At 60.9% G+C, this 115,343-nt stretch carries 95 protein-coding genes and 2 pseudogenes (1 of these 97 running past the window's edge); 76 read left to right on the top strand and 21 right to left on the bottom strand.

Going from position 1 to position 115,343, the window contains the following annotated elements:
* From AC07S6_RS04585 to AC07S6_RS04575, 3 genes and pseudogenes are all read left to right on the top strand, one after another.
* Window positions 1-26, top strand: partial view of a DUF2188 domain-containing protein gene (locus tag AC07S6_RS04585; RefSeq protein WP_236265102.1) — the final stretch only. Its footprint begins 163 nt before the window's first position; 26 of the gene's 189 nt are visible here — the last part of the coding sequence; the start codon falls outside the window, past its left edge; its stop codon occupies window positions 24-26.
* Window positions 27-92: 66 nt separating this feature from the next.
* Window positions 93-283: pseudogene (locus AC07S6_RS04580) on the top strand (hypothetical protein).
* Window positions 280-534, top strand: a complete 255-nt coding sequence (locus AC07S6_RS04575; protein WP_236265103.1) for a hypothetical protein — start codon at window positions 280-282, stop codon at window positions 532-534. Before AC07S6_RS04580 ends, AC07S6_RS04575 begins: the two are co-directional and overlap by 4 nt.
* A 40-nt stretch (window positions 535-574) precedes the next feature.
* Here AC07S6_RS04575 and AC07S6_RS04570 read toward each other — a convergent pair whose 3' ends face one another.
* Complete coding sequence (locus AC07S6_RS04570) at window positions 575-802, bottom strand: hypothetical protein (RefSeq protein ID WP_236265105.1); 228 nt, start codon at window positions 800-802, stop codon at window positions 575-577.
* 281 nt (window positions 803-1,083) lie between these two features.
* Here AC07S6_RS04570 and AC07S6_RS04565 point away from each other — a divergent pair, with 281 nt between their 5' ends.
* The 10 genes from AC07S6_RS04565 to AC07S6_RS04520 all read left to right on the top strand — a co-directional run bounded on the left by AC07S6_RS04565 (window position 1,084) and on the right by AC07S6_RS04520 (window position 9,435).
* Window positions 1,084-1,707 (top strand): putative metallopeptidase, encoded by a 624-nt coding sequence (locus AC07S6_RS04565; protein WP_236265106.1) that lies wholly within the window; start codon window positions 1,084-1,086, stop codon window positions 1,705-1,707.
* Between the two features lie 31 nt (window positions 1,708-1,738).
* Complete coding sequence (locus AC07S6_RS04560; protein WP_236265107.1) at window positions 1,739-2,200, top strand: DUF2280 domain-containing protein; 462 nt, start codon at window positions 1,739-1,741, stop codon at window positions 2,198-2,200.
* Window positions 2,187-3,488 carry a terminase large subunit domain-containing protein gene (locus tag AC07S6_RS04555; protein ID WP_495111810.1) on the top strand — a complete coding sequence of 434 codons (1,302 nt, stop codon included), beginning with the start codon at window positions 2,187-2,189 and terminating at the stop codon, window positions 3,486-3,488. Before AC07S6_RS04560 ends, AC07S6_RS04555 begins: the two co-directional genes overlap by 14 nt.
* Window positions 3,485-4,903: a DUF4055 domain-containing protein gene (locus tag AC07S6_RS04550; RefSeq protein ID WP_236304300.1), complete on the top strand. Its 1,419-nt coding sequence runs from the start codon at window positions 3,485-3,487 to the stop codon at window positions 4,901-4,903. The genes AC07S6_RS04555 and AC07S6_RS04550 overlap by 4 nt, the downstream gene beginning before the upstream one ends.
* Window positions 4,878-5,963 (top strand): minor capsid protein, encoded by a 1,086-nt coding sequence (locus tag AC07S6_RS04545; RefSeq protein WP_495111809.1) that lies wholly within the window; start codon window positions 4,878-4,880, stop codon window positions 5,961-5,963. Before AC07S6_RS04550 ends, AC07S6_RS04545 begins: the two co-directional genes overlap by 26 nt.
* A gap of 39 nt (window positions 5,964-6,002) precedes the next feature.
* Window positions 6,003-6,452 carry a hypothetical protein gene (locus tag AC07S6_RS04540; protein ID WP_169918317.1) on the top strand — a complete coding sequence of 150 codons (450 nt, stop codon included), beginning with the start codon at window positions 6,003-6,005 and terminating at the stop codon, window positions 6,450-6,452.
* A gap of 85 nt (window positions 6,453-6,537) precedes the next feature.
* Window positions 6,538-7,266: a hypothetical protein gene (locus tag AC07S6_RS04535; protein ID WP_169918318.1), complete on the top strand. Its 729-nt coding sequence runs from the start codon at window positions 6,538-6,540 to the stop codon at window positions 7,264-7,266.
* Between the two features lie 11 nt (window positions 7,267-7,277).
* Entirely contained in the window at window positions 7,278-8,240 is a 963-nt protein-coding gene (locus AC07S6_RS04530) for a major capsid protein (protein ID WP_169918319.1), read from the top strand.
* 45 nt (window positions 8,241-8,285) lie between these two features.
* Window positions 8,286-8,873, top strand: coding sequence for a hypothetical protein (locus AC07S6_RS04525; protein ID WP_169918320.1), 588 nt, complete (start codon window positions 8,286-8,288; stop codon window positions 8,871-8,873).
* A gap of 58 nt (window positions 8,874-8,931) precedes the next feature.
* Window positions 8,932-9,435: a DnaT-like ssDNA-binding protein gene (locus tag AC07S6_RS04520; RefSeq protein ID WP_169918321.1), complete on the top strand. Its 504-nt coding sequence runs from the start codon at window positions 8,932-8,934 to the stop codon at window positions 9,433-9,435.
* Here the strand turns inward: AC07S6_RS04520 and AC07S6_RS04515 are convergent.
* Window positions 9,432-9,734: a hypothetical protein gene (locus tag AC07S6_RS04515; protein WP_060765023.1), complete on the bottom strand. Its 303-nt coding sequence runs from the start codon at window positions 9,732-9,734 to the stop codon at window positions 9,432-9,434. The genes AC07S6_RS04520 and AC07S6_RS04515 overlap by 4 nt on opposite strands.
* A gap of 31 nt (window positions 9,735-9,765) precedes the next feature.
* Here AC07S6_RS04515 and AC07S6_RS04510 point away from each other — a divergent pair, with 31 nt between their 5' ends.
* From AC07S6_RS04510 to AC07S6_RS04460, 11 genes are all read left to right on the top strand, one after another.
* Window positions 9,766-10,134: a hypothetical protein gene (locus AC07S6_RS04510; protein ID WP_495111808.1), complete on the top strand. Its 369-nt coding sequence runs from the start codon at window positions 9,766-9,768 to the stop codon at window positions 10,132-10,134.
* Window positions 10,131-10,727: a hypothetical protein gene (locus AC07S6_RS04505; protein WP_060765021.1), complete on the top strand. Its 597-nt coding sequence runs from the start codon at window positions 10,131-10,133 to the stop codon at window positions 10,725-10,727. The genes AC07S6_RS04510 and AC07S6_RS04505 overlap by 4 nt, the downstream gene beginning before the upstream one ends.
* Complete coding sequence (locus AC07S6_RS04500) at window positions 10,724-10,918, top strand: hypothetical protein (RefSeq protein WP_169918322.1); 195 nt, start codon at window positions 10,724-10,726, stop codon at window positions 10,916-10,918. Before AC07S6_RS04505 ends, AC07S6_RS04500 begins: the two co-directional genes overlap by 4 nt.
* Window positions 10,918-11,337, top strand: coding sequence for a phage tail terminator-like protein (locus AC07S6_RS04495; protein ID WP_169918323.1), 420 nt, complete (start codon window positions 10,918-10,920; stop codon window positions 11,335-11,337). Before AC07S6_RS04500 ends, AC07S6_RS04495 begins: the two co-directional genes overlap by 1 nt.
* A 67-nt stretch (window positions 11,338-11,404) precedes the next feature.
* A complete protein-coding gene (locus AC07S6_RS04490; protein WP_495111807.1) occupies window positions 11,405-12,076 on the top strand; it encodes a phage tail protein in 672 nt (223 codons plus the stop codon).
* A gap of 2 nt (window positions 12,077-12,078) precedes the next feature.
* Window positions 12,079-12,459, top strand: a complete 381-nt coding sequence (locus AC07S6_RS04485) for a phage tail assembly chaperone (RefSeq protein ID WP_072433992.1) — start codon at window positions 12,079-12,081, stop codon at window positions 12,457-12,459.
* Window positions 12,459-12,779: a DUF1799 domain-containing protein gene (locus tag AC07S6_RS04480; protein ID WP_419789567.1), complete on the top strand. Its 321-nt coding sequence runs from the start codon at window positions 12,459-12,461 to the stop codon at window positions 12,777-12,779. Before AC07S6_RS04485 ends, AC07S6_RS04480 begins: the two co-directional genes overlap by 1 nt.
* A 27-nt stretch (window positions 12,780-12,806) precedes the next feature.
* On the top strand, window positions 12,807-15,866 hold the full coding sequence (locus tag AC07S6_RS04475) for a phage tail tape measure protein (RefSeq protein WP_236304301.1): 3,060 nt from the start codon (window positions 12,807-12,809) through the stop codon (window positions 15,864-15,866).
* Entirely contained in the window at window positions 15,866-16,204 is a 339-nt protein-coding gene (locus AC07S6_RS04470) for a phage tail protein (protein WP_236264702.1), read from the top strand. Before AC07S6_RS04475 ends, AC07S6_RS04470 begins: the two co-directional genes overlap by 1 nt.
* Before the next feature lie 9 nt (window positions 16,205-16,213).
* A complete protein-coding gene (locus tag AC07S6_RS04465) occupies window positions 16,214-16,966 on the top strand; it encodes a phage minor tail protein L (protein WP_236264701.1) in 753 nt (250 codons plus the stop codon).
* A 2-nt stretch (window positions 16,967-16,968) separates the two neighbouring features.
* Window positions 16,969-17,769, top strand: coding sequence for a C40 family peptidase (locus tag AC07S6_RS04460; RefSeq protein WP_236264700.1), 801 nt, complete (start codon window positions 16,969-16,971; stop codon window positions 17,767-17,769).
* Here the strand turns inward: AC07S6_RS04460 and AC07S6_RS04455 are convergent.
* A complete protein-coding gene (locus tag AC07S6_RS04455; protein WP_236264699.1) occupies window positions 17,756-18,142 on the bottom strand; it encodes an Imm41 family immunity protein in 387 nt (128 codons plus the stop codon). The genes AC07S6_RS04460 and AC07S6_RS04455 overlap by 14 nt on opposite strands.
* Before the next feature lie 71 nt (window positions 18,143-18,213).
* On the opposite strand from AC07S6_RS04455, the gene AC07S6_RS04450 reads away from it, so the two are divergent.
* On the top strand, window positions 18,214-18,468 hold the full coding sequence (locus AC07S6_RS04450) for a hypothetical protein (RefSeq protein ID WP_236264698.1): 255 nt from the start codon (window positions 18,214-18,216) through the stop codon (window positions 18,466-18,468).
* Here AC07S6_RS04450 and AC07S6_RS04445 read toward each other — a convergent pair.
* The gene (locus AC07S6_RS04445) at window positions 18,461-18,691 is read right to left on the bottom strand and encodes a hypothetical protein (protein WP_236264697.1); all 231 of its coding nucleotides are present in this window, start codon (window positions 18,689-18,691) and stop codon (window positions 18,461-18,463) included. The two genes, AC07S6_RS04450 and AC07S6_RS04445, sit on opposite strands and share 8 nt — an antisense overlap.
* A 157-nt stretch (window positions 18,692-18,848) precedes the next feature.
* On the opposite strand from AC07S6_RS04445, the gene AC07S6_RS04440 reads away from it, so the two are divergent.
* From AC07S6_RS04440 to AC07S6_RS04430, 3 genes are all read left to right on the top strand, one after another.
* Complete coding sequence (locus AC07S6_RS04440; RefSeq protein ID WP_495111806.1) at window positions 18,849-19,253, top strand: GNAT family N-acetyltransferase; 405 nt, start codon at window positions 18,849-18,851, stop codon at window positions 19,251-19,253.
* Window positions 19,254-19,342: 89 nt separating this feature from the next.
* A complete protein-coding gene (locus AC07S6_RS04435; protein WP_125970248.1) occupies window positions 19,343-19,765 on the top strand; it encodes a hypothetical protein in 423 nt (140 codons plus the stop codon).
* A 55-nt stretch (window positions 19,766-19,820) separates the two neighbouring features.
* Window positions 19,821-20,414 (top strand): tail assembly protein, encoded by a 594-nt coding sequence (locus AC07S6_RS04430; protein WP_236264695.1) that lies wholly within the window; start codon window positions 19,821-19,823, stop codon window positions 20,412-20,414.
* A 48-nt stretch (window positions 20,415-20,462) separates the two neighbouring features.
* Here AC07S6_RS04430 and AC07S6_RS04425 read toward each other — a convergent pair whose 3' ends face one another.
* Entirely contained in the window at window positions 20,463-20,801 is a 339-nt protein-coding gene (locus AC07S6_RS04425; RefSeq protein ID WP_236264694.1) for a YceK/YidQ family lipoprotein, read from the bottom strand.
* Between the two features lie 78 nt (window positions 20,802-20,879).
* Between AC07S6_RS04425 and AC07S6_RS04420 the strand changes: the two genes are divergently transcribed.
* The 6 genes from AC07S6_RS04420 (at window position 20,880) to AC07S6_RS04395 (ending at window position 28,263) form a co-directional block, all read left to right on the top strand.
* Window positions 20,880-24,839, top strand: coding sequence for a TipJ family phage tail tip protein (locus tag AC07S6_RS04420; RefSeq protein WP_495111805.1), 3,960 nt, complete (start codon window positions 20,880-20,882; stop codon window positions 24,837-24,839).
* A gap of 41 nt (window positions 24,840-24,880) precedes the next feature.
* Window positions 24,881-25,165 (top strand): hypothetical protein, encoded by a 285-nt coding sequence (locus AC07S6_RS04415; protein ID WP_060765032.1) that lies wholly within the window; start codon window positions 24,881-24,883, stop codon window positions 25,163-25,165.
* A gap of 750 nt (window positions 25,166-25,915) precedes the next feature.
* Entirely contained in the window at window positions 25,916-26,674 is a 759-nt protein-coding gene (locus tag AC07S6_RS04410; protein WP_495111804.1) for a hypothetical protein, read from the top strand.
* Window positions 26,675-27,229, top strand: a complete 555-nt coding sequence (locus tag AC07S6_RS04405; protein WP_495111803.1) for a tail fiber assembly protein — start codon at window positions 26,675-26,677, stop codon at window positions 27,227-27,229.
* 57 nt (window positions 27,230-27,286) lie between these two features.
* Complete coding sequence (locus AC07S6_RS04400) at window positions 27,287-27,712, top strand: cell wall hydrolase (RefSeq protein WP_138725928.1); 426 nt, start codon at window positions 27,287-27,289, stop codon at window positions 27,710-27,712.
* Complete coding sequence (locus AC07S6_RS04395) at window positions 27,712-28,263, top strand: lysis system i-spanin subunit Rz (protein WP_495111802.1); 552 nt, start codon at window positions 27,712-27,714, stop codon at window positions 28,261-28,263. Before AC07S6_RS04400 ends, AC07S6_RS04395 begins: the two co-directional genes overlap by 1 nt.
* A 263-nt stretch (window positions 28,264-28,526) precedes the next feature.
* Here the strand turns inward: AC07S6_RS04395 and AC07S6_RS04390 are convergent, their stop codons facing one another.
* Window positions 28,527-29,219, bottom strand: a complete 693-nt coding sequence (locus AC07S6_RS04390; RefSeq protein WP_495111801.1) for an SOS response-associated peptidase family protein — start codon at window positions 29,217-29,219, stop codon at window positions 28,527-28,529.
* Window positions 29,220-29,320: 101 nt separating this feature from the next.
* Here AC07S6_RS04390 and AC07S6_RS04385 point away from each other — a divergent pair, with 101 nt between their 5' ends.
* Together AC07S6_RS04385 and umuC are read left to right on the top strand one after the other, a co-directional pair.
* Window positions 29,321-29,746, top strand: coding sequence for a LexA family protein (locus AC07S6_RS04385; protein WP_034135895.1), 426 nt, complete (start codon window positions 29,321-29,323; stop codon window positions 29,744-29,746).
* On the top strand, window positions 29,739-31,013 hold the full coding sequence (gene umuC, locus AC07S6_RS04380; RefSeq protein WP_495111800.1) for a translesion error-prone DNA polymerase V subunit UmuC: 1,275 nt from the start codon (window positions 29,739-29,741) through the stop codon (window positions 31,011-31,013). Before AC07S6_RS04385 ends, umuC begins: the two co-directional genes overlap by 8 nt.
* A 3-nt stretch (window positions 31,014-31,016) precedes the next feature.
* Here the strand turns inward: umuC and AC07S6_RS04375 are convergent, their stop codons facing one another.
* A complete protein-coding gene (locus tag AC07S6_RS04375) occupies window positions 31,017-31,226 on the bottom strand; it encodes a hypothetical protein (protein ID WP_034135893.1) in 210 nt (69 codons plus the stop codon).
* 461 nt (window positions 31,227-31,687) lie between these two features.
* Here AC07S6_RS04375 and AC07S6_RS04370 point away from each other — a divergent pair, with 461 nt between their 5' ends.
* The 5 genes from AC07S6_RS04370 (at window position 31,688) to AC07S6_RS04350 (ending at window position 36,100) form a co-directional block, all read left to right on the top strand.
* The gene (locus tag AC07S6_RS04370) at window positions 31,688-31,885 is read left to right on the top strand and encodes a hypothetical protein (RefSeq protein ID WP_069558233.1); all 198 of its coding nucleotides are present in this window, start codon (window positions 31,688-31,690) and stop codon (window positions 31,883-31,885) included.
* 311 nt (window positions 31,886-32,196) lie between these two features.
* Window positions 32,197-32,553, top strand: coding sequence for a hypothetical protein (locus tag AC07S6_RS04365; protein WP_495111799.1), 357 nt, complete (start codon window positions 32,197-32,199; stop codon window positions 32,551-32,553).
* A 151-nt stretch (window positions 32,554-32,704) separates the two neighbouring features.
* A complete protein-coding gene (locus tag AC07S6_RS04360) occupies window positions 32,705-33,445 on the top strand; it encodes a hypothetical protein (protein ID WP_054917155.1) in 741 nt (246 codons plus the stop codon).
* Between the two features lie 132 nt (window positions 33,446-33,577).
* Window positions 33,578-33,847 carry a hypothetical protein gene (locus AC07S6_RS04355; RefSeq protein WP_495111798.1) on the top strand — a complete coding sequence of 90 codons (270 nt, stop codon included), beginning with the start codon at window positions 33,578-33,580 and terminating at the stop codon, window positions 33,845-33,847.
* 135 nt (window positions 33,848-33,982) lie between these two features.
* Entirely contained in the window at window positions 33,983-36,100 is a 2,118-nt protein-coding gene (locus AC07S6_RS04350; protein ID WP_495111797.1) for a TonB-dependent receptor family protein, read from the top strand.
* A gap of 1 nt (window position 36,101) precedes the next feature.
* On the opposite strand, the gene AC07S6_RS04345 is transcribed toward AC07S6_RS04350, so the two are convergent.
* Window positions 36,102-37,919 (bottom strand): sigma-54-dependent Fis family transcriptional regulator, encoded by a 1,818-nt coding sequence (locus AC07S6_RS04345; RefSeq protein ID WP_495111796.1) that lies wholly within the window; start codon window positions 37,917-37,919, stop codon window positions 36,102-36,104.
* A gap of 289 nt (window positions 37,920-38,208) precedes the next feature.
* Here AC07S6_RS04345 and AC07S6_RS04340 point away from each other — a divergent pair, with 289 nt between their 5' ends.
* The 10 genes from AC07S6_RS04340 to AC07S6_RS04295 all read left to right on the top strand — a co-directional run bounded on the left by AC07S6_RS04340 (window position 38,209) and on the right by AC07S6_RS04295 (window position 49,366).
* A complete protein-coding gene (locus AC07S6_RS04340; protein WP_014718865.1) occupies window positions 38,209-39,303 on the top strand; it encodes an ABC transporter ATP-binding protein in 1,095 nt (364 codons plus the stop codon).
* Window positions 39,303-40,400: an ABC transporter ATP-binding protein gene (locus AC07S6_RS04335; protein WP_032902868.1), complete on the top strand. Its 1,098-nt coding sequence runs from the start codon at window positions 39,303-39,305 to the stop codon at window positions 40,398-40,400. The genes AC07S6_RS04340 and AC07S6_RS04335 overlap by 1 nt, the downstream gene beginning before the upstream one ends.
* Window positions 40,397-41,263, top strand: a complete 867-nt coding sequence (locus AC07S6_RS04330) for a carbohydrate ABC transporter permease (protein ID WP_003192014.1) — start codon at window positions 40,397-40,399, stop codon at window positions 41,261-41,263. Before AC07S6_RS04335 ends, AC07S6_RS04330 begins: the two co-directional genes overlap by 4 nt.
* Window positions 41,264-41,273: 10 nt before the next feature.
* Window positions 41,274-42,074, top strand: a complete 801-nt coding sequence (locus AC07S6_RS04325; RefSeq protein ID WP_495111795.1) for a carbohydrate ABC transporter permease — start codon at window positions 41,274-41,276, stop codon at window positions 42,072-42,074.
* A gap of 11 nt (window positions 42,075-42,085) precedes the next feature.
* Complete coding sequence (locus AC07S6_RS04320) at window positions 42,086-42,358, top strand: DUF2160 domain-containing protein (RefSeq protein ID WP_014718862.1); 273 nt, start codon at window positions 42,086-42,088, stop codon at window positions 42,356-42,358.
* Window positions 42,359-42,537: 179 nt separating this feature from the next.
* Window positions 42,538-44,280, top strand: coding sequence for an ABC transporter substrate-binding protein (locus AC07S6_RS04315; RefSeq protein WP_003192009.1), 1,743 nt, complete (start codon window positions 42,538-42,540; stop codon window positions 44,278-44,280).
* A gap of 295 nt (window positions 44,281-44,575) precedes the next feature.
* Window positions 44,576-45,955 (top strand): iron-containing redox enzyme family protein, encoded by a 1,380-nt coding sequence (locus AC07S6_RS04310; RefSeq protein WP_495111794.1) that lies wholly within the window; start codon window positions 44,576-44,578, stop codon window positions 45,953-45,955.
* A gap of 11 nt (window positions 45,956-45,966) precedes the next feature.
* Window positions 45,967-46,911 (top strand): N5-glutamine methyltransferase family protein, encoded by a 945-nt coding sequence (locus AC07S6_RS04305; protein WP_014718859.1) that lies wholly within the window; start codon window positions 45,967-45,969, stop codon window positions 46,909-46,911.
* 7 nt (window positions 46,912-46,918) lie between these two features.
* Window positions 46,919-48,037 (top strand): carboxylate-amine ligase, encoded by a 1,119-nt coding sequence (locus tag AC07S6_RS04300; protein WP_495111793.1) that lies wholly within the window; start codon window positions 46,919-46,921, stop codon window positions 48,035-48,037.
* Window positions 48,038-48,121: 84 nt separating this feature from the next.
* Window positions 48,122-49,366, top strand: a complete 1,245-nt coding sequence (locus tag AC07S6_RS04295; RefSeq protein ID WP_197881710.1) for a zinc-dependent alcohol dehydrogenase — start codon at window positions 48,122-48,124, stop codon at window positions 49,364-49,366.
* A 286-nt stretch (window positions 49,367-49,652) separates the two neighbouring features.
* Here AC07S6_RS04295 and AC07S6_RS04290 read toward each other — a convergent pair whose 3' ends face one another.
* Both AC07S6_RS04290 and AC07S6_RS04285 read right to left on the bottom strand, forming a co-directional pair.
* On the bottom strand, window positions 49,653-50,084 hold the full coding sequence (locus AC07S6_RS04290; protein ID WP_096143847.1) for a hypothetical protein: 432 nt from the start codon (window positions 50,082-50,084) through the stop codon (window positions 49,653-49,655).
* Window positions 50,085-50,176: 92 nt separating this feature from the next.
* A complete protein-coding gene (locus AC07S6_RS04285) occupies window positions 50,177-50,965 on the bottom strand; it encodes an AraC family transcriptional regulator (RefSeq protein WP_014718855.1) in 789 nt (262 codons plus the stop codon).
* Between the two features lie 85 nt (window positions 50,966-51,050).
* Here AC07S6_RS04285 and AC07S6_RS04280 point away from each other — a divergent pair, with 85 nt between their 5' ends.
* The 13 genes from AC07S6_RS04280 to AC07S6_RS04220 all read left to right on the top strand — a co-directional run bounded on the left by AC07S6_RS04280 (window position 51,051) and on the right by AC07S6_RS04220 (window position 67,061).
* Entirely contained in the window at window positions 51,051-52,049 is a 999-nt protein-coding gene (locus AC07S6_RS04280) for a bile acid:sodium symporter family protein (RefSeq protein WP_034127750.1), read from the top strand.
* A gap of 120 nt (window positions 52,050-52,169) precedes the next feature.
* Complete coding sequence (locus AC07S6_RS04275; RefSeq protein WP_495111792.1) at window positions 52,170-53,378, top strand: EAL domain-containing response regulator; 1,209 nt, start codon at window positions 52,170-52,172, stop codon at window positions 53,376-53,378.
* Between the two features lie 136 nt (window positions 53,379-53,514).
* Window positions 53,515-54,141 (top strand): response regulator, encoded by a 627-nt coding sequence (locus AC07S6_RS04270; RefSeq protein WP_495111791.1) that lies wholly within the window; start codon window positions 53,515-53,517, stop codon window positions 54,139-54,141.
* Window positions 54,141-57,779: a transporter substrate-binding domain-containing protein gene (locus AC07S6_RS04265; RefSeq protein WP_495111790.1), complete on the top strand. Its 3,639-nt coding sequence runs from the start codon at window positions 54,141-54,143 to the stop codon at window positions 57,777-57,779. The genes AC07S6_RS04270 and AC07S6_RS04265 overlap by 1 nt, the downstream gene beginning before the upstream one ends.
* Window positions 57,780-58,032: 253 nt before the next feature.
* Window positions 58,033-58,578 carry a fimbrial protein gene (locus AC07S6_RS04260; RefSeq protein WP_495111789.1) on the top strand — a complete coding sequence of 182 codons (546 nt, stop codon included), beginning with the start codon at window positions 58,033-58,035 and terminating at the stop codon, window positions 58,576-58,578.
* A 61-nt stretch (window positions 58,579-58,639) separates the two neighbouring features.
* Window positions 58,640-59,380, top strand: coding sequence for a fimbria/pilus periplasmic chaperone (locus tag AC07S6_RS04255; protein WP_495111788.1), 741 nt, complete (start codon window positions 58,640-58,642; stop codon window positions 59,378-59,380).
* 34 nt (window positions 59,381-59,414) lie between these two features.
* Window positions 59,415-62,012, top strand: a complete 2,598-nt coding sequence (locus AC07S6_RS04250; RefSeq protein ID WP_495111787.1) for a fimbria/pilus outer membrane usher protein — start codon at window positions 59,415-59,417, stop codon at window positions 62,010-62,012.
* Entirely contained in the window at window positions 62,012-63,115 is a 1,104-nt protein-coding gene (locus AC07S6_RS04245; RefSeq protein ID WP_495111786.1) for a fimbrial protein, read from the top strand. The genes AC07S6_RS04250 and AC07S6_RS04245 overlap by 1 nt, the downstream gene beginning before the upstream one ends.
* A 9-nt stretch (window positions 63,116-63,124) precedes the next feature.
* Window positions 63,125-64,342: an EAL domain-containing response regulator gene (locus tag AC07S6_RS04240; protein ID WP_495111785.1), complete on the top strand. Its 1,218-nt coding sequence runs from the start codon at window positions 63,125-63,127 to the stop codon at window positions 64,340-64,342.
* 20 nt (window positions 64,343-64,362) lie between these two features.
* A complete protein-coding gene (locus AC07S6_RS04235) occupies window positions 64,363-64,740 on the top strand; it encodes a hypothetical protein (protein ID WP_495111784.1) in 378 nt (125 codons plus the stop codon).
* A 74-nt stretch (window positions 64,741-64,814) separates the two neighbouring features.
* Entirely contained in the window at window positions 64,815-65,168 is a 354-nt protein-coding gene (locus tag AC07S6_RS04230; RefSeq protein ID WP_495111783.1) for a type 1 fimbrial protein, read from the top strand.
* A gap of 122 nt (window positions 65,169-65,290) precedes the next feature.
* Window positions 65,291-66,478, top strand: a complete 1,188-nt coding sequence (locus tag AC07S6_RS04225) for a sugar transporter (protein ID WP_495111782.1) — start codon at window positions 65,291-65,293, stop codon at window positions 66,476-66,478.
* Between the two features lie 22 nt (window positions 66,479-66,500).
* Window positions 66,501-67,061, top strand: a complete 561-nt coding sequence (locus AC07S6_RS04220; RefSeq protein ID WP_054898764.1) for a hypothetical protein — start codon at window positions 66,501-66,503, stop codon at window positions 67,059-67,061.
* Window positions 67,062-67,125: 64 nt separating this feature from the next.
* Here the strand turns inward: AC07S6_RS04220 and AC07S6_RS04215 are convergent, their stop codons facing one another.
* The 4 genes and pseudogenes from AC07S6_RS04215 to AC07S6_RS04200 all read right to left on the bottom strand — a co-directional run.
* Window positions 67,126-67,383, bottom strand: a complete 258-nt coding sequence (locus tag AC07S6_RS04215; protein WP_495111904.1) for a hypothetical protein — start codon at window positions 67,381-67,383, stop codon at window positions 67,126-67,128.
* Window positions 67,384-67,748: 365 nt separating this feature from the next.
* Window positions 67,749-68,948, bottom strand: coding sequence for an NAD(P)/FAD-dependent oxidoreductase (locus AC07S6_RS04210; protein ID WP_495111781.1), 1,200 nt, complete (start codon window positions 68,946-68,948; stop codon window positions 67,749-67,751).
* A gap of 111 nt (window positions 68,949-69,059) precedes the next feature.
* A complete protein-coding gene (locus AC07S6_RS04205; RefSeq protein ID WP_034127747.1) occupies window positions 69,060-70,055 on the bottom strand; it encodes a GlxA family transcriptional regulator in 996 nt (331 codons plus the stop codon).
* 62 nt (window positions 70,056-70,117) lie between these two features.
* Window positions 70,118-70,276, bottom strand: a pseudogene (locus AC07S6_RS04200) (transaldolase family protein); the annotation flags it as partial.
* Between the two features lie 329 nt (window positions 70,277-70,605).
* Between AC07S6_RS04200 and AC07S6_RS04195 the strand changes: the two are divergent.
* The 4 genes from AC07S6_RS04195 to AC07S6_RS04180 all read left to right on the top strand — a co-directional run bounded on the left by AC07S6_RS04195 (window position 70,606) and on the right by AC07S6_RS04180 (window position 98,843).
* Window positions 70,606-83,517 carry an amino acid adenylation domain-containing protein gene (locus AC07S6_RS04195; RefSeq protein ID WP_495111780.1) on the top strand — a complete coding sequence of 4,304 codons (12,912 nt, stop codon included), beginning with the start codon at window positions 70,606-70,608 and terminating at the stop codon, window positions 83,515-83,517.
* Window positions 83,514-94,841: an amino acid adenylation domain-containing protein gene (locus AC07S6_RS04190; protein WP_495111779.1), complete on the top strand. Its 11,328-nt coding sequence runs from the start codon at window positions 83,514-83,516 to the stop codon at window positions 94,839-94,841. The genes AC07S6_RS04195 and AC07S6_RS04190 overlap by 4 nt, the downstream gene beginning before the upstream one ends.
* Before the next feature lie 888 nt (window positions 94,842-95,729).
* Window positions 95,730-96,881 carry a macrolide transporter subunit MacA gene (gene macA / locus AC07S6_RS04185; RefSeq protein ID WP_495111778.1) on the top strand — a complete coding sequence of 384 codons (1,152 nt, stop codon included), beginning with the start codon at window positions 95,730-95,732 and terminating at the stop codon, window positions 96,879-96,881.
* A gap of 3 nt (window positions 96,882-96,884) precedes the next feature.
* The gene (locus AC07S6_RS04180; RefSeq protein ID WP_057974884.1) at window positions 96,885-98,843 is read left to right on the top strand and encodes a MacB family efflux pump subunit; all 1,959 of its coding nucleotides are present in this window, start codon (window positions 96,885-96,887) and stop codon (window positions 98,841-98,843) included.
* A 132-nt stretch (window positions 98,844-98,975) separates the two neighbouring features.
* On the opposite strand, the gene AC07S6_RS04175 is transcribed toward AC07S6_RS04180, so the two are convergent.
* Window positions 98,976-99,647 carry a helix-turn-helix transcriptional regulator gene (locus AC07S6_RS04175; RefSeq protein ID WP_177430936.1) on the bottom strand — a complete coding sequence of 224 codons (672 nt, stop codon included), beginning with the start codon at window positions 99,645-99,647 and terminating at the stop codon, window positions 98,976-98,978.
* Between the two features lie 228 nt (window positions 99,648-99,875).
* Window positions 99,876-101,120: a methionine gamma-lyase gene (locus AC07S6_RS04170; RefSeq protein WP_495111777.1), complete on the bottom strand. Its 1,245-nt coding sequence runs from the start codon at window positions 101,118-101,120 to the stop codon at window positions 99,876-99,878.
* Between the two features lie 123 nt (window positions 101,121-101,243).
* Here AC07S6_RS04170 and AC07S6_RS04165 point away from each other — a divergent pair, with 123 nt between their 5' ends.
* The gene (locus AC07S6_RS04165; RefSeq protein ID WP_014718112.1) at window positions 101,244-101,714 is read left to right on the top strand and encodes an Lrp/AsnC family transcriptional regulator; all 471 of its coding nucleotides are present in this window, start codon (window positions 101,244-101,246) and stop codon (window positions 101,712-101,714) included.
* 109 nt (window positions 101,715-101,823) lie between these two features.
* Here AC07S6_RS04165 and AC07S6_RS04160 read toward each other — a convergent pair whose 3' ends face one another.
* The gene (locus AC07S6_RS04160; protein ID WP_078467263.1) at window positions 101,824-102,210 is read right to left on the bottom strand and encodes a hypothetical protein; all 387 of its coding nucleotides are present in this window, start codon (window positions 102,208-102,210) and stop codon (window positions 101,824-101,826) included.
* A gap of 145 nt (window positions 102,211-102,355) precedes the next feature.
* Window positions 102,356-103,078, bottom strand: coding sequence for a pirin family protein (locus AC07S6_RS04155; RefSeq protein WP_495111776.1), 723 nt, complete (start codon window positions 103,076-103,078; stop codon window positions 102,356-102,358).
* Window positions 103,079-103,260: 182 nt separating this feature from the next.
* Here AC07S6_RS04155 and AC07S6_RS04150 point away from each other — a divergent pair, with 182 nt between their 5' ends.
* Both AC07S6_RS04150 and AC07S6_RS04145 read left to right on the top strand, forming a co-directional pair.
* Window positions 103,261-104,211 carry a GlxA family transcriptional regulator gene (locus AC07S6_RS04150; RefSeq protein WP_181125455.1) on the top strand — a complete coding sequence of 317 codons (951 nt, stop codon included), beginning with the start codon at window positions 103,261-103,263 and terminating at the stop codon, window positions 104,209-104,211.
* A gap of 150 nt (window positions 104,212-104,361) precedes the next feature.
* Window positions 104,362-105,816, top strand: coding sequence for an ATP-binding protein (locus tag AC07S6_RS04145; protein ID WP_495111775.1), 1,455 nt, complete (start codon window positions 104,362-104,364; stop codon window positions 105,814-105,816).
* Here the strand turns inward: AC07S6_RS04145 and AC07S6_RS04140 are convergent.
* Together AC07S6_RS04140 and AC07S6_RS04135 are read right to left on the bottom strand one after the other, a co-directional pair.
* Window positions 105,763-108,525 carry an ATP-binding protein gene (locus tag AC07S6_RS04140; RefSeq protein WP_054898658.1) on the bottom strand — a complete coding sequence of 921 codons (2,763 nt, stop codon included), beginning with the start codon at window positions 108,523-108,525 and terminating at the stop codon, window positions 105,763-105,765. The genes AC07S6_RS04145 and AC07S6_RS04140 overlap by 54 nt on opposite strands.
* 58 nt (window positions 108,526-108,583) lie before the next feature.
* Entirely contained in the window at window positions 108,584-108,982 is a 399-nt protein-coding gene (locus AC07S6_RS04135; RefSeq protein ID WP_034127392.1) for a helix-turn-helix domain-containing protein, read from the bottom strand.
* Between the two features lie 205 nt (window positions 108,983-109,187).
* Here AC07S6_RS04135 and AC07S6_RS04130 point away from each other — a divergent pair, with 205 nt between their 5' ends.
* Complete coding sequence (locus AC07S6_RS04130; protein ID WP_050499506.1) at window positions 109,188-110,135, top strand: LysR family transcriptional regulator; 948 nt, start codon at window positions 109,188-109,190, stop codon at window positions 110,133-110,135.
* A 58-nt stretch (window positions 110,136-110,193) separates the two neighbouring features.
* On the opposite strand, the gene AC07S6_RS04125 is transcribed toward AC07S6_RS04130, so the two are convergent.
* Complete coding sequence (locus AC07S6_RS04125) at window positions 110,194-111,366, bottom strand: aminotransferase-like domain-containing protein (RefSeq protein WP_198862108.1); 1,173 nt, start codon at window positions 111,364-111,366, stop codon at window positions 110,194-110,196.
* A gap of 81 nt (window positions 111,367-111,447) precedes the next feature.
* Between AC07S6_RS04125 and AC07S6_RS04120 the strand changes: the two genes are divergently transcribed.
* The 4 genes from AC07S6_RS04120 to ycaC all read left to right on the top strand — a co-directional run bounded on the left by AC07S6_RS04120 (window position 111,448) and on the right by ycaC (window position 115,172).
* The gene (locus AC07S6_RS04120) at window positions 111,448-111,894 is read left to right on the top strand and encodes a MarR family winged helix-turn-helix transcriptional regulator (protein WP_495111774.1); all 447 of its coding nucleotides are present in this window, start codon (window positions 111,448-111,450) and stop codon (window positions 111,892-111,894) included.
* 205 nt (window positions 111,895-112,099) lie between these two features.
* A complete protein-coding gene (locus AC07S6_RS04115; RefSeq protein ID WP_072448821.1) occupies window positions 112,100-112,690 on the top strand; it encodes an antibiotic biosynthesis monooxygenase in 591 nt (196 codons plus the stop codon).
* Window positions 112,687-114,525 carry an amidohydrolase gene (locus AC07S6_RS04110; protein ID WP_495111773.1) on the top strand — a complete coding sequence of 613 codons (1,839 nt, stop codon included), beginning with the start codon at window positions 112,687-112,689 and terminating at the stop codon, window positions 114,523-114,525. The genes AC07S6_RS04115 and AC07S6_RS04110 overlap by 4 nt, the downstream gene beginning before the upstream one ends.
* Before the next feature lie 29 nt (window positions 114,526-114,554).
* Window positions 114,555-115,172 (top strand): isochorismate family cysteine hydrolase YcaC, encoded by a 618-nt coding sequence (gene ycaC / locus AC07S6_RS04105; RefSeq protein ID WP_003191905.1) that lies wholly within the window; start codon window positions 114,555-114,557, stop codon window positions 115,170-115,172.
* Window positions 115,173-115,343 lie beyond the last annotated feature (171 nt).

Raw genomic sequence — 115,343 nt, 5'->3', positions numbered from 1 at the left:
GAACCAAGCGTCATACAAGCGCGTAGCAGACGAAATAACTCTCTAATTGGCCTCGGCAACCGCCGGGGCTTTTTTATGGCAGGGTGATTTTTATGAGTAACGTCACCCGCCTGCGTCACGCTCTCCCATTGAGCCAAGACATCAACGCCGCGGTAAGTGCCCTCGACAAGGCCATTGCGGACGCCGTGGATGCCGCCAAGACTGCCGGGCTGCCCCAGGGCCTGATCGTCAGCTGCTCCACGGTCACGCCCATGCACAGACACAGCAAATGGTGATGAAATGACTGTCAAGGTTCTTGAGTTCAAGCGGGAAGACTGGCGCGACGCCGCCAAGACCCTGCGCAAGATCGCCGATGACCTGGACGCCGGTGAGCATCCCGAGTGCACGGTAGGCGTCTTGACCCTGATCGGTGCGAAGGGAGAGGTGACCGTGTTCGGCCTCGGCCCCAAATGCGACGACCTGCAATGCCTCGGTGCGATGCGTTTGGGCGAGCAGAAGCTAATTGATGTGTTGCTAGATAGCGCGGAAGGGTAGGTGTGCCGCAGGTGAGTGCGGCTATCCGAGACAGGATGCTCTACAGGATGTCCTCGTCGAAGTCGAAACCGTTCCTCGCCGCCATATGCTTCTTGTCCAGCTCGATGAACTTGTCGCTATCGTTGGGATCATCGCTTGCTACGAGTTCAATGTAGAGCTCAGAGTCCTCCCGAGTGAGCCCTACTAGAATCTCTTTTCCGCGTGAGTCTGCTGAGAGCGCTTTCTGTTTTGTCAGGAGCTTCCTGTGCCAGCCTTCAAAATTCAGCATTCATTCCTCCTTGTTCAATTTTTCGCAGGCAGCCAAAGCTTCCTCCTCAACTGAATAAGGTGCTCCGATGTAGTCGCCGTCAGCCCAAGAATCTTCAATCCGATAACAAAATTGGTCGATTGCCTTGCTTGGTGGTGCTTGGCCAAATTTAAGCGCACTCAGTTCTGAGTGCGGGACATATACGACGGTATACCGGCTTGGCATGGTGAGGTCCTTGTTGCTGCTGGATTGATCTTAACCAATACCGGTAACACGTTACTATTTCAAGGTTAAGGTGATTCATGGATAGGCCATACCCTCCGGCATCACTGCTTGAGCTGTCCGGCCTCTCCGACTTCGGCATCCGGCTGACCCCTGCACCCGATGTGTGGGAATGGCTCCAAGCCGAGATCCTCGCTGACACCGGCACTATTCACAACGAAGACCACGCCCATCTACTGGATGCAGACATCCGGGTCATGTGGGCGTCGTCGAGCTTCGCCAAGCAGGGTCGTACGGTCCTGGGCCAGGCCGAGCAGGTAGCGTTCCGCGCCGGTGGTTGGCAGAAGGCCCGAATGGAGCAACAGATGCATGATTGGTTCGGTGATGTGCCGGCCTTCATTATCACCTTGGCTGCTGACTACTGCGCCCAGTGCAGCGACACCGACTTCTGCGGACTGGTTGAGCACGAGCTTTATCACATCGCACACGCCAACGATAAGTACGGCCAGCCTGCCTTCAACAAGGAGGGGGCGCCCAAGCTTGAGATGCGTGGCCACGACGTCGAAGAGTTCATCGGTGTCGTCCGCCGCTACGGTGCAAGCCCTGACGTGCAAGCGTTGGTGGATGCTGCAAACAGTCCTGCTGAGGTGGGGAAATTGAACATTGCGAGGGCCTGCGGAACCTGTCTGCTCAAGCTGGCTTAATCCTTGACAGCCCTTGACGGAAAAAGAATCTATGGCAGCCCTGAAAGATGAGGTGAAGGCCTTTATTGTCCAAGCCTTGGCCTGCTTCGATACTCCCAGTCAGGTTTGCCAGGCCGTCAAGGAGCAATACGGCATCGAAGTGTCCCGCCAACTGTGTGAGCGATACGACCCAACCAAGTATTCCGGTCGTGACCTCGGACAGAAGTGGAAGACGTTTTTTGAAGAGTGCCGCAAGCGCTTCAGGGAAGAGACAGTAGATATCCCGATTGCCAACCGCGCCTTCCGCCTCCGCGCCATGAATCGTTTCGTGGAGAAGGCTGAGACGATGAAGAACATCGGCCTGGCCATGCAGATCCTCGAGCAGGCTGCGAAGGAAACCGGTGACATCTACGTCAACCGGGCCCGGAAGGAAGAAGCCGGCGATGAGCCGGCAATCCCGACGCGCATTCAGGTCGACGTAGTGGATGCGAGGAAGCCGAATGCCGAGCCTTAACGTTCCGCAGGCGCAGTTCCTCACGCTGCCCCACAAGTTCCGTGCGTTCGTTGCCGGGTTCGGCTCGGGCAAGACCTGGGTGGGATGCTCGGCACTGAGCAAGCACTTCATGGAATGGCCCGGCGTCAACGCTGGGTACTTCGCGCCGACCTACCCGCAGATCCGGGACATCTTCTATCCGACCATGGATGAGGTGGCCTACGACTGGGGGCTGAAGACAAAGATCAACCAGGCGAACCATGAGGTTCACATCTACAGCGGCCGGCAGTACCGCGGCACTGTGATATGCCGGTCGATGGAGAAGCCCCAGACCATCGTGGGCTTCAAGATAGGCCACGCCCTGGTGGATGAGCTGGACGTGCTGACCGCCATCAAGGCGCAGCAAGCCTGGCGCAAGATCATCGCCCGGATGCGCTACAACCTACCCGGGCTGAAGAACGGGGTAGACGTCACCACGACGCCGGAAGGCTTCAAGTTCGTCTTCCAGCAGTTCGTGAAGCAGTTGCGCGACAAGCCGTCACTCAAAGAGATGTACGGCCTGGTCCAGGCGAGCACATTCGACAACGAGCTGAACCTGCCGGACGACTACATCGAATCGCTGATGGAGTCGTATCCGCCTCAGTTGATCCTGGCGTACCTGAAGGGCCAGTTCGTCAACCTGACGTCCGGCACCCTCTACACGGCCTATGACCGAAAGCTGAACCAGTGCTTCGATACCGTGCAGCCCGGAGAGCCCCTGTTTATCGGGATGGACTTCAACGTCGGCAAGATGGCGGCGATTACCCACGTTAAGCGTGACCAAGGGCTGCCCAGGGCGGTGGATGAACTGATCGACGGCTACGACACGCCCGACATGATCCGTCGTATCAAAGAGCGGTACTGGCAGCACGACGGCAACGACTTCAAGAAGACCTGCGAAATCAGGATCTACCCGGACGCCTCGGGTGATTCGCGCAAGTCGGTGAACGCAAGCATCACGGACCTGGCGATGCTCAAGCAGGCCGGGTTCGCGGTCATCGCTCCAGCGGCAAACCCGCCGGTGAAGGACCGAATCAACGCAATGAATGCCGTTTTCTGCAATGCGCAGGGCGAGCGCCGCTACCTGGTCAACCCGCTCACCTGTCCGACCTATGCCGATGGCCTAGAGCAGCAGGTGTGGGGCGCAAACGGGGAGCCAGACAAAACCGCCGGCATCGATCACGCGAACGACGCCGGCGGCTACTTCATCCACCGCGAGTACCCGATCATCAAACCGGTCACCGCTATCAAAATGGGATACGCCCGATGAGCAACGACGTCTCCTTCAAGCGGGCGGAATACACAGCAGTGCTGGACCGCTGGGCGACCGTTCGCGACGTCTGCGCGGGCCAGCACCGGGTTGTGGATCGGCTGCCGTACATCAACGCGCACGACAAGTCGCCGGAGAACGAAGACCGCAACCGGGCATACCGCGAGCGCGCGGTGTTCAAGAACGCCACTGGGCACACCCGAAACGGTTTGCTTGGCCTGGCCTTTCACAAAGACCCGACGCTGACGGTGCCGAAGAAGCTGGAATACCTACAGGACAACGCCAACGGCTCCGGCGTGAGCATTTACCAGCACTCCCAAGGAACGCTGGAGAAGGTTCTTGAAGCTGGGCGCCACGGGCTTTACGTCGACTACCACCAAGACGATGGTATCGGCGGGCATTCGGTGATCTTGTCCTACTGCGCTGAAGACATCATCAACTGGCGCACCGGCATGGTAAACGGCCATAGCGTGCTGACCCTGGTGGTGCTGCGCGAGTCGCCGGAGATTCCTGATGGCTTCGGCTACAAGACGGCTGAGCAGTACCGGGAGCTGGCGCTGGAGGACGACGGTTTTGTTTGCCGCGTCTGGCGCCGGTCCGGGCCGAAAGGTGGTGGGCCGCTGACTGTCATCGAAGAATTCAAGCCGGAAGGCGTTACGGGGCGCCTCAAAGAGATTCCGTTCACATTCGTCGGCGCGCAGAACAACGACCCAAGCATTGATGAGTCGCCGCTCTACGACATCGCCATGATCAACCTGGGCCACTTCCGGAACAGCGCCGACTATGAAGACAGTGTGTTCTGGTGCGGGCAGGCTCAGCCGTGGATCAGTGGGCTCGACGAGTCCTGGCGCGACTGGATGGAGAAGAACGGCATCTATGTCGGTTCCAGAGCCCCGATGATGTTGCCGGTCGGAGGCGCTTTCGGCTACGCCCAGCCTGCACCGAATACGCTGGTCAAGGAGGCCATGGCTGACAAGAACCAGATGATGATCGAACTGGGTGCGCGGATGGTGGTGGCGTCACTTGCCACCAAGACCGCAACCGAGTCACGCGGTGATCAGTCGGCCTCCACATCAGTCCTGGCTGGCTGTGTTGCCAACGTCAGCGAGGCCTACACGCGAGCCATTATATGGTGCTGCATGTACATGGGTATTGCCGACAAGAAGGTCGCCTACCAGGTCAATCAAGAGTTCGTCGAGCTCACTGCTGATCCGCAGATGATCACGGCCTTGGTTGGCTTGTGGCAGAACGGCGGCTTCGCGAAAGCTGATCTTCGGGCGTATCTGCGCAAGCTGGGGCTGATCGCGCCAGAGCGAACTGACGAACAGATCGACGGCGAGCTAGAAGAGCAGGGCGATGGACTGGGCCTGGACGACGAGGACACAGTAGATGGCGGCGAACCAAGCAATACTTGACGCAACCATCCGACACGCTGTCTTTCTCGAAAAGCTCAAGGCTGGGGAGGTGGGCAAGTTCGCCCCCTTTCTAAAGGAGATTGACCGTTCTATCCGGGACCGCCTCACCCAGTCGGATCTGACTGAGTACAACGTCAAACGCCTGGAGGCGTTGCTGAAGGAAGTAGATAGCCTGCTGCTGGGTATCTTCGACCGGTACAGCTTGCAGCTGAACCTCGACCTGGTGGACATCGCCAATTACGAGGCCGAGTTCGAGGCGACCAGTCTTGCCAGGTCGGCACCGGTTCGCGTGTCGCTGGATGTAGTCGCGCCAACAGCTGCCGCAATCCGTACCGCTGTGCTGACGAATCCGCTCAGTGTGCGCGGTAGCGGTGGCGGCAAGCTGTTGAAAGCCTTCATCAAGGGCTGGACCGGCGCCGAGCGAGAGCGCGTCACCGGCACCATCCGGCAAGGCTTCTTTGAAGGGCAGACTAACTTCCAGATCATCCGCAACATTCGCGGCACCAAGGCGGCAGGGTACAAAGACGGCATCCTGGCCACCACCAAACGCAATGCCAGCACAGTCGTGCACACCGCCATTCAGCATGTGTCGTCCCAGGCGCGGATGGAGGTGGCCAAGGCCAACACGGATATCGTCGAAGAAATCCAGATGGTTGCCACGCTGGACAGCAAGACCAGTCAGCAATGCCGCTCAATGGATAAGCGCAAGTTCCCGGTGGACTCCGGTCCAAGGCCGCCGTTTCACCCGAACTGCCGAACCACGTTCATCTTGCTGACCAAGCTCAGCGCGATGTTCGCAAAGGGCGCTACGCGGGCCTCGGTGGGTGCAGACGGCGGCCAGCAGGTGAGTGCCGACCTTGATTACTACCACTGGCTACAACAGCAGCCAGCCGCGTTCCAGGACGTGGCAATCGGTCCAGTCCGGGCCAAGCTGTTCAGGGAGGGCGGGTTGACCGTCGAGCGCTTCGCCGAGCTGCAGCTTGATCGCAATTTTGCTCCGTTGACGCTTACGCAGATGAAAAGCGTGGAGCCACTGGCGTTCGAGCGTGCTTCGTTGTAGCTTTCCATTTCACGCATGGAAGTGTAGACGAGAAATTATATGCTTAGTCAAATGCCAGCAGGAACTAACAAGTCAAATTTGATTCATCATCTTGAAAAATATTTTTTAGAATTCTATTTTCCGGGTAGCAAGAGTTACTATGGTTGTAGGGTAAAGACTGAAATCGGATATTCTTATTTAGATGGATGGCAGCCAGCCGCTGCTTTGCAAGACGCATTTGCTTTTGTCTGCAATAGAGAGTCCTTTGTTTGGGCTGTACAGCGCAATGCTATAAATGTTGTGGATTTGATGGATTGGGCTGTGGCCAATATAGATGGAGATTTCACAAGGTCTCATGTCGATTTTATAGAGTCATCAGTGGTGAGAGAAGGGGCAATGCATAGTAAGAATTTGATAACTGATGTCGTTAGTTATATGAACTCCGATAGCGCGTTTGATCCCCCTTATACTGATATGCATGGAACGAATTTTGACATGCTATATATCTAACCCATTCTTACAATTAAGTGACCCGCTTCGGCGGGTTTTTTTATGCCTGCAAAGCGGGCGAAACATACCCAAGGGGTGCATCAACGTGGCAGAAGAAAACGAAATCGACCTGGAAAACCCGGCAATCAAGGCCGCTATCGCGACTGCCGTTGAAGCATCCGTTTCCGGTTTGAAGACCAAGAACTCGGAACTGCTGGGCAAGCTGAAGGAAACCTCCGGAAAGCTGACCCAGTTCGAAACCCAGTTTGACGGCATCGACATCGACGCCGTCAAAGGCCTGCTCAGTCGGGCGGGCCAGGACGAAGAAACCAAGCTGCTTACCGAGGGCAAGGTGGACGAGGTGTTCAATAAGCGCACCGAGCGCCTGCGTGGCGAGCATGACAAGCAGTTGAAGACGCTCGCCGGTCGCGCTGAAAAGGCTGAAGCCTTCGCCGCCAAGTTCCAGGGCAAAGTCCTGGGCGACTCGGTGCGCGGTGCAGCACTGAAAGCCGGCGCATTGCCGGAAGCAACCGACGACATCATCTTGCGCGCCAAAGGCGTGTTCTCACTGAGCGAAGAGGGCGAAGCGGTCGCTGTTGACGAGAATGGCCAAACCATCCTCGGCAAAGACGGCAAGACCCCTCTGACTCCGCTCGAATGGGCCGAGTCTCTCCGCGAAAGCGCACCCCACCTGTGGCCAAGGGCTTCAGGGACACATGCCCCGGGCGGGGGCGGCGGCCAGGCTGCATCCAAGCGCTCCGAAATGACCTCCGAGCAGAAGCGCGACTTCCAGCGCAAGCACGGCCAAACCGCATATCTCGCATTGCCCAAGTAAGGGGAAAAACCATGCCAACGACTGTCAACAGCGATCTGATCATCTACAACGATGAGGCGCAAACCGCATATCTAGAGCGCATCCAGGACAACCTGGACGTGTTCAACGCCTCGTCCAACGGCGCAATTGTTCTCGACAACGAACTGATCCAAGGCGACTTTCGCAAGCGTGCTTTCTACAAGCTCGGCGGCGGTCTGGAACACCGCGATGTCAACTCCGACGGCAAGGTCACCGCCAAGAAAATCGGCGCCGGCGAAGCTGTAGGCGTCAAGGCTCCGTGGAAATACGGCCCGTACCAGACCACTGAAGAGGCGTTCAAGCGTCGCGGTCGTGCAGTAGATGAGTTCTCCCAGATCATCGGCGCCGACGTAGCTGATGCGACCATCGAGGGCTTTATCGAGTACGCCACCGGCGCTCTCAAGGCTGCCATCGGTTCAAACGCCGCAATGGTGGTGTCTGCCAACATCGAAACCGACGGCAAGAAGACCCTGACCCGTGGCATGCGCAAATTCGGCGACAAGTTTGGTCGCATTGCTCTGTGGGTCATGCACTCGTCTGCCTACTTCGACATCGTTGATGAAGCGATCGCGAACAAGGTCTACGAAGAAGCTGGTGTCGTGATCTACGGCGGCCTGCCTGGCACCCTGGGCAAGCCGGTCCTCGTGACCGACAAGGCGCCAGTGGATGCGATCTTCGGCCTGCTGCCGAATGCCGTGGTCATCACCGAGTCCCAGGCTCCAGGCTTCCGCTCGTACGACGTGAACGACGAGGAAAACTTGGCAATCGGCTACCGCGCCGAGGGCACCGTCAACATCGATGTGCTGGGCTACAGCTGGAAGGAAACCACCGGCGGCACCAACCCAACGCTGGCGGCCGTCGGCTCCGCTGCGAACTGGGTCAAGCACTCGGACAGCAACAAGGTCACCGCCGGCGTGATGATCAATCTCACCACCACGCCACCAGTAGGCGGCTGATAACCACCCAGGAAGCGGCTAGCGATAGCCGCTACGGAGATTCCGATGGAACTCGTTTATACAAACCAGCTTGACGGCTTTGAGCCTGGCAAGCGTTACCGCGTCCCGGGCCTGTTCCGCAGTATTGAGCGCGATGCAACGGCAGTTACCGTGGTGGGTGACTATCCCGAAATCGTCACGGCATACGAAGATGCTGGCGTCGATGTGGTGGTAGCGTTGCCAGAGCCTGTTTTTGTCGGCACACAGGCGATCGCATCTGTTGAACTGTCCAAGCTGCTTGCCGATCTGCAAGGCGAGAGTGACGCCATGGTTCTGCTGGTCGACGGCCTGGAAGCTGGCGAAATCCACCGTCCAGAGGCTGGTGCACTGGCATTGCGCTTGTTTGAAGTGCTGGGCACCATCCACGCTTCAGTTGGAGAGCTGACCACTGAGCGTGACGGCCTGGACCTGACTGTCGACACACTGCGCGAAGAGATCGAGGCACTGAAGAAGGCCTCGATCACGCCACTGCCTGATGAAGTTGGCGAAATCGCTGCGCTGAAAGCAAAGCTCGATGAAGCCAAGGTCCAGTATCGGGCCAACGCCTCGAAAGAATCCTTGGAAAAGCTCGTCGCTGAGCTGGCCAAGACCTGATAATGCTGGCTACCGGTTGCGCGGTAGCCAATCTCAAACCATTCCAGCGAGTTGACGCATGACACTCATCATTGAGGACGGCACCGGCATGCCTGACGCCGAAAGCTACGCAAACGCTGAAGACCTCGCCCGGTATGCCGTGAAATTCGGCACGGTCATCCCCGCAGACGTCCCGGAGCAAGAAGCACTGCTGCGCCGGGCCGCCCTGGCGATGGATGGCATGACCTGGAAAGGGCGCAAGATGAGCAGCGAGCAGGCCTTGTCCTGGCCTCGCCGGGAAGTGCTGCTGGATCAGGAGATCAAGCCGAACAATTACCTGCCCGCACGGATCCAGTACGGGCAGATGGCTCTGGCCGCAGAGATCCACCAGGACGACATCGACCCAATCGACAGGCGCAAGGGTGCTGTGACGCTGGAGCGCGTCGAGGGTGCGGTAACTCGGGAGTACGCGACCATATCCAATACCAGCAACCGACTTCTGCCGGCGGCGCCGGACCGGCCGAGTGCAACGCAGTTTGCTGATTATCTAACCAAGCGGGGCCTTTTTGCAGTTAGAGCCTAAAGCCCTATGTCGTCACTAAGTTTCTCGCCGGTATACCAAGACAAGGCGCGACCTCCGTCCTTAAAGCAGAGTGCCTGCGTAACAGAATCCAGCTTCTCCAGATTTACGTTGGGATTTCTATCCCTGGGGAAGCAATCGTCCATGATTTGAGCGGCGAGGCCGGCGATTACAGGATGCTGCTCGGAAAGCGCTTTAGCTAGCGCATGGGCGGCTGTAACTTTTTTGGCATTAACATTGCCACAGCTGCTTTGCACGGCCTGCTTAAGCTTGTGAGCGGCATCTAACAGTTCGGTATGCATCTTTCTAATTTCAATTCTAGGCAGGTGGATCATGGCATTTTATGACGAAATGGCCGTGATGGCTCTGGAGATGATCACAGAGTTCGGCCAGCCCGTGACCATCAGCAAGATAGAGTCTGGCGAGTACGACCCGGAGACGGGCGGCGAGGCGCCGGGGGCTACTATCGAACAGATCGCTCAGGGCATCCTGCTCGACTTCACCGGCATCGAATTCCAGAATAACAGCCTCATCAGGCAGGGCGACAAGAAACTCAAGATCGCCGCGCAAGGATTGGCCTGGGTACCGGGTCTGCTCGACAAGGTGGTAGCTCAGGGCCGTATCTGGTCAATCGTGCCGCCGCAGAATGAGGTCAACCCTGCCGGTACGCCGATCCTGTATGAACTGCAGGTGCGGTCATGAGCCGGGCAGGCGTCGGACAATCCGGCAGCTTCGCCCTGAGCCTGGCCGAGTTCGCTACTCAGACGGGGGAAGCCATTGATGCCAGTGTGCGCGAGATCATCATCGAGGTCGGCAGCAGTCTGATCCGTATGTCTCCGGTAGGTAACCCGGAGATTTGGGCGCAGAACGCAGTAGCGACCGAGTACAACAAGGCCGTTGACGATCACAACAGCGCGGTGCGCAGCGACCCGGCCAACCTCACGAAGGGCGGCAGGCTCAAGAAGGGTCGCAAGCTCAACGATGGCATGGACATCAAGGCGCCTGAAGGCTATGTCGGTGGCCGGTTCCGAGCGAACTGGCACATCTCGCTGGGCGTGGTCGAGAGCGTCACCTACGACGAGGTAGACCCAAGTGGCGCCGAAACCACTGCTGCTCTGGTCGCGGCAATGAGCGACTTCACTGCCGGCCAGATGGCCTACATCATCAACAATTTGCCCTACGCGATCCCGCTGGAGTTCGGCCATTCCACCCAGGCCCCCGGCGGCATGGTCCGGGTAACCGTGGCTCGCTTCCAGCAGATCGTGCTGGAGGCCATCAGGAACAACCAGGTATGAAGTTCGAAGGCGTGCCGGTTCGCCCGGTGATGCGTTACACCCTTTGCGAGTGCGGCGGAAGGCTGATGCAAGTCGAAAACGCCCCGGTACTGCTGTCGTTTCCTGCGCAGTACCTGCATCAGTGTGGGCTTTGTGGTCGACATCAAAGCCTACATGGCGTATCGCCCGCGCTTGTGTACGAGGTGGCCTGATGTCACACGCAATCATCGCCTCGATCTACGAGGCCAAGCTCATCGCCTGGAACGCTGCCAGGCCGGAGAAGCTGAAGATCGTGTTCGAGAACACTGCTTACGCGCCGGCGGCGGGTGAAACCTACCTGCGGGCATTCACGATCCCAGGCGACACCGCGAGCAACACGCTCGGCGGTGATCACCGGCTTTATACCGGCGTATTTCAGGTCAGCATCATCGCGCCGGCCGGCACCGGCAAAGCGAAGACAAACCCACTTGCCGCCGAGATCATCGCGCTATTCCCGCTGTACGTGCGAGAAGTAAAGAACGGTTTCGTAGTGACGCCCATGACGCCCGTAGACGTCGGGCCTGGCATTACCGGCGACTCAAGCTACACCGTGCCGCTCTCGTTTACCTACCGCTCCGATACCACCCCGTAACTCGCCCGTTGGGCAACTCCTGACCCGCCATGAGCGGGTTTTGTCATTTCTGCAAAGAGGAAAACCCATGTCTGTCTATTTCCCCAACGGGGCAACACTGGCGCTCTCCACCGGCTTTGCCGCTGCGAAGGTGATTGCGAGCATCACAAACGCAAACCCAGGTGTGGCTACCGCACTCGCCAACGGCTTCGCCAATGGTGACATCCTGCTTATCACCTCCGGATGGGAGGACATCAACGAGCGGGCCGTGCGTGTTGCCGCTGCTGCTGCCGGCGCCTTCACCCTGGAAGGTATCGACACCTCGAATACCTCGTTCTTTCCCGACGGCATCAGTGCAGGTACGGCCAAAAAGGTCACCGGCTGGGTTGCGGTGAGTCAGGTTATCGGCAACTCGATGTCTGGCGGTGAGCAGCAGTACTGGACGTACGCGCCACTCGAAGCGCGCCGCGACAAGCAGATTCCAACCACCAAGAACGCGCAGGCTTTTGCCTTCCAGCTGGCCGATGATGACAGCCTGGCTTGGTACGAAGAGCTCGATAAGGCTGACCGCGAGAAGGAAGTACGCATCCTGCGTATGTCGCTGCCCAACGGCAAGACGATCTACTACGCCGGTTACGCTTCCTTCAACAAAAGCCCGACCCTGGTGCGTAACGAAGGTGCTGCAGTTGCGTTCGGCTTCACTATCAACGCCGAGATCACCGCGTATCGCGCGCCTGTTGTCGCTGGCGGCGGGGCTTAATCATGGCGAAGTTCAAGATTGCCCAATCACCGACGTTCCTGGGGGCCGTGATGGTCCCGGTAGTCGGCCAGGATCCGGTGAAGGTCGGGTTCACCTTCAAATACCGAAACCGGATCGAGCTTGCAACGTTGTTTGATGAGTGGAACCAGCGGCGCAAGGACGGCCTCGATAAGTTCGGCGAAAAGCCCTCCGTGTCCGAAATCGTTGCCGTTGACACCGAAAACCAGATTCAGCAAATCAAGGATTTGGTTGTGGCTTGGGAGTTCGACGACAAATTTGACGACGAGAGCATCAAGGCGCTGGTGACTTCCTGTCAGGGCACAACCGAGGCAGTCGTAGACGCCTATCAGGATGCTTACTCCAAGGCCCGCACGGGAAACTAATACGCGCCGCCCGCGCCCTGTATGAGTCCCCGCCGGATGCCGAGCAGATCGCTGCTTTCGGCTGGGACGCAGAGGACATGGAAGAAGAGTTCGATGTTTGGCCGTGCCTTTGGCCAGCCTTCCTCTTGTTCGATCGGATGTCCACCCAGTGGCGTGCAGGCGCCGGCGGCGCAATTGGCCTCGACTACAACTGCATCCGCGACGTAGCCGGATTTCTCGGCATCAAAAAAAAGAAACTCGTTGACATCTTCCCTGACCTTCAGGTGCTGGAAGGCGAAGCCCTGCGCGTTATGGCGGAGGAAAGGGAAAACAGCCCGTAACCACGGGCACTTATTCAAGGTGAGTCGATGAACATTGCAGAACTCGGCGTCAAGATCGACTCGGCCGATGCAATCCAGGCGAAAACGAGCCTGGATGAAATGGCGAAGGCTGGCGGCCGGGCCGAGCAGTCCGCTGTTTCGCTGATGAACGAAATGCAGGCGCTGGAGAAATCGCTTTCCACCAGCGCCAAGACCACCCAGGATCTGGCAAAGCAGCGTGACGCTCTCGCCAAGCTGACCAAGACCGGCGCCTATGGCGAGGCCGAGGCGGCGAAGATCTCCGCTCAGTTAGACAAGCAGCAGATCGCCCTGGCCAAGTCTGCCCTCGACGAACAGAAGGCCCTGAACAGCCTGCTGGGCGCCATCGACCCAGCTCGCGCTGCCCTCGCCAAGCTGGATACGCAGGTCGAGCAGCTTGGCAAACACCTGGATGCCGGCCGTATCAGCCAGGACCAGTACAACACTGCCCTGAGCAAGATCGACAAGGATTACGCCAAGCTCGAAAAGACCTCCACCGGTTTCGACAAGCTGCGCCTCGGTACCCGGCAGGCTCAGGAAAACGTTGTTCAGCTTGGTAACGCGCTATCGTCGGGTGACTGGGGCAGCGGCGTGCGTGCCGTGGCTCAATTGGGCGCCGGTGCTGGGGCAGGTGCTGCTGGGCTTCTCGCTATCCTGGCACCTTTGGCCCTCGCCACTGCTGCTGTAGGCGGCCTTGCCTACGCGTATCACAAAGGCAGTGAAGAGCAGGACAGCTACAACAAGTCGCTAATTCTCACTGGTAACTATGCCGGTGTCAGCGCTGGGCAACTAGGCGATATGGCGCGGCAGGTAAGCGCAACGGTCGGCACCACCGGTCAAGCAGCCGCAGTGCTGGCGATGCTGGCCGACAACGGCAAGATCGCAGGCGAGAGTTTCACCGGGATCACCCAAGCCGCCGTGTCGATGCAGGAAGCTACTGGCAAGGCAGTGAGCGAGACGGTTTCCGAGTTCTCCAAGCTGGCCGAAGACCCAGTGAAAGCATCCGCCGCGCTAAATGAACAGTACCACTACCTGACGGCTTCGGTTTACTCGCAAATCGTGGCTCTGGAGAAGCAGGGCGATCACGCCGCCGCGGTAAAGCTCGCAACCGATACTTATGCCGATGCGATCAACGACCGCACGCCAAAGATTCTGGCGAACCTAAGCCTTTGGGAGAAGGCGTACAACGCAGTTGCGCGCGCTGCTGACGGCATCAAAAATATCGGTCGTCGCGACATCAACACGGATATCGAAAGCGCCAAGGCCGACCTCCTTGAAGCGCAGAACATGGACGGCTTGTTCCAGAACAAGAAGTCCAAGGATGCACTGATCGAGTTCCGGCAGAATCGCCTGAACATGTTGGAAGACGAGAAGGCTGCGCAGGCCGATATCGCCAAGTGGGAGGGTGAGCAGGCCAAGGCTCAGGGTGATGCCGTATCGTCAATGACGAAAATTGACGCCTTGACCAAGTCTGCGTGGACAAATGAGCAAAAGCGCACGGAGGCGGTCAAGGAGTACAAGCGGCAACTCGAAAACATCCGAAAAGTTGCGCCGAACGACCCGCGATTGAACCAAGCAGCGATCGACAAGAACCTGGCGAATATCAATGATCAGTTCAAGGACCCGAAAGCGCCTGGCACTCAGGTAGATCTGACCGGCTTCAATGACGCGAAGAACAATCTGACTTCTATTGCCGCTGACTACAAAAACTACCAGAAGGAACTGGATGCGGCGCAAAAGGCCGGGCTGATATCTGAGGCTGACTACCTTCTGCGACGCCAAGCCCTGATCGGCAACGAGCGTGACCAGGTGACGGCAGCCTATGAAGCCGAGATCAGCGCGTTAGAAGCTGCCAAGGGCAAGAAGACCACATCCGCAGCGCAAAGCATCCAGTTGGACCAAAAAATCGCCGACGCACGCACAGGTATGGTCAAGGCGCAGAAAGACGCTGACAGCCAGCTTGAAGTGCTGGCGACCAATGAGAGTGGGCGACTCGCCAAGCAGGAGCGCGCGATCAGTACCTACGTGCAGGCGCTGGGGCAGCAGCAGCGCGCCCTGGAGCTTGCAGGGCAGCGCGCCGTGTTGGGTGTGGGTCAGGGGGATCGCCAAAACGCATTGAGCGGTCAGCTGAACAGCCAGCAAGACCGGTTTGCTCAGCAGTCGCTTGAGCTGGAAAACCAGCGCTCCGACCCCTCGCGAAACATGTCGGAGGAAGAATTCAAACGGAAGTCGCAGGCGCTCGCAGACGCGAACAAGGCCGCCACTGACCAGATCCGGCAGAACTACGCTGACGTGGAGAATGCACAGGGCGATTGGACGAAGGGCGCAACGGCTGCATGGGAAAACTACCTGGATTCGGCAAGAGACATTGCCGGCCAGACCAAGAGCCTTTTCGGCAGCGCCTTCAGCTCCATGGAAGACTCCATCGTCAACTTTGCCATGACCGGTAAGGCGTCGTTCTCGGACTTTGCTAAATCGATCCTGGCTGACATGGCGCGCATTGCCACCCGTCAGGCTAGCTCGGCGTTGCTGGGTAGTCTGGTGGGAGCGGCGGCCAGCTACTTTGGTGGCAGCGCTGCCGGAGGTAACGGCCTGGCCGCGGGATCCGCTGGTGCGGCATCTTCGAACCTTGGCGCATCGGCTGGCGGCTACTCGGGCTCGTACTTTCCCCAGGCGATGGGCGGCGCTTGGTCTGGCGGCGTGCAAATGTTCGCCGACGGCGGCGCCTTCACCAACTCCATCGTTAGCAAGCCCACGGCGTTCGGCATGGCCAACGGCAAAACCGGCGTAATGGGTGAGGCTGGTGAAGAGGCAATCATGCCTCTGACCCGTACGTCGAGCGGCAAGCTGGGCGTAATGGCAATGGGGGGCGGCGGTTCCGGTTCAACGCAGATCAACGTTGAAGTGCACATCGATGGCGACGGCAATGCCTCGTCGAGTGCAGACGCACCTGGCTATGACCTGTTCGGCAAGGAGCTGGCGACCTTTATAGAGCAGAAGTATCAAGAGCTGCGCTCGAAGGACATGCGCCAGGGCGGCGTCATCAACAAAGCAATCAAGGGGCGCTAATGACTATCGAACGATTCACCTGGGCGACGGAGAAGGGCGCGGAGGGCGATATTGCCCAGCGCATCCGCTCCAAGAAGTTTGGCGATGGTTATGAGCAATCGGTCGAAGATGGCCTGAACAATCAGTCGGAATCCTGGCCGGTGACGTTTACCGGTATGGCAGTGCGAATCCTGGAGATCAGGAAGTTCCTCGACAAACACAAAGGGGCAAAGGCGTTTCTCTGGACGCCACCCCTTGGCGTGCTTGGGCTCTACAAGTGCAACGGCTATAAGCCGGTGCACCGCGGCGGCCAGGTCTACGCCATCACCGCCACCTTCGAACAAACCTTTCATCCCTGAGACCTACCCATGGCATTGATCGCGGACATCCAGAAACTGGAGCCCGGCGGCGAGATTCGCCTGTTCGAAATTGACGGGACCGAATACGGTGCAGATTACCTGCGCTTCCACGGTCACGCGATCCCGCACACGCCAGAAGAATTGCTGGCCTATGAGGGATCGGAAGAGGATCTGCCCGCCAAGTCGATTATCTGGCAGGGCCAGGAATACGCAGCTTGGCCGGTGCAGATTGAGGGTATTTCCTCGAGCAGCGACGGCACCGCCTCTCGGCCAACCTTTGCCGCAGGCAACGTCAACGGTCGCGTCACAGCGTTATGCTTGGCCTTCGAGGACATGCTCAAGTTCAAGCTGACTGTCCGTGAGACGCTGGCGCAGTACCTGGACGCCGCCAATTTCCCCGAGGGCAACCCAACTGCCGACCCGACCCAGGAGGCGTTGGAGATCTGGTACATCGACCAGAAAACCAGTGAGGATGGCGAGGCGGTGGTTTGGGAGCTGTCGTCCCCTGGAGAGATCGATAACCACGGTTTGCCAGGCCGGCAGATGACAACGTTCTGTCACTGGGCCATGACCAACGGGTACCGCGGGCCAGATTGCGGCTACACCGGCGCCGCCATGTTCGACGACGAGGACAACCCCACTGATGACCCTGCCAAGGATCAGTGCAAGGGCTGCCTGTCGTCCTGCAAGTTGCGCTTCGGTGAAAACAACGAGCTGTCCTTCGGTGGATTCCCTGCCGTCTCCCTCATTGCCCGGAGCTGACCATGCGCAAGCACATTATCGCGGCCATCCAGGCGCACGCGGCGGCCGAGTACCCGAAAGAGTGCTGCGGCCTGTTGCTGGCCGTCGGGCGCGCACAGAAGTACTTCCCGTGCCGGAACATCGCCACGGAGCCGAACGAAGAGTTCCGGCTGGATCCCGAGGACTACGCCGCTGCGGAAGACCTAGGTGAAGTGATCGGCATCGTTCACTCGCACCCGGACGCTACCAGCAGGCCGTCACCGCATGACCTGGCCATGTGCGAGGCCACGGCCTTGCCCTGGCACATTTTGTCGTGGCCCGAGAGCGACATGCGCACGATCATGCCAACGGGCAGCACGTCGTTGCTCAAGCGTCCGTTCGTGCACGGCGCCTGGGACTGCTGGCAGGTCTGCGCCGATTGGTACCAGCGCGAATGGGGTTTGGAATTTGAAGCCTTCAAGCGCACTGATGGCTGGTGGGAGAGCGCAGAAAGCACCAGTCTGTACGAGGCGAACTACGCCGCCGCTGGCTTCGAGCGGGTCGACACCCCTCAGCGCGGCGACATGATCGTTATGCAGGTCGGGCGCACGGCTCACCCGAACCATGCCGGGATTTACCTGGGTACCGATCCGGCGTTACCAGAGGAAGAGTCGGGCGCCTTCGGGCCTGGCCCCTTCTTGCTGCACCACCTGTACGGCAGGCCGTCCGAGATCATCGTCTACGGCGGACCATGGCATGACCGAACACGCCTGATCCTCAGGCACAAAGACAGGCGTGCATCATCTGATGTGAAGGAGGTACTTCAGCAAGTTAATGGACGGTGAGCAGCAGTGGGTTCTCTTCTTCAAAGATGTTTTGCTCAGGCATATTTCTGGAGAAAAAACCCTCAAATACCACCTGGAATCTCTCCCGACAGTCGTATAGCTGTGCTCTCTTGAGGTTACGTATTTTGTAGCCGTCATTCCGATCGAGGTGGCAGCCAAATGAAAGGAAACAGTGGCTGAAGATGCGAAACACCTGCCAGTAGAGCTGAGGGTCGATTTCCTCTTCCTTGGCCAATTGGTAGAGAGCCCACTCTAAGAGCCAGTATTCATCTTGTGCCCAGAGCGCGTGCTCGTGTAGCTGGCCATTGAATGAGTTTTCGTCGTAGTCATCGCACCGCGGGAAGTTTCTTTGAACTACAAATCGAGGGTCCATCACGAGGTTCCTTATGTCTGCGTGGCAGACAGTTCTTTATCCACGACGATGATCTAAGCTCGGAGGGCCACATGCAAATCATACACCGCTACATGCTGACCATTCATGACCTCTTCACCATCACCGGTGGCGGTATCTGCGGCGCTGAAGCCGAAGTCGCCATTCTTGATGGCGGTGTCGAGATGGATCGCGTGAAATTTTCCGGCAAGTGCCAGAGCAAAGGCGGCTACAGCCGCAGCTACCATGGCAAGTCAGGGCTTCAGGCTGCGCTTGTATCTGGTCCGGGTAGAATTGATTTTGGCTTGGCGCAGGCAGCCGCTATCTAGGCTCTTCGCCGCCGCCCATGAACTCATCGGTTCCGAGCCTGTGCGACCCATACCTCACAGTGTGGCCATTACCCAGGCGCTCGGCCTCTATCTCCGCGACATGCTTGTCGGCGTAGATGTCAATAAAGCTCCATGGATCATTACGGCCCACTGCCCATCCCAGTACCCACCCAGGCATGTCTGGGTCTGCAGGTAGATTCTTTGCGAGGCTTCTGATTGACATGCCCTATCCCTGGCTGCTGTATATGAAGGCGCAAAGCTACTACGGCTGAATCCAATCCCGTTACTGGGTTTGCGTCCAGGCTGGATGGGTGGACAGGGGGCTTTCCATCGCTCTGCTGTATAGTGCTAAAGTGCCATCTTTTGCTAGGAGCACTGAAATGGTCAGCGGAACTTTGCTGCGGGTTGCCACGGAGATTGAAATTGCGAGGCTTCAAAATCTGTTAGAGCAAGACACCAATAACAGTATTCGGGCGGTGCGCAATGGATCTGAAGTTCTGGGCGAAACTGTGCTTGCGATCTTGCATGGTGGCAAATATGCCGGTTTCTGCACGTTCAGAGCTGGCGGCAATGAAATCTTCCCACTAGTTGTCTTCGACCCATTTCGCGGAATCGGGGTAGGCTTCTCCGCTATGCAGCAGCTGATCGGGATGTTGCGGGAGGACGGGATCCGAGACGTGAGCATTGAGGTGCTACCAGGGGCCGAAGCTTTCTGGAAGAAGGTATTTGCCGGCTTCCCAGAGACAGCCCACTTTGGTGGAAAGAACTTTACATACGCCATTTAATGTTTCACTTAGGAAGCCCAGCCCCGCGCTGGGCTTTTTGCATCCTACTCCTCAGTGCTACAGTCCCGCCAAACCAAAGAGGGAACGACATGCGGATTTTGATAGCGGCGGTAGCGGTGGCGATGCTGGCGGGATGCGCTTCATCGGCGATTTCGGTGCGGGATGCGAAGCCGGTCCCGTCGGACGAGGTCTATGCCTTCCAGACTAAACCAGCTGGCGAGAGCGGAAAAATCATTGTGGTGCGCGACTCTGGCGCGGTGGGTTCTGGCTGCGACATCGTCGTTTATGTCGACGGCCGCAGGGCTGCAAAGATCGGAACTGGTCAGCGTGCCACATTCTACCTTCCGCCGGGCTCGCCCAATCTCGGTGCAGGCCTAGCTGGCTCTGGCTTGTGCGGGGGCGCTGCAATTCGAACCATTGCAGCAACGGTGCAGCCAGGCAAGGAAAGCCTGTACCGTATCAGCGGCGACATGGCTGGGTTCTACATAGGGCCTTATGTCGATTACAACTGAATCAAGAAAACCTTGAAACCGCCTCCGGGCGGTTTTTTATTGCCCGGAGAAAGTGATGCAGGCATCAGCGATCAACTACCAACCCATGACGACAGTTCGACTTCACGGGCAGCTCCGACAGTTTGGAAAGTCCTTCAAGCTTGCGGTCAAATCGCCGGCTGAGGCGATCAAAGCACTATGCGTGCAGATCCCTGGATTCGAGCGGTTTCTTTCGAATGCCAAGTCGCGCGGTCTTGAGTTCGCGGTGTTTCGCGATAAGCGCAATATCGGGGAGAAGGAGCTGAGTTACACCGGTGCCGGAGATATCCGCATTGCGCCCGTGGTCGTAGGCAGCAAGCGCGGCGGTATTCTTCAAACCATCGTCGGCGCGATCTTGATTGTTGTGGGTGTTATTTTCTCTGCAACGCCTTTCGGTACCCCGCTCATAGGTGCGGGCATCGGCCTTGTCGCCGGCGGCGTTATCCAAATGCTCAGCCCCCAGGCTGGCGGCCTCAAGACCAGTGCCGCGCCCGAGAATACACCCGGCTATGCGTTCGGCAGCGCCAAGAACACCACGGCATCGGGCAACCCGGTACCGCTCTGCTACGGCAAGCGCCGTGTCGGCGGGGCGATCATTGGCGCTGCCATTTACGCCGAGGACCAGATGTAGCAATGGCCGGAGCAAGCTACTGGTCACCGGAAGTTAGAGCGTGTGCAACTATTCGAATCGCCCCTTTTCTATGTCTCCGTGCTTGCTCTGTAGATAAATTGTGTAGGGCAAAATGAGGGTGTCTGCAATTCCAGACAGCCCCATATCTAGCAAAATTAATGACGCAGATGGGTATCCGTCAAACCCGGTGCTCTGACGCGGCGCTGCATCGAGTGTGCAGTAATCAAAAACGGCACCGCTGTAGATTCTCGGTACGGAATCGCAGTTCGAACTCCAACGAGCCAGCTTATTGCTCGCGACGGTGTCGTCTCGGAAAGTGGTGTTGACAGTTCCACAGCCTGTAGCTGATATCGCCGCTACAAGCACCAAAGCGTTTTTGAGCTTCATCACATTGGCTCCTTGCCAGAAAAGGTTGAGGTTAACCCAAGCCGCGATATCGCGGTTTTTTATTGCCTGGAGAAAAGCATGGGCGCAGCACGCAAGATCGACATCCACGGCGCCAAGGGCGGCGAAGAAAAACCAAAAGCGCCGACAGAAGCCCCGGACAGTCTGCGCTCCGTTGCCATTGCCAAAATGCTCATCGCTGTGGGCGAGGGGGAATTCGAAGGCACACCAACCGCCAGGGACATCTACCTCGACAACACTCCGCTGCAAGACCCCCAGGGCAACATGAACTTCCCGAACGTGAAGTGGGAGTGGCGCACCGGGGCCGTGGACCAGACCTATATCCAGGGGATCCCGTCGGTCGAGAACGAGACCACCATCAGCACCGAACTGCGCAGCGGCACCCCTTGGGTTAGGGCGATCAATAACACCCAGCTTTCCGCCGTGCGTGTGCGTTTCGCCTGGCCTGCGCTCCAGTCCGTGGACGCCGGGGGCAACATCAACGGGTACCGGATTGAATACAAGGTTGAGCTGGCCACTGATGGTGGTGCCTATCAGCAGGTACTGAGCGAGGCTGTCGACGGCAAGACCACCAGCGTGTATGAGCGCACCCGTCGTATAGATCTGCCCAAGGCCACTACCGGCTGGTTAATGCGCATCACAAGGATCACGGTCAACCAAAACAACAACAAAATCTCCGACACCATGCAGATCGCCGGCTTCACTGAAGTGATCGACGCAAAGATCCGCTACCCGAACACGGCGCTGCTCTACATCGAGTTTTCCGCTGAGCAGTTCCGCAGCATCCCGGCCGTGACGGTCGAGACGAAGCTGAAGAAGATGCAGGTACCGAGCAACTACGACCCTGTGTCGCGCAGTTACTCGGGCGTTTGGGACGGCACCTTCAAGCAGGCCTGGACCGACAACCCTGTCTGGATGACCTACGACATCACCACCGCCGACCGCTTCGGCCTGGGCCGCCGCATCAAGCCGTGGATGGTGGACAAGTGGGAACTGTACCGAATATCGCAGTACTGCGACCAACTGGTGCCGGACGGGAAGAGTGGACAGGAGCCGCGCTTCATCTGCAACTTGAACCTGCAGAGCAAAGCCGATGCCTGGTCACTGCTGCGCGATATCTCGGCGATCTACCGAGGCATGACCTACTGGGCCCAAGGCCAGGTGTTCACTCTCTCGGATATGCCGCGGGCAACGGACTTCGACTTCGCCTATACCCGGGCCAACGTCCTCGACGGCAAGTTCACCTACTCGAGCGCGTCTGAGCGCACGCGCTACACCCGTGCACTGGTCAGCTATGACAACCCGCTGAACAACTACGACACCGACGTCACCGCCGTGACTGACCAGAAGCTGCAGCGGCGCTACGGCGATAACCCGCTGGAAATCAGCGCCATCGGTTGCACCCGCGAATCCGAGGCCCAGCGCCGCGGCAAGTGGGCGCTGCTGACCAACTCCAAGGATCGGGCAGTAACCTTCAAGGTTGGTTTGGATGGTCGTATCCCGCTGCCTGGCTACGTGATCCCGATTGCTGACGAACTGCTGGCCGGCCGTGCCATTGGCGGGCGTATATCGGCGGTAAACGGCAAGGTCATCAAACTGGACCGCGATACTCAGGCCAAGCCCGGCGACCGACTGATCCTCAACCTGCCTGACGGCAAGTGCGAGGGGCGTACCGTGGAAGTGGTCAGCGGTCGGCAGGTCACGGTCACCGTGGCGTACTCCGTGACACCTGAGCCGGAATTGGTGTGGGCGCTCGATGCTGACGACTTGGCAGTCCCGCTTTACCGGGTGGTCAGCGTGGCCAGGCCAGAGCCCGGCGTGTTCGAGATATCGGCCGTTCAGTACGACCCGAGCAAGTTCGCGCACATCGATACCGGCGCTCGCCTGGAAGAGCGCCCCATTAGCGTTATACCAATCACCGTGGTACCGCCGCCGGTCAGCGTCACGCTGACGTCGAGCTACGCGGTAAACCAGGGCATCGCGATCAGCACCATGAACATCTCGTGGCCTGCCGTAACTGGTGCCGTCGCTTATGACGTGGAGTGGCGTAAGGACAACGGCAACTGGATCAAGGTGCAGCGTACTGGCTCGACGAGCGTCGACGTCACCGGTATTTACTCGGGCGCCTACCTGGCTCGGGTTCGCGCATTGAGCGCCTTCGAAATCTCGTCGATCTGGAAAAACTCCAGCCTAACCAACTTGGAGGGAAAAACCGGCCTGCCGCCGGCAGTGTCGTTCCTGACCACCACCAGCGAGCTGTTCGGAATTGGCATCAAGTGGGGCTTCCCTGCTGGCGCCGAGGACACCCAGCGGACCGAACTTTGGTATGGCCCGGCGAATAGCCTGCCGGCTGCGACGAAGCTGGCTGACCTGGCATACCCGCAGGCCGACTACCGTATGCAATCGCTGTTGGCGGGCGCTCGGTTCTTCTTCTGGGCGCGCTTGGTGGACCGGACCGGCAACATCGGGCCGTTCTATCCGGTGGTGAATGGAGTGATAGGGCAGGCCAGTTCACAGGCCGGCCCGATCCTTGATCTGATCGCCGGCCAGATTGGCGAAACGGAGTTGGCCAAGGAGCTACTAGACGAGATTGAGCTCATCTCTGGCTCAGGCCCTGGATCGGTGAATGAACGGCTGGAACAGGCCAAGCAGGAGCTGGAAGACCTGATCGACCAGATAACGGACGCTCTGGTCTACGATCCTGCCAAAACCTACGCCGCCGGCGATGTGGTGCGGCAGGGCCAGCATTTGTACCAAGCCACCGGGCCAGTACCGAAAAACACCACGCCTCCCAACGCCGCTTACTGGTTCGACATAGGCACCATTGCCGAAACAACCCAGGCCATGGCGGTCCAGATCCAGCAAAACAAGGCATCCATCGACACCGTGGACGGCAAGGTCACTGCCCAAGCATCTGCGGTGCAATCGCTTCAGGCAAGCTGGAGGGAGGATGACGGGGAAGGGTCACTGACAGACGCGCTGCAGAACTGGGACGCGGCTGCCAAGTTTGCCCAGCAGGTGAAGGTGCAAGCCTCCGACAACCTGGCCATGGTCGAGCGCACGACGTCGCTGGATGCGGCAGTAGGCGCGAACAGGGCCAGCTTGACCACGCTGGAACAGGTGGTGGCCACTGACAAGCAGGCGACAGTCACCCGACTGGAACAGTTGAAAAGCAGTATCGACGGCAACACAGCCGCGATTGGCGTGGAGTCATCGACGAGGGCCGATGGTGACAGCGCCCTTAGCACGCGCATCGACCAAATGGGGGCAAGCGTCGGCAGCAACGCCGCGGCGATAACCCAGGAGGCGCTCACCAGGGCGAATGCGGATACCGCACTTGGTCAAAGAGTCGACACCACGCAGGCTCAAGTTGACGAGAACTCGTCAGCCGTTCAGACGGTTACCAAATCTCTGGCCGACACCACCAAGGCCGTCGCCTCGCAGTCAACCACGCTTCAGGCTGTTGTGGGTGGCGGGCGAGACGGTACCGACGAGGGAGACCTGGCCAGCGCGCTCAGCGAGTGGAAGAGCACGGCGGCGATCCAGATAACAGCCAAGGCCCAGGCCGACACCGATGGAAAGCTGTCCACCATGTGGGCGGTGAAGATGCAGGTGAACTCAAACGGCCAGTACGTGGCTGCTGGGATTGGTCTGGGCATTGAGCAGAATGCCGATGGCTTGCTGCAAAGCCAGTTCCTGGTGAGTGCTGACCGGTTTGCCGTGGTGAACACGCTTTCCGGAGGCGGGCTGACAACCCCATTCGTTGTGAGCAACGGCCAAGTATTTATGCGGTCGGCAATGATCGAGGACGGCACTATAACAATGCTGAAGATCGGCCAGGCGCTGCAATCAGACAACTATGTGGCCGGCGTACAGGGATGGCTTTTGGATAAGGCGGGGAACCTTGAATTCAACGGGCCAGCACCTGGTGGCGGCCGTCTATCAATGACGAATCGGGCCATCAAGGTATACGACGCAAGTGGTCGCAAACGTGTACAGCTTGGAGATCTAGACGCATGAGCCATGGTGTAAGAACGTGGAGCGAATCAGGCGCTCTAGAAATGGACACTGATAGTTTTACCTATCAAATCCTCCACAACGGACTCTATCAAGCAACCACCGGAGGCCCCATTACCGTTTCTGTCCCCGGCTTCAGTCCAAGCAACTGCTCTGCTGTGATACTGCCGACCGAGCCGCCTGCCAATGAATATATATACAGTGCATTGCCCTACGTATCGGTCGGGGAGGGTGTCGTTAATGTATACGGAAAGCACCCTGCTGAAGCAGACAAGTCTTTGGGTACGGTGATCAAATTTAGATTGCTGGTCATGAGGTATAAAAATTGACTTTCGGATTGTCGGTGGCTAACGATGAACGCTATATACAAATAGATTCTGAGATGCCCAGGCTTTGTGCTGTTTATAGCGGCTCGTATGCTGCAACCTCTAACTCCAATGCATATGTCAACTTTCCAGCCCCAATAACCACGCAGGAGCCTCCATGCATATTTATGCAGAATACTCCTGCCAGACCTGATGACCTATATGCAGGGCTGGTCATAACCGGGGGCGCGGGGAACTGGACAGGCTTTGTTCTTTCAACGCGTAATATCAATGATCGGCCTTACGGTAAGTGGTTTGCAGCAGTCTTCGCTTCACTTTCAAAGGCTCAATACGGGTTGCGAATGTGGGGGGAAGACGGGAGCATAATCTACGACTCCGGCACTGTGCCGGTATTATTCTCCCGAGCCAGTCACTCATGGTCGTTTCAGGGGAGAGTGATAATTAACCCTATTGCTAACGGCTATTACTGGAAGAGCTTGCTTGTAGGTCAGCTTTTGAGCGATGAGTATTTTATGATTAACCCTTTTTCTCGAGGGTTAATTACACCATCGCATATTAACTGGACGCCAATTGGAGTTAGATTTAATTATAACGAGTCCTGCTTGCAGGTTTTTGGCGTGACTGCTCTTGGGGCTTGGACGGATATCGGTAGCATGGCGGCAGTATATGCAAGGCTCCCTGGGACTTGATTTAAGCCGTTGGCTTTTTTAGATAATATCGCCGCCACGAAAAACATTTTATTTGGAGATAAATATGCCTTGGTATAGAACGGGTACGGTTTCTGTAACATTGAATTCGAATGCCGTAGTCGGCTCCGGCACGGCCTTTCTCGCAAATAGTCGAGTGGGTGATGCATTTATAGGCCCTGATGGCGGGCAGTACGAAGTAACCAATATCGCCAGCAACACTTCGCTATCAATCACGCCGAACTATCGAAGCGCATCTAACGGCGCAGGTTCGTATGCGCTCATGCCTGTGCAGGGATACACGAAAGATCTGGCCGACCAAGTCCGGGCGATGATTCAGCAGTGGGGGGCGACATTGGCGGGCCTTGGTTTGGTCTCCACACAAAACGTTGTCCCTGTAACCATGGGGGGCACAGGCGGCAACAACCCAGCAGCGGCCCGAGCTGGCCTTCAGTTGGGTAGTGCGGCTGTGGCTTCTATCGGCTACGAGAACGGCAACGTCGCAGATGCTTATGCGACTGGCAGAACGCGGACGAGCGTAGTTCAGAGCTGGCTGACTAATGCTGTGCATGGTATTGACCCTAACCTCTATCCGCCAGGGTCTCCTAGCATGCCCAGCGGCGGCACGGGCTACTGGTACAAGCAGATTTTTCGGCACTCCGATGGATCCAACAGACTGACAGTCGCGTGGCCGTACGGCCTGGCTGGTAACTCCGGCACTATCAAGTTTCAGTCTATTTACGATGGCGCCACAACACCCTGGCTTGAGCTCTACCACACCGGAAATACCACTCGCGCCGCTGACGGCACACTCAAGGCTATCTAAATGACAACTCGCGCAGCAGTAAACATTCTCGGTGCTGACGGTGCCGTTATTGATGTCACCTCCCTGGGTGCTAACACCATCACCACCGAGCACCCTGGCCCTGGCCAATACCTGGTGCACGGAACGCTTGGCATGGTTCCGCCGCCAGAAGGCTGGGGTTATGTGTTGAACCAGGTCGATGCGTCTTGCTCGGTAGCCATAAATTACAACGACGGGGTGCTGGCCGTAAGCGTGGCTAAAGATGGCGAGTCCGCCAACTTGGCGCACAGCATCACTCTGCATGTAGCCGTGGATTCATTGCCAGTTCAGGTGGTTCCTGAGCTAACAGCGCCTGAAGCCGACCCCATGGAGACTGCTTTCGCGGAGATCACCCGCTTGCGGTCCGTCGCAGACTATGTGATCAAGCCACTCCAGGACGCTGTAGATGTCGACGAAGCCACGGAAGCAGACCTCGCCGCCCTCAAGTCTTGGAAAAAATACCGTGTAGCGCTGAGCCGCGTTATTGAGCAGCCGCAGTTCCCGGATGCCATTGAATGGCCCGTAGTGCCCGCGTAACTGTCATCGGTCACCGCCGCCCGCCTTGAGCGGGTTTTTTATTGCCTGGAGAAAAGTATGAACGCAACCGAGAAAGACCGGGACATCCTGGCGCGCACCCTGTGGGGCGAGGCCCGCGGCGAAGGGCTGGATGGTCAAATTGCCGTGGCCTGGACCATCCGCAACCGCGTGTTCGACGGCAAGGCTAAGTCGTGGTGGGGGGAGGGCTACGCCGGTGTGTGCCTGAAGCCCTGGCAGTTCAGTTGCTGGAACCAGAACGACCCGAACTACGCCTACCTGAGCGGCGCCAAGCAGATCCCGGCTGCGCAGTTTGCCCAAGCCCAGCGTGCGGCTGACCAGGTGATGTCCGGCGCCGTGCCTGATCCAACCGGCGGGGCCACGCACTACTACGCAACGACAATGCCGAAGGCCCCGGCCTGGGCGGCGAAGGCCACGCAGACGCTGCGCCTGGGTCACCATGTGTTCTTCAAGGATGTGCCGTGATGACGCCGGTACAGAAGCTGATCGGCCTTGGGCTGGCAATCCTGCTGGCGCTGGTCATCGGCTTTGGCAGTGCGTGGCAGGTTCAGGAGTGGCGCCTGGGCAAGAGGATGTCTGAGCGTATCGCGGAGCAGGGCGCCCGCCACCAGAAGGAACTGGATGCAATCACTGGCGAGGCCTGGCTTCAGCAGTCGGCCGAGCTGGATAAGCGCCTGGCCACCGAGCAACAGCTCGCGATCCAGGACCAACACCACACCAAGGAGTTATCCGATGCCCAGCGCAACCAGGCTCGCCTGCGTGACCAGCTTGCTACTGCTGATGTCCGGCTGTCAGTCCTCATTGCCGAGGATTCAGCCAGTAGCTGCAACGTGCCTACCGCCCCCGGCGCCGTCGGCGTGGTTCATGCAGCCCGTCGAGCCCAACTTGACCCAGCGCATGCTCAAAGAATTATCGCCATCACAGACTCCGGCGACCAAGGATTGATTGCGCTGCGCGCATGCCAAGCGTATGTGCGAAAAGTGAGCGGTGGGGAAAATGAGAGAGCCACCCACTGAAGGTGAGCGGCCGTCAGGAGTTACTTGCCTTTAGGTGCGGCATTTCCACGGCCGCCGCCTGAAGGCTTACCTGTGGTGCTCGGAAGGTTCGGAACTGGTGGAGCTTTGCCACTTCCAGTTTTGCTAGTCGATCCTGAATTGCTTTTGCCGCCTCCAGACTTGGACATAACATTCTCCTTGTTGCGACTCAGTTGGATTGCAAGGATGACCTTAGACGATCGTTAAAAAATTGCTCGAAGTGTCAGTGCAGCGAATGTTGCTTGTTATTTCAAAGGTGGCTTGATTGCCTGGATTAGCTCAGGCCCTTTGTTTCGCACGTTGCCCACAGCCGTATCTACCTTGAACCACTCGAACACATCGGACGGCTCACCCTGGTGTATAACCATTTGCTCGGCGCGCTCCTTGGGCGTGGCCGGATCCAACCATTCCCGAGCCAGGTCCGGGGTCAACACCACGGGGCGACGGTCATGGATGTCCACCATGCCCCCGGCGCTGTCGGCGGTGATGATCACGAAACCATCATGCTCGCCAGGTCCTTCATCAGCGTCCGGTAGCTGGCCAATGGCAGCGCAGAGTATCGGTGCACCATCTCTCCGGCGGATGAGGTAGGGCTGTTTCTTGGGCCCGCCCTCATCCACCCATTCAAACCAATTGTCGATAGGCGTGATCGCCCGGTGCGGCCAGATCGCCCGGAAGAACGGGCCGTGGGCGACTTTCTCCACGCGAGCATTGATCGGCGCTGCACGGTCTTTTGCCCAGTGTGGTCGCCAACCCCAGCGAACTGGATCGGCGTGTAGCAGGTCTCCCTGCAGGTGCAGCAATGCAACCGTGGTTGATGGCGCCACGTTGTACCGCTCAATCGGCTGATCGCCCACAGAGTTCGCCAGAGCATTGGGCATGCACAGCGCTGCAACGAAGTCGTGGATTCCCCGGTACTGCGAAAGCCTTCCGCACATAGGCACCTCTCCGTCTGTCGAAATCCCCTACAGAAAAATTGACCGCAAGCCGGCCGCAAAGTTAACTGTACATTCGTACAGTATGTGTAGAAGGCTGCATCATGAGCTTTACCATTTTAGGTCCTATATCCGAAGGCGGCACGAAGCTGCCTTTCTGCTCGTTTCGTGTACCTGCTGGATTCCCATCACCGGCAGCCGATCACATCGAGCAGCACATCTCATTGGATGAGGTCCTAAATATCAGGGCGCCGCATGTCTATCTCATCGCGATTACTGGTGAAAGTATGCAAGGGGCGGGAATTTTTGAGGGAGACTTGGCTGTTGTGGATCGGTCAATTGAGCCGGCCCACGGACACGTCGTTGTAGCTCTTTTGAACAATGATCCCGTCTGCAAGCGACTGTGCAAACGTGGGAAAGAGGTGATTCTTCTGTCGGAGAATCCGAAATACCCAGCGCGGTATGTCCTGGAGGGGGATGAGCTATCGATCTGGGGCGTGATCACCAGCACGGTGCGCAGTCATGTCTAACGCGCCGGTCTTCGCGCTGATTGACTGCAACAGTTTCTATGCGAGCTGCGAACGGGTCTTTCGTCCAGATCTGGCAAAGGTGCCTATCGTCGTACTGAGCAATAACGATGGCTGCGTCATTGCCCGCAGCTACGACGCCAAGCCGTTTATCAAGATGGGCGAGCCGTATTTTCTAATCAAACACAAGCTGAAGCAACACGGCATCATTCCCTTCTCGTCTAACTACGCGCTCTATGGCGACATGAGCGAGCGAGTGATGACTCTGATCGAATCGATGGTTCCTGCCGTTGAAATTTACAGTATCGATGAGGCGTTTGCTGACCTATCGGGTATTCCTGGGCTGGATGTTTTGGGTCGTCAAATCAGGGAGCGGGTGCTGCGCTGCACTGGCATTCCAGTGGGGGTTGGAATAGCAAGCACCAAGACCTTGGCCAAGCTGGCCAACCACACGGCAAAGCGATTGCAAGCTCAAACCGGTGGTGTAGTGAACATCACCGATCCGGTCAAGCGCGATTGGGTCCTGCGTAATACTGACGTCTGCGAAGTGTGGGGCGTGGGCCGCAAAATGAAACTCCACCTCGACGCCATGGGCATAAAGTCAGCGATGGACCTTGCCAAAGCAGATCCTTGGACGCTCCGTAAGAAATTCAGCGTAGTGATCGAGAAAACGGCGCGTGAACTGGCCGGCACGTCGTGCTTGGAGCTGGACGAGCCCGACCCGCCGAAGCAGGAAATCTGCTGCAGTCGGATGTTCGGCAAGCGGCTGACTGAGCTGCCGCCGATCAAGGAGGCGGTGGCCACCTACATGATGCGAGCCTCGGAAAAGCTGCGTGCGCAGAACTCGCTTTGCAAAAAGGTCCGCGTCTGCATCCGCACAGGCATGTTCAATCCGGAGGAAGCCAAGTACGCCAACGGGGTGGTGGTAGATATGCCATACCCTACCGATGACGTGCGCCTGCTCACGAAGGCGGCGGTAGACGCGCTCGATCGGATCTTCCGCCCGGGTTTCAAATACAGCAAGGCCGAGGTAATGCTGCTCAACCTGTGCCAGCCAGGCGAATACACCGATGATCTTTTTGCAATATCGCAGCCGACCGAGGCAACCCAGGTCATGACTGTCCTTGATCAGATCAATGAACGTTGGGGAAAGGGAACGCTTCGATCTGCCAGCGTACCTACCAACCCTGACTGGGGTATGCGTCGAGAGATGATGAGCCAGAGCTATACCACTAAGCTGGACCAACTCTGGACGGTGGCCTGCAAGTAGCGCTCATTCCTCCGTCATAAGGACAGCCAGAGACATTTTGATGAATTCTTCATTGTGGCCGATTGTGAAAAGGGCGCCTCGCACGTTGTCTGCTACCTCGGCGGAGCCACGCTGCTCCACCCAGTTGGACAATTCCAGGATGGACGCTTCGAGGGCGAGCTGGTTTTCGTAGAGTTTGGAAAGCAGGGAAGGGATTAGGTCTGAGTTCGGCATCGTTGTTCCTCCGTGAGCGAACAGCGTAGCAGGCAAATTATGGAGTTGGGAGATCGTTCGGCAGGACGCCGGAGGAGGGGTAAATCATTTCCGCAACCCAGTGCACGCCCCTTGATATACGCGGGCTGTAGGCTGGTTAAAAACTCTAAGTTGCGGAAACTATACATGGCTAAGCTATTGATTTTTGTAGCTAACTCGGCAGTCTTGAAAACCGGCGGACGTTAATAGCGTCTCCAGGGTTCGAATCCCTGGTTTCCCGCCAAGATTTACACAAAAGCCTCGCGAAAGCGGGGCTTTTGCGTTTCTGGGGTTTGAGTGTGCTGATAATCAAATAAACGCTGTTTTTTGCATTCATACCTTGCAAAGACGAACCACCATTCGTCTAACATCCGGCACTCTCCATCCGTTGCTACCTCTCAATCTTAAGCACGGATATCCCGAGCGATACACGGAGAGCCAGCATGGAAATCAACGAGAAAGCCCCAGGCAACATTTCCCAGCAAGCGGTTACTCGTAACACCGATAATGAGACGGGGCATGACCCACGGCGCGATGAGGACAATATCCCGCTACCCCCGGATGACGAGGCCCCGATCGAGGAGGACATGTCGGATGTAGACGCGGCGGATTCCGTGGCAAGTGAGCACCCTGCTACCTGAAGACCTCCCGATCAATAAACCCGGCCCAGCGCCGGGTTTTTATTGCGGTTTTCGGCGCATTTAATTAACCGTAATCCTTAAGTATTGGCATCGCATAATTGTGAATGGCTTCACGATGCCTCTATGATCAGCACGCACTGTATTGGATCGCTGAGCCTCAACCCTTTGAAGGACATGAGCATGGACAAGCATTTCGGTAATTCGGGCCTTTTAAAGAACCCTTTGTATCAAGGCAACGACGCTCACGACGGCTGCAGCACTGCCGACTGGGAGCTGAAAAACAGTGCGCTGAATACGAAGGAGTTTTTGATATGTCCAAAGAATTACTCGGAGTTTTTGCTCTAGGGTTGATGGTGGTCGGTGAGTTTTGTGCAATCTACAGTGAGGTGGTTACCGCCAAGTTGGCCCAGGCCGGCAGTGGTTCCTGGGAGGTCTTTGTACTTCCTGTGGTCTTGATGTGTTTTGCCGGGCTTTGCCTGCTGGGCGCCTATTGGCTGGGGTTTGTGGTTGTCGGTGATATCTGGATTGTCACGGTAGTCTCGGTCACTTCGTTATTGCTTCTGGAGCCTGTGGTGGTCTGGGCGCTGTTTCATGAAGCTCCAGGGCGCGGCGCGTTGATCGGGTTCTGCCTGGGCGCCTTGGGGATGCTTGCGACGGTAGCGCTCTAGCACGCCGGGGAATCAAGTGCCGGGTCAGATCAGCATCTGTAGTCCGATGCTTATCTGGCCTGCACCGCTGCACTTTTTTCCATTCTGCTGATCTACCCTGTCCCAGCCACCCGACTCCCACGGGTGGCCAACAGAATCAGACCCGGTGCCGATGGATCGAACGTCAACTGTTTTTACCTCCCGATGGCCGCTGCTGCTTGCTGCGGTTTTCGCGCTCTGCGCAACAGGTTGCAGCCAACAACAGGGTCGCGATATCGCCAGGCAGTTCAGCGATGGCAAGCCCGATGAATTCTTCCAGACCAGCGTCGACCGCATGGCCACCCTGGGGATGCGTGACAACCTGCAAAGCCTCTACTTGCTGATGAGCAAGCTCTACCTGCGCAACCCCAACCAGTGGCGTCAATCGGGCTATCCGGATGCAGTGACCGCCGCCCGGCAAATCCGTCAGGCCATCGAAAATCGCCGTCCCTTGCCCGCACTGGGAGATCGTAGTGACCTGGCTGCCCTGAGTTATTCCTTGAGCCCTGACTTTCGCGGCGACCGCGTCGGCGCGTTCATCTACGCGATTGGCAGCATGCTCGTGACCGCTCACGGCGGGCGTACGCAGTTTTATGTGACTGACTCGATCAATCCGCAGTTTGTCAGCAATGCGGCGCGCAATATCGAAAAGGCCACCTGGTTGCTCAGCCAGCGTCAGGATGCCAACGGCGTGCTGCTGTTGTTTTCCAACGAGATATCAGAGGAGGGCAGTAACCTCAGTTTTGCCGTTGAGTTCGGCAAGATCGTCGCGCGTTTGGACCTGCTGACCCAAATCCTTGATGAGCGCTACCGGCGCATTGGCCTCAATTACGCACAAAGTCTGTTGCTGATGAACTTCCTACCGGTGCAGTAAGGCCATCGCATCGACCAATTGGTGCGGTGTTTCCCTTTCGGCTGTAGGAAGCGGCCTATCTTGCCTCCGGCGGCTTGAAAGGCTTGCCTGCGGGCAATAGCCTCGGATTTTTCTTAAACACGAGGCCCTCCCTTGGGTAAACGAAAAACGGTTTGGCCCACGGATCGCGAAATACGCTTGCGGTTTATCCTCTATGCGGTAATTGACGCCGCGACCGCCCAGGGCGTGTCTGCCGAGTTATTGCTGCCGGCGCATAAGTTATTGCGTGACTCGCCCACGGAAGACCAGTTGCGCGACACCTTGGGGGCGATTCTCGCCACTGACGAAATGTATGGCTTTCGCTTTCCGCCGGGGTCGGATGCAGATGATCTGATGCGGACATTGACAACTGCCGATGGTTAAACTGATTCACCCCTGTTTTTGATACGCCCCTGTCCGTCATTAAGGAGTGACTCGAGGGGCGTACCTGCCTTCCCATCACTGTTCGCGTGGTGGGCTCGGCCCGGCACGTTCCCGGATTCCAAGGACCTGCTCCCAATGCTGCTGCGCCACCCCCCGTTTATTTTTGCCGCCTTGACCCTCAGTTCGCTGGTACAGGCCGAAGGCCTGCAATTGGCGCCGGTTGAAGTCACTACGGCTGAGGCCAGTGCCGCAGAAATCGCCCAGGCGCAGCTCAAAAGCGTGCCCGGCGGCACCAATTACATCGATATGGACAGCGTGCAACAGGGACGTGTCAGCACCAACGAGGATGTCTTCAAGTACCAGGCCGGTGTGTACGCCAAGGCGGCCAATAACGAAGGGGTGAAGGTGTCCATTCGTGGCTCGGGCCTGAACCGCGCCCCCGGTGCCCATGCCTCCGGCCTGTATGAAATGTTCGACGGCCTGCCGCTTACCGGCCCAGGCGGCACGCCCTATGAGCTCAAGGACCCGCTGTGGCAAAGCCGGGTAGAGGTGCTGCGTGGCGCCAACGGGTTCGATCAGGGTGCATTGGCCTTGGGCGGTGCGGTCAACTACGTCACCCGCACCGGCTTGGACGCGCCCAAGCTACAGGTGCGCTATGAGGTCGGCAGTCGCGGCTATGCCCAGCGTGAAGTCAGTTCCGGGCAAGTGCTGGGGGACGCCGACTATTACATCAGCCTCACCGATTCGGAGTCCGACGGTTATCAGCACCAAAGCGCCGGCAGCGGCAAGGGCATCGCCGCGAACTTCGGCTACCGCTTTAACCCGGACCTGGAAACGCGCTTCTACTTGCGTTACCGCGAAACCACCAACGATTCACCCGGCAGGCTCACGCGTGACCAGATCAGCCATGATCCGCGTGCCGCCAACAGTCTCAATGCCGCCCGCGATTCAAAGCGCCTGCAACCGGGCTCCACCTGGATTGCCAACAAGACCACCTTGCGGTTGGACGATAATGCGCGGGTCGAGGTCGGGCTGGCCTATCACGATTACCCCATGGACCTGCGCGAAGGCACCAACCGCCTCAAAGTTGCCTACACCGATATCAGCGGCACCCTGAATTACATCCGCCAGGACAGCCTGTTCGGCCATGCCAGCACCACCACTCTCGGCCTGCGTACTACCCAGGCGATGCCGAACAATGGCGCGTCGGAATACGTGCGCATCCCTGCGGGCAATACTGCCATTTATGCCCCCGGCACCAAGACCCGCGACTACAGCTACCTGGGCTCCGATACTGTGCTGCATGTAGGCAACGAGCTGGAACTGGTGGAGGATCTGTGGCTGACCACCGGCCTTGCCGCCATCTATACGCGCCGCGAAACCCAGGTCACTTACCCTGACGGCCAGGCACCGCTCAGTCAGCATGATTGGGATTACGCGCCGCGCATTGGCCTGCGTTACGACTTCACCCCGCAGTTGCAGGTCTACGGCAACCTGAGCCGCTCGGTAGAGCCACCGCACGCGTGGTCGATGATCTGGGGTTCGAACAAATACTTTGGCCCGGGCAGTGGGGCAGCCACGGGGTTGCAGCGCGAAGGCTTGAAGCTGCGTAATCAGACCGCCACCACCCTGGAAGTCGGCGGGCGCGGTGAAGCCTGGCTCGGCCAATGGGACCTGGCGCTCTATCGCTCGGAAGTTCGCCACGAGCTGCTTTCTGTAGAGACCCAGGCCCAGACTGCCACCAGCAACGCTATCATCGCCGAATCCAACGCTAGCCCCACCGTGCACCAGGGCGTGGAACTGAGCCTGCTCAGCCCGCTGTGGGACGGCGGCGGCAGCGGTGAGCTCCAGCTGCGCCAGGCCTACACCTTCAGCGACTTCCACTACCGCGACGACGAGCGTTTCGGCGACAACACCTTGCCCGGCATTCCCAAGCACTACTACCAGGCGCAACTGCGCTACAGCCACCCGACGGGTTTCTACACCAGCCTCAATACCGAACATGCATCACGGGTAGCGGTGGACTACGCCAATTCCTACTACGCGGCGGCCTACACCACCCTCGGCGCCACCTTCGGCTACGACGCGCCCAAGCAGGACTGGCAAGCCTGGGTCGACCTGCGCAACCTCACCAACCGCCGTTACGCCAACACCGTCACGCCGGGCTACGACGACAAAGGCATGGACGCTGCACGCTCCACCCCCGCTGATGGGCGTGGTATCTACACCGGCGTTTCCTGGAGCTGGCGTTAAATCAACCTTCGTGTTGGCGCAGGCGCTTGTACAAGGTGTTGCGACTCACCCCCAGCTCTCGCGCCAGGTGGGAAATATTCCCGCCCACGGCTTCCAGGCGCTGGCTCAGGTCGAGACTTTCATCCAGGTGTTCAGGTTTAGACAGCGGCACTGTCGCCTGCAAATCCAAAAAAAAATCATCGGGCAGGTGCTCTGCGCGGATCGGCTGCTCTTCGGCCATTGCCAGCGCCACCTGCAACACGCTGCTCACTTGGCGTAAATTCCCCGGCCACGGGTGTTGCTCGAATAGCCTCAGCACTTCGGCGCTCAGCCCGGCCCATTGCGTCGGCTCGCGGTGTTGCTGCCACAGTTGCTGGAACAGCGCCTGCTTGTCGGTACGCTCGCGCAACGGCGGCAATTCAAGGGTCAGGCCGCCGATGCGGTAGTACAAGTCCTCGCGAAAGCGCCCGGCCTGCACCAGCTCGCGCAGTGCGCGGTTGGTCGCCGAGATGATGCGCAAGTCCACCGGGAATACCTCGCTACTGCCCACCGGCTGCACACAGCGCTCCTGCAATACCCGTAACAGGCGGGCCTGGGTGGGCAGCGGCATATCGCCGATTTCGTCGAGAAACAGCGTGCCCTTGTCCGCCTTGCGGATCAGGCCGATGCTGCCTTTTTGGTTGGCGCCAGTGAAGGCGCCTTTTTCGTAGCCGAACAGTTCCGATTCCACCAGTTCTGCGGGAATCGCCGCACAGTTCACTGCGATTAACGCCTGCCGGCTGCGGGAACTGGCCTGGTGCAGGGCTTTGACGAACACCTCTTTGCCCACGCCGGTCTCGCCGTGAATCAACAACGGAATGTCCTTTTCCAGCAGGCGCTCGGCCTGGCGCACGGCTTTTTCCACGCGCACATCGCCAAAATGCAGGGTTTGGAGGTTGATCGAGGTCGGTGCTGGCGGCTGCGGTTGGCTGAACACCCGGGCCTGCACCGGCATCTGCCTGGGGCGCTTCAACAGGCACTGGAACCGATTGCGTCCCGCCGCTTGCAACGCAAAGGGCAGCCCTTCCGGCTGGTTGAGCAACTCCAGCAGCGACACCTTGAATAGACTGTCGATCATCACCCGCGAGAGGCTGATGCCCAGCAAGTTATCCGCACGCCGATTGGCCGAGAGCACCTGGCCGCTTTCATCAAAGATCAGCAGGCCGGCCCATTGGCTGTCGAGGTTGCTCAGGCCGGTGTTGAAGGTCAGTTGGAAATGTTCGCCGCGAAACAGGTTGAGGATCAGCCGGTTTTCCACGGTCTGGCTCATCATCTTGACCATGCCCAGGGTGTGGGAGGGCGGCAGGTAACTGTCGCTGGACACGTCCAGCACCGCGATGATTTCGCGCTGGGCGTCGAAAATCGGTGCCGCGGAACCGGTCATGAAGCGGTTGGCCTTGAGGAAGTGTTCATCGTGCTCAATATGCACGGCCTGGGCGCAGGCCAGTGCGGTGCCGATGGCGTTGGTGCCACTGGCGCGTTCCATCCAACTGGCGCCGGGGCTGAAGCCACGGGCCAGCGTGGGTTCGATAAACCGCTGGGTGCCCCACGAAGTCAGCACCTGGCCCTGATTGTCGGCCAGCATGATCAGGCAATTGGAGTTGCTGAGGATGTTCTCGTAGTAGGGCAATACTTCCTGGTGGGTGGTCTGCACCAGGGAATGCTGGCTTTCCAGGAGCTGGCGAATGCCTTCGGCGGGCAGTTGGTCAAAGCTGGGGGCGCTCTGGTGGTCCAGGCCGTAGGCGCGGCAACGGCGCCAGGATTCCTGGATAAGGGTGTCGTGGGTCAAGGGTTCGGCCATCGTGCGACCTTCTTTATTATTGTTGTCGGGTCTTGCGCCATCTAACGTCAGACATCGAGCAATGTGGGAGCGGGCAAGCCCGCTCCCACATTTGATCTTCGTCGCGCATAAAGTGTTGTTCACAACTGTTCATTGTCAACCCCCGCAGTGTTCAGTTGTTCAGCCGGATTGTTCACTCCTGAACATCATGATTCGCCCATCTCCTTACACATCAAACAGTTGCGGTTTTGGCACGAAACTCGCTCTGACAACGCACCAGATTCATTCCAATAATAAAAAAGGTCGTGTCATGTCATTGACCCTGGAACATGTCTCCCGCGTTGTCGACGGCCAAACCTGGATCGACGATGCCAACCTGCGGTTCGAAGCCGGTTCTTTCAACGTCCTGCTCGGTCGCACCCTGTCCGGCAAGACCAGCCTGATGCGCTTGATGGCCGGCCTGGACAAGCCCGACAGCGGTCGCATCCTGATGAACGGCGTGGATGTCACGCAAAAGCCGGTACGCCTGCGCAATGTGTCGATGGTCTACCAGCAGTTCATCAACTACCCGACCATGACCGTGTTCGAAAACATCGCCTCGCCGTTGCGCCAGGCCGGTGTGTCCCAGGAGGTGATCCAGAGCAAGGTGCTGGAAACCGCCAAGATGCTGCGCATCGAGAAATTCCTGCAGCGCCACCCCCTGGAATTGTCCGGTGGCCAGCAACAACGCACCGCCATGGCCCGCGCCCTGGTGAAAGATGCCGAACTGATTCTGTTCGATGAGCCGCTGGTCAACCTGGACTACAAACTGCGCGAAGAGCTGCGCCAGGAAATGCGCGAACTGTTCAAGGCGCGCCACACCATCGCGATATATGCCACCACCGAGCCCAACGAAGCCCTGGCCTTGGGTGGCACCACCACCATTCTTCACGAGGGGCGGGTAATCCAGAGCGGCAAGGCCGCCGAGGTCTACCACCAGCCGCAAACCGTCCTCGCCGCTGAACTGTTCTCTGAGCCGCCGATCAACCTGATGCCAGGGCGTATCAGCGGCAACGAAGTGAGCTTCGCCAATTTCGTGCATTTCCCACTCAACGTTGACCTGCGTCCTATCGGCGAAGGCGAATTCCGCTTTGGCGTGCGCCCCAGCCATATCAGCCTGGTGCCTAGCAACGATGATGACCTGGAGCTGGCGGTGACCGTGGAAGTCGCCGAAATCAGCGGCTCGGAAACCTTCCTGCATGTGCGCAGTGAGCATTTCCTGCTGGTGCTGCACCTGCCGGGGGTACATGAATACGATGTCGACGCGCCGATCCGCGTGTATATCCCCACCCATAAACTGTTTGTGTTCGATGGTCAGGGCCGCTTGGTCCAGGCCCCCGGGCGCCGTGTCGCGAGGGTTGCCTGATGGCCGAGATCCATTTGCGCAACCTGGCCCATAGCTATAGTCCTACACCCACAGGTCCAGAAGACTACGCCATTCGGGAAATGAATCATGTGTGGGAGCAGGGCGGTGCCTACGCCTTGCTCGGGCCGTCGGGCTGCGGCAAGTCCACGCTGCTCAATATCATTTCCGGCCTGCTCAGCCCGTCCGAAGGCCAGGTGCTGTTCGATACCCAAGTCGTCAACGACTTGACCCCGGAAAAGCGCAATATCGCCCAGGTGTTCCAGTTTCCGGTGGTGTACGACACCATGACGGTGTTCGACAACCTGGCGTTCCCGCTGCGCAACCAGGGCATGGCCGAAGCGAAAATTCACAGCAAGGTGCAGGAGATTGCCGAAGTCCTCGACTTGCAAAACCTGCTGAGCAAAAAAGCCCGTAACCTCACCGCCGACGAAAAACAGAAAGTCTCCATGGGCCGTGGCCTGGTACGCGATGACGTGTCGGCGATCCTGTTCGACGAGCCGCTGACGGTGATCGACCCGCACCTGAAGTGGAAACTGCGGCGCAAGCTCAAGCAGATTCACGAGCAGTTCAATATCACCATGGTCTACGTTACCCACGATCAACTGGAGGCCTCCACGTTCGCCGACAAGATCGCGGTGATGTACGGCGGGCAGATCGTGCAGTTCGGTACGCCGCGTGAATTGTTCGAGCGGCCCAGCCACACCTTTGTCGGTTACTTCATCGGTAGCCCTGGGATGAATCTGATCGAGGTGCAGGCCAAGGCTGGCGGTGTAGGGTTCGCCAATACCCTGTTGCCGCTGTCCGAAGCGATGCAGCAACGTCTCAACACCACCGACTACAAAAAGCTCCAGGTCGGCATTCGTCCGGAATTTATCCACGTATGGGACGAGTACAACCCTGACGCCCTGCAAGCCGACGTCGTACATGTGGAGGACCTGGGCACCTACAAGATCATGACCCTCAACCTCGACGGCGCCACCCTCAAGGTGCGCCTGGCCGAGGACAAGCCGGTGCCGGAAGGCAAGGCCTCCATCAGCTTCCCGACGCAATGGCTGATGCTCTACGCCGACGATTACCTGCTGGAGGTGGCGCCATGAACAAAGTGCAGAACAACAAGGCCTGGTGGCTGGTGTTGCCGGTGTTCCTGCTGGTGGCGTTCAGTGCGGTGATCCCGATGATGACCGTGGTCAACTATTCGGTGCAGGACATTTTCGACCAATCCAGCCGCTATTTCGTCGGGGCCGACTGGTACAAGCAGGTGCTGCTCGACCCACGCCTGCACGACTCGCTGCTGCGCCAGTTCATCTACTCGGCCTGCGTGCTGTTGATCGAGATCCCGCTGGGCATCGCCATCGCCCTGACCATGCCCACCAAGGGCCGCTGGTCCTCGCTGGTGCTGATCATCCTTGCCATTCCCTTGCTGATTCCGTGGAACGTGGTCGGCACTATCTGGCAGATTTTTGGCCGTGCCGACATCGGCCTGCTGGGCTCGACCCTCAACGCCCTGGGCATCAGCTACAACTATGCGGCCAACACCATGGACGCCTGGGTCACCGTACTGGTCATGGACGTGTGGCACTGGACCTCACTGGTGGCGCTGCTGTGCTACTCAGGTTTAAGGGCCATTCCGGACGTGTACTACCAGGCTGCGCGGATTGATCGTGCATCGGCCTGGGCGGTGTTCCGACATATCCAGTTGCCGAAGATGAAAAGCGTGCTGCTGATCGCGGTGATGCTGCGCTTCATGGACAGCTTCATGATCTACACCGAACCCTTCGTGCTCACCGGCGGCGGGCCGGGTAATGCCACCACTTTCCTGAGCCAGACGCTTACTCAAATGGCCGTCGGCCAATTCGACCTGGGCCCGGCGGCGGCGTTTTCCCTGGTGTACTTCCTGATCATCCTGTTGGTGTCCTGGCTGTTCTACACCGCCATGACCCATTCCGACGCCAACCGCTGAGGCCGCCAACATGAGCAAGCGCAAGCTGATTCCACTACTCGTTTACATCCTGTTCCTGCTGGTGCCGATTTACTGGCTGCTGAACATGTCCTTCAAGAGCAACACCGAAATCCTCGGCGGCCTGACCCTGTTTCCGCAGGATTTCACCCTGGGCAACTACAAGGTGATCTTCACCGACCCGAGCTGGTACACCGGCTACCTCAACTCGCTGTACTACGTGAGCCTGAACACGGTGATCTCCCTGAGCGTGGCGCTACCGGCGGCGTATGCGTTCTCGCGCTATCGCTTCCTGGGTGACAAGCACCTGTTCTTCTGGCTGCTGACCAACCGCATGGCGCCGCCGGCGGTGTTTTTGCTGCCGTTTTTCCAGCTGTATTCCTCCATCGGGTTGTTCGACACGCACATTGCCGTGGCCCTGGCCCATTGCCTGTTCAACGTGCCGTTGGCGGTATGGATCCTTGAAGGCTTCATGTCCGGCGTACCCAAGGAAATCGACGAAACCGCCTACATCGACGGCTATAGTTTTCCCAAGTTCTTCGTGAAGATTTTTATCCCGCTGATTGGCTCCGGTATCGGCGTCACGGCGTTTTTCTGTTTCATGTTTTCCTGGGTAGAACTGCTGCTGGCGCGCACGCTCACCTCGGTCAACGCCAAACCCATCGCAGCGGTAATGACCCGTACGGTGTCGGCTTCCGGCATTGATTGGGGCGTGCTGGCAGCGGCGGGGGTGTTGACCATCCTGCCGGGCATGCTGGTGATCTGGTTTGTTCGCAACCACGTGGCCAAGGGCTTTGCCCTGGGCCGGGTCTAGAGGAGTCGATGATGGAATGGATGGCCTGGACCACCCCCACTGCGCTGTTCTTTGGCGGCATTGCCCTGATTCTGGCGGGCATGACCACTTGGGAATTACGTTCGCCGAGTATCCCGCGGCGCGGTTTGCTGCCGATCAGCACCACCCGTGGCGATCGCTTGTTTATCGGTCTTCTCGGTAGCGCCTACCTGCATTTGCTGGTCATTGGCGTTACCGACTGGAGCATCTGGGTGGCGTCCGCGCTCTCCCTTGTTTGGCTGTTGAGTGTGATGCGTTGGGGCTAGCTGTGCACGGGCTTGTGTGGCGAGGGAGCTTGCTCCCGCTGGAGTGCGCAGCACTCCCAAACCGATAACCGACTCGGATATCTATTTTGGGGCCGCTTCGCAGCCCAGCGGGAGCAAGCTCCCTCGCCACAGCAAGCTCGCTCCTGCAAGCCCCGTTTGAAATTAACCTGGAGGTCTCTATGTTGAATAAAAACAATAAGCTGCGACATAGCATTTCATTGGCCGCCGTACTGGCCCTCAGTGGTTTGAGCGCTTCGGCCTGGGCCGATGCGTATGAAGATGCCGCGAAAAAATGGATCGGCAGCGAGTTCAAACCCTCGACCCTTACCGAAGCCCAGCAGTTGGAGGAGTTGAAGTGGTTTATCAAGGCGTCGGAGCCGTTCCGTGGGATGAAGATCAACGTGGTGTCGGAAACCCTCACCACCCACGAATACGAATCCAAGGTGCTGGCCAAGGCCTTCAGTGAAATCACCGGCATCAAGCTGACCCACGACCTGCTGCAGGAAGGCGATGTGGTGGAGAAGCTGCAAACCCAGATGCAGTCCGACAAGAACATCTATGACGGCTGGGTCAACGATTCCGACTTGATCGGTACGCACTTTCGCTACGGCAAGACCGAATCCATCACCGACCTGATGGCCAACGAAGGCAAGGATTTCACCTCGCCCACCCTGGACCTCAAGGACTTTATCGGCCTGTCTTTCACCACCGCGCCGGACGGCAAGATCTACCAGTTGCCCGACCAGCAGTTCGCCAACCTCTATTGGTTCCGCGCCGACTGGTTCGAGCGGCCGGAGCTGAAGGCCAAGTTCAAGGAGAAATACGGCTACGACCTGGGCGTGCCGGTGAACTGGTCGGCTTATGAAGACATCGCCAAGTTCTTCAGCGAAGACGTCAAGGAAATCGACGGCAAGCGCATTTATGGGCACATGGACTACGGCAAGAAAGACCCGTCCCTGGGTTGGCGTTTCACCGATGCCTGGTTCTCCATGGCCGGCGGCGGCGACAAAGGCTTGCCCAACGGCTTGCCGGTGGACGAGTGGGGCATCCGTGTAGAGGATTGCCACCCGGTGGGCTCCAGCGTCACCCGTGGCGGCGACACCAACGGCCCGGCAGCGGTATTCGCCACGCAGAAATACGTGGACTGGATGAAAGCCTACGCGCCACCGGAAGCGGCGGGCATGACCTTCTCCGAATCCGGCCCGGTGCCGTCCCAGGGCAACATCGCCCAGCAGATCTTCTGGTACACCGCGTTTACCGCCGACATGGTCAAACCGGGCCTGCCGGTGGTGAATGCCGACGGTACGCCGAAATGGCGCATGGCACCGTCCCCAGTCGGGCCGTATTGGGAAAAGGGCATGAAGAAGGGCTATCAGGACGTAGGTTCCTGGACCTTCCTCAAGTCCACGCCCGAAAAGCAGAAACTCGCGGCCTGGCTCTACGCGCAGTTCGTGACCTCAAAAACGGTGTCGCTGAAGAAAACCATCGTTGGCCTGACGCCGATTCGTGAGTCCGATATCAACTCCCAGGCCATGACCGACATGGCGCCCAAACTCGGGGGGCTGGTGGAGTTCTACCGCAGCCCGGCCCGTACCGAGTGGTCCCCGACGGGCACCAACGTGCCGGACTACCCGCGCCTGGCGCAACTGTGGTGGAGCAATATCGCCGCAGCGGCCAGCGGCGAGAAAACCCCACAACAGGCGCTGGACAACCTGGCCAAGGAGCAGGATGCGATCATGACGCGCCTGGAACGCTCCAAGGTGCAACCGGTGTGCGGCCCGAAAATGAACCCCGAGCGTGACGCGCAATACTGGTTCGACCAGCCGGGTGCACCGAAGCCGAAACTGGCCAACGAAAAGCCCAAGGGCGAAACCGTGAACTACAACGACCTGCTCAAGCAGTGGGAGGCGGCGCGTAAGTAACAGCGCCATCTTAACCCCTGTAGGAGCGAGCTTGCTCGCGAAGAACTCACCGACGCCGCGTTTATTCAGGAAGCACGCGTTATCGTTGACGGTTTTCGCGAGCAAGCTCGCTCCTACAGGCATTTTTTGGTTTTGTGAGCCCTGACAAACGACCGCTTATCCCTCCCAACCCAACCTCATTTGAATTTTCCGCACGCCCCGAGGCTCTGCATTTTAGAAGCGCGTGATGTTGAGCGCTCTTGCGGGGCCACCTTGTGGGAGGCCCGTTGTAACGGACTTTGCGGAAACTGCCATCATGACACTCCTTACAGCGCTGTCTGGCCAGCCGGCCTCGCTCACCGACTCGGCCCAGGGCCGCCATCAACGGGTCTACCAACAGCTGCATGGCGAAACCCAAGACGCCACCGAACTGGCGCGTGAATACCTGCACGATCAATTGGCCCTGGTAGAGGCCACCGACTGCGACTTGCCAGAGGCCCCCGAACAGCTGCTGGCCTGGGTCGAGCAGCGCTGCGCCGAGGTGGCCCAGGCCTATGCCGACTATCTGGAACAGCGTCGAAACGGTGGGCCACGGCGGTATTTCCAGAACAAGGCCCATGCGTTGTATTTCCTGCAGTGTGTGGCGCCGACCAAACAGGTCGACGGCGCCTGGCTATACGGCTTGCTGCGCTATTGGCAAGACCAGCGCTTCGACGGCCTGCTCACCACTTACCTGGAAGAATTGGGCGACGGTGAAGCTGCGCAGAACCATGTGGTGATCTACCGCAAGTTGCTCAGCGAGCACGATGCCGACAGCGACGCCGGCCTTGAGGATGACCATTACCTGCAAGGCGCGCTGCAACTGGCGCTGGGCGTTTGCGCCGACGAGTTCCTGCCGGAGGTCATTGGCTTCAACCTGGGTTACGAGCAACTGCCGCTGCACCTGTTGATCACCGCCTATGAACTCAGTGAGCTGGGTATCGATCCTTATTACTTCACGCTGCATGTCACCATCGACAACGCCAGCAGCGGCCACGCGAGCAAGGCGGCGCAATCGGTGCTGAACCTGTTGCCGCTGGGCGAGGGCAGGGCAGACTTCTATCGCCGGGTGGCCGCAGGCTACCGCCTGAACGATCTGGGGCCGGGTACTACGTCTGTGATCAAACGGTTCAACCTGCAGGACGAGGTGGTGGCGATGCTCGAACGCAAGCGCGCCTTCGGCCAGCACATGCATTCGGACTATTGCCGCTTCGAAGGGCAGACCGTCAACCAATGGCTGGCTCAGCCTGGGCAGATCGGCGCGTTTCTCAAGGCCCTCGGAGACAAAGGCTGGATCAAACACAACCAGGACCCCGCCAACAGCCGCTTCTGGCAATTGATCGAGGGCGCTGGCGCCGCGATGTTCGGGGTGTTCAGCGGTTATGAAAAACAACTGATCCATGACTGGATTGCGGGTGAATGGGTTACCAGCGAACGCGTGCCGCCCGTGCGGCCGGGACGCGGCAGCCGGTTTTCCCGCGAGCAGCATCGTCCCGCGGATCCTGATACCCAGGCCCTGGCGGAGTCATTGTGCAACTTGCCCGATGAGCAACAGCTCAATGCGCTGATCCCGTGGCTGTCGGCCCGCCGTCACTGCACGCCTGCCGGGCTGTATGCCACTCGCCGCTTTATCCAACTGCGTGCGCGCCTGCGCTAAGGAATGTGCCTATGTCTGCGCAACAACTGGCTGATCGTGCCTTGTTGAATTTGGGCCGCGGGTTGAAGGAGGGTGGTTATCGCTTTATCACGCCAACGCCCTTGACCCATGAACGTGTCTATCGGCGGCTGGCGACGCCCCTGGCAATGACGCTGCGCGATGTGTTCGGTTGGTCGATGCCGTTCGATCAAGGCCTGCTGCCCGAGGCCCTGCGTGAAGAATTGCAGCAAGCGGATGTGATCGAAAAGCACGGCGCGCTATGGCGCAGCGCAGTGCGATGGTCGAGCCTCGACGAGCTGCTGTTCGCCCATTCGCCTTATCCCACCGACCAGGCGGACGCGGTGTTTTTCGGCCCCGATAGCTATCGCTTTGCCCAGGTAATCGAAGCTTACCTGCAACAACGTTTCGAGCCGCTCAAGCGCGCCGTGGACATCGGCTGTGGCGCCGGTGTCGGCGCGCTGGTGATTGCTCAAGCCCGGCATGACGCCCAGGTGCTGGCGGTGGATATCAACCCCCGTGCCCTGCGCATGACCGCGGTGAATGCCGAGCTGGCCGCGCTGAATAACGTCAGCGTGTACCACAGTGACGTGCTGGCCAGTGTGGAGGGCGAATTCGACCTGATCGTCGCCAACCCGCCGTACATGAAAGATGACCGCCAGCGCGCCTATCGCCATGGCGGCGGCGCCTTGGGGGAGCAGTTGTCGCTGCGCATCGTCAGTGAGTCCATCGGGCGCCTGGCCCTGGGCGGTAGCCTGTTGCTGTATACCGGGGTGGCGATGGTGGCCGGCAGCGACCCTTTCCTGGAGGCAGTCAAGCCATTGCTGGGCAGCGACGCCTACGGCTGGACCTATCGCGAACTGGACCCGGACGTTTTCGGTGAAGAACTGGAAAAACCAGGCTATGAGCAGGTGGAGCGCATCGCCGTGGTTGCGCTGACTGTCACCCGATTGCGCTGAATACCCGATGCTCACCTTTGGCATTGAAGAGGAATACTTCATCACCGACCTGCACAGCCGCCAGATGGTCGGCGAGCCCTCGGCGGCGGTGCTGGCGGCCTGCCGCGAAGCGATTGGCGCAGGCTTCTCGTTTGAGATGTTCCAGGGCCAGATCGAGGCGGCCTCTCCGGTGTTCACCTCCAGCGCCGAAGCGGCGGACTACTTCCGAGCAGTACGCGGCAACCTGGCGCAATCCCTGGCTGAGTTCGGCCTCGGTGTGGTGTGCGCCGGCAGCCACCCCCTGGCCGATTGGCGTGGGCAGCGGCCAACCGATCAGGCGCATTTCCGGCAACTGTTCGACGATATTCAATATGTAGCGCGGCGCAGTGTGTTGTGCGGGCTGCATGTGCATGTGCAGGTGCCGCAAACGCTGGACCGTATCGCGGTGATGAACCAGGTGTCGCCGTGGCTGCCGTTGTTGTTGCTGCTCAGTTGCTCGTCCCCCTTCTGGGACGGCGCGCCCAGCGGCTTCATGAGCTACCGCCAGGCCGCTTGCGACGAGTGGCCCCGCATGGGCGTGCCGGAACACTTCAGCGATTGGGCCGAGTACCAGCGCTACCTGGCCATGTTACAGCGCATCGGCGCGATCAAGGCCGATGGCAATGGCTGGTGGGGCATTCGCCCGGCGGCGCGTTACCCCACCCTGGAACTGCGCATGACCGACGCCTGCCCACGGCTGGCGGACGCCTTGGCCCTCGCCACGCTGTTTCGGGTGATGGTTACCCATGCCTGCGCGATGCAGCGCCCTGGCGCCAGGTTCAGTGCCGAGGCGCGCTGGCTGCTCAAGGAGAATCGCTGGCAGGCCAAGCGTTATGGGGCCGCTGGTACCTTTGCGTTGGACGACACCGGCACCCTGGGCAGCGCTGAGCAATGGCTGCAATACGCCCGACAGACCTTTGCCGCCACCGCAGAGGCCATGGGCGAGCCGCTGTTGTTCGATACCTTGGATGCCTTGCTGCAACGCGGCAACAGCGCGGCCGAGCAGTTGCGCTGGCAGGCCCAGGCCCAGGCGAGCGGCGCCGATACGCGTGCCAGCGTGCGCCAGGTGGTCGACCTGCTGTTGGCCCAGACTCGCGGCGACCATTGATCGGGTCTTGATCGAGGTTGATGGAACACTGATGGGGTTGCTCCGCCCTTAATCAGTAACCCCTCAACGGCAGGAGCGCAGAGCATGCGAGCGATGACTTACCAGGGCGCACACAAGGTGCAGGTGGATACCGTGCCCGATCCGATCATTGAACAACCCGACGACATCATTTTGCGGGTCACCGCAACCGCGATTTGTGGTTCGGACCTGCACCTGTACCGGGGCAAGATCCCGACCGTGGAGCATGGCGATATCTTCGGCCATGAGTTCATGGGCATCGTCGAAGAAACCGGCCCGGCCGTCACCGCGGTGCAGCGCGGCGACCGTGTGGTAATTCCGTTCGTGATTGCCTGTGGCGATTGCTTTTTCTGCCAGCTCCAGCAATTCGCCGCCTGCGAAACCACCAACGATGGGCGCGGCGCGATCCTGAATAAAAAAGCTATCCCACCGGGTGCCGCGCTGTTTGGCTACAGCCGCCTGTATGGTGGTATTCCCGGCGGCCAGGCGGAGTGGGTGAGGGTGCCCAAGGCCAATACCGGGCCGTTCAAGGTGCCCGGCACCCTGGCGGATGAGAAGGTGCTGTTCCTCTCCGATATCCTGCCCACTGCTTGGCAGGCAGTGACCAACGCCGGCATCGGCAAAGGCTCCAGCGTGGCGATTTATGGTGCCGGGCCCGTGGGCCTGCTCAGTGCGGCCTGCGCGCAAATGCTGGGCGCCGAGCAGATCTTCATGGTCGACGACCATCCGTATCGTTTGGCCTATGCGCAGAAAATGTACGGCGTGATCCCGATCAACTTCGAAGAAGACGAAGACCCGGCGGACACCATTATCCGCCAGACCGCCGGTATGCGCGGCGTCGATGGTGTGGTGGACGCGGTGGGTTTCGAGGCCAAGGGCAGCACCACGGAAACCCTGCTCACCGCGCTCAAGATCGAGGGCAGCAGCGGCAAGGCGCTGCGCCAGTGCATCGCCGCCGTGCGTCGCGGTGGTGTGGTCAGCGTCGCCGGGGTGTATGCCGGGTTTATCCATGGCTTCATGTTTGGCGATGCCTTCGACAAAGGCCTGACCTTCAAGATGGGCCAGACCCATGTGCAGCGGTTCTTACCGGAGTTGTTGGAGCACATCGAGCTGGGGCATCTGCATCCGGAGGCGATCATCACTCACCGGCTGCCCCTGGAGCAGGCGGCGCGGGGGTATGAGCTGTTTGATAAAGCCGAAGAGGAATGCCGCAAGGTGATCCTGCTACCGGGTGGGAGCGACCGGCCGCTGACCGAGCCAGTGGACGAACTGACCCCTGAGTTGCGCGTACAAAGCGTTCCCGGTTTCTAGGCCAATAACCGGAAAAATGTGGGAGCTGGTTTGCCTGCTATAGCGGTGGTTCAGTTGAATATTCAGTGACTGACGCGCCGCCTTCGCGGGCAAGCCCGCTCCCACAGGGGATCTGTGCCGGACGCTGATTTTGTGGGCGATGCATGACCAATGTGGGAGCTGGTTTGCCTGCGAAGGCGGTGTGACAGTCACTGCATCTGTGACTGCACTACCGCTTTCGCAGGCAAACCAGCTCTCACATGGATTTTCTTTGCTTTGACAGTGGTGTTTCCCACATTAACCGGTGTCAGGCTGCGGCTTGCGGCTGGATGCGCAATTCCCCTTCGACATCTTTGACCAACCCACTGGCGACAAACAGCGGCGCCAGGCGTTTGTGCAACTGTGGCTCGACAAACTCCTTCACCGTATCCAGCGCCAACGCACCACTGAGCGGCAGCTCGGCCTTGGTGTACGACAACCATGCCTTCTTCAACGCCATCAACACATCACTGCCCGCCGTCGAAGCGAAGCGACGGTGCACCGGCTTACCCTCGAAGGTGAAGGTGTGTTGGAACTCATAGCTGCTTTCATCGCCGCCGTTGGCCGTGCAGCGCACGCAGGTGCAAGGGCCGTCGCCGAAGGCGCTGCGCAGGTAGGCGTTGAAGTCCACCACGGGCTTGAGTGACAGGCGCTTATCAACCTCGAACAGGTCCCCGGTCATTTTTTCGTCAGTGTTCAACGTCCATTTCCTCGCAGTCGGTTGCTGTGTTTCAAAGCGCGGCACAATACCAGCCGAGCGTGAGTTTGGGGATTATTTGCGTCGTGGGAGGGTCAGCGGAAGAACTCACCGGGGGTGGAATCGAACTGCTGACGAAATGCATTGATAAAGGCTGAGGTCGATTCATAGCCACACCCCAATGCCACATCCGTCACCCGCTCGCCTTGTTCCAGGGCGGGCAGGGCGCTCAACAGGCGCAGGCGCTGGCGCCATGCGCGAAACGTCAGCCCGGTGTCACTCAGGAACACCCGACTCAGGGTCTTTTCACTCACCTCCAGCTTGCGGCTCCACTCGCCCAACGTCGTCTGCTGCTCGGGATGCAGGTTGAGGCTGCGGTAGATCTGTCGCAGCCGTGGGTCGTGAGGCAGTGGCAACATCAAGTCCACCTGGGGCGCGGCGGCGAGCTGATCGAGCAGTACCTGAGCCAGGCGCCCGTCCGGCCCGTCCTCGGTATATTCCACCGGCAATTGGCTGAAGTTGCGGATCAGCTCGCGTAGCAAACTGCTCACCTCCAGCACTTGGCAACGCTCGGCGGCCCAGGCGGTGACGCTGCAATCGAGGTACAAGCTGCGCATTTCCGTATGGGGCGAACTGAACACCCGATGGGGCATGCCGGCCGGAATCCATACGGCGCGCTGCGGTGGCGCGACGAAACGACCGACGCTGGTCTGGATCTCCAGCACCCCGGAAATCGCGTAGGACAGCTGCACCCACGGGTGGCTGTGGCGTCGCGTCAGCGCACGGTTGGGCAAGGATTCAGTACGCCCGTACACCGGCCTCGGCAGGCTGGAAAGCCCTGGGACACTGCGGCGAACGGCTTTTTCATGTCCTTTAGGCGGCATTTACTGGCTCATTGGCGTTAGTCGGTAACAGGTGGTTACGTTAGAGTCGTCGCGACGCTCTTGGCAACCCCTGGAAGAATTGCTTATGACCCGGCCCCGGTTTCTCCCCGACAACTTCACCCTCACCCTGATCGCCACCGTGATCCTCGCCTCACTGCTGCCCGCCAGCGGCCAGACCGCCGTGGCGTTCGGCTGGGTCACCAACCTGGCCATCGCGCTGCTGTTTTTCCTGCACGGCGCCAAGCTGTCGCGCAAGGCTATCGTCGCCGGTGCCGGCCACTGGCGTTTGCATTTGCTGGTGTTCAGCCTGACCTTCGTACTGTTTCCGTTGCTGGGCCTGGCGCTCAAGCCAGTGCTGTCGCCGTTGATCGGCAACGAGCTGTACATGGGCATGCTCTACCTCTGCGCCTTGCCGGCCACTGTGCAATCGGCGATTGCCTTTACCTCCCTGGCCCGCGGCAATATCCCGGCGGCCATCTGCAGCGCGGCGGCGTCCAGCCTGTTCGGCATCTTCCTGACGCCGCTGCTGGTAGCGCTGCTGCTCAACGTGCATGGGGATGGCGGGTCCACAGTCGATGCGATTGTCAAAATCAGCGTGCAGTTGTTGCTGCCGTTCATTGCCGGGCAAGTCGCCAGCCGCTGGATTGGGGGCTGGGTCGGGCGTAACAAAGCCTGGCTCAAGTTCGTCGATCAAGGTTCGATTCTGCTGGTGGTCTACGGGGCTTTCAGCGAGGCGGTCAACGAAGGCATCTGGCACCAGATCCCGCTGTGGGAATTGGGCGGCTTGGTGGTGGCTTGCTGCGTGCTGCTGGCCCTGGTATTGGTGGCGTCTACGCTGCTGGGCAAGGCGTTTGGCTTTAACCAGGAAGACCGCATCACCATCCTGTTCTGCGGCTCGAAGAAAAGCCTGGCGACCGGCGTGCCGATGGCCCAGGTGCTGTTTGCCGGGGCGAGCATGGGCGTGTTGATTTTGCCGTTGATGCTGTTTCACCAGATCCAGTTGATGGTCTGCGCGGCGTTGGCCCAACGCTATGCCCAGCGGCCGGAGAGCATTCCTGAATTGATGGGACAGGTGGATCCGTGAGTCAGCGCTGAGTATTGGGCTGGGAAATTTCCTACAAACCGCAAGGACGCTTCCATTACTGATTCAGACAGTTCAACGCCACTATGACCGCCTTCGCTTCTGCCAGGTGGTTGATTAAAAATGCCTCATCCCCGCGTGCTGGTTCTGGAAAACCAACGGTTTCAACGCAGCGTATTGATCAAGATACTTGATCGGCTGGGATTGCAGGAAGTACGCCAGGCCAGTAGCACCAAACAAGCCATGGCGCAGCTGCACGCCTGCGGGGGCGTGGACATTGTGCTCTGTGACCTGGCCGACAGGAGTCTGGACTGTCTGGAGTTCCTGCGTGGTGCCAGCCAGGCTGGGCTCGTGCAGGCGGTCGCCCTGTGCAGCGAGCTGCGTCCTGAATTACGACGGGCGCTGGCTCAGATGCGCTCGCTCTCTGGGCTGCAAATGCTCGGCGTGTTGAGCCAACCCCTTCAATTGCGTGCCATGCGGCATTTACTGCATAGCTATTGGCGGCGGCGCCTGCCGTCGGCACGGGCCCAAACACCCGCAGCCTTGCCCCATGAGCACGAGATTCATCAGGGCCTGGCATTAGGGGAGTTTCGTGCCTGGTACCAGCCCAAATTCATGTTAGGCACCGGGCGCCTGGCCGGCGTGGAAGCTTTGGTGCGCTGGGAGCATCCTACAAGGGGCGTGCTGTTACCGGCGCAATTTCTGGCTGCGGTATTGGCGTACGATCTGATTGACCCGATATTCAAGCAGCTCTTGGAGCAAGGTCTTAATCTTCTCGGCATGTTACGGCGTCAGCACATCCAGCTCGAATTGGCGTTCAACCTGCATGCATCGCAATTGCTCGACGACGAATTGCTGTTACATATTCAGCAAGCCTTGCTGCGCCATGGGTTACCCGGCACCACCTTGTTGTTCGAGCTGGCGGAAAACGGCTTGCTGGATCTCTCACCGCGCACACAGGAGAACTTGCTGCGTCTGCGCTTGCTGGGCTGCGGTTTGTCTATCGATGATTTTGGTACGGGGTTTTCATCACTCAAATTGCTGTGTCAGCTGCCTTTCAACCAGCTCAAGCTTGACGGAGCGTTCGTACGCCATGTCGACGACCCGCAGAATCAGGCCATGGTTGCCAGCACCTTGGCGCTCGCTCGTTCATTGGATATGAGCCTTGTGATCGAAGGTATCGGCACCCAGCGCAGCCATGAAGGGGTGCTGGCGTTAGGGTGCGAGATCGGGCAAGGGTTTTACCTGGCACGACCGATGGCAGGGTATCGGCTGATACCGTGGCTTGAAGCACATTTCGCCGGGCAGAAAAATAGCCACGAATTGCCCTGATATTCCGCAGATACTTCCTACACTTGTGTCACGCTCGTGTATTTTGAGCAGCGTATTCCCGAACTGTGTCTCCCACAGCCTTACGCGACTGACATATGAGTCATCGGCTTCGCCGGTGTGTCTTCCAGAGGTGGATATGTTTAAAGCGTTAGTTGTGGACGATCATCCGTTCATTCGCTCATCGGTCAAAATGTTGCTGCAGCAAGAACATTTCGACGTCGTAGCAGAGGCGGACAATGGGGCGGATGCGGTACAGATGGCGCGTGAGTTTGAGCCGGATCTGATTGTGCTGGATATTGCCATGCCTAAGCTGGATGGGTTGGAAGTCATCACCCGGCTCTGTGCGCTGGGGCTCAAGTGCAAAATCCTGGTGTTGACCTCACAGTCGCCGCTGTTCTACTCGATGCGGTGCATGAAAGCCGGCGCCGCGGGCTACATTTCCAAGACCAATGACCTGGATGAATTGATCAAAGCGATCAAGGCAGTGATGGGCGGGTACACGTTCTTTCCGAACCTGGCAGGCAGCTCAGTGCGGCGCAGTGACGTCGAAGCCACCGATCTGGAGCTGATCCAAAGCCTGTCTGACCGCGAGTTGGCCATTCTGCAGCGCCTGTCCCAGGGGTTGAGCAACAAGGAAATCGGCGATTCGATGCTGCTCAGTAACAAGACTGTCAGCACTTACAAAACACGCTTGATCGAAAAGCTCAACGTGAAATCGGTGGTGTACCTCGCCGATTTTGCCAAACGTAATAACTTGGTTTGATGAGCACTGACTTGCGTACATGGATCGCGGCATTGGCTTTTGGCATGACCCTCAACGGTAGTGCGCTGGCGGACTCGCAGGCAACTACTTTCCAGGTATTGGGGCGCTCCCATGTCGATGGTTATAGCGCCGTGCTTACCGAAGCTGAGTGGAGTTGGCTGCGTAGCAAGGATGTGCTGGTACTGGGTGACTCCGCGCCCGACTATGCGCCTTTGGGCATGGCCAACAATGATCGCGATTATGAAGGCATGACAGCCGACTACGCGCAGTTGTTAAGCGAACTGTTGCGCGTTCGGGTGCAGGTGCGCCGGTTTTCCTCGCGCGTTGAGGTGATCGACGCGCTCAAGCGTGGCGAAGTGGATTTCCTGGGGGTGGCCAACGGTTATGAAGCCGCCGATGCCGGGCTGTTGTTGTCGATCGCCTATGCCGAGGATATGCCGGCATTGGTCACGCGGCTGGGGGACAGCAGCACGCTGGCCCCAGACCTTGCGGGCAAGAAGATCGCCATGTTGTATCACTACCTGTCGCCCGAGGCGGTCAAAGCGTTTTATCCCAAGGCCACCTTGCAGTTGTTTCCTTCCACCTTGAGCGCTATTGGTGCAGTGGCCTTCGGAAACGCCGACGTGTATCTGGGCGATGCCATCAGTGCTGATTTCCTGATCAACAAGAACTATCTGAACAATGTGCAGTTGGCGGACTTTTCCCAGATAGAGGCCAGCAACTTTGCGTTTGCCGTGCCCGAGGGAGGCACGCGCTTGCTGCACATCCTCAATCGTGCGCTGGCGGCGATCCCGATCAGTGAGCGCATGAATATTCTGCGCCGCTGGAGCGCCGGTGGCGCCAGTATGCCAGGGCGTACGGCACTGCATTTCAGTGCCAGCGAGCAGCGTTGGATGGGCGCGCACCCAGTGTTGCGTGTGGTGGTGGATGACAGCTATTTACCGCTGTCGTTCTTCAATGAAGAGGGCGAGTTTCGCGGAATCAGTGCAGATGTACTGGCCAAAGTCTCGCTGCGCACCGGTTTGAAGTTTGAAGTACAACGGGCGTACTCGGTGGAGAACATGCTCAACAGCATCCGCGACCGTGACGCGGACCTGCTGATCACCCTGACGCCGAGTACCGAGCGTGAGGGCCTGCTGCGTTTTACCCGACCGTATCTGAATACACCGTACGTGCTGGTCAGTGCCGATCACCCCTCAAGCCCCGGTACCCTGGATGACATGGCGGGCAAGCGGCTGGCGGTGATCCACGGCAACCCTGTTCGCGACATGCTTATCGAGCAATACCCCAAGGTGGTGCTGGTGGAGGCGCGCAATGCCCAGGATGCCATGGCACTGGTGGCCGAAGGAAAAGCCGAGGCTGCGATCAATTCGCTGATCATTTCCCGCTACATGATTTCCCGCCAATATCGCGACCAACTGCGCATCACCAGTACCGTGGGTACGCAACTGGCACGTACCGCGTTCGCCACCCCTCGCGATGCGCTGGAGCTGTACTCGATACTGGAAAAGGCCATGCTCAGTATCCCGCCTGAGGAAATGGATGAAATTACCAACCGCTGGCGCAGCGAAATTGCCGTGGATGACAGTTATTGGTTGCGTAACCGCACCGTGATACTGCAGGCGTTCGCCGTGGCCACTCTGTTGTTGCTGGTAGCGGTGGGTTGGATCGTTTATCTACGCTGGCTGATGCGCAAGCGCAGGCAGGCGGAGATAGCGCTCAACGACCAGATGGAATTCATGCGCGTGCTGATTGATGGCACCCCCCATGCTATTTATGTGCGTGATCGCCAGGGACGCTTGATAGCGTGTAACAGCGGCTATCTGAGTGCGTTTGATGTGGAACGCGACGCCGTCATCGGCAAGACCGTAGAAGAAGGTGTCCTCAGCGACCCCAATGAAGCGGCGGCTTATCAGGCAGAGTATTTGCAGGTGATGGAAGAGGGCACGCCGCGGGTACAGGACCGAAGCCTGACCATGAGCACCGATCAAGTGCTGACTATCTACCATTGGATGCTGCCCTACCGCGGTAGCGATGGCGCGGTCAGCGGCATGATCGGTGGCTGGATCGATATCAGCGAGCGCCAGCAGTTGTTGCAAGCCCTGCGCGAAGCCAAGGAGCACGCGGACGATGCAAGTCGCGCCAAGACGACGTTCCTTGCGACCATGAGCCATGAGATCCGCACGCCGATGAACGCTATCATCGGCATGTTGGAACTGGCACAGAAAAAAGCCGATCAAGGCTATATGGACCGTGTCTCCATCGATGTCGCCTCCGGCGCCGCGCGTGGGTTGCTGGACCTGATTGGCGATATCCTCGACATTGCCCGTATCGAGTCAGGGCGTCTGTCGCTGGCACCGGAGCGCGCCAACCTGCTGGAGTTGGTGGAGTCGGTAGCACGCATATTTGAGGGGGTGGCGCGGCAAAAGCAACTGCGCCTGATCCTCGACCTGGACGCCACACTTAACCGTCAGGTACTGATAGACCCGCTGCGGTTCAAGCAAATCGTCTCGAACCTGTTGAGCAATGCAATCAAGTTTACTGCACAGGGGTATGTGCGTTTACAGGTCAGTGCCGAACCCGGGCCCAATGCTGAGCGTGTCTCGTTGTGCCTGCGGGTGGAGGACACGGGCAGCGGTATTTCCATCGAAGACCAGCAGCGCTTGTTCAATCCGTTCAGCCAGGCTTCGAACGAGGGGCAGTCAGCCCGCAGTGGCTCGGGCCTGGGCCTGGTGATCAGCCGTACACTCTGCGAGATGATGGGCGGTAGCCTGACCTTGAGCAGTGAGCTGACCGAAGGTACCCAGGTGGAGATGCGTGTCGGTCTGCCGACCCTGGAGCCCGTGCAAGAGCCTGCATCCTCCGTCGCGTTGTTATCCCAGCCCACCCAGGTGTTGAACGTATTGGTGGTTGATGATTACCCGGCTAATCGGTTGCTGCTGTCCCAACAGTTGAACTACCTGGGGCATCGCGTCAGTGATGCGCAAGACGGTGCCCATGGCCTCAGGGCCTGGCGTCACCAGCATTTTGATGTGGTGATTACCGATTGCAGCATGCCGATCATGAATGGCTATGAACTGGCCCGGGCGATTCGTGATGAGGAGCGTAGCAGGGGGATTGCCCCGGCGATGATTCTCGGGTTGACCGCCAACGCTCAACCTGAAGAAAAGGATCGCTGCCTGGCCGCCGGCATGGATGATTGCCTGTTCAAACCGATCAGCCTGGATGACCTTAACGCACGATTGATGTCGCTGGTGCCTGTCGCAGGGGTGCTGCCAGTGCAGGATTTTTCCACGGTTATCGAGGGCGTTGACTTGACCAGCCTCGAACAACTGAGCCGTGGCGACGCTGGCGCCGTGCGCAGCCTGCTTCAGGATCTGGCAACCAGTAACGCTCAGGATATGGCGCGATTGCTTCAGCTGTTCACTCAGCATGACGTGACCGGCCTGAGCGACTTGGCCCATCGGGTCAAGGGGGGCGCAAGGATTATCCAGGCGCAATGGTTGGTCGACTGCTGCGAGGAACTGGAGGTGGCGTGCAAGGGCTTGAATTCTGCCGTGCTGACGGAGGCGGTGGATGCCTTGCAGCAGGCCATGGAGCAGTTGGAACAACGCCTGGATAACTACCTTGGCCGATAGCACCGGCACGGACGAAAAAACCGCATCTACGATGCGGTTTTTTTATGGGGCGGCAGGCGCCGAGCACGAAATTTTCGTGGGAAATTTCCTACATTTTGGAGGGATGGGTACTACAGGTTAGGCGTGCTGATAGGCGGAAGATGCGTCCTGTCGAACAAGACAACCGTTGAGTTTGTTGCACAGCCGCTGCGGCGTCTGGCAGTCCAACGAGGCTTGGCGACAGTGTTCATCACCTATCCTTTGGAGCAGCACCATGAAAGTTCAAGCACTCACCCTCATCGCCCTGTTCAGCACAACCGCTGCCCAGTTTGCCAGCGCCGCCGACGGCACCATCAACTTCAACGGTGAACTGGTCAACCAGACCTGCACCATCGCTGTGGACGGCGTGGTTACCCCGGCCGTGGACACCGTGACACTGCCGACTATTTCTACCGGTCTGCTGACCGCGGCGGGCCAGGCTGAAGGCCGCACGGGCTTCAATATCCAGCTGAGCAACTGCGTGGGCACCGCCGCCACCGCCGCCGCGTTCTTCAACTCCGGCGCCACCGTAGACCCAGTGACCGGCAACCTGAACAACATGACCGGCACTGCCACCAACGTGCAGTTGCAATTGGTGGATGCACAGGGCGGCGCGGTGATTCAGGCTGGCAACACCAACCAGCGTACCCAGACTACCCGCAACACCATTGACGGTACGGGCGCAGCCAACATGCCGTATGCCGTTCAGTACCTGGCCACCGGCGCTACCACACCAGGCACCGTGATCAGTTCCGTGACCTACAACGTCGACTATCAGTAAGCCGTTCGCCTATCTGCGCGCCGCGTTCAGGCGCGCCGATATTCGGCTGATGAGGTGAATTATGTTTCGTTTGAAAAACCTTCGTCGCGGTGTCTGCCTGGGGCTGGCTGCATTGGCTTGTTCCCAGGCAATGGCCGGGGTGGTGATCACCGGCACCCGCTTGGTGTACCCGGCGAGCCAGAAAGAAATCACCGTCAAGCTCAATAACAACGGCATGAAGCCCGCACTCGTACAAGCCTGGGTCGATACCGGTGACCTGAAATCCAGCCCGACGAGCTCCAAAGCGCCGTTCGTGCTTTCGCCGCCGGTGTCGCGGATCGATCCGAGCAAAGGCCAGAGCCTGCGCCTGATGTTTACCGGGGCACCGCTGCCGGGTACCAAAGAGTCAGTGTACTGGCTCAACGTGCTGGAGATCCCGCCCAAGGCTGAAGGCGCGTCGGACCTCAATGTGTTGCAGATGGCGTTTCGTTCGCGCATCAAGATTTTTTACCGTCCCGACGGCTTGCCCGGTGCGCCGATTGACGCACCGGCCCTGGTGCAGTGGACGGTGATCAAGCAAGGCCAGGGCTACGCGTTGCAAGCGTTCAACCCGACGGCCTACCACGTTTCCCAGGTTGAGCTGGCACTGGCGAGCGGCAACCAGCGTTACGACAGTGAAAACGGCATGGTCGGTCCGGGTCAAACCAAAGTGTTTGCTCTGCCAACACTCCAGTCGCCGCCAGCTGCTTCTGCTCAGGTGGAATTCAACGCCATCAATGATTACGGCGCTTTGATGCCGATCAAGCAACCGCTCAAGCCCTGACCTTCACGCGAACGCGCCTGCGCACGAGTAACTTATGACGACTTTCCATCGCCTGGGCCACGGCTGCCAGGCTAGCCCTCGCTTTGCCTTGAATTCTGTAACGGCGCTGATGCTCAAGGCCCTGGCTTTGCTGCCCACGGTATTGGCAGCGCCCTCGGCATGGGCCGAAGACGTGCAGTTTAACGACGCCTTCCTGCCAGAGGACTCGCGCAGCCTTGATTTGACCCAATACGAGAAGGGCAACCCGGTGTTGCCGGGCCAGTATCGTGCGGACGTGGCGGTTAATGGCACGCTGGTCAGTCGTCAGGACATTCGCATCAACGCCGAGTCGGACGGTAGCCATCCTGTGGTGTGTATCACCCGTGGCTTGCTTGAGTTGATCGGTGTGGACATGCACAAACTCTCGCCTCAAGCCACGTCGGCATTGGAAAGCGACACTAGCTGCCTGGCGCTTGACCAACTGATCGAAGGGGCTACGGCGACATTTTCTCCGGCCAACCAACAGTTGGACATCAGCCTCCCGCAGATCGCCTTGCGTCGTGACGCCAGGGGCTATGTCAGTCCCGAGCTTTGGGACCGAGGCGTGACTGCCGCAACGCTGAGCTACACGTTCAATGCCAACCACAACAAAACCGATTTCGGCAATTACGACTCCGCCTACCTGGGCCTCAACGCCGGCTTGAACCTGGGCGACTGGCGCTTGCGCCATAACGGTTCGCTGAACTGGCAGAAAGACACGGGCCAGGCTTACCAGACGCTCAATACGTATGCGCAGCGCGATGTGACCAGCCTGAAAAGTCAACTGACCGTGGGCGAAGCGAACACCAGCGGTGAAATCTTTGACACCTTGGCCTACCGGGGTGTGCAACTGGGTACCGACGACCGCATGTTGCCGCAATCCCAGCGTGGTTACGCGCCGGTGATCCGCGGCATCGCCCGGACCGGGGCCAGGGTTGCGGTGCGCCAGGCCGGTAATTTGTTGTATGAAACCACGGTGGCGCCGGGCGCTTTCGTGATCGACGACCTGTATTCCACCGGTTATGGCGGTGATCTTGAGATCACTGTGTATGAAGCAGACGGCAGCGAGCAGCGTTTTATTGTGCCCTACGCGGCGGCTGCGCAGCTCTTGCGGCCGGGGACTTCACGTTTCAGCGTGACGGTGGGCGAAACCCGCAATAACTACATCGACCGTCAGGCCAGGCTTGTGCAAGGCACCTACCAGTTGGGCCTGACCAATATTTTTACCGGTTACGGCGGTGTCCAGGGCAGCGACGATTACCGTTCTTTGCTCGGTGGCCTGGCTTTCAGCACCCCGTTGGGTGCGGTGGCCGTTGACCTGACTCAGGCCCAGACCCAGCTCAAGAGTGGCCAGGCCAACGGTCAGAGCGCCCGGGTCACCTACAGCAAAAACATCCTCAGCACCGGCAGCAACTTTGCCGTGGCCGCTACTCGCTTTTCCACCCAGGACTACCTGGATTTCAGCAATGCCATGCAATTGCTCGATGCCGAACGCAATGGGCTCGATACCGCCTTGTATGGACGACCGCGCAGTCGCTTGTCGCTGACGGCTAACCAGAGCCTTGGCGATTGGGGGCAGGTGGCGTTCAGCGGCTTTACCCAAAACTACTGGAACCAACCCGGGCGGGATGTGCAGTACCAGTTCAGCTACAACAAACAAGTGCGCCAGGTCAGTTACGGCGTCAGCGCCAATCGCAGCCGCGTGGGTCTGGGCGAAATGGACAACAGCTTGTTGTTCACGGTGAGTATGCCGCTGGCGTTCGGTAAGTCGTCCAACCAGCCACAGTTGTCGGCGCGTGTCATGCGCGATACCCAAGGGCAATACAGCGAGCAAGCCACCCTCAGCGGTACCGCCGGCGAAGACCGTCAGTATCAATACAGCCTGACCGGTGGCCACGAGGGCGCCAGTGGGTCCAACAGCAGCTCGGTCAATGGCCAGTACATCGGGCCCAAGGCCGTCGTCGGCGCCACGCTCAGTCGCGGAGAAGGCTATGACAGCCTGTCCGTGAATGCCAGCGGTAGTGTGGTTGCCCATCCGGCGGGCGTGACCCTTACGCCTTATCGCGGTGAAACCCTGGCGGTTGTCAGTGCGCCGGGCGCCGAGGGAGCCCAGGTGGTCGGGTTTCCCGGCCTCAAACTCGACGGTCGCGGTAATGCCGTCGTGCCTTATTTGCGCCCTTATGAGTTGAACGAGGTGGCGATCGATCCACTGGGCACCTCGTTGGATATTGAACTGACTGAAACCAGCCAGCAGGTCGCACCACGCGCCGGGGCAGTGGTGGCGCTCAAGTACGGCACCAGCAACGGCCAGGCCGTGTTGCTCAACGTGACCCTGGCCGATGGCGGTGCACTGCCGTTCGGGGCCACGGTCGATGATGATCGTGGCGTATCGGTCGGTGTGGTCGGGCAGGGCGGCCAGCTCTATGCGCGGGTCAAGGACGACGCACGTCGGCTGTTGATCAGTTGGGGTACCCAGGTTGGGCAGCAATGTGCATTAGCGTTGCCGCCTGGCAAAAGCGACGGCAAACAGCTGCGACAGGTGGATGTGGTGTGCTCGAAGGTTCCATTCGATAGACGCGTTGCTTCTGTGAACAGCGCACAGGAGACATTGTGATGAAAGCCATACAGCGGTTGAAAGCGGGTGCGGTAATAGCAGGGCTGTGGCTGGCGGCGGGGGCAGCATTTGCTGACTGTAATATCAATGCGGGCTCGATGAAAATGGTGCGCACCCAACCGCTGCTGGGCGGCAATCTGACCGTTGGGCGCGATGTGCCGCTGGGGGCGGAGATCTACCGGCAAACCTTCACCCCTGTCAGTGGGCTGATAGTGGGATGCACAGGGGGCAACTACAACATTGAGGCCAGGCGTTCGCTGTCGTCCACGCCGTTGCCCCTGGCCAATTGGACGGGCACGCCCTATGGCGGAAAAGTCTATGAAACAGGGGTCAAGGGCATTGGCGTTGTACTCTGGTACGCCGGTACTGCCTTGCCGTACTCGCGCTTTTTAACAAACTGCAGCGGCGGCCCCGGCCCATGTAACTGGAACCTCACCAACACATCATTGTTGTTTGACCTTTCATTCATCAAGATCGGTGAGGTGAGTGCGGGCACGATCCAAGGCGCTTCATTACCCACAATGGTGCAGAGCTTCATCACCACCAACACCGTTGAGTTTCAGCAGGTCAACTATTCCGGCAACATCAACATTGTGTCGCGCACCTGTTCGACGCCGGACGTCACTGTGCCCATGGGAACGCATCTGACGAACGCGTTCAGCGGCAAGAACACCTTTACGCCCTGGAAGGATTTTTCCATCGCGTTGAACAACTGCCCGGCTTTCAACGGCTATTACCAAGACACGGGGCCGCGCTGGCTGAGTGATGGTACTTCGAACAACCTGGAGTCGCGCAAGAACAATACCTTGCGCGTGCGCGTAGACCCGACCGTGGCGGCCATCAATCCGGCACAAGGCATTTTCAAACTCAATGCCAGTGCAGTGGGCGATGCACCGTCTGCGACCGGCGTGGGCGTACAAATTGCCGACAGTCATGGCACCCCTTTGCCATTGGCCACCCTGCGCGCCAGCGGCATTAGCCCGCGAGCCGAGGAGGGCGCCAGCTATGCCATCCCGCTCAAGGCGCGTTATATCCAGACCGAAGACAGCGTCAGCGCCGGCCCGGCAAACGCCACGGCCACGTTCACCATTGATTATTACTGAGAGCCTGCCATGACCGTTTTGCCGCTTCGGGTACTGGTGCTTGAAGACCATCTTTTTCAACGCGCCATGGCCGTCAGCCTGCTCAGGCAGTTGGGGTGTCGGGAGGTGCTGGAAGCTTGCAACGGAAGCGAGGCCCTGGCCGTCCTTCAACGTGTGGGTTATATGGACGTCGTGGTATGCGATCTGCAGATGGAGGGCATGGACGGGTTGGCGTTCATCCAGCGCATCAGTGCCGCCGGGCAGGTGGGCGCGATTATCATCAGCAGTGGCTTGCCTGGCGACGTGCGCCTTGCTGTGCGACAGATGGGGGAGTTGCTGGGCGTGAACATGCTTGGAGATGTTGGTAAACCGTTGCTCAAGGAGACGCTTCAACCGTTGCTTGAGCTCGCGTTGAGAGACGGGCCCGGGCCAGGCGAACCCGCGACGGGCCAGGATATCGCCACCGAACGACAGATGCGCAGCGCCATCACTGACCAGCAACTGGAGGCGTATTACCAGCCCAAATTCGACTTGCAAACCGGCGCTCTTCAAGGCGTGGAAGTGCTTGCGCGGTGGAACCATCCCTTCAAAGGGGTTCTATCGCCTGGGGTATTTCTGCCGGCGATCGAGCGTGCCGGCCTGATGGACGCGTTACTGCTGGCCCTGATGCAGCAGGCGTTGACACTGCAGCGGCAGGTCAAAGGGATGGGGGTGAGTCTGGACCTGGCGTTCAACCTGCAAGCGGGCCAATTAGCCGATGCGGGTTTAACCGTTCTGATCAAAGATATCTTGTCGGCTTATCAGGCTTTGGGTTTTGGCATCACTTTCGAACTCACTGAAAGCGGCTTGCTGGAGGTGCCTGCCGTGTCCCTGGAAAACCTGGTGCGTCTGCGCATGATGGGATGTCGTCTGTCCATTGATGACTTCGGTGCTGGATTCTCCTCGTTGCAGCGCCTGTGCCAACTGCCTTTCAACGAGATCAAGCTTGACGGCGAATTTGTCCGTGGCTTGCTGCACGAGCCGCGCTGCCGGGCGGTCATCGGCAGCACCCTGGCCCTGGGAAAGACGTTGGGCATGTCCGTGGTGGTTGAAGGTATCGAAACGCATGAGCAATACCGGGCGCTGCTGGACTTGGGATGTAGCCAAGGCCAGGGTTATTGGTATGCGCGACCGATGAAAGGGGCTGATTTACTGCACTGGCTGCAGCGCGGCGCACCTTGGGGGCAATCCAATGGTGACCACCTGTGATCAATAAAGCGCTGCGCATCATGATCGCCGACGCCCAGCATGTTTGCCGGCTGCGTCTGGAGCGGGATTTCAATCATCAAGGTTATTACGCCATTGCGCCAGTACCGAGCCTGGAACAGACGCTGGACCTGATCAGGTATGGCGAGCGTGGTTTCGATCTGCTGTTGATCAACGCTCGGTTGTTGATTGAGGCGTCTTTCGATGCGCGCAACTTTTTGCAGCACCTTCCCTCAAGCGTGCACGTATTGATCTATGACGTGCCTGCGTGTCGCCTGGCGATGTGGCGTGCCGAGGCCCGGGGGCGCATCGTTTGCTGCCCATTACGGGGGCCTGAAGGCGGGCGGGCCAGAGCATTGCTGAGCATGTTTAATCAGTCGCGCCTATCAGAAGTTTCTTAAAAAAACGCAGAAATATCTCAAGTTCCAAGTGCAGATGACGATTTCCTTCTAACTAACCCAGAAGGAGCGTCGACATGAACGTAAAACGTTTATCACTGGTGACAGGATTCGTTGCGCTTTGGACGGGGGCGTGCATGGCGGCATCCCAGGGTGTGATCCAGTTCAGTGGCAGCATTGTCGAGGCACCCTGTGCGACAAATGCGCGCAGTAGTTCGGCGATGGCCTTGACCGGATGTACGACCGCCGCGCGCGACACATCCATCCATGTGCGCAACGTCGCCACGGCGGCGGGTGTCGATGCAGCCAGCGCACGTCTGGTGTCGCAGGTCCGCAACGGGCGTTATTACGACCAGCAGTATGTGCTCATCGATAACCTGGGCAAGCCGATCCAATCGGGAGCCTATGTGATTACCCTGACCTCGCCCTGAACCGTCGGGCGATAACTGGGCCTGATCGGCGCAAACGGCGCAGCGAGAAACCTATAGAATGCTCAACGGCTTCGCGTGTTCTGCGTGGCCGTTTGATCACTGTCAGAGTACCCCGCCCGTCAATGAGCCTTTCAGCCGCAACCCCCCAAGCCAACTGGCAACCGGTCATCGCACTCGCGCTGGCCGCGTTTGTGTTCAATACCACCGAATTTGTCCCCGTCGGGCTGCTCAGCGCCATTGGTGCCAGCTTCGACATGCCCGTGGCCAGCGTCGGCCTGATGCTCACCATCTACGCCTGGATCGTGTCGCTGACCTCGCTGCCGGTGATGCTGCTGACCCGCAACGTCGAGCGGCGCAAGCTGCTGATCGTATTGTTCGGTCTGTTTATCGCCAGCCATATTCTCTCTAGCGTGGCCACCAGCTTCGGCTTGCTGATGGTCAGTCGGGTCGGCATTGCCCTGGCCCATGCGTTGTTCTGGTCGATCACGGCTTCGCTGGCTGTACGCCTGGCGCCAGAGGGCAAGCAGGTGCAGGCCCTTGGCTTGCTGGCCACCGGCACATCCCTGGCGATGGTGTTGGGCATTCCCTTGGGCCGTCTGTTGGGCGAGGCCATGGGCTGGCGTACCACCTTTCTGGTGATCGCCGCCTTCGCCGCCGCCCTGGTGTTCTGGCTGGCGCGCACCTTGCCGCTGCTGCCCAGCCAGAACTCCGGCTCCCTGCGCAGCCTGCCGCTGCTGTTCAAGCGCCCGGCGCTGGTGGCGCTCTACGTGCTGACCGCAATGACCGTCACCGCGCAATTCACCGCCTACAGCTACATCGAACCCTTCGTCGAAGGCGTCGCCGGCCTGGGCGGCAGTGCCGTGACCCTGATCCTGTTGGTGTTCGGTGGTGCTGGCATCATCGGCTCGTTGTTGTTCAGCCTGGTGCATCGCTTCAACCCCCACCTGTTCGTGATCGGCGCAGTGTCTATCCTCGCCGCGTGCCTGGCGCTGATGCTGCCGTTGAGCGGCGCCGAGTCTTACCTGGTGGTGCTGAGTATTTTCTGGGGCATGGCGATCATGGGCTTTGGCCTGGCCATGCAGTCCAAGGTGCTGGTGCTGGCACCGGATGCCACGGATGTGGCCATGGCGATGTTTTCCGGGATCTACAACATTGGCATCGGCGGCGGCGCGTTGATGGGCAGTTGGGTGGGCAGCCACTTCGGCTTCGCCTGGATCGGCGCGGCGGGCGGTTTGCTGGCGGGGCTGGCGTTGGTGGGGTATTGCCTGGCGATTCGGCGGTTTGGGCAGGGTGTGCCGCTTAATAAATGAATTTCACAGGGATTGGTGATTGATGAAGTACTTGATCGTTGCATGTGTTCTGTTAGGGCTCAGTGGTTGCGTTACCAACCAGTTGCACTTCGCGGCGTACTCGACGGAGGCCGAGTTGGCGGCAATCAAAAGTAGTGTTGTACAGGCCGACATCGTGCAAGTGACTGGCGCTGAAAAGTGTACGCGCTGCAAGGAGTCGAGCAAGCTTGTTTGGCATGCTGCTAATTACAATGTCGGCCTTTACGAGGGGTTCGCCAACGTTCCTGTTGACGACTGGACCGACTTCACCAAGCGTGCGGTGGGCGTTTCTCCCTCTTCGACACTCAAAACCAGCGTCGAGATCGACAGAGTCTTCGTCAAGACTTGGAACTCTCCTGACTATTACGCCTGTGAGGTTAGCCTGACGGTGGATATCGCCGGCACGAAATATGCCGGGCATTCCCGGCTCAAGTTGAAGCAGGCGGGGCAAAGCTTGATAGGTGACAAGCTTGCTGCCCTTAACGCGAAGGTATTGGATACTGTAGGCCTGACAGTTAAAGCAGCATATATGAATGCTTTGGCCAACTATCACAAGGTACGCTGAATAAATGCGGCTTTGCTGATTTGCTGAGTTTATAGAGGGCGACCGTAAGGTCGCCTGTTTTCGGTTACGACATCCTTGCCCTTAGCCTACGCCCGATCACATCCAGTAAATCGCAGCCGTCCCGCAATGGAATACTCAACAGCGACGCGAAGTCCTGCAGCACCACGGTATCGCTGCTGATTTCATCGCGAAGTGCCAGGTTTTCCAGAACTTGAGTGACTGCCCGAATACGAAAAACTGCTGCGTGATGCAAAGCATCAAGCGGCGCCTGAGTATCGATTAGCAGTGTAGGTATGGTGCAATCGGGGCCCGTTATGGGCATATACCGATCAGATGAGGTCATGGTTCTTGCTCCTATATCTAAGTGAGCCGTCACCTTCTGCCGCCAAGCAGAATTAGGGTGGCGGATTACGCAAGGTTGGCGGACCGGGGATATAGGACCCGGCACTTCCGAAGAAGTCCCTGCGCAACCCGCCATTGCACGAAATCACGGGCGCAAAAAAAGCGCCTGCAATCGTGTTGGGGGCGCCGTTGCGCCTATATCTGGTCGGACCGCCAAGTCCAATCGCAGCACTTGCTGCGAGTTGAAAGAGTAGCCTGCGCGATGCTCCATCGCAACCGGGAAGTGGATGACATCAAAAAAATGGATCGTTCACATCCTGTCATTGTAGTGAGCAACGCGAAGTTCTACGCCACCGGGATCAACGGATCCGCCGCCGCCAACGCCACCTTTTTATCCGCTGCCGGTGGATAGATCCACACGCTATTGATCTGCTGTTTGAGTTCCTTGGCTTCCTGGCCCACCAGCTTGAGCTGACGGTCCCAGCCTTCGGTGTACACCGCGCCCCAGGCGCCGAGGTCGAGGCAGGTCACGTATTTGGGTTGGCTGTAGGCCATGGGGGCCACGCCGATCAGATCGGCGGCGACGTTGTTGCCGGCGTAGCGGCCCAGCGCGATGGCGTGCTGGCAGGACATGGCAGCGAAGTTGCCCAGCGCGTCTGTGGCGGCGTAGGCCACGTCGCCAGCGGCGAAGATGGCAGCCTGGCCCTTGACCTTGAGGTGGGCGTCCACGTGCAGGCGGCCCTGGGCATCGCGGGTGCCCTCAATCTGTTCGGTCAGCGGGTTGGCGCGAAAGCCGATGGTCCAGATCACGGTGCTCGATTCAATCCGCTGCCCATCTGCCAGGGTCACGCCACCGGCATCCACCGAGGCGACCGAGGTGTTCAGTACCCATTCAATCCCCAGCTCGCGGCTGGCTTCGATGATCGAGGGGCGTATGCCATCGCCCATCGACGCGGCAATCTGCGGCCCGCGGTCGACCACGATCACACGGATGCTGGCCGTCTCACCCAGTGCCGCACGCAGGCGCGCCGGCATTTCGGTGGCGGTCTCGATACCGGTAAAGCCGCCGCCGGCCACCACAACGGTATTGCGGGCCGGGCTGTCGGGCAGGTTTTTCAGGGCGTTGATATGGGCTTCAAGGTGCGCCGCGTCTTCGATCTGATCCACATCGAACACATGCTCGATGCCGTCCATGCCGGGGCGGTTCAAGCGGCTGCCGGCGGCCACTACCAGGCGATCGTAGGCGAGGGTGGCCGGGATGCCGGCCGCGTTGCGGTAGGTCACCTGCTTATTAGTGGCGTCGATGCTGTCGGCGGCGCCTTGCACAAAGGTCACGCCTACGGCGTCGAACAGCGCATCAAGCGGGGCCAGCATGGTATGTACATCGGGCTCGTAGAACCGCGGGCGGATACGCAGCTCCGCTTGGGGTGCGAGCAGGCTGATGCGCACATCGTTGCGGTCGTGTTTATCCAGTAGCCGAGCCGCGCTCAAGGCGCTCCACACGCCACCGAACCCGGCGCCAATGATCAGAATGTGTTGTTTCATGGGGTTGCTCCAGAGACCAGATAAGCCGCAAGGCATTGCCGGATCACTGTAAAAGCAGCAAGGCCTGTCCGAAAGGACATATAACCCTGGATGACTGCCACCTCTGCCGGCCTAGCGGGAAAAGCGCTCGCGGTAGTCGCGGGGTGAGATGGCCAGGTGGCGGTGGAAGGTGCAGCGCATGCGTTCCTCATCGCCAAACCCGCAAAGCCCGGCGATCTGGTCGATGCTGCGCTGGGAGTCTTCGAGCATGCGGCGCGCCGCTTCCATGCGAAACAGTTCGATGGCCTTGGCCGGGGTGCGACCGGTTTTTTGCTTATAGACCCGGGCAAAGTTGCGCGGGCTCATATGGCTCTGCGCGGCCAGGCGCTCGACGCTGAGGTCGCTGTCGCGCAGGTTGTCGCTGATCCACGCATGCAGCGCATCAAAGCTGGCGCTGTCGGCGGTTTGCGCTTGCAGCACCTGGCTGAACTGCGCCTGGCCACCGGGGCGCTTGAGGAACACCACCAATTCGCGTGCCACTTGCAGCGCCACTTCGCGCCCGCAGTCAGCCTCCACCAGCGCGAGCGCCAGGTCGATCCCGGCGCTGACGCCCGCCGAGGTCCACACCTGGCCTTGCTGCACGAAGATCGCGTCCACGTCCACCTCGATGCTCGGGAAGCGTTGCTTGAGCAGCTCGCACATGGCCCAATGCGTTGCCGCGCGGCGCCCCTCCAGCAAGCCCGCCAGCGCCAGCAAAAACGTGCCGCTGCACACCGAGGCGGTCCGTCGCGCCTGGCCGGAGGCGTTGCGCAACCAGTCCACCAGCGCGGTATTTTCCAGCATGGCTTGCTCAATGGCCGGCGCGCCGGGTACCACCAGGGTGTCGATGGCAGCGGGGTCAAACTGTGCCAAGGCGACTGTGTCGACGCTCAAGCCCTCGGCGGTCGGCATCAGCCCGCCCGCCAGGCTGGCGTTGTGCAACACATAACCTTGCAAACCGCGCTCGGCCATGGCCTTGGTCGCGGCCCAGAACACCGTCTGGGCGCCAGTCAGGTCGAGCAAGCCCATGTGCGGGTAGGTCAGGAACACCAACGTGCGTGGTTGGGCCAAAGCAGAGAGTGCAGTCATGCGCTGGCCAGCAGCTTTTCCAGTTTTTCCTGATCCCGCGCAAACGGCCGGATCCCTTCGGCACGCAATCGCTCGGCGTATTCCGGGATGGCGCAGGCCTTGAGCAGCAGCGACGGGTTGGTGGTGGCGCCCACGGGCCGCAGGCGGCTGACGGCTTCCAGATTACCGGTGTCGCAGACCACAGTGGTGAATGGCTTGAGTTGTTCAAGTTTGGACGTCATCGCCGCGTTCTCCGGAAAAGGGCACGGCGCTGTTTTACCATGTCCCGCGCACCTTGTTTACCCTGAGGCTGTCAGGTCCGGGCCGCCCTGGCATCCACAGAGAGGGGTAACCGCCAGAGTCCGGCGGAACCCTTCAGCCGGGCACTTGTCCCCGCTTCCCATGTCACCCCCCAGCCCACAGATACCTTAATTTTCCAAGCCTGCCGGAAGCCACTCCAGGCCCTCGGCTGCGCCCGCTATTTTTTCCTGGGCGCCCGGCACTGCCGATCCAAGCGGCAAAACTGAATACGGACATTCTCGTCAACCGTGAATTATCAGGCAGGTTACCCATGCAGTTCAGCGACTTACTGGCAGCGATCTCCACCCATGCGATCCGTCTGCAGACCGAAGAGGGCGACCTGATCGTCCTGGGCGATGACGAAGCGTTGGACGACGCGCTCTGGGATCAATTGATCGCGCACAAACCCCAACTGTTGCAGTTGGTCGCCGAACATGGCGGTGACTGGCTGAGCCCGGCCTACCGCATCACACCGGACATGCTGGCCCTGGTCAACCTCGACCAGCCGGCCATCGACCGCATCGTCGCGGCGGTCCCAGGCGGCGCGGCGAATGTGCAGGATATCTACCCCCTGGCGCCGCTCCAGGAAGGCATGCTTTATCACCATCTTTCGGCGCAGAAGGGTGACCCTTACGTGCTGCACGCGCAGTTCGTGTTCGACAGCCGCGCACGCCTTGAGGCCTTTGCCGAGGCGTTGCAATGGGTCATCGACCGTCACGACATCCTGCGTACCTCGATGGTCTGGGAGCGCCTGGACGAGCCGCTGCAAGTGGTGTGGCGCAAGGCTGTGCTGGCCTGCGAAGAGGTGCCTCTGGACGGTGCTGACCGCCTCGCTCAATTGCTCGCTCGCTATGATGCCCGCGCTTATCGCATGGACCTGGGCCAGGCGCCGCTGCTGCGCCTGGTATTCGCTGACGACCCGGCCAACCAGCGGGTGGTGGCGATGCTGCTGTTCCACCACACCATCCTTGATCACACGGCCCTGGATGGCGTTCGGCATGAAATCCAGCTGTACCTGGCCGGGCAGCAAGCCCTGGCCCGTGCACCGATAGCGTTTCGCAGCTATATCGCCCAGGTGCGCCATGGCGTCAGCGAGCAGGCCCATGAGGCGTTCTTCCGCGACATGCTGGCGGATATCGATGAACCGACGCTGCCGTTCGGTCTGCAAGATGTGCAGGGCGGCGGCCAGGGGATCGACGAAGTGCGCATTCCCGTCGACAGCGCTCTGAGTCGCCGCCTGCGCAGCATGGCGCGCCCGCTGGGGGTGAGTGTGGCGAGCCTGATGCACCTGGCTTTGGCGCGAGTGCTGGGTGCAGTCTCCGGTCAGGAGGCGGTGGTATTTGGTACTGTGATGCTCGGGCGCATGGGCGCAGGTGAGGGCGGTGAGCGGGCCTTGGGCATGTTCATCAACACCTTGCCACTGCGGGTGGATGTGGGTGAGCAGGGCGTGCGCGCTGCGGTCAAGATCACCCATGAGCGCCTCACGCGCTTGCTCGATCACGAACATGCGTCCCTGGCGCTGGCACAACGGTGCAGCGGCGTGGCGGCGCCTACGCCGCTGTTCAGCGCGATACTCAACTACCGTCACAGTGCCGCCACCGACATGGCGGCGGTGATCGAAGTCGCCGACGGCATCCGGGTGTTGGGCGCCGAGGAGCGCACCAATTACCCGCTGACGCTGAACGTCGATGACCTGGGTGAAGACTTCGCCCTGACCGTGATGGTCGATGCGTCTATTGGCGCGCAGCGGGTTGCGGGTTATCTGCATACGGCCTTGCAAAGCCTGGCCGACGCCCTTGAACAACGACCGGATATGCCGCTCTGCGGCCTGAACATCCTGCCTGACGCTGAACGCCACTATTTGCTGCACACTTTGAATCATTGCTCCACGCATTACGCCGACACCCAACTGATCCACCAGCAAGTCGAAACCCACGCCGCTGCCCAGCCCGATGCCATTGCGTTGCGCTTCGAGCAGCACGCCCTGACCTACCGCCAACTCAACGAACGCGCCAACCAGGTCGCCCACGCGCTCCTGGCCCACGGTGTGTGCCCCGACGCGCGCGTGGCGATTTGCGTGGAGCGTGGCCCGCAGATGATCATCGGCATGCTTGGCATTCTCAAGGCCGGTGCGGGCTATGTGCCCATCGACCCGGCCTATCCCCAGGAACGCATCGCCTACACCCTGGCCGACAGCCAGCCGGTGGCGGTGCTGGTGCAGGCCAACACGGCGCAGCGGGCCGGCGCACTGGCCCGGATCGACCTGGACCACCTGGGCCCGTTGCCCATCACCAACCCTGGGCTGCACCTGAGCCCGGCCAACCTGGCCTACGTCATCTACACCTCCGGCTCCACTGGCCAGCCCAAGGGCGTGATGATCGAGCATCGCCAGGTCGCACGCCTGTTCAGCGCCACCCACCACTGGTTCGGGTTCAACCCGCACGATGTGTGGGCGCTGTTCCATTCCTTCGCGTTCGACTTTTCCGTGTGGGAAATCTGGGGCGCGCTGATGCACGGCGGCCAGTTGCTGATCGTGCCGCAACTGGTCAGCCGCTCGCCGGATGAGTGCTACGCGCTGTTGTGCGACGCCCAGGTGAGCATCCTCAACCAGACGCCGAGCGCGTTCCGCCAGTTGATCGCGGCCCAGGGCAACAGTGCCCAGTCCCATTCCTTGCGCCAAGTGATTTTCGGCGGCGAAGCCCTGGAACCGGGCATGCTCAAGCCGTGGTACGCACGGGCAGTGAATGCCGGTACGCAACTGGTGAACATGTACGGCATCACTGAAACCACCGTGCATGTGACCTACCGTGCGCTGGAAGCGGCCGACGCGCACTTGGTCGGCGTGAGCCCGATTGGCGTGCGTATTCCCGATTTGCAGTTGTACGTGCTGGATGAGCGCCATGAGCCCTTGCCCCTGGGTGTGGTGGGCGAGTTGTACGTGGGCGGTGCCGGGGTGGCGCGTGGTTACCTCAACCGCCAGGCGCTGAATGCCGAACGCTTCCTTGCCGACCCGGCCACCGGCTTGCGCATGTACAAGACCGGCGACCTTGGCCGCCTGCTGGCCGACGGCAGTGTCGAGTACCTGGGGCGTAACGATGACCAGGTCAAGATCCGTGGTTTCCGTATCGAACTGGGTGAAATCCAGGCGCACCTGGCCACTGCCAGCGGCGTGCGCGATGCGGTGGTGATCGCCCGTGAAGATCAGCCGGGCGACAAACGCCTGGTGGCCTATGTGATCAGCGATGGCGAACTCAACGTGGCCGCCCTGCGTGACCATCTACTGCTGAGCCTGGCCGAACACATGGTGCCCAGCGCCTTCGTGCGCCTGGATACGCTGCCGTTGACCACCAACGGCAAACTCGACCGCAAGGCCTTGCCCGCACCCGATGCCGACGCCCTGGCCCGGCGCGAGTATGCGGCGCCCCAGGGGGCGGTGGAAACCACCCTCGCCATGCTCTGGCAAGACCTGCTCAACGTCGACCGTGTCGGTCGTGAGGACAATTTCTTCGAGCTCGGCGGCCATTCGCTGCTGGCGGTCAAGCTGATCGAACGCATGCGCCAGGTCGACCTCAGCGCCGATGTGCGCGTGCTGTTCGGTCAACCGACCTTGGCGGCGCTCGCTGCGGCGGTGGGCGGCCAGCAGACCGTGCAGGTGCCGGCCAACCTTATTCAAGCAGACACGCAGGCCATCACCCCGGACATGCTGCCCCTGGTCGAGCTGGATCAGGCCGCTATCGACCATATCCTTGAGGCCGTACCCGGTGGCGTTGCCAACGTGCAGGACATCTATGGCCTGGCGCCTTTGCAGGCCGGCATTCTCTACCACCACCTGGCGACCACCGAGGGCGACCCCTACGTGTTGCAGGTGCAGTTGCGGTTTCACGACCAGGGCGCCGTCGACGGGTTTGTCAACGCGCTGCACACGGTGATCGAGCGCAACGATATCCTGCGCACCGCCATCCTCTGGGAGGGCCTGGAAGAGCCGGTGCAAGTGGTGTTACGCCAGGCACCCTTGGTGATCGAACGCCTGGATGCGCTAGGCAGTGATGCACTGGAGCATCTGCAACAGCGTTTCGACCCACGCCACTATCGCCTGGACCTGTCACGCGCCTCGCTGATGCGCCTGGCGTATGCGCAGGACAGCCACGGCTTGGTCGGCATTTTGCTGCTGCACCATATCCTCCTCGACCACACGGCCCTGCACGTGCTGGTCAAAGAGATGAGTGCCAGCCTGCATGGCCACAGCGCGCAACTGCCTGACGCGGTGCAGTATCGCAACTACGTGGCCCAGGCCCGCCTCGGTGTCACCCAGGCCCAGCATGAAGCCTTCTTCAGCCAGATGCTTGGCGACATCGACGAGCCGACCCTGGCCTTCGGTTTGCAGGACGTGAATGGTGACGGCAGCGGCATCCATGAAGCGCGCCTGCCGCTGGAACCGGCGCTCAACCTGGGCTTGCGCGAACAGGCGCGGCAACTGGGCGTGAGCACCGCGAGCCTGGTACACCTGGCCTGGGCCCAGGTGCTGGGCCAGGTGTCTGGCCAGCAGGAGGTGGTATTCGGCACCGTGTTGCTGGGCCGTATGCAGGGCGGTGAGGGCGCGGACCGGGCGCTGGGGATGTTTATCAATACCTTGCCGCTGCGGGTCAGCGTTGGCAGCGTCGGCGTGCAGGCCGGCGTGCGCGCCACCCATGCGCGCCTGGCGCAACTGCTCGGGCACGAACATGCCTCGTTGTCCCTGGCCCAGCGTTGCAGTGGCGTGCCGGGCTCGCTGCCGCTGTTCAGCACCTTGCTCAACTACCGGCACAGCGCAGCCGATGAAGCGCCGGGGGACAACCCCTTTGCCGCTTCCGGTATCGAGATTCTCAGCTCCGAAGAACGTAGCAACTATCCGCTGGTGCTCAACGTTGATGACCTGGGGAGTGGCTTTGCGCTGACGGTGCAAGGCGTCGCGCACCTGGATGTGCAACGCGTGGGTGAGTACATGCTCACCGCGTTGCGCCATGTGGTGAGCGCGCTGCAACATGCGCCGACCACGCTGCTGCAGGCGGTGTCGATCCTGCCGCCTTCCGAGCGTCATCAAGTGCTGGTAGGTTTCAACGCCACCGCCCGGCAATACCCCTCGCAACTTACTGTCTCGCAACTGTTTGAAGCCCAGGCGCTGGCCCGCCCTGAAGCGCCGGCGGCGGTGCAGGGCGAGCTGTCACTGAGCTACCGTGACCTCAATCGCCGTGCCAACCGCCTGGCCCATCATCTGATCAGCCAGGGTGTGCAGCCCGGCGAAAGCGTGGCGATTGCCTTGCCGCGTTGCCTGGATCTGCTGGTCTGCCAACTGGCGATCCTCAAGTGCGCTGCGGTGTATGTGCCGCTGGACGTCAACGCGCCTGTCGAACGCCAGGCCTTCATCGTCAAAGACAGCGGCGCACGCCATGTGCTGGACGACCTGGCGCAGTTGGATCTGGACGCGCAGTCGCCCGCTAACCCAGACTTGGCCCAATCCGCGCAGAGCGTTGCCTACATCCTCTACACCTCCGGCTCCACCGGGACACCCAAGGGCGTGCAAGTGCCCCACCTCGCCATCTCGCGGCTGGTGCTTAACAACGGTTTTGCCGAATTCAGTGCCCACGACCGGGTGGCCTTTGCTTCTAACCCGGCATTTGACGCCAGCACCCTCGAGGTGTGGGCGCCGTTGCTCAATGGCGGTTGTGTGGTGGTGGTCGAGCAGGTGCAGTTGTTATCCCAAGCCGCGTTCGCCGAGCTGTTGCGGGAACAGGCGGTCAGCGTGTTATGGATGACCGCCGGGCTATTTCATCAGTACGCCGATGCGTTGATGCCGGTGTTCCGCCAATTGCGCTATCTGATCGTCGGCGGCGACGTGCTTGACCCTCAGGTGATTGGCCGGGTACTCAAGCTCGGCAAACCCCAGCATCTGCTGAATGGGTATGGCCCGACCGAAGCCACCACGTTCTCCACCACGTTTGAGATCACTACCCTTGGCGAGGGCGCTATTCCGATTGGTCGACCGATTGCCAACGCTCAGGCCTATGTACTGGACGCGCGCCAGCAACCGCTGCCCGTGGGTGTGACCGGCGAGCTCTATATCGGCGGTGCGGGCGTTGCGAAAGGCTACTTGAACCTGCCTCAGCTGAGCGCGGAAAAATTCGTCCCGAACCCATTCGGCGATGGCCAACTCTACCGCAGCGGTGATCTGGCCTGCTGGCGAGCCGACGGCAATTTGATGTATCTGGGGCGCAATGACCTGCAGGTGAAGATTCGTGGCTTTCGTATCGAACCCGGTGAAATCGAAGCGTGCCTGTGTGCCTGTGCCGGGATCAGGGACGTTGTGGTATCGGTTCGCGAAGACGAGCCTGGCCACAAACGGTTAGTGGCCTATTACTCCGCCGACGCAACGTTGGATATCGCAACCCTGCGAGCTCATGTGCAAGGCCGGTTGCCCGATTACATGGTGCCTTCGGCTTATGTGTGGCTGGCGCAGTTGCCGCTCACCGCCAACGGCAAGCTCGACCGCAAGGAATTGCCGGTACCCGACCAGGCTGCCTTGATCAGCCGTGGCTACGAAGCCCCACAAGGCGAGGTGGAAAGCCTGCTGGCGCAGATCTGGCAGGATGTGCTCAAGCTTGAACGCGTGGGGCGCCATGATCACTTCTTCGAATTGGGCGGGCATTCGTTGCTGGCGGTCAGCCTGATCGAACGCATGCGCCAAGTGGGCCTGAGCGCCGATGTGCGCGTGTTGTTCAGCCAGCCAAGCCTGGCCGCGCTGGCGGCAGCCGTGGGCAGCGGCAGAGAAATCGTGGTGCCCGCCAATGGCATCCCCACCGGCTGCATACAGATCACACCGTCGATGCTGAGCCTGGTGCAACTCACGCCGCAGGCCATCGCGCGGATTGTCGCCAGCGTGCCGGGTGGTGCAGCGAATATCCAGGATATCTACCCGCTGGCGCCGCTACAGGAAGGCATTCTCTACCACCACATCAGCGCCGAGCAGGGCGACCCGTACCTGCTGCAATCGCGCATGGCCTTTGACACTGCCGAGCGCCTGCACGGTTTTATGGGCGCGCTGCAACAGGTGGTGGCGCGCCACGACATTCTGCGTACCGCTGTGGTGTGGGAAGGGCTCGAAAGCCCGGTGCAAGTGGTGTGGCGCACCGCCCATTTGGGGGTGCACGAGGTGATGCTCGACCCGGCACACGGCGACGTGATGGCGCAACTGCATGAGCGTTTCGATGCGCGTCACTACCGCCTGGACATTACCCAGGCGCCCTTGCTGCGCATGGTCTATGCCCAGGACCCGGCGCACAACCGGGTCGCGGCGATCCTGCTGTTCCATCACCTGGCGCTGGACCACACCGCCATGGAAGTGGTCGGCCAGGAAATGCGTGCCTTTATGTTCAACCAGGCCCAGGATTTGCCCGCCGCCGCGCCGTTTCGCAACTATGTGGCCCAGGCGCGACTGGGCGTCAGTGTGGCGCAGCATGAGCAGTTTTTCCGCGACATGCTCGCCGAGGTCGACGAGCCCACCTTGCCGTTTGGCCTGCAGGATGTGCAGGGCGATGGTCGTGCAATCGAAGAAGCCGAGGTGCACCTGGAAGCGGGCCTGGCCCAGCGCGTACGCCAGCAGGCGCGCCAACTGGGGGTCAGCGCCGCCAGCCTGATGCACCTGGCCTGGGCCCAGGTGTTGGGCCTGGTCTCGGGCCGCGACGAGGTGGTATTCGGCACGGTGCTGATGGGCCGTATGCAAGCCGGCGAGGGCGCAGACCGTGCGCTGGGGATGTTTATCAACACCTTGCCGCTGCGGGTCGATATTGCAGCCGGCGCAGCGCAGGCGGTCAAAGCCACCCATGCACGCTTGAGCGCCTTGCTCGGGCATGAGCATGCGTCACTGGCCCTGGCCCAGCGTTGCAGCGGTGTGCCGACCAGCACGCCGTTGTTCAGCGCCTTGCTCAATTACCGCCACAGCAACCCAGGCGAAATGGCCCGCGACGGCCACGGCATCTGGGAAGGCGTGCAACTGCTGGGCGGTGAAGAACGCAGCAACTATCCGCTGACCCTGAGCGTGGATGACCTGGGCGCAGGCTTTGGCCTGAGCGTGCTGGCCGTGCCGCAAATCGGCGCGCAGCGCCTGTGCGACTACATGCTCAGCGCCGTGGAGCAACTGGTTGCCACCCTTGAGACGGCGCACCACCGCGCGCTGCGCCAGTTACCGATTCTGCCCGCCGCAGAGCGCGACACGGTGCTGCGCGAGTTCAACGCCACTGCCCACGACTTCCCCCGTGGCCAGACGGTGCACGGTGCGTTTGAGGTGCAGGCCGAGCGCCAGCCCCATCGCATTGCCGTGCAGCAAGGCAGCGAGGCGCTGACGTATCAGCAGCTCAATCAACGGGCCAACCAGTTGGCTCATCACTTGCTGGAACTCGGCGTGCAAGCCGATGACCGCGTGGCACTGTGTTGCCGTCGCGGCCCGCAGATGCTGGTGGGGCTGTTGGGCATTCTCAAGGCTGGTGCGGGCTATGTGCCGATCGACCCGGCGTATCCCGCCGAGCGTATCGCCTACTTGTTGCAAGACAGCGCGCCCGTGGCGGTGCTGGCCGAGACCAGCACGCGGGAGCTGCTGGGGCCCGTCGCCGTGGTCGATCTGCAGGACCCCGGTTGGCAGCGCCACGCCGTCAGCAATCCGCAACTGCCCGCCCTGACGCCCGCGCACCTGGCGTATGTGATCTACACCTCCGGTTCCACCGGCCAGCCCAAGGGCGTGATGGTGGAACACCGCACCGTGGAAAACCTGGTGCATTGGCACTGTGAGGCCTTTGGTCTGACAGCGGTAAGCCACACCAGCAGCGTGGCCGGCATGGGGTTTGATGCCATGGCCTGGGAAGTCTGGCCGGCCCTGTGCGTCGGCGCGACCCTGCACCTGCCACCCGCCGACATCGGCAACGAAAACATCGATGAACTGCTGGCCTGGTGGCTGGCACAGCCGTTGGACGTGAGTTTCCTGCCCACCCCGGTGGCCGAGTACGCGTTCAGCCTGCCCCAGCAGCACCCTACCTTGCGCATCCTGCTGATCGGCGGTGACCGCCTGCGTCAGTTCACTCAGGAGCGGCGCTTTGCGGTGGTCAACAATTACGGCCCCACCGAGGCCACGGTGGTTGCCACCTCCGGCCGCGTGCGGGCCGGGCAGGCGTTGCATATCGGCCGGCCCATCGCTAATGCCACCGGCTACGTGCTGGATGCGCACCTGCGCCCGGTACCGGTGGGCGTGGCCGGTGAACTCTATGTGGGCGGCAGCGGCGTGGCGCGGGGTTACCTGAACCGTCCCGAGCTGACGGCCGAGCGCTTCCTGCAAGACCCGTTCAACCCAGGGCAGATGTACCGCACCGGTGACCTGGTGCGTTGGCTGCCCGATGGCAACCTTGAGTACCTGGGCCGTAACGACGACCAGGTAAAACTGCGCGGTGTGCGGGTTGAACTGGGTGAAATCGAAAGCCGCCTGACGGCACTGGACGGCATCCGCGAGGCCGTGGTGCTGGTGCGCGAAGGCCGCCTGTTGGCCTGGTTCACCGAACAGCGCCCGCTGCAGATCGAGACCTTGCGTGCGCACCTGCAGGCCCAACTTCCCGAGGCGCTGGTGCCGGTCGCCTACATGCGGCTTGATCAGTTGCCCCTGACCGCCAACGGCAAACTGGACCGCAAGGCATTGCCAGAGCCAGACCAGTGCGCCTTGCTCAGCCGTGAATACCAAGCCCCCCAGGGTGACGTCGAAACCACCCTGGCGCGGCTGTGGGCCGAGGTGTTGCAGGTGGAGCAAGTGGGTCGCCATGACCACTTCTTCGAACTGGGCGGCCATTCATTGCTGGCCGTCAGCCTCATCGAGCGCATGCGCCAGGCCGGCCTCAGCGCTGATGTGCGCGTGTTGTTCAGCCAGCCAACCCTGGCCGCGCTGGCCGCCGCTGTCGGCAGTGGCCGCGAAGTGCAGGTGCCGGCCAATCGCATCAGTGCCGGTTGTCAGCGCATCACCCCGGACATGCTGGCCCTGGTGGACCTCGACCAGTCGGCGATCGACCAGGTGGTGGCCCAGGTGCCTGGCGGCGCTGCCAACGTGCAGGACATCTACCCGCTGGCGCCTTTGCAGGAAGGGATTTTCTATCACTACCTCACGGCGGCGCAGGGCGATCCTTACCTGTTGCAATCACACCTGGCGTTTGACGGTGTCGAGCGCCTGCACGCCTTTATGCGCGCACTGCAACAGGTGATCGACCGCCACGACATCCTGCGCACCGGGGTGGTGTGGGAGGGCCTGGCGCAACCGCTGCAAGTGGTGTGGCGCCAGGCGCAGTTGTGCGTGCAGGAACTGCAACTGGAGGGTGACGTACTCGCCGGCCTGCACGAGCGGTTTGATGCGCGGCGGTATCGCCTGGAGATCAGCCAGGCGCCGCTGATCCGCCTGATGTACGCCCAGGACCCGGCCAACCAGCGCGTGGTGGCGGTGTTGCTCTATCACCATATCGTGTTGGACCACACCGCCTTCGACGTGGTGTTGCGCGAAATGCAGGGCCACCTGTTGGGCCACGCAGCGCCTACCGCCGCGCCAATGCCGTATCGCAACTATGTGGCCCAGGCCCGTTTGGGTGTCAGCGAACAGGAGCATGAGCAGTTCTTCCGCCAGATGCTGGGCGATGTCGACGAACCGACGTTGCCGTTCGGCTGGCAGGACGTGCGCGGCGACGGCAATGCCATCGACGAACACACCCTGCAACTGGACAGCCAGCTCAACCGCCGCCTGCGCAGCCAGGCACGGCTGCTGGGGGTCAGTGCTGCCAGCCTGTTCCATCTGGCCTGGGCGCAGGTGCTGGCCGCGGTATCGGCGCGCCATTCGGTAGTGTTTGGTACGGTGCTGGTGGGTCGTCTGCAAGGCGGCGAGGGAGCCGACCGCGCCCTGGGCGTGTTTATCAACACCTTGCCGCTGCGCCTGGATATCGACGACCAGGGCGCCCGCGCCGCCGTGCGGGCCACCCATGCGCGTCTGACCCAATTGCTCGGCCATGAACACGCCTCCCTGGCGTTGGCCCAGCGTTGCAGTGGCGTAGCGGCCCCGGCGCCCTTGTTCAGCTCGATGCTCAACTATCGCCATCGCGGCGCCGCCACCCGCTCGGCGGATGCGCAGTTGGCATGGGAAGGCATGCAGACCTTGGTCAATGACGGGCGCACCAATTACCCGCTGACCTTGAACGTGGACGACCTGGGCGACGGCTATGCGTTCACTGCCCTGGCCCAGGTGGATGCGCAACGGGTGTGCGGCTATATGCATAACGCGTTGAGCGGTCTGGTCGAAGCCCTTGAGCAGGCACCGCACCAGGCGCTGAACCGCCTGCCGGTGCTGGGGCTGCAAGAGCGGCAACAACTGCTGGTGCAGTTCAACGCCACCGAGGTGAACTACAACCTCGACCAGACCCTGCACGGGCTGTTTGAAGCCCAGGTTGTACGTACCCCGCAGGCCGTGGCGGTGAAGGCCGGCGAGCACACCTTGAGCTACCAGCAACTCAATGAACGCGCCAACCGCCTGGCCCATCACCTGCGTGACAGCGGTGTGCGCCCGGATGCACGGGTGGGCATCTGCGTCGAGCGCGGCCTGGACATGGTCGTCGGCCTGTTCGCCATCCTCAAGGCCGGCGGTGCCTATGTGCCGCTGGACCCGGCGTACCCGCCAGAGCGCATCGCCTACATGCTGCACGACAGCGCGCCGGTGGTGGTGCTGGCCCAAAGCGCCACCCGCACCCTGCTGGGGGACGTGGCGGTAGTTGACCTCGACCACAGCACCTGGCAGCACCAACCTGTCACCAACCCGCAAGTACCGGGCCTCATTGCCCAACACGCGGCCTATGTGATCTACACCTCCGGTTCCACCGGCCAACCCAAGGGCGTAATCAACGAACATGCCGGGGTGGTCAACCGCCTGTTGTGGATGCAGGACGCCTATAGCCTCAAGGCTCACGATGCGGTGTTGCAGAAAACCCCGTTCAGCTTCGACGTGTCGGTGTGGGAGTTCTTCTGGCCGCTGTTCACCGGCGCGCGTCTGGTGATGGCGCGCCCTGAAGGGCACAAGGACCCGGCGTACCTGTGCGAGGTGATCGCGGCGGAGCAGATCACGACCCTGCACTTTGTGCCGTCGATGCTCGATGTATTCCTGGCCCACGGCGATGTCAGCCAGGCGGCGGGGTTGGTGCGGGTGATGTGCAGCGGCGAGGCCTTGCCGGGCAGCCTGGTGCGGCGTTTCAAGCAGCAGTTGCCGGGGATTGGTTTGTACAACCTGTATGGCCCCACTGAAGCGGCGGTGGACGTGACGGCCTGGAACTGCGCACGGCCCGAGGTGCCGGACAACACCCCGATCGGCAAGCCGATTGCCAACACCCGTCTGTATGTACTCGATGGGCAGTTACAGCCGGTGCCGTTGGGCGTGGTCGGTGAGCTGTTCATCGCCGGCGTGCAAGTGGCGCGGGGTTACCTGAACCGCCCTGAGCTGACCGCCGAGCGCTTCCTCGACGACCCGTTCACCCCTGGGCGCATGTACCGCACCGGTGACCTGGGCCGCTACTTGCCCGACGGCACGCTCGAGTACCTGGGGCGCAACGACGATCAGGTGAAGATCCGTGGCCTGCGCATCGAACTGGGAGAAATCCAGGCGCGCCTGATCGAGCATCCGGCGGTCAAGGACGCCGTGGTCGTCGCCCGTGACCAGCGCCTGGTCGCATATTACACCGGCGCGCCCACCGACATCGAAAGCCTGCGCGCCCAACTGTTGCAGCACCTGCCTGACTTTATGGTGCCGGCGCTGTTCATGCACCTGGACGCCTTGCCCCTGAGCCCCAACGGCAAGCTCGACCGCAAGGCCCTGCCTGCACCGGGTATGGACGCGTTGCAGGTACGTGAGTACGCGGCGCCCGAAGGCGACACCGAGATCCTCCTGGCCCAACTCTGGGCCGAGCTGCTCAAGGTGGAGCGGGTAGGGCGCCACGACAACTTCTTTGAACTGGGCGGGCACTCGCTGCTTGCCGTGAGCTTGATCGGGCGCCTGCGCCAGGAAGGCATGGAAGCCGATGTGCGGGGCTTGTTCGAACAACCGACCCTGGCCGGCTACGCCGCAATGACCGAACGAATGGAGATCGTCCTGTGAACATCCTCGAGCTGCTGGCAACCCTGAAAACCAAGGATGTGCAACTGGCGCTCAAGGGCGAGCAATTGTCGGTGAACGGCAACAAGCAAGCCTTGAGCGACCCGGCGATATTGGCCGCCTTGCGTGAACACAAGCCGGCGCTGATCGAACTGATCAAGACAGGTGAATACACCGCGACCAAGGCCGGTGAGGTGCAGGTACCGGCCAATGGCATCCCGGCCAATGCCGAGCGTATCACCCCCGACATGCTGACCCTGTCGACCCTGAGCCAGGACGAGATCGAGCGCATTGTCGCCACGGTGCAGGGCGGCGTGGCGAATATCCAGGACATCTACCCGCTGGCCCCGTTGCAGGAAGGCATCCTGTTCCACCATGTCAGTGCCGAGCAGGGTGACCCCTATGTGATGCAGTCGCAGTTCGCCTTTGACAACCTTGCGCGTTTCGATGCGTTTGCCCAGGCGCTGCAACGGGTGATGGACCGTCACGACATCCTGCGTACCGGGGTGGTCTGGGATGGCCTGACGCAACCCTCGCAAGTGGTGTGGCGCCAGGCACGCCTGCCGGTGCAAGCCTTGATGCTGGAACCGGCCGATGGCGATATCGCCGCGCAACTGCATGACCTGTTTGATGCCCGCCACTATCGCCTCGACGTCACCCAGGCGCCGTTGCTGCGCCTGGTGCACGCTGAAGACCCGGCCAACCAGCGCATCGTCGCCACCCTGTTGTTCCATCACATGGCGCTCGACCACAGCGCCCTGGACGTGGTGTGCCACGAAATGCAGGCGTGCCTGTTGGGCCAAGGCGCGGTCCTGGGCCAGGCCGTACCGTTTCGCAACTATGTGGCGCAGGCGCGGTTGGGGATCAGTGAGCAGGAGCACGAACGTTTCTTCCGGCAGATGCTCGGCGATATCAGCGAGCCCACCTTGCCGTTCGGTCTGCAGGACGTACAAGGTGATGCGCGGGGTATCGCTGAAGTCAGCCTGCCATTGGCGCCGGCACTGGCCCAGCGCTTGCGCGGGCAGGCGCGCCAACTGGGCGTGAGCGCCGCCAGCCTGTTTCACCTGGGTTGGGCCCAGGTGCTGGGGGTGTTGGCCGGCAAAGCCCAGGTGGTGTTCGGCACCGTATTGATGGGGCGCATGCAGGGCAGCCATGACACAGACCGCGCCTTGGGCATTTTCATCAATACCTTGCCGTTTCGCGTGGACGTAGACGCCCAGGACGTACGCACCGCAGTCAAGGCCACCCACGCACGTCTGACCACCTTGCTGCGCCATGAGCACGCGGCGTTGGCCCTGGCCCAGCGTTGCAGTGGCGTGCTCGCGCCGACGCCGCTGTTCAGCGCGCTGCTCAACTATCGCCACAGCGCGCCCGCCGCCAGCGCCGAGGCGGTGTCGGCCTGGCACGGTATCACCGCACTGCGCGCCGAGGAGCGCACCAACTACCCGCTGACCCTGAGCGTGGACGACCTGGGTGAGGGCTTCGGCCTGAGTTTGCTGGCCAGCACCCTGGTTGACCCTCAGCGCGTCTGCGCCTACCTGCACACCGCGCTGGAAAACCTGGTGAGCGCACTGGAGCAGGCCCCCCATACCGCGCTTGATCAACTCTCGGTGGTGCCCGCCGCCGAACAGCGCTTGCTGCTGGAACAGTTCAACACCACCCAGACCGTTTTCCCCCAAGGCACCACCCTGCATGGCCGCGTCGAAGCCCAGGCCGCGCTCACGCCGCACGCCATTGCCGCTGTGCATCAGGGCCGGCAACTGACTTACGCCGAATTGAACCAGCAAGCCAACCTGCTGGCGCATCATCTGCTGGCGCTGGGGGTCAAGCCCGACGACCGCGTGGCCATTGTCGCGCGGCGCGGCCTCGACACCCTGGCCGGGTTGCTGGCGATTCTCAAGGCCGGCGCCGGTTATGTGCCGGTGGACCCGTCCCACCCGGCCGAGCGCCTCCACTATTTGCTCAGCGACAGCGCGCCGGTGGCGGTACTCACCCAGCATGCGTTGCTGAAGCGCCTGCCGGTGCTGGAAGTGCCGGTGATCAACCTGGACCGCTTCACCTGGCAGCACCATTCGGCGAGCAACCCCACAATCGCCGTCGGCCCGACGAATCTCGCCTATGTGATCTACACCTCCGGCTCCACTGGCTTGCCCAAGGGGGTGATGGTGGAACACCACAGCGTCGCCAACCTGGTGGACTGGCATTGCAGCGCCTTCGACCTGCGCGCCGGGCGGCATACCGCCAGTGTTGCCGGTTTCGGCTTTGACGCGATGGCCTGGGAAGTGTGGCCGGCGCTGTGTGTGGGCGCCACCTTGCACCTGCCACCGGCCCATGAGGGCGGCGAAGATATCGACGCACTGCTGGCCTGGTGGTGCGCGCAGCCACTGGACGTGAGCTTTCTGCCGACGCCGGTGGCGGAATACGCCTTCAGTCAGAACATCGAGCACCCGACCTTGCGCACCTTGCTGGTCGGTGGCGACCGCCTGCGCCAGTTCGGGCGGGCGCAGCGCTTTGAGTTGGTCAACAACTACGGGCCCACCGAAGCCACGGTGGTGGCCACTTCCGGCAAGGTCGAGGCGGGCCAGCCGTTGCATATCGGCAAGCCCATGGCCAATGCCAAGGTCTACGTGCTCGACCCACACCAGCGTCCGGTGCCGCTGGGGGTGGCGGGGGAGTTGTACGTGGGCGGCAAGGGCGTGGCACGCGGTTACCTCAACCGCCCGGAACTGACTGCCGAGCGCTTTGTGCGCGACCCGTTCAACGAAGGACGCATGTACCGCACCGGCGACCTGGTGCGCTGGCTGCCGGACGGCACACTCGATTACCTGGGGCGCAACGATGACCAGGTGAAAATCCGTGGCGTGCGCATCGAACTGGGCGAAATCGAAACCCAGCTCAACCAGTTGCCCGGGATTCTGGAAGCGGTGGCGGTGGTGCGTGAAGAACGGCTGGTGGCCTACTTCACCGAAAACCCACAACTGGACCCGCTGACGGTGGCCCAGATTCGCGCCCACCTGGTGGCGCATCTGCCGGACTACATGGTGCCCGTCGCGTTCATGAAACTCGACGCACTGCCACTGACGGCCAATGGCAAGCTTGACCGCAAGGCCCTGCCGGCGCCTGACATGGCCGCCGTCTTTACCCGCGAGTACGCCGCGCCCCTGGGCGAAATCGAAACCGTGCTGGCGCAGATCTGGGCCGAGGTGTTGCAGGTGCAGCGCGTGGGGCGCTATGACCATTTCTTTGAGCTGGGTGGGCATTCGCTGTTGGCCATGCGCATGGTGTCCCAGGTGCGCCAGCGGCTGGGCGTCGAGTTGGCGCTGGGCGACCTGTTTGCCAACGCCGAACTGGCGGCGGTCGCCGAGGTACTGGCCCAGGCCGGTCGCAGCACCTTGCCGGATATCTTGCCGGCCAACCGTGATGAGGACGTGCCGCTGTCCTTCGCCCAGCAACGCCTGTGGTTCCTGGCCTTGATGGAAGGGGCCAACACCGCCTACAACATTCCCATCGGTTTGCGGTTGCGCGGGCAGTTGCATGTGCAAGCGTTGCAACGGGCCCTGGCGCGCATTGTGGGGCGGCATGAAACCCTGCGCAGCCGCTTCGCCCAGCAGGGTGACCAGGCCCAGGTGCTGGTCGTGCCGGCCGAAGAGGTATTGCCGCTGCAAGTGCAGGACCTGCGTCGCCATCCGCAGCCGCAACAGGCCCTGGACGCGCTGATCCACGGCGAAGCTTCGGCACCGTTCGACCTTGAGCGCGGCCCGTTGCTGCGCGGGCGCCTGGTGATGATGGCCGATGATCACCATGTGCTGTTGCTGACCCTGCACCATATCGTCTCTGACGGCTGGTCCATGGGTGTGCTGACCCGCGAGCTGATGGCGCTGTACCAGGCTTTCAGCCACGGCCACGCCGACCCGCTGCCGCCCTTGCCGATCCAGTACGCCGACTTTGCCGTGTGGCAACGCCTGTGGCTGAGCGGCGAGGTGCTGCAGCGCCAAAGCAGCTACTGGCAACAGGCGTTGGCCGGTGCGCCGGCGTTGCTGACCTTGCCCACCGACCGCCCGCGCCCGGCGCAGCAAGACTACGCTGGCAGCAGCGTCGAAGTGCGCCTGGATGAACGCCTCACCGCCGGGCTCAAGGCCTTGAGCCAACGCCATGGCACCACCTTGTACATGACCTTGATGAGCGCTTGGGCTTCGCTGTTGGCGCGCTTGTCCGGGCAGCCCGAGTTGGTGATCGGCACGCCGGTGGCCAACCGCATGCGCACCGAAGTCGAAGGGCTGATTGGCCTGTTCGTCAACACCCTGGCGCTGCGTATCGACACCTCGGGCGAGCTGAGCACCGAGGCGTTGATGGCGCGGGTCAAGGCGCTGACGCTGCAAGCCCAGGCCCATCAGGACTTGCCCTTCGAGCAGGTGGTGGAAATCACCCGGCCGCCGCGCAGCCTGGCCCACAGCCCGCTGTTTCAGACCCTGCTGAGCTGGCAGGACAGCAGCGCGCCGACCCTGGCCCTGGGCGACCTGGCCCTGGAGAGCATTGTCGAGAACAGCCATTTCGCCAAGTTCGACCTGTCGTTGAACCTGGGGGAAGTGCAGGGCAGCATCCTCGGCGCGCTGGAATATGCCGTGGCCCTGTTTGACGAATCGACGATCCAGCGTTACGTCGGCTATTTCATCCGCGTGTTGCAAGCCATGGTCGATAACGACCAGGCGGTGCTGGCGCAGGTGCCGCTGGTGGATGCGCGCGAGCGTCGGCAACTGCTGGTGGATTTCAACGCCACCGCCGTTGATTACAACCTCGACCAGACCCTGCACGGCCTGTTTGAAGCCCAGGTACTGCGTACACCCCAGGCCATTGCCCTGAAGGCGGGCGCGCAGCAACTGAGCTATGCCGAACTGAACGCGCGCGCCAACCAACTGGCCCATCACCTGCAAGCCCTGGGTGTGCAGCCCCAGGCGCGGGTGGCGATCTGCGTGGAGCGTGGCCTGGACATGGTCATCGGCCTGTACGCGATCCTCAAGGCCGGCGCCGCCTATGTGCCGCTGGACCCGGCCTACCCGTTGGAACGCATCGCCTACATGTTGCATGACAGCGCGCCGACGGTGGTGCTGGCCCAGGCCATCACACTTTCGTTGCTGGGCGAGGTGCCGGTGGTAAACCTGGATTCGCCCACCTGGCAGCACCAGCCCACCCATAACCCCCAGGCGGCCAGCGTGGCGGCCTACGTGATCTACACCTCCGGTTCCACCGGCCAGCCCAAGGGTGTGATCAACGAACACCCTGGAGTGGTCAACCGCCTGCTGTGGATGCAAGACGAATACGCGTTGACCGCCAGCGATACGGTCTTGCAGAAAACCCCGTTCAGCTTCGACGTGTCGGTGTGGGAGTTCTTCTGGCCGCTGTTCACTGGCGCACGCCTGGTCATGGCGCGCCCTGGCGGGCATAAAGACCCTGACTACCTGTGCCAGGTGATCGAGGCCGAGGGGGTCACGACGCTGCATTTTGTGCCGTCGATGCTCGACGTGTTCCTGGCCCATGGCGATGTCAGCCAGGCCGCCGGGCTGGTGCGGGTGATGTGCAGTGGCGAAGCCCTGCCGGGCAGCCTGGTACGGCGCTTCAAACAGCAATTGCCGGGGGTTGGCTTGTACAACCTGTATGGCCCCACCGAAGCGGCGGTGGATGTCACCGCGTGGGACTGCGCAGGCGCCGTGGTGCCGGATAACACCCCCATCGGCAAGCCGATTGCCAATACGCGCCTGTATGTACTGGACGAGCAGTTGCAGCCGGTGCCGTTGGGGGTGGTCGGTGAATTGTTCATCGCCGGCGTGCAGGTGGCGCGGGGTTACCTCAACCGTCCTGAGCTGACCGCCGAACGCTTCCTCGACGACCCGTTTACCCCGGGGCGCATGTACCGTACCGGTGACGTGGGTCGCTACTTGCCCGACGGCACTCTCGAGTACCTGGGGCGCAATGATGACCAGGTGAAGATTCGTGGCTTGCGCATCGAACTGGGGGAAATCCAGGCGCGCCTGACCGAGCATCCAGCGGTGCAGGAAGCTGCCGTGATTGCCCGCGAGCAGCGCCTGATCGCCTATTACACCGGCGTGCCGAGCGACGTCGAAAGCCTGCGCGCCCACCTGCTGCAACACCTGCCGGAATTCATGCTGCCGACGAGCTTTATGCACCTTCAGGCGCTGCCGCTGAGCCCCAACGGCAAGCTCGACCGCAAGGCACTGCCGACGCCGGGCCTGGACGCGTTGAGCGTGCGCGACTATGAAGCGCCCGTGGGTGATACAGAAATCACCCTGGCCGCACTGTGGGCCGAATTGCTCAGCGTGGAGCGCGTGGGCCGGCATGACAATTTCTTTGAATTGGGTGGCCACTCATTGCTGGCAGTCAGCCTGATCGGGCGCATGCGCCGCCTGGGCTTGTCGGCGGATGTGAAAGTGCTGTTCGGCCAACCGACCTTGTCCGCCCTGGCTGCGGCCTTGGGTGGTGGGCGTGAAGTGACAGTGCCGGCCAATCGCATTGCGCCCGATTGCACCCGGATTACGCCGGACATGCTTGCGCTGATCACCCTGGACCCCGCTGCCATCGAGCGCATCGTTGCCAGCATCCCCGGCGGCGCGGCGAATGTGCAGGATATTTACCCGCTGGCACCCTTGCAGGCCGGCATCCTGTATCAGCATCGCGCCGTGCAAGGTGAGGACGCCTATGTGCTGCAGGCGCAGTTTGCCTTCGACAGCCGCCTGCGCCTTGACGCCTTTGCCCATGCCTTGCAGGCGGTGATCCAGCGCCATGACATCCTGCGTTCATCCTTCCACTGGGACGGGCTGGAGGAGCCGGTGCAGGTGGTATGGCGCACCGCCTCATTACGTGTTGAAAACGGCTCGGTGCCGCCACGCCTGGACCTCGCCCAGGCACCTTTGATGCGCCTGGTGTATGCCGAGGAGTCGCAGCGGGTGGTGGCGACGTTGCTGTTCCACCATCTGGTGATGGACCACATCGCGTTGGACATCCTGCAACACGAAATGCAGGCTTTCCTGTTGGGCACGCAAGACACCTTGGCCGCGCCCGTGCCGTACCGCAACTACGTGGCCCAGACTCGTCTGGGCGCTGAGGACCACGAGCCGTTTTTCCGCGAGATGCTCGCTGAGGTCGACGAACCCACCGACGTACCGCACCTGGGTGCCGATGAGCGCGTGAAGGTGAGTCTCGACCTGGAGTTGAGTCGGCGCCTGCGCAACCAGGCGCGTCAAGCGGGAGTCAGCGCCGCCAGCCTCATGCACCTGGCCTGGGCCCATGTGCTGGGCACGGTCTGCGCCCGTGAACAGGTGGTGTTCGGCACGGTGATGCTCGGTCGCCTGCAAGGCGGCGAAGGTGCCGAGCGCGCCATGGGGGTGTTTATCAATACCTTGCCGCTGCGAGTCGACCTGGGTGAACACTCGGTACTGACCGCGCTGCGTGCCACCCATGGGCGCCTGACCCAACTGCTCAGCCATGAACACGCGCCTTTGGCGCTGGCCCAGCGTTGCAGCGGCGTACCCATGGCCACGCCGTTGTTCAGCGTGCTGTTCAACTACCGCCACAGTGCGCCCCAGGCCGGGGGCGTGGCCGAGGCGTGGCAGGGGATCGAGGTGCTCAAGACCGAGGAACACACCCACTACGGCGTGTCGATGAGCGTGGATGACCTGGGTGAAGGTTTCAGCCTCACGGCCATGGGGCAGGGGGCCCGACGCTTGGGCGACTATCTGCATAACGCCTTGGTGCAGGTGGTGCAGGCACTGGAAGAGCGCAGCGACATCGCCCTCAGTGGTTTGCCGATCCTGCCCCTGGCTGAACGCCAGCAACTGCTTGAGGGCTTCAACGCTACGGCTCGTGCGTTCCCCCGTGAACACAGCGTGCAGCAGTTGTTCGAAGCCCACGCGCAGGCGCGCCCCGACGCGGTGGCGGTGTTGCACGGCGAACAACGGATAAGCTATGGCGAACTCAACCGCCGCGCCAACCGCCTCGCCCATCACCTGCTCGGCCTGCGTGTGTGCCCCGGCGATAACGTGGCGATCCTGCTGCCACGCTCGGTGGCGTTGCTGGTCAGCCAACTGGCGATTCTCAAATGCGCCGCCGCCTATGTGCCGCTGGACATCAGCGCGCCGGCCGAACGCCAGAGCTTCATGCTGCAAGACAGCGGCGCGGCCTGGCTGTTGACCGGTAGCGACTGCAGCGTGGAGAGCGCGGCGCAGCGTCTGGACCTGGACACCCTGGGCCTTGACTCGCACCCCGACCACAACCCGGGCCTGCCGCAATCCTCGCAGAGCGTGGCGTACATCATGTACACCTCCGGGTCCACCGGCATGCCCAAAGGCGTATTGGTGCCTCACCGTGGCATCACGCGCCTGGTGCTCAACAACGGCTACGCCGATTTCAATCCCAACGACCGCGTGGCCTTCGCGTCGAACCCCGCCTTCGATGCCAGCACCATGGACGTCTGGGGGCCGTTGCTCAACGGCGGTCAGGTGCAGGTGATCGACCACGCCACCTTGCTCGACCCGCTGGCGTTCGGCGCGGCACTCAAGGGCGCGACGGTGCTGTTCGTTACCACGGCGCTGTTCAACCAGTATGTGCAACTGATTCCCCAGGCCCTGGCCGGCTTGCGTATTTTGCTGTGCGGCGGCGAGCGTGCCGACCCGGCGGCGTTCCGCAACCTGCTGGGGCTGGCTCCGGGGCTGCGCCTGGTGCATTGCTACGGGCCGACCGAAACCACCACCTACGCCACCACTTTTGAAGTGCGCGCCATTGCCGCTGAAGCCGACAGCGTGCCGGTAGGGCGACCCATTTCCAACACGCAGGTCTACGTGCTGGATGCGCAGTTGCACCTGCTGCCCCTGGGGGTGACCGGCGAAATCTGCATCGGCGGCGACGGTGTCGCCCAGGGCTACCTGAACCGCCCTGAGTTGACGGCGGAAAAATTCGTGCAGAACCCGTTCAATCCAGGCGCCTTGCTGTACCGCACCGGCGACCTCGGACGCTGGACCGCAGACGGACTGCTGGAGTGCATCGGGCGCAATGACGACCAAGTGAAGATCCGTGGCTTTCGCATTGAGCTGGGTGAGATCGAAGCACGCTTGGCGACATTCTCCGGAATCCGCGAGGGGGTGGTGCTGGCCCGCGAAGACGTGCCGGGGGACAAACGCCTGGTGGCCTATTTCACCTGGGCGGGCGAGCCGGTCGGCATCGAGCCGGTGCGTGCTTATCTGCAGGCGCACTTGCCGGCCTACATGGTGCCGTCGGCCTTTGTGATCCTTGAGCAACTGCCGTTGACGGCCAATGGCAAGGTCGATCGCAAAGCCTTGCCCGTACCGAAGTGGGACGCTTCGGCCAGCGGCACATTTGAAGCACCGGTCGATGCACTGGAGCAGACCTTGGCCCAGCTGTGGGCCGAGGTGTTGAAGCTTGAGCAGGTGGGGCGCCATGACAGTTTCTTCGAACTGGGCGGGCATTCCTTGTTGGCAATTCGCCTGGTCAATCGGCTGGACGAGGCCGGGTTGCCGGTGTCGCTGGCCGAGCTGTTCGAGCATGCCAGCGTGGCCTCGGTCGCGGCGCTGCTGCGCCTGCGCGGTGACGACGTGCTACCTGAGACGGCGGTGATCACAGTGCGTAGCCGCGGGGCGCAGGCACCGTTATTCCTGGTGCATGAGTTCAGTGGCATGGACGTGTACTTCCCGGCGCTGGGCCAGCACCTGCCTGGCGATTACCCGATTTATGGCCTGCCGGGCCTGGCGCTCGGCGAGGCGCATCTGGACAGCATGGAAGGCCTGGCCGCGCGCATGGTCGGGCTGATTCGCCAGATCCAGCCCCACGGTCCTTACCGGTTGGCGGGGTGGTCCTTTGGGGGGGGGCTGGCCTATGAAGTTGCCATGCAGTTGCTGGGGCAGGATGAGGCCGTGGCGTTTCTGGGCTTGATCGACAGCTACGTGCCGCGCATGACCGACCAGGGCAAGTCACGCTGGAGCGGGCCGGATGCCCTCAAGCGGCATTTGTTGTTGCAGTGCACGGCCTATTGGAAGGCACAGGGAGGTGTGGATGAGCTGGCGAACCTGGAACAACTGGAGGCAGGCCTTGGACAGCTGGACTTTGCGGCTCTGCTGCAACGCTGTCGCGATCAAGGTTTGCTATACGCGCAAATGGCAGCGGCGACGGACGCCGACCTGCTGAGCTTTTTGCAACGGGAAGTCGGCCATGGGCATGCCCTGGCCCACTACAGCCTGTTCCCGCTGCCGATCCCGGTTCACTTGTTCAGCGCCGAGCAGCGGCCTACCGAATTGTCGCGGCGCAGTGCCGCGCTGGGTTGGGACATCGCCCTGGCGCCTGGGCAACTGCGCCAGGTGCAGGTACCGGGGGATCACCAGAGCATGATGCAGGCGCCGCATATTCAGAGCCTTGGCCAGGCCATGAGCCGAGCGCTGGCGGCGAGCACTCCGGTGAGTTGCGCGGCGCACTCACCCTTGCTGCGTATCCAGAGCGGGCGCGCCGGTTATGCGCCGGTGTTCTGCGTGCCAGGCGCGGGAGACAGCGTCACCGGCTTTGTGGGTTTGAGCGAAGCGCTGGGGCGCGACTGGCCGCTGTATGGCTTGCAGCCGCGGGGGCTGGATGGCGAGGCGGTGCCTCATAGCCAGGTGGAAGCGGCGGCCCAGTGTTACCTGGCGGCGCTGGAACAGGAGTGCCCCGAGGGGCCGGTGCATCTGGTCGGGCATTCGTTCGGCGGCTGGGTGGCACTGGAAATGGCGCTGCGCTTGCAGGCAATGGGGCGTGAGGTGGGGTCGTTGACGGTGATCGACAGCGAGTCGCCGGGGCGTGCGGGCAAGGCATATACCTCGACGGCGGCGTTGTTGCGGTTGATCGAGGCGATGCAGTTGGCGGCTGGGAAGTCGCTGGGGATTGATCCTGTGGACTTTGCCGGGCGCGATGAGGTGGCGCAGCGACAAGCGTTGCATGGGGGGATGGTGAGTGTGGGGTTGTTGCCGGCGCGTGCGGCGCTGGAGGCAATGGATGGGCCGGCGCGCACTTACGCGGCGGCGTTGCGCACGGTGTATCAGCCGCAAGGGCGGTATGACGGGGTGGTGCGCCTGGTGTTGGCGCAGGACCCGGCGTTGGATTCGGCGGGGAACCAGCGTGAGCAGGGGTTGATGATCGAAGGCTGGCGAGGGCTGGGAGGTGGGTTGGAGGTTTGGTATGGCGGGGGGAATCACTTTACGTTGCTCAAGGCGCCGAATGTTTTGGGGTTGGCCAGGTGGTGGTTGGAAGTTGTTGGGGTTGGGGAGGTGGTGTCTTGAGGGGTGTGCACCGATCCAGATGTGGGCGCTGGCTTGCCTGCGATAACGGTTTGTCTGCGTACATATCCGTTCCTGCGGTAACGGCCACTTATGGTTCCGCTCTTACAGCGGGTCACTTTTGGAAAGGCCCAAAAGTAACCAAAAGGCCTTCGCCCCACCACTCGGCACCTCGCCCAGGCTCGGTGTGCCCGAACGCAGGCTTTGCAGCGTGGGCCGCCGCAATGGGCCATCCCTGGCCCAGTGCGGCTAACCCGGCGTGCTGCCGGGTTACCCACGCTGCAAAGCCCGCGTTCGGCCAGCGTGGTTTAACGGGGCGATTTCAGATCAAAAGCAGAGCGCGGCGGCCTTATAGCCGACCGGGTGGTAAGGGGGAACACGGTGAGACATGGGGGGGCAAACTTGCCCCCGGAAACCACGATGCGAAGCGAGCGGCTCTTGCTCTTGATCTGCTTTTGATCTTAGGCGCCCCGTTAAACCACGCTGACCGGAATTCGACAGGGATTTGGGGGGTAAACCGGCAGGGATGCCGGTTTAGCCGCCCCGCGCCATGGATGGCGCGTGGCGGCGGCCCCCCAAATCACTGGCGGATTACGGGCACACCGAGCCTGGGCGAGGTGCCGAGTGGTGGGGCAAGAGCGTTTTGCTTACTTTTGCGCTTTTCAAAAGTGAGCCGCTGTAAGAGCGGAACCCTAGGTGGCCGTTACCGCAGGAATGGATATGTACTCATTCCAACCCAGCTAAATGGTCGACCAGAAGGCCGCCATCGCAGGCAAGCCAGCTCCCACATTTGGACCGAGGAGCGTCAGGTAGACAGGGGTCGGCTGTCAGGTCTTTACCCAGGCCAGCGTCAGCGCGCAACCATATTTGTACTCAATCAAGAAGCCAACCATGCAAACGTCTAAATTCCGCAAAATCGGCATTCTGGCTTCAGTGGCCGTCGCAATCGGCCTGGCCATCTACACCGTAAACGCCCCCGCCGACGCCCCCCAATACCTCACCGCGACCGCAGAACGCGGCGATATCGAAAACGCGGTATTGGCCACCGGCCTGCTCGAAGGCGTCAAACAAGTCGACGTCGGTGCCCAGGTCTCTGGCCAGCTCAAGTCGCTGAAAGTCAAAGTCGGCGACAAGGTAAAGAAGGGCCAATGGCTGGCTGAAATCGACCCCTTGATCCTGCAGAACACCCTGCGCAAAGCCCAGGTCGATGAAGAAAACCTCCAGGCCCAACGCCGGGCGACAGCCGCGCAGCTCAAGCAGGCCAGGTCCGTATATGAGCGCTACAAAGGCTTGCAGGCCGATGAGTCGGTGTCACGCCAGGATTTCGAAGACGCCGAATCGACCTACCAGGTGCAGCAGGCCAACCTGCTGTCCCTGGACGCACAGATCAAAAGCGCGCACATCGAGATCGACACCGCCAAGGTCAACCTGGCCTATACCCGCATCAACGCGCCCATCGACGGCGACGTGGTGGGCATTGTCACCCAAGAAGGCCAGACCGTGATCGCCAGCCAGTTGGCGCCCGTGCTCCTCAAGCTGGCAGACCTGGACACCATGACCGTCAAGGCCCAAGTGTCGGAAGCGGATGTGATTCATATCAGCACCGGCCAGCAGGTGTACTTCACCATTCTCGGCGAGGCGGACAAGCGCTATTACGCCAAGCTGCGCGGCACCGAGCCGGCGCCGCAGAACTTCCTGGAAACCCAGACCGCCGGCACGCCGAAGCAAAACACCGCGGTGTTTTACAACGCGTTGTTCGACGTGCCCAACCCAGAGCACCGCCTGCGCATCGCCATGACCGCCCAGGTGCGCATCGTGCTCGACACCGCCCAGGCCGCGCTGATGGTGCCCGTGGCGGCGCTGGGCGTGCGCAATGCCGATGGCCGCTACGACGTGCGGGTGCTGGATGCCAAGGGCAAGGCGGTCGCCCGCACGGTGAAGACCGGTATCAATAACAACGTCAAGGTGCAGATCCTGGACGGCCTGGCCGAGGGCGACACCGTGGTGATCGGCGATGCTACACCTGCCGTGGCGGGGAGTTGAGTCATGACCCAGCCTCTGTTGGAACTCAAGGGCATCACCCGCAGCTTCATGGCCGGCGAGCGTGAATTCATCGCGCTCAAGGGCATCGACCTGACCATCCATGCCGGGGAAATGCTGGCGATCATCGGCGCCTCCGGTTCGGGTAAATCGACCCTGATGAACATCCTCGGTGGCCTGGATTACGCCACCGCCGGCAGCTACAAGATCAATGGCATCGAAACCCGCTCCCTGGGCGATGAGCAACTGGCAGAGCTGCGGCGCGATTACTTCGGGTTTATCTTCCAGCGTTACCATTTGCTCGCGCACCTGAGCGCTTTGCACAACGTGGAGATGCCGGCGATCTACGCCGGCACCCCGCAAAGCCAGCGCCATAGCCGCGCCGGGGAATTGCTGGCACGCCTGGGCCTGTCGGGCCACACCAGCCATCGGCCCAGCCAGCTGTCCGGCGGGCAACAGCAGCGGGTGAGTATCGCGCGGGCCTTGATGAATGGCGGTGAAGTGATCCTGGCCGACGAACCCACCGGCGCCCTCGACACCCACAGCGGCAAGGAGGTGATGCGCATCCTCGCCGAACTGCACGCGGCGGGGCACACGGTGATTATCGTCACCCACGACCCCAAGGTCGCGGCGAACGCCCAGCGCATTGTCGAGGTGTGTGATGGCGAGATCATCAGCGACAAGGCCAACGACAGCGTCGGCCTGGAATTGCCCGTCGAGGCGCCGGTCGAGCCCCGACGCAGCGGGGCGCGGCGCCTGGTGGCGAGCCTGGGGCTGTTCAAGGAAGCGTTCAACATGGCGTGGGTGGCGCTGATCTCCCACCGCATGCGCACCTTGCTGACCATGCTCGGGATTGTCATCGGCATCACCTCGGTGGTGTCGATTTCGGCCATCGGCGAAGGCGCCAAGCGCTATGTGCTCAAGGACATCCAGGCGATTGGCAGCAACACCATCGATATCTTTTCCGGCACCAGCTTTGGCGACAGTCGAGCCTCGGCGATCCAGACGCTGATGCCCTCGGATGTGGACGCGTTGAACCAGCTGTATTACGTCGACAGCGCCACGCCGGTGGTGGGCCGCAACCTGATGCTGCGCTTTGGCAACATCGACGTGGATGCACAGGTCAATGGTGTCAGTGACCGCTACTTCAAGGTCAAGGGCCTCAAGCTTGAAGCCGGCATTACCTTCAGCGAAAGCGATGCGCGGCGCCAGGCCCAGGTGGTGGTGATCGACCACAATACTCGCCAGCGCCTGTTCGGGCCCAACATCGACCCGCTGGGCCAGGTGATCCTGATAGGCAACCTGCCGTGCACGGTGATCGGCGTGACGGCGGACAATAAAAACATGTTCGCCGCCAGCAAGGCCCTGAACGTGTGGGTGCCATACGAAACCGCGGCGGGCCGTCTGCTGGGCCAGCGTCATCTGGACAGCATCACCGTGCGCATCAAGGACGGCCAGCCGAGCAAGGTGGTGGAAGACAACGTCAATAAGCTCATGCTGCAACGCCACGGCACCAAGGATTTTTTCACCAACAACCTCGACAGCATCATGCAGACGGTGCAGAAAACCAGCCGCTCCCTCGCGCTGTTGCTGTCATTGATTGCGGTGATTTCTTTGCTGGTGGGCGGTATTGGTGTGATGAATATCATGCTGGTGTCGGTCACCGAGCGCACCCGTGAAATCGGGATTCGCATGGCGGTGGGGGCGCGGCAATCGGATATTCGCCAACAGTTTCTAGTGGAGGCGGTGATGGTGTGCCTGATCGGCGGGATCATCGGGATCTCCTTGTCCTACGCCATCGGCTACCTGTTTTCGCTGTTTGTGAAGGAGTGGGAGATGGTGTTTTCGGTGGGCTCGATCATTACCGCGTTTGCCTGTTCGACGTTGATCGGCATTGTGTTTGGTTTTGTACCGGCGCGGAATGCGGCGCGGTTGGATCCGATAGAGGCACTGGCCCGGGACTGATCCGGACCACCCAACGGCGCTCAAACCTGTGGGAGCTGGCTTGCCTGCGATAGCGGCGTGACAGTCTCCCCCGGGTTGCTGACCCACCGCTATCGCAGGCAAGCCAGCTCCCACATGGGATGTAGGCTTGGGTTATAGGGCCGTGTCAGACTCGGTCGAGTACATCCACCGCAACAACGAGTGCCGCCCGCTGATCCCCAACTTGATCGCCGCACGCTTGAGGTAGCTCTCGATGGTGTTGACCTTCAACGCCAATTGCTCGGCCAGCTCCGGCGCGGTGCGCCCGGCCAGCAGGCCTACGCACACTTCCAGTTCACGGTTGGACAAGGTAAGCCCCGATTGCAGCAGGCGCTCCTGGATGCGTCGGCGCAAGGTGTCGATGCCCTGGGGTTGAGGCACTGCGCACGGGCTGTCCGGGAGCGATGGCTGCAGCGCGGTGATGTGTTTTTCCACCATGGGCAGCAACAGCGTGGAGAAGTCCTGGAGCATGCTGCGTTCTTGCGCGGAAAAGCTGTCGGAGGGGTGCGAGCGATACACCGACAACACATAGCGCACATCGTCCTTGCGGCGCGTGAGGTGCAGTTGTGCGGCGAGTTGCTCGCTGCCCAGGGCTGCCACCGAATCGGTGTACACCGGGCTGATCTTGCGGCGGCCAAGGCCTTCGCGGCTGACTTGCAATTGGGTGATATGGGTAGCGTCCACTGCCAATTGGGTGAGGATCAGGTCATGCAGCATGCGTGGGAAATGGCGGCTGCCGGTGCTGGCGATGACCTTGCCTATCTGTGGGAACAGGTGTGAGTTCATCAATTCGTCCATGAGTTTCGTGCAGGTATTGGGCCTTATAGCGACGGGGGTTAAGAAGGTAACTAATGTGAATAACCTGCAGTGATAGTGCGTCCCGCCGCTGACATGCTAGTACAGCCTGGCTAAAGGAGGGGGATCCAATCTGCGAAAAAAAACATTAAACAGGCAGAGCGGCAGTCGGATCCTTCCGACCGCCGCCCAGGCACCGCATAACCATGGGGTTGGACGCTATTTCATCGCATACGCCGCTGTCGCAATGGGCCGCAGGTTGGCAGCGCTGCACTTGGCCAGGGCCTGATGGATATCGGCCAGCAAGTCGGCAACGTCTTCAAGCCCCACCGACAAACGCACCAGACCCTCGCTGATACCGTGCTGCGCCCGTTGTTCGGGGGTGTAGGTGGAGTGGGTCATGCTTGCCGGGTGTTGGGCCAGTGATTCGGCATCTCCCAGGCTGACTGCGCGGGTGAACAGTTGCAGTGCGTTCATGAAGCGCTGGCCGGTTTCGAGGCCGCCCTTGAGTTCAAAGGCGATCATGCCGCCGGGCAGTTTCATTTGCCGGTTTGCCAGTTCGTATTGTGGGAAAGAACGCAGACCGGGGTAGGTTACCCACTGCACCGCAGGGTGCGCCTGCAGCGCCTCGGCCACCGCTTGGGCGTTGCTGCAATGGCGGTCCATGCGCAGGCCCAGGGTCTTGAGGCCGCGCATCAGCAATGCGGCGTCCTGGGGCGACATCACCGCGCCGGTCAGGTCCTTGAGCCCTTGCAGGCGAATGCGCTGCGCCAGGGCCTGGTTGCTCACCGCGATGCCTGCGGTGATGTCGCCGTGGCCACTGAGGTATTTGGTGGCCGAGTGCACCACCACATCGGCGCCCAGTTCCAGGGGGCGTTGCAGATAGGGGGTGCAATAAGTGTTATCGACCACCACGGTGACATTCGGCTGCTGATGGGCCAGTTCGGCCACGACGGCGATGTCGATCAGGCGCAGGTTGGGGTTGGCCGGGGTCTCGCAGTAGAGCATGCGGGTGGCGGGGGAAAACGCTGCTTGCAGGGCGGTGAGGTCGGTCAGGTCGACATGCCGCACCTTGATGCCGAATTCGCTCAGGCCGTGGTGCAGCAGGGCGAACGTACAACCATAGAGCGTCTGGCTGACGATGATCTCGTCGCCCGGGCGCAACAGGGTCCAGAACGTCGCGGCAATCGCGCCCATGCCGGAGCTGAACGCTACGGCGGCCTCGCCGTTCTCCAGGCTGGCCATGCGCGACTCCAGCAGGGCCAGGGTCGGGTTGGAGATGCGCGTATAGAAGTGGCCGCTGGCTTCGCCGGCAAAGCAGGCGGCGCCGTATTCGACGGTGGGAAAGGCGAAGGTGGCAGACAGATAGATCGGCGGGACGAGTGCGCCGTGGTGGTCCTGGGCGTCATAGCCGTGGTGTATGGCACGGGTGGAAAAGCCGAATGTGGTGTGTTTATTGTGCATGTCGGACGCTCCTTATTTCCTACAATGCTATGCTCATAACCACGGATGAACCTTGCAAAAAAGCCCGGAAAAACCTGCGTTTGTGGATCAAACACCGATAAAAATAATGATTAGAGGCACGTTATGCCCATCAAGCTGGACCGCACCGATAAAGCCCTTTTGAACGCGTTGCAGGGCAATGCCCGCCTGACCGTGGCCGAGTTGGCCGAGCGGGTGGCGCTCACCACTTCACCGTGCTGGCGTCGGGTGCGCACCTTGGAAGAAAGTGGGGTGATCAGTGGCTACCAGGCGATTCTCTCGCCCAAGGCACTGGGCTACGGGGTGACCGCGTTCGTCAGCATCATGATGGAAAGCCACACCCAGGAAATTGCCCGGGCATTCGAGCAACGTCTGTTGGCCATCCCAGAAATTGTGGCGTGCCATAACGTCTCTGGGCGCTATGATTTTTTGCTGGAAGTGGTGGCCAAGGACCTGGAATCGTTCGGTGAATTTGCCCGAGAGGTCTTGCAGACCTTGCCTTGCGTCAAGGAGATCTATTCGAGTTTTTCCTACAAGTCGGTAAGGCCGCTGCGGGTAATTCCGCTGCCGGGTTGAGGCACGGCTTAGCGCTTCAGTCGACATCGTGTGGATACCCAGGCAAATCGAAGACGAAAAAAAACCGGCTGATCAGGCCGGTTTGGGGTGTCCCGCCAACAGTGCGGGGTTATACGTGGGTGCTCAGCAGACGCTCGGCACCGCCTTCAGCCAGACCACGTTCCTGCAGACGATCGGCACCGCCTTCAGCCAGGCCACGTTCCTGCAGACGATCAGCACCGCCTTCAGCCAGGCCACGTTCCTGCAGACGATCAGCACCGCCTTCAGCCAGACCACGTTCCTGCAAGCGATCAGCACCGCCTTCAGCCAGGCCACGTTCCTGCAGACGATCAGCACCGCCTTCAGCCAAACCACGTTCTTGCAGACGATCCGCGCCACCTTCGGCAACACGGGTTTCTATCAGGCGATCCGCGCCGCCTTCAGCGACAACCGGGTGGGCAAAAGCGTTTGCAGCGAGTACCGAGAAAGCGAGGCTAAGCAAGAGTTGGCGTTTCATGATGATGTGCTCCGAGTGTTTTAGTTGGGTGCCGTTTGGCATGGGTTTGATGTTACGCGTTGCATTTTTTTAGAGAACTTCATTGCGCTGATGGTGACTATCGATGCCAACGATGGTCCCGCTGGCGGGACCATCACTGCGGCCGTCATGGCATTTGCGGCAGTTCGTTGGGGCGCAGGTCAAACACCAGTACTTCAGCGTCTTCGCCGTGGCTCAGGCGGATCTGGCGTTCGTCCCGTACGCGTACACCGTCGCCTTCCTGCAAGCGCTGGCCGTTGAGTTCAACGCTGCCGCGCGCCACATGGATGTAGGCGTAGCGATCCGGTGCCAGCTCCAGGCGGGCACTTTCGTCAGCGTCGAACAGCCCGGCATACACCCGTGCGTCCTGGCGCACTTTCAGCGAACCGTTGGCGCCCTCCGGCGAGATGATCAACTGCAAACGCCCGCGTTTTTGCGCTTCTGTGAAGTGCTCCTGCTGATAGCGCGGCTTGGCGCCTGCTTCGTTGGGCACGATCCAGATTTGCAGGAAGTGCACGCCATGACGCTGGCTGTGGTTGAACTCACTGTGGGCTACGCCGCTGCCCGCGCTCATCAGTTGCACATCGCCGGGGCGGATCACCGAGCCGGTGCCCAGGGTGTCCTTGTGTTCCAGCGCGCCTTCGAGCACGTAGGAGAAGATCTCCATGTCACGGTGCGGGTGCTGGCCGAAGCCTTTGCCTGCGGCGACGCGGTCGTCGTTGATCACCAACAGGTCGGAAAAACCCTTTTCCTTGGGGTTCCAGTAGTTGGCGAAAGAGAAGGTGTGGAACGACTTCAACCAACCGTGATTGGCGGCGCCGCGTTCGGAAGCTTTGCGAAGGGTCAGCATGGGTCCAGTCCTCAAGTGAGCGCGGGCTGCGAGATGCAGAGCGCTTGCGTTGAGAAGAAGGTTAATGGTTAACGAATGATTGATTAAGAAGATGAAAATAGAATAACTGTCTCTTTAAAGTTGACAGTTGAAGTCGTGCCATAATGCCCGTCGCACTCCTTCTCGATGGACATTTCCCGCTTATGAAAACCGTGGCCATGGCGCTGTTCCCGGACTTCCTGCTGCTCGATATGGCCGGGCCGCTGGAAGTGTTTTCGATTGCCAACCGCTACCTGCCGGCGGCCGACCACTACCAGATCCTGACCATCGGCACTGAGCCCGGTCCGTTGCAGGCCTCCAATGGCGTGAGCGTGCAGACCGACCTGCTGTTGGAACAGGCCCAGGCGGCTTATGACCTGCTGTTGGTGCCGGGCGGCCCCGGCGCCTATAACGAATGCCACCCCGCGTTGTTGCCCTGGCTCAAAGCTGCGGCGCCACGGGCTCGGCGTTTTGGCTCGATCTGCACCGGCGCTTTTGTGCTCGGCCACGCAGGTTTGCTCGACGGGCACCGCGTGACCACCCATTGGCACTACACCGAGCGGTTGATCAAGGCGTTTCCCGGCGCCATCGTCGAGACCGATCGCATCTATTTGCAGGACGGGCGCCTGATTACCTCTGGCGGCGTCACTGCGGGTATCGACCTGGCCCTGTCGGTCGTGGCCCAAGACCATGGCAAGCAAGTGGCGGTGGATGTGGCCAAAGTGCTGCTGGTGGTGATGAAGCGCCAGGGCGGCCAGGCCCAGTTCAGCCCGATGACTGCCGCCGTGGCGCCTCAGGAAACTCCGATCACCCGCGTGCAGAACTACGTCCTGGCGCATCTGGATCAACCCTTTACCATCGAGTCCATGGCTGAGTTGGCCGGAATGAGCGCACGCCACTTCGCGCGGCTGTTCGCCAAGGACGTGCAGATGACGCCCATGGCGTTCCTGCAGGGCGCGCGCATCGACCGGGCCCGGCACCTGCTGGAAACCACCGACCTGCCGCTCAAGACCGTGGCCTTCCACGCAGGCTTTGGCAGCGTGCGGCATATGCGCTTTCTGTTCAGCGAAAAGCTCGGGCTGAACCCTACCCAATACCGACAACAGTTCAGTTAACGACACCATGTCCGTCTCAGGCACCCGATTGTCCGTATCGCTCCCCGTGCCAGCATTGTCCTGTCATCGCCAACTGGCAAGATAGCGTCGAGCCCATGGAAAAAGGATGCGCAGGCACTCAAGCACGGGTGTTTCAGCGCTGTGACGGACATGCAAAATGCTACGGCGGTGAGCTTTGGCCCCTACACCTTTCATCGGCAGCAGCGCCTGGTCAGCAAGGCGGGCTGGCCGGTGCCACTGGGCGGGCGAGCCTTGGATATTCTCGCAGTACTGCTCGAAGCGCCCGGGCACTTCGTCAGCAAGGCGACCTTGATCGAACGGGTTTGGCCCAACAGCGTCGTTGAAGACAGCAACCTGCGTGTGCATATCGCCGCGCTGCGTCGTGCCCTTGACGGCCAACGCTGGATCCTCAATCACCCCCAGCGCGGTTACTGCTTCGCTGCGCCTGCGCAGGACGCGCTGCCGACGCTGCTGCCTCAGCACAACCTGGCTGCACGGCTCAGCCCGGTGGGGGGGCGAGATGAACTGGTGGGCGTGCTGGCGCGACGGTTGCCTGTGCAGCGGTTATTGACCCTCACCGGCGTGGCCGGCATTGGCAAGAGCACGCTGGCCCTGGCCCTGGCCGAGCGGGTATTGCCGCGTTATCGCGACGGCGTATGGTGGGTCGACATGGCCGTTGTGCAAACCCCGAGCGAACTGCTCGGTAGCCTGGCCAGGGTGTTGCAGTTGCATTCGACGCCCGCGAGCCTCAACGAACTGGGCCGGCGCCTGGCCTCGCGCCACGTGTTGCTGGTACTCGACGGCGCTGACCTGCTGCTGGGCGCGTGTCGACAACTGATGCGTGCGCTGCGCGAGGCGGCGCCGGGCATCAGCGTGCTGATCACCAGTCGCGAAGCCTTGCTGGCCCCTGGCGAGTGGATAGTGCGCGTGCCTCGGCTGGCAGTGCCGTCGCCAAAGGCGTTGGCCAATGTCGAGCAGGCGATGGCCTGTCCTGCGGTGCAACTGTTCGTGGCACGCGCGCGTGCCAATCAGCAGGGGTTTGATTTGCGGCCCCAGGACCTGGCGCCGCTGGGCGACCTGTGTCGGCGTCTGGACGGCCTGCCGTTGGCCCTGGAATTGGCGGCCGCCCAGGTGGATGCGTTGGGCATCGGCGGTGTGCAGATGCAAGTACGCACAGGCTTGCAAGTGCTGGCCCGTGGGCGCCGCACGGCAGTGGAGCGCCATCGCTCACTGACCGCGGCCCTGGATTGGAGCTACGAGCGCTTGAGCCTGCCGGAGTGCTGGCTGTTTCTGCAATTGAGTCTGTTCAAGATGGCAGTCACCTTACCCACCCTGAGTGACCTGGTGGTCGGTACCGAGCTCGAACATGCCGACCTGTCTTACCTGCTGGCGCGCCTGGTCAACGTCTCGCTGCTGAGCGTCGAGCCCGGCCTGGGCCCGGCGCGCTATCGGCTGCTCAACTGTGTGCGCAGCTACGCCCTGGGGCAACTGCGCGACCCGCGTCAGGTCGCGCGTTTGCAGCAGGGCTACGCGCCTTGCCTGGGGGCGTTCTCAGGCCGGCCGTTTGTCCTGCAACTCGTCGAGCAGGCAGCGCACGCGCAGTAGATCCTGAGTGGCGAAGCCTTCGCTGAAACGTGCGTGGATTGAACTGAGCAAGTCCCTGGCGAGCTGAATGCGCCCCTGCTGTTGCCACAGTTGCGCCAGGGCTGCGCCGCAGCGCAGCTCCCAGGCCAGGGCGCCTTGCTGGTGCGCCAGGCCCAGCGCCTCCAGCAGCAGGGTTTCAGTGGTGTGCTCATCCTCTAGCTGCAAGGCGTACACCCGCAGAATCTCCGGGGCGCACCAGCCCGCAGCGCCACTGCGCGCACGTTCCAGGGTTGGTGCATCCACGGCATGGGTGCCGAAGGTGATCAAGGTGTCTTGGATCAGACCCAGGCCCTGCCAATCCGGTTGGCCAAGAATACCGGCGTAATGTCCGGCCCAGGTCTGGAACAACTGCACAGAATGCTTGTGCGACTGCTCCAGCAGCAGCCTTTGCAGGGCTTGGGCGTCGTCTTCGGCGCCGTTGTAGCGGGCGATCACCACCCCAGCCAGGGCCAGGGTGTAGCAAATCGAGGTGCCGTGGTTGATCTGTAGCGCCAACTCCAAAGCCTGACTGGCGGTGCGCCAGGCGCGCTCGGGAAAGCCCTGCAACCACAGGATTCGCGCCAGCACGGTCAAGGAGGCGACGCCCTGGTCGTACTGCACGCCAACCCCGAAGGCAAAGCGGTTCACGTGACCGCTTTGGGACATGCGCTGCAGCACCTGCTCGGCGTGGTGTCGGGCGAGCGTCTGGTTGCCGGTGTAATGCTGACCCAGCGCACGCAGCCGCTGCGCGCTAAGGCCCAGCAACGGCTCGGTGCGTGGGTCGAGGCGTTCAAACTGCACACTCAGCGCCTGCGCTGGGCCGTAGCGCCCGGCGCACAGGTTCACCGCCATCAGCCCGGAGACCGCCCGCAACTGGCCGCCAAGGTCCTGGGTTGTCTCGGCCAGGCGTGCGGCACCCTCGAATGCCGCAATGGTCCGAGGTGCGGCGCCCATGGCGTGGTAGGAGAGGCTGCCCAGGGCCAATTGCAGTTGCAGGGTCAATTGCGTGCAGGGCGCGGTGACCTGGCCGATCAGCGCCAGCGCCTGGTCCACATAGCCGCCGTGCTCACGCAGCAACGACAACTCTTGCCACAGCGGCATCGCGCTGACCGTCAGGCGGATAGCCAGCAGCTGCGCACCGTCGTCAGCAAAGCCCCAGTCGAGGGCGGCACGCACGTCTTCGCGCAGCGGTGCGTAACGGTCGATCCACGGCTGTGTGGCGATCAGGTCCCAGTCGCCCTGGGCCTGTTCCATCAGCGCCAGGCAGCGTGCAGCGTGGCGCTCTCGTGTGGCATGCAGTTCGCAGGCCTGGCTGAGCTTTTCCAGGGCGTAGGTGCGGGTGATGTCCAGCAGGCGATAGACCATCTCGTCATCGCTTGCTTCCACGTTCAACAACGACTTGGCCACCAGTTGCGTAATGGAGCCCAGCACTTCGGCGGGGGCCACTTGCTCCCCGGCGATCACCGCCGCTGCGCTGACCAGGCTGAAGCCGCCACGGAAGACCGCCAGGCGGCGCAGGCAGATTTGTTCGCACGCGGTGAGCAGGTCAAAGCTCCAGTCGAGCGTGGCGCGCAGGGTTTGCTGGCGTGGCAGGGCACTGCGTCGGCCGCGGGTCAGCAGGCGAAAGTTGTCTTCCATCTGCACCAGCAGGCCCGGCAAGCCAAACCGTTCAATTTGCGCGGCCACCAGTTCGATCGCCAGGGGAATGCCGTCCAGGCGCTGGCAGATATCAATCGCCAGGGGCAGTTCAGCGTCGCTGAGGGCAAAGCTCTCCTGGTGGGACATGGCGCGCTCGATCAGCAATTGCATGGCCGGGTAACCCAGGGCCTGGGCGCGGTTGCCGGTGGCGGGCGGGCAGGCCAGCGGTTCAAGGCGCTGCACATATTCACCTTCGGCGCGCAGGGCTTCGCGGCTGGTGGTGAGGATGTGCAGGTGCGGTGCATGGCGCAACAGGGTTTCACTGATCAGGGCGATGTCGTCGAGCAGGTGCTCGCAGTTGTCGATCACCAGCAGCATCTGGCGTGCCTGCAGGCTGCGGGCGAGGCTGGCCAGGGAGGCATTCTCGCCCGGTGTCAGGCCGAGCAGGGCGGCCAGGTTGGGCAGGATCATGGACGCGGCACTGAGCGGCGCCAGGTCCAGCAGGTGAATACCGTCGCGGTAATGCCCGATCAGCAATTCCGCGACGCGCAGGGCGACGGTGGTCTTGCCGATGCCACCGGCGCCGGTCAGGGTGATAAAGCGCTGCTGCGGCAGTTGTTGTACCAGGGCGTCGATCAGCGCTTGGCGGCCGATCATGCGCGTGCGCCGCAGGGGCAGGTTATGGCTGGGGCGTTGGGGCGCACCGTCGGTGGGCAGCGTCATGGGTTCGATGCTCAGTGGCGCAACAAAACTGTAGCCGCGCTGGGCGACCGTGACGATATAGCGCTGCCCGGCCTGGCCGTCGCCCAGCGCCTTGCGTAACGCAGCCATGTGCACCCGCAGGTTGCCGTCTTCCACCACGCTTTTGGGCCAGACCCTTGCGATCAATTCCTGTTTGCTCACCACATTGCCGGCGTGCTCCAGCAGGATCAGCAGAATGTCCACCGCCCGCCGCCCCAGGCGCAGCGGGCGGCCGGCCTCCAGCACCAGGCGCTGGCGCGGGTGGATGCGGTAGGGGCCGAAATGCACGGCCTGGTCGCTCAAGTCATTCATGGCTGCCCAGGTTCTGGAGGAAGGGAGCGACCAGCATATTCCAGGTACGTGCAGACCACTAGGCAGCGATCACATCAGGTTTGCTGCGCGAGTGGTGATTTCGCCAGGTCATCGGGTTGACGCCTTCGCTGCGGGTGAACATATGGCAGAAGTGCGCCTGGTCGCAAAAGCCACATTCCAGGCTGATCTGGGTGAGGCTCAGGGACGAGCCGGTAATCAGTTCCTTGGCGCGCTGGATGCGTTGCTGGCGAATCCATTCCTGGGGCGACAGCCCGGTGGTGCACTTGAAGGCGCGGGAAAAATGGCTGCGCGACAAGGCGCAGGCCTGGGCCAGGTCGGCGATCGCCAGGCTTTCGCCGAGGTTGGCGAGGATCAGTTGCTTGGCGATGCGCTCGCGCCGGGGGCACAGGCCACCGGTGGCGGGCAACCGGGGGGAATATTGCTCGAGTCGGGCCATGACAAATATCCGCAGTCGATGGGAACGTTCCCGGTGGATGGGTGCAGTGTAGACGCGCTTCATCTTGTTGCCGGAGCGCCTGGCTGACGAGTTAATCGTTGTTAATTTCGCCAGGTGCGGTGCCGGAAAAGACAGCACAGCTATGCAATCCCAGGCGTGCAGTGCATGCTTCTCTGGCCCCCTGGAAAACGTTTGGATAGCGCCCATGAACCGCAACGATCTGCGCCGCGTCGATATGAACCTGCTGGTGATTTTCGAAGCCTTGATGTTCGAGAAAAACCTGACCCGAGTCGCCGAAAAACTGTTTATCGGTCAACCGGCAGTGAGCGCCGCGCTGGGCCGTTTGCGCGATTTGTTCGACGACCCGTTGCTGCTGCGTAACGGCCGTGCCATGGAACCCACGGCGCGCGCACTGGCGATACTCAAGGAGCTGCAACCTGCCATGGACACCATCTCGGGCGCCGTCAGCCGCGCCAAGGATTTCGACCCCTCCACCAGCTGCGCGGTGTTTCGTATCGGCCTGTCCGATGACGCGGAGTTCGGGCTGTTTCCGTCGTTACTCAGCCGCCTGCGCGAAGAAGCGCCGGGCATCATCGTAGTGGTGCGCCGCGCCAATTACCTGTTGATGCCTTCGCTGCTGGCCAGCGGTGAAATTTCCGTGGGGGTCAGCTACACCACCGACCTGCCGGCCAATGCCAAGCGCAAGAAGCTGCGCGATATCCCCTGCAAAGTCCTGCGCGGCGATGACGGCGAGGCGCCGCTGACCCTGGATGATTACTGCGCCAGGCCCCATGCAATGGTGTCGTTCTCCGGTGACCTGAGCGGTAATATCGACCTGGACCTGGCCCGCATCGGCCGCTCGCGCCGCGTGGTGCTGGCGGTGCCGCAGTTCAGCGGGTTACGGGCGTTGCTGGCGGGGACGCAGATTATCGCGACCGTGCCCGATTACGCCGCGTGCGCGTTGACCGAAGGCACACGCCTGCGCGCCGAGGACCCGCCGTTTGCGATTGATGCGGCGGAGCTGTCGATGGTGTGGAGCGGGGTGCATGACAACGACCCGGCGGAGCGGTGGTTGAGGGGCAGGATTGCTGAGCATATGGCGGGAGAGCTTCCTCCGGCGGCGGCCTGCCAGCCAACGCGCTCACAGCGCTAGAGTGCTCCAGCGAGCTGTGGGCTATCCATTACATTTTTATAAGGTGTAGTCGATACAGCTATGCGCGTTGTGTTTGCTCTTGCTGGGCGTTGCGCACTACAGCTGCCAGGCGTTTGAGGCCTTCGTCCAGTCGTGCTGGATCGATGTGACTGAAGTTCAGCCGCAGATACCCTGGGTTATTGTCCGGATCTGGAAAGAATGGTTCGCCTGGCATGAACGCCACATCCGCTGCAAGCGCGGCCTTGAGCAGCGTGCGGGTATCCAGGGGCCGCTTTAAGGTCAGCCAGAAAAATAGCCCGCCCTGTGGCACATTCCAATCGGCCAGATCGGAAAAATGGGTTTCCAGTGCTATCTGAAAAGCGTTCCGCCGAAGCCGGTAGAAGTCCCGTAATTCAGCCAAGTGGTGCGCAAGGCGTTCTGTTCCGATCCATTGCAACGCTTGCCATTGACCCACGCGGTTGGTGTGCAGGTCGGCAGACTGTTTGAGCCGTAGCAAATGCGGGAATAGATCAGCGCTGGCAATCAGGTAACCGACCCGCAAACCAGGCAGCAGTGTTTTCGATACAGTACCGGTGTAAATCCAGCTGGCCTTTTTCAGGCGACCTACAATCGGCGTGGCACTGCCGCCGTCGAAAGTCAGGTCCCGGTAGGGTTCATCTTCGATCAGCGTCACACCGAATTCATCAAGCAAAGCCGCCACGGCGTCACGTTTAGCCTCACTGTAGCGTACGGCAGATGGGTTTTGAAAAGTCGGGATTAAGTAGATAAATGCCGGCCGGTGTTTTTCCAGGCGAGAGCGCAGTGTCTCCAGGTTCGGGCCATCAGCCTCCAGCGGGACGGTGATGCAATCAGCACCGAAGAGCTGAAAAATCTGGAGCGCGGCCAAGTAGGTTGGCGCTTCGAGAAGAATCTCGGTGCCCTTGTCGAGATAGAGCTTTGCAGCCAGATCGAGAGTTTGCTGGGAACCACTGACGACCAGGACCTGACTTGCCTGGCATGGCACACCTAGCGCTCGCGCTTGAGTGGCCAAACTTTCACGCAAAGCTGGCTCACCTTCACTCGTACCATACTGGCCCATCGAGACGGGCATCTGAGCCCAATCGACTTTTGGCAACATGACCTCAGCCGGAAGACCTCCCGCGAACGACATCACTTCCGGACGCTGGGCAGCGGCAAGGATTTCACGGATCAAAGAACTTTTAAGGCGCGAAACACGTTCGGAAAAAGCCATGAAGGTCACCGCTGGCAAGGTTTATTAGAATTAGTCAAACTGCTTGACCGAAATTACGACGACTGGAAAGGATAAGTCAATATGCTTGACCTTAAAAATCGCGATTCCCAGCAGCAGGCCATGGAAGCGTTCTTCTTCGGCTACCGCGCCTTTACTGCCAAGGCCGACGGTATGCTTGAGCGCCGCGGCTTGAGTCGCGTGCACCAGCGCATTGTGTTTTTTATCTCTCGCTATCCGAACTTGAGCGTCAAGGAGTTGCTCGCATTGCTCGGAGTGACCAAGCAAGCGCTGAACACGCCACTGCGCCAGGTGATCGAAATGCGCCTGGTAAACAGTATCGAGTCGCAGAGCGACAAGCGTAAACGGTTGCTCGAACTGACCGATGCTGGGCTGCGTCTTGAACAGGCATTGCGTCGCGAGCAAGTGAAGTTACTGGAGCACGTGTTCGCCGAGGCCGGAGAGACGGCCGTGAATGGGTGGCTATCGGTAAACCTTGCACTGGGGAAAATCCAAATGCCAACCGAATAAAAATTCGCCCCGCGATCTGTCAGCCTGTTGGTAGGGCGCACGGGGTCACCGGCGGTACCGGGGGAGGCCGCTACTGTTTTGTTTTCAGGCCCTTGTGGCATGCCAGCGCTCACTGAAAGCCAAACAGCACATACATCCAATTCTCCCCAGCCGCCAAGCCGCCAGACTCTCCCCATCGCTCAATACCCCGGGGAAGCACTCAGCCATGGATTCAACCACCAACACCAGCCCCGACGAAGTCGTCACCCTGGTCGTCAAGCACCGGGTCAAACCCGGTTTTGAAGTCGAGTACGAAGCCTGGTTGCGCCGCATCGTGCGCATCGCGGGCGAACGCCCTGGGCACCTTGGTGTTGACGTGGTGCGCAGCCAGCAAAACGGCATGGCGTTGTTCACTTGTGTGCTGCGCTATAGCTCCACCAGCGCCCTTGAGCTATGGCTCGGCTCCCCGCAACGCCAGGCTCTGATCGACGAAGCCGCGCCGATGCTGGCGGACGGCGACCAGACGGAAATCGGCGCGGCCAATGAATTCTGGTTCACGCCCCAGGCCGAGGGTGGTGCCAAGCCGCCGCGCTGGAAGCAGGCGGTGGTCAGCCTGTTTGTGATCCTGCCGCAAACCCTGCTGCTGCCGTTTATCTGGGGGCCGATCCTGCGGTTGCACCCGTTTCTGTCCAATTACGTGGTCTCCACCTTCCTGGTCACCCTGACCATCGTGTTGCTGGTGGTGTACCTGCTGATGCCGGCGGCCACCCGCCTGTTCGCTCCCTGGCTTGAAGCCTCTGTAAAGGAAACCCTATGAACGCCGATCTGATTCTGTTCAATGGCCAGTTCCACACCGTGGACCGGGAAAACCCACGCGCCACCGCCGTGGCCATCCACCAAGGGCGCTTTGTCGCCGTGGGTACCGACGGCGAAGCCATGGCCCTGCGCGGCAGCGGCACCCAGGTCATCGACCTCAAGGGCCGCACCGTAATTCCCGGCCTCAACGACTCGCACTTGCACCTGATTCGTGGCGGGTTGAACTACAACCTTGAACTGCGCTGGGAAGGCGTGCCGTCCCTGGCCGATGCCTTGCGCATGCTCAAGGACCAGGCCGACCGCACGCCCACGCCGCAATGGGTACGCGTGGTGGGCGGTTGGAACGAATTCCAGTTCGCCGAAAAGCGCATGCCCACCCTGGAAGAACTCAACCAGGCCGCCCCGGACACCCCGGTGTTCGTGCTGCACTTGTACGACCGCGCCTTGCTCAACCGCGCAGCCCTGCGGGTGGCGGGCTACACCAAGGACACGCCGAACCCGCCGGGCGGTGAGATCGTACGCGACAGCAACGGCAACCCCACCGGCATGCTGGTGGCGCGGCCCAACGCGATGATCTTGTACTCTACCTTGGCCAAAGGCCCGAAACTGCCTTTGGAATACCAGGTCAACTCCACCCGCCAGTTCATGCGGGAACTCAATCGCCTGGGCCTGACCAGCGCCATCGATGCCGGCGGCGGCTTCCAGAACTACCCCGATGACTACGCGGTGATCGAGCAACTGGCCAAGGATCAACAGTTGACGGTGCGCATCGCCTACAACCTGTTCACCCAGAAGCCCAAGGAAGAGCTCAGCGACTTCAAGAACTGGACCGGCAGCGTCACCCTGCATCAGGGCGATGACTACCTGCGCCATAACGGGGCCGGCGAGATGCTGGTGTTCTCGGCGGCGGACTTTGAAGACTTCCTCGAGCCCCGCCCGGACCTGCCGCTGACCATGGAACAGGAGCTGGAACCGGTGGTGCGCCACCTGGTGGAACAGCGCTGGCCGTTCCGTCTGCACGCCACTTACGACGAGTCCATCTCGCGCATGCTCGACGTGTTCGAGAAGGTCAACCGCGATATTCCGTTCAATGGCTTGCCGTGGTTCTTCGACCACGCCGAAACCATCACCCCGAAAAACATCGAGCGTGTGCGTACCCTCGGTGGCGGTATTGCGATCCAGGATCGCATGGCGTTCCAGGGCGAATACTTCGTCGAGCGCTACGGCGCCAAGGCCGCCGAAGCCACGCCGCCGATCAAGCGCATGCTGGCCGAAGGCGTGCCGGTAGGGGCGGGCACCGATGCCACCCGCGTGTCGAGCTACAACCCCTGGACCTCGCTGTACTGGATGGTCAGCGGCCGCACCGTCGGTGGCCTGGAGCTGCACGCCGAGGGCTTGCCGCGCCTTACCGCATTGGAGCTGTTCACCCACGGCAGCGCCTGGTTCTCGTCCGAGCAGGGCAAGAAAGGCCAGATCAAGGTCGGTCAACTGGCGGATGTCGCCGCGTTGTCGGCGGACTTTTTCAGCGTCGAGGAAGAAGCCATCAAGTGGATCGAGTCGGTGCTGACAGTGGTCGGCGGCAAGGTCGTGTACGGCGCTGGCGACTTCGAAGATTTCGCACCGCCACGAGTACCGGTGCTGCCCGACTGGTCGCCGGTGGTCAAGGTGCCAGGGCACTGGCGCCCGACGTCGCCGATGCAGGCCCAGGTTCACCAGTGCAGCGGCCCTTGTGGCGTGCATGCCCACAGCCATGAAAAAGCGCGCCTTTCCAGCGTGCCGGTCAGCGACTTCCAGGGTTTCTGGGGGGCGTTCGGCTGCTCCTGCTTTGCTTTTTGAAAAACACCCCATCCCCAAAGGAGTTACCCATGACTTACAAGCGCTTGAACAAAGACGATGCTGTTGTGCTGTTGGTTGATCACCAGACCGGCCTGATCTCCCTGGTGCAGGATTTCTCCCCCAACGAGTTCAAGAACAACGTGCTGGCCCTGGCCGACGTGGCGAAGTTCTTCAACCTGCCGACCATCCTGACCACCAGCTTTGAAAGCGGCCCCAACGGCCCGCTGGTGCCTGAGCTCAAAGAACTGTTCCCCGACGCGCCGTACATTCCGCGCCCTGGCCAGATCAACGCATGGGACAACGAAGATTTCGTCAAGGCCGTCAAGGCGACCGGCCGCAAGCAGATCATCATTGCCGGTGTGGTGACCGACGTGTGCGTGGCATTCCCGACCCTGTGTGCCCTTGACGAAGGCTTCGAGGTTTTCGTGGTCACCGACGCTTCCGGCACCTTCAACGAAACCGTGCAACAAGCTGCCTGGGCGCGTATGACCGCCGCCGGTGCGCAACTGGTCAACTGGTTCTCCGTGGCCTGCGAGCTGCAAGTGGACTGGCGCAACGATATGGAAGGCCTGGCCAACCTGCTTTCGCCGCGCATTCCCAACTACCGCAACCTGATGAACAGCTACTCGGCGTTCGCTGCCAAGTAACCTGCTCTGTAAAACACCGCAAAGCCCTGTGGGAGCTGGCAATCCGGCTCCCACAGGGGTTATGTATTGCCCGCAACATTAGCGCCTGGCACAGATCCCCTGTGGGAGCGGGCTTGCCCTAATGCCAGTCAGTTAAGACAGAATCGGTAACTGTGGCGAGGGAGCTTGCTC

The sequence above is a fragment of the Pseudomonas sp. GW821-FHT07B01 genome, from assembly GCF_059419065.1.
This window is presented reverse-complemented; position numbering and strand designations above follow the sequence as displayed.

Excerpts from the sequence above, each read along its gene's own strand:
- AC07S6_RS04575 (WP_236265103.1), top strand. The coding sequence starts at position 280 with ATGACTGTCAAGGTTCTTGAGTTCAAGCGGGAAGACTGGCGCGACGCC.
- AC07S6_RS04570 (WP_236265105.1), bottom strand. The coding sequence starts at position 802 with ATGCTGAATTTTGAAGGCTGGCACAGGAAGCTCCTGACAAAACAGAAA.
- AC07S6_RS04565 (WP_236265106.1), top strand. The coding sequence starts at position 1,084 with ATGGATAGGCCATACCCTCCGGCATCACTGCTTGAGCTGTCCGGCCTC.
- AC07S6_RS04560 (WP_236265107.1), top strand. The coding sequence starts at position 1,739 with ATGGCAGCCCTGAAAGATGAGGTGAAGGCCTTTATTGTCCAAGCCTTG.
- AC07S6_RS04555 (WP_495111810.1), top strand. The coding sequence starts at position 2,187 with ATGCCGAGCCTTAACGTTCCGCAGGCGCAGTTCCTCACGCTGCCCCAC.
- AC07S6_RS04550 (WP_236304300.1), top strand. The coding sequence starts at position 3,485 with ATGAGCAACGACGTCTCCTTCAAGCGGGCGGAATACACAGCAGTGCTG.
- AC07S6_RS04545 (WP_495111809.1), top strand. The coding sequence starts at position 4,878 with ATGGCGGCGAACCAAGCAATACTTGACGCAACCATCCGACACGCTGTC.
- AC07S6_RS04540 (WP_169918317.1), top strand. The coding sequence starts at position 6,003 with ATGCTTAGTCAAATGCCAGCAGGAACTAACAAGTCAAATTTGATTCAT.
- AC07S6_RS04530 (WP_169918319.1), top strand. The coding sequence starts at position 7,278 with ATGCCAACGACTGTCAACAGCGATCTGATCATCTACAACGATGAGGCG.
- AC07S6_RS04525 (WP_169918320.1), top strand. The coding sequence starts at position 8,286 with ATGGAACTCGTTTATACAAACCAGCTTGACGGCTTTGAGCCTGGCAAG.
- AC07S6_RS04520 (WP_169918321.1), top strand. The coding sequence starts at position 8,932 with ATGACACTCATCATTGAGGACGGCACCGGCATGCCTGACGCCGAAAGC.
- AC07S6_RS04515 (WP_060765023.1), bottom strand. The coding sequence starts at position 9,734 with ATGCATACCGAACTGTTAGATGCCGCTCACAAGCTTAAGCAGGCCGTG.
- AC07S6_RS04510 (WP_495111808.1), top strand. The coding sequence starts at position 9,766 with ATGGCATTTTATGACGAAATGGCCGTGATGGCTCTGGAGATGATCACA.
- AC07S6_RS04505 (WP_060765021.1), top strand. The coding sequence starts at position 10,131 with ATGAGCCGGGCAGGCGTCGGACAATCCGGCAGCTTCGCCCTGAGCCTG.
- AC07S6_RS04500 (WP_169918322.1), top strand. The coding sequence starts at position 10,724 with ATGAAGTTCGAAGGCGTGCCGGTTCGCCCGGTGATGCGTTACACCCTT.
- AC07S6_RS04495 (WP_169918323.1), top strand. The coding sequence starts at position 10,918 with ATGTCACACGCAATCATCGCCTCGATCTACGAGGCCAAGCTCATCGCC.
- AC07S6_RS04490 (WP_495111807.1), top strand. The coding sequence starts at position 11,405 with ATGTCTGTCTATTTCCCCAACGGGGCAACACTGGCGCTCTCCACCGGC.
- AC07S6_RS04485 (WP_072433992.1), top strand. The coding sequence starts at position 12,079 with ATGGCGAAGTTCAAGATTGCCCAATCACCGACGTTCCTGGGGGCCGTG.
- AC07S6_RS04475 (WP_236304301.1), top strand. The coding sequence starts at position 12,807 with ATGAACATTGCAGAACTCGGCGTCAAGATCGACTCGGCCGATGCAATC.
- AC07S6_RS04470 (WP_236264702.1), top strand. The coding sequence starts at position 15,866 with ATGACTATCGAACGATTCACCTGGGCGACGGAGAAGGGCGCGGAGGGC.
- AC07S6_RS04465 (WP_236264701.1), top strand. The coding sequence starts at position 16,214 with ATGGCATTGATCGCGGACATCCAGAAACTGGAGCCCGGCGGCGAGATT.
- AC07S6_RS04460 (WP_236264700.1), top strand. The coding sequence starts at position 16,969 with ATGCGCAAGCACATTATCGCGGCCATCCAGGCGCACGCGGCGGCCGAG.
- AC07S6_RS04455 (WP_236264699.1), bottom strand. The coding sequence starts at position 18,142 with ATGGACCCTCGATTTGTAGTTCAAAGAAACTTCCCGCGGTGCGATGAC.
- AC07S6_RS04450 (WP_236264698.1), top strand. The coding sequence starts at position 18,214 with ATGCAAATCATACACCGCTACATGCTGACCATTCATGACCTCTTCACC.
- AC07S6_RS04445 (WP_236264697.1), bottom strand. The coding sequence starts at position 18,691 with ATGTCAATCAGAAGCCTCGCAAAGAATCTACCTGCAGACCCAGACATG.
- AC07S6_RS04440 (WP_495111806.1), top strand. The coding sequence starts at position 18,849 with ATGGTCAGCGGAACTTTGCTGCGGGTTGCCACGGAGATTGAAATTGCG.
- AC07S6_RS04435 (WP_125970248.1), top strand. The coding sequence starts at position 19,343 with ATGCGGATTTTGATAGCGGCGGTAGCGGTGGCGATGCTGGCGGGATGC.
- AC07S6_RS04430 (WP_236264695.1), top strand. The coding sequence starts at position 19,821 with ATGCAGGCATCAGCGATCAACTACCAACCCATGACGACAGTTCGACTT.
- AC07S6_RS04425 (WP_236264694.1), bottom strand. The coding sequence starts at position 20,801 with ATGAAGCTCAAAAACGCTTTGGTGCTTGTAGCGGCGATATCAGCTACA.
- AC07S6_RS04420 (WP_495111805.1), top strand. The coding sequence starts at position 20,880 with ATGGGCGCAGCACGCAAGATCGACATCCACGGCGCCAAGGGCGGCGAA.
- AC07S6_RS04415 (WP_060765032.1), top strand. The coding sequence starts at position 24,881 with ATGGACACTGATAGTTTTACCTATCAAATCCTCCACAACGGACTCTAT.
- AC07S6_RS04410 (WP_495111804.1), top strand. The coding sequence starts at position 25,916 with ATGCCTTGGTATAGAACGGGTACGGTTTCTGTAACATTGAATTCGAAT.
- AC07S6_RS04405 (WP_495111803.1), top strand. The coding sequence starts at position 26,675 with ATGACAACTCGCGCAGCAGTAAACATTCTCGGTGCTGACGGTGCCGTT.
- AC07S6_RS04400 (WP_138725928.1), top strand. The coding sequence starts at position 27,287 with ATGAACGCAACCGAGAAAGACCGGGACATCCTGGCGCGCACCCTGTGG.
- AC07S6_RS04395 (WP_495111802.1), top strand. The coding sequence starts at position 27,712 with ATGACGCCGGTACAGAAGCTGATCGGCCTTGGGCTGGCAATCCTGCTG.
- AC07S6_RS04390 (WP_495111801.1), bottom strand. The coding sequence starts at position 29,219 with ATGTGCGGAAGGCTTTCGCAGTACCGGGGAATCCACGACTTCGTTGCA.
- AC07S6_RS04385 (WP_034135895.1), top strand. The coding sequence starts at position 29,321 with ATGAGCTTTACCATTTTAGGTCCTATATCCGAAGGCGGCACGAAGCTG.
- umuC (WP_495111800.1), top strand. The coding sequence starts at position 29,739 with ATGTCTAACGCGCCGGTCTTCGCGCTGATTGACTGCAACAGTTTCTAT.
- AC07S6_RS04375 (WP_034135893.1), bottom strand. The coding sequence starts at position 31,226 with ATGCCGAACTCAGACCTAATCCCTTCCCTGCTTTCCAAACTCTACGAA.
- AC07S6_RS04370 (WP_069558233.1), top strand. The coding sequence starts at position 31,688 with ATGGAAATCAACGAGAAAGCCCCAGGCAACATTTCCCAGCAAGCGGTT.
- AC07S6_RS04365 (WP_495111799.1), top strand. The coding sequence starts at position 32,197 with ATGTCCAAAGAATTACTCGGAGTTTTTGCTCTAGGGTTGATGGTGGTC.
- AC07S6_RS04360 (WP_054917155.1), top strand. The coding sequence starts at position 32,705 with ATGGATCGAACGTCAACTGTTTTTACCTCCCGATGGCCGCTGCTGCTT.
- AC07S6_RS04350 (WP_495111797.1), top strand. The coding sequence starts at position 33,983 with ATGCTGCTGCGCCACCCCCCGTTTATTTTTGCCGCCTTGACCCTCAGT.
- AC07S6_RS04345 (WP_495111796.1), bottom strand. The coding sequence starts at position 37,919 with ATGGCCGAACCCTTGACCCACGACACCCTTATCCAGGAATCCTGGCGC.
- AC07S6_RS04340 (WP_014718865.1), top strand. The coding sequence starts at position 38,209 with ATGTCATTGACCCTGGAACATGTCTCCCGCGTTGTCGACGGCCAAACC.
- AC07S6_RS04335 (WP_032902868.1), top strand. The coding sequence starts at position 39,303 with ATGGCCGAGATCCATTTGCGCAACCTGGCCCATAGCTATAGTCCTACA.
- AC07S6_RS04330 (WP_003192014.1), top strand. The coding sequence starts at position 40,397 with ATGAACAAAGTGCAGAACAACAAGGCCTGGTGGCTGGTGTTGCCGGTG.
- AC07S6_RS04325 (WP_495111795.1), top strand. The coding sequence starts at position 41,274 with ATGAGCAAGCGCAAGCTGATTCCACTACTCGTTTACATCCTGTTCCTG.
- AC07S6_RS04320 (WP_014718862.1), top strand. The coding sequence starts at position 42,086 with ATGGAATGGATGGCCTGGACCACCCCCACTGCGCTGTTCTTTGGCGGC.
- AC07S6_RS04315 (WP_003192009.1), top strand. The coding sequence starts at position 42,538 with ATGTTGAATAAAAACAATAAGCTGCGACATAGCATTTCATTGGCCGCC.
- AC07S6_RS04310 (WP_495111794.1), top strand. The coding sequence starts at position 44,576 with ATGACACTCCTTACAGCGCTGTCTGGCCAGCCGGCCTCGCTCACCGAC.
- AC07S6_RS04305 (WP_014718859.1), top strand. The coding sequence starts at position 45,967 with ATGTCTGCGCAACAACTGGCTGATCGTGCCTTGTTGAATTTGGGCCGC.
- AC07S6_RS04300 (WP_495111793.1), top strand. The coding sequence starts at position 46,919 with ATGCTCACCTTTGGCATTGAAGAGGAATACTTCATCACCGACCTGCAC.
- AC07S6_RS04295 (WP_197881710.1), top strand. The coding sequence starts at position 48,122 with ATGCGAGCGATGACTTACCAGGGCGCACACAAGGTGCAGGTGGATACC.
- AC07S6_RS04285 (WP_014718855.1), bottom strand. The coding sequence starts at position 50,965 with ATGCCGCCTAAAGGACATGAAAAAGCCGTTCGCCGCAGTGTCCCAGGG.
- AC07S6_RS04280 (WP_034127750.1), top strand. The coding sequence starts at position 51,051 with ATGACCCGGCCCCGGTTTCTCCCCGACAACTTCACCCTCACCCTGATC.
- AC07S6_RS04275 (WP_495111792.1), top strand. The coding sequence starts at position 52,170 with ATGCCTCATCCCCGCGTGCTGGTTCTGGAAAACCAACGGTTTCAACGC.
- AC07S6_RS04270 (WP_495111791.1), top strand. The coding sequence starts at position 53,515 with ATGTTTAAAGCGTTAGTTGTGGACGATCATCCGTTCATTCGCTCATCG.
- AC07S6_RS04265 (WP_495111790.1), top strand. The coding sequence starts at position 54,141 with ATGAGCACTGACTTGCGTACATGGATCGCGGCATTGGCTTTTGGCATG.
- AC07S6_RS04260 (WP_495111789.1), top strand. The coding sequence starts at position 58,033 with ATGAAAGTTCAAGCACTCACCCTCATCGCCCTGTTCAGCACAACCGCT.
- AC07S6_RS04255 (WP_495111788.1), top strand. The coding sequence starts at position 58,640 with ATGTTTCGTTTGAAAAACCTTCGTCGCGGTGTCTGCCTGGGGCTGGCT.
- AC07S6_RS04250 (WP_495111787.1), top strand. The coding sequence starts at position 59,415 with ATGACGACTTTCCATCGCCTGGGCCACGGCTGCCAGGCTAGCCCTCGC.
- AC07S6_RS04245 (WP_495111786.1), top strand. The coding sequence starts at position 62,012 with ATGAAAGCCATACAGCGGTTGAAAGCGGGTGCGGTAATAGCAGGGCTG.
- AC07S6_RS04240 (WP_495111785.1), top strand. The coding sequence starts at position 63,125 with ATGACCGTTTTGCCGCTTCGGGTACTGGTGCTTGAAGACCATCTTTTT.
- AC07S6_RS04235 (WP_495111784.1), top strand. The coding sequence starts at position 64,363 with ATGATCGCCGACGCCCAGCATGTTTGCCGGCTGCGTCTGGAGCGGGAT.
- AC07S6_RS04230 (WP_495111783.1), top strand. The coding sequence starts at position 64,815 with ATGAACGTAAAACGTTTATCACTGGTGACAGGATTCGTTGCGCTTTGG.
- AC07S6_RS04225 (WP_495111782.1), top strand. The coding sequence starts at position 65,291 with ATGAGCCTTTCAGCCGCAACCCCCCAAGCCAACTGGCAACCGGTCATC.
- AC07S6_RS04220 (WP_054898764.1), top strand. The coding sequence starts at position 66,501 with ATGAAGTACTTGATCGTTGCATGTGTTCTGTTAGGGCTCAGTGGTTGC.
- AC07S6_RS04215 (WP_495111904.1), bottom strand. The coding sequence starts at position 67,383 with ATGCCCATAACGGGCCCCGATTGCACCATACCTACACTGCTAATCGAT.
- AC07S6_RS04210 (WP_495111781.1), bottom strand. The coding sequence starts at position 68,948 with ATGAAACAACACATTCTGATCATTGGCGCCGGGTTCGGTGGCGTGTGG.
- AC07S6_RS04205 (WP_034127747.1), bottom strand. The coding sequence starts at position 70,055 with ATGACTGCACTCTCTGCTTTGGCCCAACCACGCACGTTGGTGTTCCTG.
- AC07S6_RS04195 (WP_495111780.1), top strand. The coding sequence starts at position 70,606 with ATGCAGTTCAGCGACTTACTGGCAGCGATCTCCACCCATGCGATCCGT.
- macA (WP_495111778.1), top strand. The coding sequence starts at position 95,730 with ATGCAAACGTCTAAATTCCGCAAAATCGGCATTCTGGCTTCAGTGGCC.
- AC07S6_RS04180 (WP_057974884.1), top strand. The coding sequence starts at position 96,885 with ATGACCCAGCCTCTGTTGGAACTCAAGGGCATCACCCGCAGCTTCATG.
- AC07S6_RS04175 (WP_177430936.1), bottom strand. The coding sequence starts at position 99,647 with ATGAACTCACACCTGTTCCCACAGATAGGCAAGGTCATCGCCAGCACC.
- AC07S6_RS04170 (WP_495111777.1), bottom strand. The coding sequence starts at position 101,120 with ATGCACAATAAACACACCACATTCGGCTTTTCCACCCGTGCCATACAC.
- AC07S6_RS04165 (WP_014718112.1), top strand. The coding sequence starts at position 101,244 with ATGCCCATCAAGCTGGACCGCACCGATAAAGCCCTTTTGAACGCGTTG.
- AC07S6_RS04160 (WP_078467263.1), bottom strand. The coding sequence starts at position 102,210 with ATGAAACGCCAACTCTTGCTTAGCCTCGCTTTCTCGGTACTCGCTGCA.
- AC07S6_RS04155 (WP_495111776.1), bottom strand. The coding sequence starts at position 103,078 with ATGCTGACCCTTCGCAAAGCTTCCGAACGCGGCGCCGCCAATCACGGT.
- AC07S6_RS04150 (WP_181125455.1), top strand. The coding sequence starts at position 103,261 with ATGAAAACCGTGGCCATGGCGCTGTTCCCGGACTTCCTGCTGCTCGAT.
- AC07S6_RS04145 (WP_495111775.1), top strand. The coding sequence starts at position 104,362 with ATGCAAAATGCTACGGCGGTGAGCTTTGGCCCCTACACCTTTCATCGG.
- AC07S6_RS04140 (WP_054898658.1), bottom strand. The coding sequence starts at position 108,525 with ATGAATGACTTGAGCGACCAGGCCGTGCATTTCGGCCCCTACCGCATC.
- AC07S6_RS04135 (WP_034127392.1), bottom strand. The coding sequence starts at position 108,982 with ATGGCCCGACTCGAGCAATATTCCCCCCGGTTGCCCGCCACCGGTGGC.
- AC07S6_RS04130 (WP_050499506.1), top strand. The coding sequence starts at position 109,188 with ATGAACCGCAACGATCTGCGCCGCGTCGATATGAACCTGCTGGTGATT.
- AC07S6_RS04125 (WP_198862108.1), bottom strand. The coding sequence starts at position 111,366 with ATGGCTTTTTCCGAACGTGTTTCGCGCCTTAAAAGTTCTTTGATCCGT.
- AC07S6_RS04120 (WP_495111774.1), top strand. The coding sequence starts at position 111,448 with ATGCTTGACCTTAAAAATCGCGATTCCCAGCAGCAGGCCATGGAAGCG.
- AC07S6_RS04115 (WP_072448821.1), top strand. The coding sequence starts at position 112,100 with ATGGATTCAACCACCAACACCAGCCCCGACGAAGTCGTCACCCTGGTC.
- AC07S6_RS04110 (WP_495111773.1), top strand. The coding sequence starts at position 112,687 with ATGAACGCCGATCTGATTCTGTTCAATGGCCAGTTCCACACCGTGGAC.
- ycaC (WP_003191905.1), top strand. The coding sequence starts at position 114,555 with ATGACTTACAAGCGCTTGAACAAAGACGATGCTGTTGTGCTGTTGGTT.